The sequence below is a fragment of the Pikeienuella sp. genome, from assembly GCF_046290545.1.
GTDB lineage: Bacteria > Pseudomonadota > Alphaproteobacteria > Rhodobacterales > Rhodobacteraceae > Pikeienuella.
Genome location: NZ_JBKAGV010000006.1, coordinates 113,685 through 223,248 on the forward strand (window position 1 = coordinate 113,685; position 109,564 = coordinate 223,248).

Consider the following 109,564-nt stretch of genomic DNA (forward strand, 5'->3'; position numbering starts at 1 on the left):
ATGCGGCATTTCCGGCACTGAGGGCGGGGCGGGCGCAGGGCGTCGGTCACCGGCCCGCTTGGCTATCCAAGACCGGCTTTGCGATCTGCATATGACGATTTTGGATGAATTTCTTCCATGCGGCGCGCCGCGCGAGTTTGGCGGATTGCTGAAAGAAGCGCCCGGCAGATCAGACCCGCGGCTGATCTGCCCGCGGCCGCCGCCCCCCGGCGGGCGCGTCGCCGCGCCCACCGCGGCGTGCACGGTCAGATCTTCGACCGACGCGACGGCCTCGGCGGCTCCCACTGGAGAGCCGCCGAGGCCGGCGCTCTGCATCCGGCGCGCGCCTTGACCGACCGGAAAGGCGGCGCCCCTGTCACGGCCCCGCGGCGGCTTCCAGCGCCGGATAGCGCCGCCAGAGCGTCACGCCCCGCAATCCGAAATAGGCGAGCAGCGCGCACCACAGCCCCGGCGCTCCGAAAACGGGCGCGACCGTGAAGAGGAGCGCCAGATAGAGCGCCGTGCTCACGATCATCGCGTTCCGCATGTCCCGCGTCCGCGTCGCGCCGATGAAGATGCCGTCCAGCATGAAGGCCGGCGCGGCGATCACGGGCGCCATCGCCGCGAAGGGCAGCAGCGCGCCCGCCGCCGACCGCACCGGCTCCGCATTCGTCATCAGCGCGACGATCGCCGGCCCCGCCGCCAGGAAGATCAGCGAGAGAAGCCCCGCCGCCGCCATCGCCCACAGAGAGGCCAGCACCGCCGCCCGCCGGAGCGCGGCCCGGTTCCGCCCGCCCATCGCCTTGCCGACCAGCGCCTCCGCCGCGAACGCGAAGCCGTCCAGCGCGTGGGAGGCGAGGAGGATGAACTGCATCAGCACCTGATTGGCGGCCAGCGTCACATCCCCCGAAGCCGCCGAGCGGAAGACGAAGGCGGCGACGCCGATCTCCAGCAGGATCGAGCGGATCAGGATATCCCCGTTCACCGCCGCCATGCGCCGGAGCCGCGCGCCGTCCAGCACCAGCGCCCTGTCCCGCCACGCCGCCCCCCGAAAAGCCTCGCGGCAGAGCCAGAGGCCGAGGAACGCGCCGGACCATTCCGCGATCACCGTCGCAACCGCGACCCCTTCCACCCCCCAGCCGAGGCCGAGGACGAACCAGAGGTCGAGGAGGATGTTGACCCCGTTGACGACGAACTGGAGGAGCAGAACCGCCCGCGTCCGCTCCGCCGCGATCAGCCAGCCGGTGATCGCATAGGCGGCGATGGCCGCCGGCGCGCCCCAGATGCGGATCTCCATATAGGACCGCGCGAGCCCCTCCACTTCCTCCGAGGCCGGGGAGACGGCGAAGCCTGCGGCGAAGAGCGGCCCCTGCAGGAGGATGAGCCCAAGCCCCGCCGCGCCCGCAACGAGGAGCCCGCGGACGAGAAGCGCGACGACCTCCCGCGCCTCCCCGGCGCCGAGCGCCTGCGCCGCCAGCCCCGCCGTGCCCATGCGCAGGAACCCGAAGGCCCAGTAGAAGAAGGTCAGGATCACCGCCCCGAGCCCGACCGCGCCGATCGGCGCCGCCTCCCCGAGCTGCCCGACGACCCCGGTATCCACCGCGCCGAGGAGCGGCGTCGTCAGGTTGGCGAGGACGATGGGCGCCGCGATCCGGAGCACGCGCGGCGAGGTCAGCGCGCCGGCGCCCGGCGCCGTCTCAGCCATCCGGCATCAGGAAATGCCCGTGCGCCGCGGCGATGGGCCGGCCCCGCGCATCCTGCCAGGCCTCGATCCGCACGTTTGAGACGCGCCGCCCCGCCTTCAGCACCGTCGCCCGCGCGAACACGTCCCGCGGGCGGCCCGAACGGAGATAGTCGATGGTCAGGTCGATGGTCTTCGGCAGGCGCGGCCCCGCTTCGCCCGTCGCCTCCCCCGCCTCCATCCGCCGCCAGAGATCGTCCCAGGCGAGTTGCATCAGCGCCGTGATCTCCAGCAGCGCGCCCGTCACCCCGCCATGAAGCGCCGGGATCGCCGGGTTGCCGATCAGATGGTCCGAATAGGCGAGCCTCCCGGTCAGTTCGTCCCCCATCCGCGTGAAGCCGACGCCGATGAAGCGGTGATAGGGCGAGGTCAGCGTGAGCCGCTCCAGCGCCGCGTCGCGGCGCGCCTCCTCCTCGGGCTCGCTCATTCCGTCCATCCGAGCTTCGTGATCATGAACGCCCCCGTCGCGCTCGCCACCGGGTCCTCCTCCGCCTCGTCCCAGGCGATTCCTCGGCAGAAGGCGACGGAGCGCGTGAGCCGGTAGCATTCGCAGGTGGCGCGGATCGGATGTCCCGGCTTCGAGGGGCGCATGTAGTCGATCCGGAGGTCGAGCGTCGCGACGCCCGCCTTGCCGGAAAGCTTCATCACCGCCGCGAGCCCGCATCCCGTGTCGAGGATCGTGGTGACGACGCCGCCATGAATGACCCCCGTCGCCGGGTCGCCGATCAGCCGCTCGTCATAGGGAACGGCCGCGACGAGCCGCCCGTCCGCCAGCGTCTCCAGCGTCATGCCGAGCGCGCTGGCGTGCGGGAAGAGCTCGAACGGGCTCCGCGCGCGCCGCTTCGGCGTCTCCTTCGCTTCCGCCATCGGGGATTTCCGCCTCGCAGGAATGTAATCTTGACGTTTACGTCAACGTAATATACATGGGATGGCAGAGAGACGCAATCACCGGGACCCGAGCGCCATGAGCGATCCCACCTATTCGATCGGCGAGCTGTGCGCCGAATTCGACGTCACCCCGCGAACGTTGCGGTTTTATGAACAGCGCGAGCTTCTGACTCCGATTCGTGACGGCCAGCGCCGGATCTTCACCCAGAGGGACCGGGCGCGGCTGAAGCTCATCCTCCGCGGGAAGCGGTTCGGCTTCTCGCTCGAATCGATCCGCCAGTGGCTGAACCTCTACGATCTCGGAGACGGCGGCGTCACGCAGATGACGACCTGGGTCGAGAACGCGAAGTCCCAGATGGGCGCGCTCCGCGACCAGAGGGACGAGCTGGAGGACGCGATGGCGGAGCTTCAGGTCCTGATCGACGAGGCCGAGTCGGAGCTCTCGCGCCGCGCGGCGAAGCGCGCCGCCGAATGAACCCCGCGCGGCCCGCCGGCCGCGCCCCAGAACAGACGACCTTCCACCGGAGAGCCCGACGATGCCGAGCTACACGCCGCCGACCGAAGACCATCTCTTCATCCTGCACGAAGTCCTGAAGGTTCAGGACAATCAGGAAATCGAGGGCTATGCCGACCTGACGCCCGATCTCACCGGCCCCGTGCTCGAGGAGGCCGGCAAGCTCGGCGCCGAGGTGCTCGCCCCGCTCAACACGGTAGGGGACGGCGGCTGCACGCTGGAGAACGGAATCGTCCGCACGCCCGAAGGCTTCAAGGCCGCCTTCGACATGCTGCGGGACGGCGGCTGGACCTCGCTCGCCTGCGACCCGGATTTCGGCGGGCAGGGGCTTCCCGGCATCCTCCACGCGGCGGCGGGCGAGTATCATTCCTCGGCCAACATGGCCTTCATGATGTTCTCCGGCCTCACCCTCGGCGCCTACCGCACGATCCACGCCTACGGGACGGAGGAGCAGAAGGCGACCTATCTCGAAAAGATGGCGACCTGCCAGTGGACCGGCACGATGAACCTGACGGAGCCGCATTGCGGCACCGATCTCGGGATGCTGCGCACGAAGGCCGTCCCGCAGGGCGACGGCTCCTACAAGCTCTCGGGGCAGAAGATCTTCATCTCCTCCGGCGAGCACGACATGGCGGAGAACATCGTCCACCTCGTCCTCGCGCGGACGCCGGACGCGCCGGCGGGCGTGAAGGGCATCTCGCTCTTCATCGCGCCGAAATTCCTGCCGAAGGAAGACGGGACGCCGGGCGCCCGCAACGCCCTCTCCTGCGGCAAGCTGGAGGAGAAGATGGGCATCCACGGCAACCCGACCTGCGTCATGAACTATGACGAGGCGACGGGCTGGCTCCTCGGGGAGGAGAATCGCGGCCTCGCCGCCATGTTCACGATGATGAATCACGCCCGGCTCGACGTGGCGGGCCAGGGCCTCTTCCAGGCCGCCGCGGCCTATCAGGTCGCCGCTACTTACGCGAAGGACCGGCTCCAGGGCCGCGCCGTCACCGGCGTCGTCGCGCCGGAGAAGGCGGCCGACCCGCTGATCGTCCACCCCGACGTCCGCCGCCTCCTCCTCGACCAGAAGAGCTTCGTGGAGGGCGCGCGCGCCGCGCTGCTGATCGCGGCCGAGCTGAACGACGCCTCCCATCGCCACGCCGACGCCGCCAAGCGGAAGGAGGCGGACGACATGCTCTCCCTCCTCACGCCCGTCCTGAAAGGCTTCTGCACCGACAAGGGCTTCGACATGACGGTGCAGGCCCAGCAGGTCTTCGGCGGGCACGGCTATATCCGCGAATGGGGCATGGAGCAGTTCGTGCGCGACGCGCGGATCGCCATGATCTACGAGGGCGCGAACGGCGTGCAGGCGCTCGATCTCGTGGGCCGGAAGCTCGCGGCCAACGGCGGCAAGACGCTGATGGGCTTCTTCGAGGCGATCAAGGGCTTCAACAAGGCCAACGCGGGCGACGAGGAGCTGGCGAAGGACTTCCTCGATCCGCTGAAGGCCGCGTCGAAGGACATGCAGGAAGCCGCGATGTATTTCATGGCCGAGGGCATGAAGAACCCGAACAACGCGCTCTCCGGCTCCTCCGACTTCCTGCATCTCTTCGGCCATGTCCTGCTGGGCTGGGCCTGGGCGCGCATGGCCGTCGCTGCGCGGGCCGGGCTCGCCTCGGGCGAGGGCAACGCCGAATTCTACCGGAACAAGCTCCGCACCGGGCGCTACTACATGAGCCGGATGCTGCCGGAGACGGGCCTCCGCCTCGCCCGCATCCGCACCGGCGCCGCGCCGGTGATGGACCTGCCGGCGGAGGCGTTCTAAGCCTCCCGCCAGATCGAGTTCCCCGCCCCTCGCGGGGCGGGCCCATCAAGGGCGCCGGCAAGGCGCCCATCCGCCCGGGAGAGCGCCAGATGAAGTTCGAGAACCTGAAATCCGACTGGATGAACGAAGAGCATGTGATGTTCGAGGACATGGCCTCGAAATTCATCGCCAACGAGTTCGTCCCCCAAGCCGAGCGCTGGCGCCATGAAGGCATCATGGACCGCGACAGCTGGAACAAGGCCGGCGAGGCCGGCATGCTCTGCGCCTCGATCCCCGAGGAATACGGCGGGGCGGGCGGCGATTTCGGGCACGAGGCGATCCTCTCCCTCGTTCAGAACCACCAGAACCTCGCCTCCTGGGGCCAGTCGATCCATTCCGGCATCGTCGCGCACTACATCCTCCATTGCGGCACCGAGGAACAGAAGCTCCGCTGGCTTCCGAAGATGGCGACAGGCGAGATCGTCGGCGCCCTCGCGATGACGGAGCCCTCCGGCGGCTCCGACGTGCAGCGCATCCGCACCAAGGCGATCCGGGACGGCAACGTCTATCGCCTTTCCGGGCAGAAGACGTTCATCACCTGCGGCCAGCACGCCAACCTCATCCTTGTCGCCTGCAAGACGGACCCGACGCAGGGCGCGAAGGGGGTCTCCCTGCTTGCGGTGGAGACGGAGGGGGCGGAGGGCTTCCGCCGCGGGCGCAATCTCGACAAGGTGGGCCTGAAGGCCGCCGACACGTCCGAGCTCTTCTTCGACGAGGTCCCGGTCCCGCCCGAGAACGTGCTGGGCGGGGAGGAGAACCGCGGCTTCTACCAGATGATGCAGCAGCTCCCGCAGGAGCGGCTCCTGATCGCCTGCGGCGCCGTCGGCGCGATGGAGGGCGCGGTACGCCGGACCATCGAATACTGCAAGGAGCGCAAGGCCTTCGGCCAGTCGATCATCGATTTCCAGAACACCAAGTTCAAGCTGGCCGAGGTGAAGACGGAGACGGTCGTCGCCCGCTCCTTCCTCGACAACTGCATCGCCGCGCATCTCCGCGGCGAGCTGACGGTCGAGACGGCGGCGATGGCGAAATACTGGACGACCGATCTCCAGAATCGCGTCATCGACGAATGCGTCCAGCTTCATGGCGGCTACGGCTACATGATGGAATACGCCGTCGCCGAGATGTGGACGGATGCGCGCGTGCAGCGGATCTACGGCGGCACGAACGAGATCATGAAGGACCTGATCTCGCGGAAACTCTGACCGAAGGCGCCCGGCCCCGGCCCTGAGCCGGGGCCCCGAAGCTCGGCGCGCAACGGATCGAGGCCCCGGATCACGTCCGGAGCCGGAAACAACCGGGGAAGAACCATGACCATCCGCCTCCACTGCTTCGGCGAAAGCGGCAACGCCTACAAGGCGGCGCTGCCGCTCTCCCTCTCCGGCCTCGCCTGGGAGCCGGTCTTCGTCGATTTCTTCGGCGGGGAGACGCGGACGCCCGAATACCGCGCGACCGTCAACATCATGGGCGAGGCCCCGGTGATGGTGGATGGCGACGTGAAGCTCACCCAGTCCGGCGTCATTCAGGACTACGTTTCCGAAAAGTCAGGAAAGTTCGGCGGGCGCGACGCGGCGGAGCGGCGCGAGGTGCTGCGCTGGGTGCTGTTCGACAACCACAAGCTCTCCTCCGCCGCCGGCATGACCCGGTTCCTGATGAACTTCCTGCCGGAGGACAAGCGCCCGGCCGAGGTGATCGGCTTCATGCAGGGCCGGCTCAAGGCCGCCTATGGCGTCCTCGACGCCGCGCTGGCGGGGCGGGACTGGCTGGTGGGCGACGGCCCGACCAACGCCGATTTCTCCTGCTGCGGCTATCTCTTCTACCCCGAACCCTTCGGCTTCTCCCGCGCCGACTGGCCGAACATCGACGCCTGGCTCTCGCGCATCGAGGCGCTGCCGGGCTGGAAGCATCCCTATGACCTGATGCCGCGGAAAGCGGCCTGACCTTTCAAGGAGCCCCCATGACCGAGGCTTACATCTATGACGCCGTGCGCTCCCCGCGCGGCAAGGGCAAGGCGGACGGGAGCCTTCACGAAGTCACCTCCGTCCGCATGGCCGCCAACGCGCTGAACGAGCTGAAGGCGCGCAACCATCTCGACGAGTCGATGGTGGAGGACGTGATCCTCGGCTGCGTCACCGGCGTCGGGGAGCAGGGCGCCTGCCTCGCCCGCTCCGCAGTGCTCTATGCGGGGTGGGACCAGTCGGTCCCCGGCCTCCACATCAACCGTTTCTGCGCCTCCGGCATGGAGGCGGTGAACCTCGCCGCCAACCAGGTGCGCGGCGGGGCGGGCGATCTCTATGTCGCCGGGGGCGTCGAGATGATGTCCCGCGTGCCGATGGGCTCGGACGGCGGCGCGCTCGCCATCGACCCCTATCTCGCCATGGGCTCCTATTTCGCGCCGCAGGGCATCTCGGCCGACCTCATCGCCACGAAATACGGCTTCAGCCGCGACGATGTGGACGCCTACGCCGTCGAGAGCCAGAAGCGCGCGGCGCAGGCCTGGGCCGAGGGCCGCTTCGCGAAATCCGTCTTCGCGGTGAAGGACCAGAACGGCCTCACCATCCTCGACCATGACGAGTTCATCCGGCCGGGGACGGACATGCAGTCCCTCGGCGCGCTGAAGGCCTCGTTCAAGGACATGGGCGAGACGATGCCGGGCTTCGACAAGGTGATGCTCCTCCGCTACCCGGAGGTCGAGCGGGTGAATCATGTCCATCACGCCGGCAATTCCTCCGGCATCGTGGACGGGGCGACGGCGGTGCTGATCGGCTCGAAGGAAGCCGGGGAGCGGATGGGCCTGAAGCCCCGCGCCCGCATCCGCGCCACCGCGAAGATCGGCTCCGAACCCGCGATCATGCTCACCGGCCCCGTGCCCGTGACGGAGAAGATCCTCCGCGACGCAGGCATGAAGATCGGGGACATCGACACCTTCGAGGTGAACGAGGCCTTTGCCGCCGTCCCGCTCCTCTTCATGCAGCATTTCGGCGTGGACCATGCGGTGGTGAACCCGAACGGCGGCGCCATCGCGATGGGCCATCCGCTCGGCGCGACGGGCGCGATGATCATCGGCGCCGCGCTCGACGAGATGGAGCGGTCGGACAAGTCCACCGCCCTCGCCACCCTCTGCGTCGCCGGCGGCATGGGCGCCGCGACCATCCTCGAACGCGTGTGAGGCAGCCATGACCATCTTCAACTACAGCGTCGACCCCGAGGGCGTCGCCGTCATCTCCTGGGATCTGCCCGGCGCCTCCATGAACGTGATGACCGAGCAGGGCATCGCGGAAATCGACGCCGCCTTCGACAAGGCGCTTGGCGACCCGGCGGTGAAGGGGATCGTGCTGACCTCCGCGAAGAAGGACTTCGCGGGCGGCATGGACCTCAACATCCTCGGCAAGGCCCGCGCCGCCGCCGAAGCCGCGGGCCGCGCCCCGGCCGAAGCGATCTTCGAAGGGGTGATGCGGATGCACCACCTCCTTCGCAAGATCGAGCTTGCGGGCATGGACCCGAAGACGAAGAAGGGCGGCAAGCCCGTCGCCTGGGCCGCGCCCGGCACCGCCGCCGGCATCGGCCTCGAACTCGGCCTCGCCTGCCACCGCCGCTTCGCCGCGGACAATCCGAAGGCGAAGATCGGGCTGCCCGAGATTCTCGTCGGCATCTTCCCCGGCGCCGGCGGCACGACGCGGCTCGTCCGGATGCTCGGCGTCATGGGCGCCTCGCCCTTCCTCTTCGAGGGGAAGATGATGAGCCCGAAGGCCGCGAAGGCCGCCGGCGCCGTCGACGAGGTGGTTCCGCCCGAGGCGCTCCTCGCCGCCGCCAAGGCCTGGGTCCTGAACGCGACCGATGCGGACATCGTGAAGCCCTGGGACGCGAAGGGCTACAAGATGCCCGGCGGCGCCCCCTACACCCCCGCCGGCTTCCAGACCATGGCGGGCGGCATTGCGATGATCCACGGCCGCACGCAGGGCGTCTATCCCGCCGCGAAGGCGCTGATGAGCGCGATCTACGAGGGCGCGCAGGTCGATTTCGACACCGCGATCCGGATCGAGGCGCGGTGGATGACCAACATCATGCTCAACCCGTCCTCGGCGGCGATGATCCGCTCGCTCTTCCTGAACAAGGAGGCGCTGGAGAAGGGCGCCGTCCGCCCGAAGGACGTGCCGGACATGTCCGTGAAGAAGCTCGGCGTCCTCGGCGCCGGGATGATGGGCGCCGGCATCGCCTATGTCTCCGCCCGCGCGGGGATGGAGGTCGTGCTGATGGACCGGGACCAGGCGGCGGCCGACAAGGGCCTCGCCACGATCACCGGCCTGCTCGATGACGATGTGAAGAAGAAGCGGCTGACGGAGGAGGCGAAGGCCGAAATCCTCGCCCGCCTCACCGCAACGCCGGATTATTCCGCGCTGAAGGGCGCCGATCTCGTCGTCGAGGCGGTGTTCGAGGATCCGGCCATCAAGGCGAACGTGACGAAGCTCGCCGAGGCCGAACTGGCTCCGGATGCGATCTTCGCCACCAACACCTCTACCCTGCCGATCTCCGACCTCGCGAAGGCGAGCCGGAACGCGGAGCGCTTCATCGGCATCCACTTCTTCAGCCCGGTCCACCGCATGATGCTGGTGGAGATCATCAAGGGCGAGAAGACGGGGCCGGAGGCGGTGGCGAAGTCGCTCGACTTCGTGCGCCAGCTCAGGAAGACGCCGATCGTCGTCAACGACGCCCGCTTCTTCTACGCCAACCGCTGCATCATCCCCTATGGCGGCGAAGCCTCCCGCATGGTCGCGGAGGGGATCGAGCCGGCGCTGATCGAGAACGCTGCGAAGCAGCTCGGCTTCCCCGTCGGCCCGCTCCAGCTCGGGGACGAAACCTCCATCGACCTCGCCGAGAAGATCATGCGCGCGACGAAGGAGGCGATGGGCAAGGACTATCCGGAAAATTCCGGGGACGACGTGGTGCAGGCCCTCTTCGACGCCGGCCGCCTCGGCCGGAAGACGAAGGCCGGCTATTTCGACTATGACGAGGCCGGAAAGCGCACCGGCCTCTGGCGCGGCATCCATGACCATTTCCCCCTCGCGGAGGAGCAGCCGGACGTGACGGAGGTGAAGCACCGCCTCATGCTCGCGCAGGTGCTGGAGGCGGTGAAGGCGCTGGAGGAAGGCGTGCTGGAGGATATCCGCGAGGGCGACGTGGGCGCGATCCTCGGCTGGGGCTTCGCGCCCTGGTCCGGCGGCCCCTTCTCCTGGGTGGACATTCTCGGCGCCAGGGAAGTCGTCCGCATCTGCGACGCGCTGGCGCAGAAGCACGGGCCCCGCTTCAACGCGCCGAAGCTCCTGCGCGACATGGGCGAGAAGGGCGAACGGTTCTATGACCGCTTCGCCCCGGCCAAGGCCGCCTGAAACGGCCGGGCGCGCGCGTCGCGCCCTCCCGGCATCCCGAGGGCCGGGCCGGTTGAACCCGGCCCGCGCCCGGCCGATGAAGGCGCATGACAAGCTGGCTGCATGAGGAACGGCTCGAAGCCGTGCTGGAGGCGCTCCGCAGCGCCGGCGCGCGCTCCGTCCTCGATCTCGGCTGCGGGGACGGGGACCTGATCGTCAGGCTCGCCGCTGAACCCTGGGTGGAGCGGCTCGCCGGGATCGACCTTTCCGAACCCGCGCTCGCCCGCCTCCGCGCCCGCCTCGCCGCCGCCGCGGCGGAGGCGGAGATCATGCCGGGCTCGATGCTCGACCCGCCCGCGAGCCTCAAGGGGTTCGACGCCGCGGCGCTGGTCGAGACCATCGAACATCTCGACCCGTCCGATCTAGGGCGGCTGGAGCGGGCGCTCTTCCTCCGCCTCCGGCCCGGGACCATCGTCATCACCACCCCGAACGCGGAGTTCAACGCGCTCCTCGGCGTCCGGCCCGGCGCGATGCGCCGGCCCGACCATCGCTTCGAATGGGGCCGCGCCCGCTTCCGCGCCTGGGCGGAGGGCGCGGCGGGGCGCGCGGGCTACGCCGTCTCCTTCTCCGATGTCGGCGGGCGGCATCCGACGCTCGGCGCCGCCAGCCAGATGGCGCTCTTCCGGCGCGCGGCTTAAGGCGCTAAGCCTGCGGGAATCAAAAGAGGAAACGCCGATGGATGACGGGAGAGCAGGCTGGCCCGAAACGGTCTTCGCCGCGCTGAAGGCGGCCGATGTCCGCCACATGTCCTATGTGCCGGACGCCGGCCACGCCGCGCTCATCACGCGCATGAGCGCCGATCCGGAGATCGCGACCCATGTGCTGACGACGGAGGAGGAGGGCGTGGCCATCGCCGCCGGCGCCTGGCTCGGCGGGGTCCGCAGCGTGATCCTCATGCAGTCGAGCGGCGTCGGCAATTGCGTCAACATGCTCTCGCTCCCGGCGATGACGCGCGCGCCGCTCCTGATGCTGGTGACGATGCGGGGCGAATGGGCGGAGTTCAATCCGTGGCAGGCGCCGATGAGCCGCGCGACGCAGACGGTGCTGGAGGCGATGGGCGTCCGCATCCTCCGCGCCGACGCGCCGGAAGATGCGGCGGAGGCCGTCTCCGCGGCGGCGACGATGGCCTATGAGGCGGACGGGCAGGTGGCCGTCCTCTTCGGCCAGAGACTCCTCGGGAGGAAGACATGGTGAAGGCGATGAACCGGCGCGAGGCGGCCGTCGCGCTTCTGGCCGCGCGGGGCGAGGCGCTCGTCGTCTCCGGCCTCGGCTCGCCCTCCTATGACCTTCATGCGGCGGGGGACGATGCGCGGAACTTCTACCTCTGGGGCGCGATGGGCGGCGCGGCCCTCGTCGGCCTCGGCCTCGCGACGGCGCAGCCGGGCCGCGCGGTGATCGCGCTGACGGGGGACGGGGAGATGCTGATGGGCATGGGCGCGCTCGCGACCATCGGCGTCGCGAAGCCTGCGAACCTCTCCGTCGTCGTGCTCGACAACGGGCATTTCGGGGAGACGGGGATGCAGGCGAGCCATACCGGCCGCGGCGTCGATCTCGCCGCCGCCGCCCTCGCCTGCGGCTTCGCCGAGGCCCGGAACCTGACGGAGATGGAGGAAGTCCGCGCGCTCGCCGGCCCGCTTGCGGCGCCCGCCGCGGGGCCGCGGCTCTTCGTCCTCCGCGTCGCGGCGGAGCCGCTGCCCCGCTCGCTCCCGGCGCGGGACGCGGTGTTTCTCAAGAACCGGTTCCGGGCTTCGCTCGGGCTCGGCGTGAACTGAACAAACAGAAAAAAGGAGAGGGAAATGGAAACGGTCGGATTCATCGGGCTGGGCGCGATGGGGCGCCCGATGGCCTCGAACCTCGCGCGGAAGGGCTTCCGCCTCGTGGTGAACGACATCGACGCGGGCGCGATGGCGGCGCTGGAGGCGCTGCAATGCTCCCCCGCCGCGACCGTGGCCGAGGTCGCGCACCGGTCCGGGATCGTCGTGACCATGCTGCCGAACTCCGCCATCGTCTCGGATGTGGTGACGGCGGCGGAGGGCGTGCTCGCGAATGCGAAGCCCGGCTCCCTCGTCCTCGACATGAGCACGGTGAGCCCGGAGACGACGGACCGCCTCGCCGCGCTCTGCGCCGAGGCGGGGCTCGGCTTCGTCGATGCGCCGGTGGGCCGGCTCGCGGCCCATGCGGAGCGGGGCGAATCGCTCTTCATGGTCGGCGCCTCGGACGCCGATTTCGCGCGTGTGAAGCCGCTGCTGGAGGCGATGGGGACGACGATCCACCATTGCGGCGGGCCGGGCGCCGGCACGCGCACCAAGCTCGTGAACAACTATCTCGCCGTCTCCTCCTGCCAGCTGAATGCGGAGGCGCTCGGCCTCTCGCAGGCGCTGGGCCTCGACCTCGAGACGACGCTGGAGGTGATCCACGGCACCACGGCGACGAACGGCCAGCTCAAGATCAACTGGCCCAACAAGTCCCTGAAGGGGGACCTCGAACCCGGCTTCGCCATCGACCTCGCGCACAAGGACCTGACGCTCATCATGGAGGCCGCGAACGCGGCGAAGGCCCCGATGCCGATGGGCGCCGCCGCGCGCGAAGCCTTCAGCCAGGCCCGCGCCCGCGGCTACGGGCGGAAGGACTTCTCCGCGATGGGTGATGCGCATTGCGAGGCGGCGAACATCGCGAAGCCGCGGCTGAAGGGCTGACGCCGCGCGCCGCTCCGCCGACGGGCGGAGCGCCTCCCTCCCCCCCCGCCGGGGGAGGGATAGACCGGGGGCTCCAGGGCCCCCCCAAATGTTTCAAAGTCGATCACGACTTTTTTCTAATGGAATCAAGGATAATCGGGCGATAACCATGGTTATGCCCCTCGGGAGCCGTCGCGGAGGGCGGATTTTCCCCCTACCGCGCCTGCCGGTCCTTCGCGTTCGTCGCCTCGATCGCCTCGCGCGCCGCCTTCCATTCCTCATCGCCCCAGTGGCGAAGCTCGTAGAAATTCCCGCCCGTCGCCAGCGCCTGCGCCCCGTCCATCGCAATCACCTCGCCCGAAAGCCAGCCGCAGCGGCCCGAGAGGAGGAAGGCGGCGAGGTCGCCGAGCTCCTCCATCGTGCCCACGCGCCCCATCGGGTTGGCGGCGACGGTGCGCGCCCCCGGCTCCTCGCCGGGGTTCAGCCGCTTCGACATGCCCGGCGTCGGAATCTCCCCCGGCGCGACGGCGTTGAGCCGGATGCCGTGGCGGCCCCATTCCGCGGCGAGGCTCTTCGTCATCGCCGCCACCGCCGCCTTCGACATCGCGGAGGGGACGACGAAGGGCCCGCCATTCCTCACCCAGGTCACGACGATGGAGACGACGTTCCCGCCCGTCCCCGCCGCGATCCAGCGCTTGCCGACCGCATGGGTCACGTAGAACGTCCCGTGCATCACGATGTTCGCCACCGCGTCGAACCCGCGGGGGGAAAGGTCCTCCGTCCGGGCGATGAAGTTCCCCGCAGCGTTGTTGAGAAGGCCGGTGAGCCCGCCCGTGGCGAAGCAATCCTCCACCATCTCCTCCACCGCCTGCGCATTGCGGATGTCGAGCGGATAGAAGTCCACCCGCCCGCCCGCGGCGCCCATCTCCGCCGCCGCCTCCCGGAGCACGCCCTCGCGCCGCCCGCAGATCACGATCTCCGCGCCGAGGCCGAGCATCCGCTCCGCCATCGCGCGCCCGAGGCCTGTGCCCCCGCCCGTGACGAGGATGCGCTGGCCCTTGAAGAGGTCCGGCTGGAACATGGCGTGTCTCCCTTTGCTTTGCCGCGAAGCTGCGGCGGCGAACGGGCGGGGTCAAGCGGGGCTTTGCGCGCGCCGCGCCGCCCCCTAGTCTCGCCGCGGAGACGAAAGGAGCCCCCATGCACTACCGCCCCGGCCTCGACGCGCGGCCCCTGCCCTATGACCCGTTCAAGTCCTGCACCGTGCCGCGCCCGATCGGCTGGCTCTCGACCGTAGATGCGGAGGGCCGGGCGAATCTGGCGCCCTACAGCCAGTGGCAGAACGTCACCTTCGACCCGCCCATGGTCATGTTCGCCGCCAACGTGACGCCGGACGGCCGGCGGAAGGACACGGTCCTGAACGCGGAGGAGACGGGCTGGTTCGTCTGGAACATGGCGACATGGGACCTGCGGGAGGCGGTCAACATCTCCGCCATGGAATTGCCGAAGGGGGAGGACGAGTTCCTGAAGGCCGGCGTCACGAAGGCCCCCTGCATCGACGCGCCCGGCCCGCGCGTGGCCGAGAGCCCCTGCCATTTCGAGGTGAAATGGCTGACGACCACGCGCTTTCCCGGCGGCAAGGCCGGGCCGGTGGACGTCGTCTTCGGCGAGGTCAAGCGCATCCACGTGCGGGACGACGTGGTGACGGCGGAGGGCAGGCTCGACATCCCGAAGATCCGCCCCATCGCCCGGATGGGCTATTACGACTACACCGTGGTGACGGAAACCTTCGAGATGCGCATTCCCGGCGCCTCGGCGGCGGTTGCGGACGGTCTCGAAGGGCGCTCCTGAGCCATGCGGGGGGCGCGGGGCTGGCATGATTTGACCTTGCCGCGCCCGAGGCCACAAAGAGGGAGACCATGAGCAAATCCTACGACGCAATCATCATCGGGGCCGGCGTGATCGGCGCCTGCGTCGCCTACGAAATGGCGAAGGCCGGCTTCCGGACGCTCAGTGTGGAGAAGAACGGCGCGGCGGGCCACGGCTCCACCGCCGGCTCCTGCGCGATCATCCGGCTCTACTACTCCAACGTGGAGAGCTGCGCGCTCGCCTATGAGAACTGGTTCTACTGGAAGGACTGGGAAGGCTATCTCGGCAGCGCCGACCCGCGCGGCATGATCGAATACCGGGACACCGGGACGCTCGTGATGAAGTGCCGGGAGAACGGCCATCTCGCCCGCGCGGCGAAACTGATGGACGCGATCGGCGCCCCCTACGAGCATTGGGAAGCGGCGCGGATCAAGGCGCACTTTCCCTTCTTCGACCTCAGCCATTTCAGCCCGCCTAAACGGCCCGAGCATGACGGCTTCGGCGAGCCGACGGGAGGCGCGCTCGACGGCGCCATCTTCTTCCCCTGCGGCGGCTATGTCACCGACCCTGCCCTCGCGGCGCAGAACGCCGAATTCGCGGCGAAGCGGGCGGGGGCCGAGTTCCTCTACAACGCCGAGGTGACGGCGATCCTCCAGGGGAACGGCCGCGCCGCGGGCGTGCGCCTGAAGGACGGGCGGGAGCTGCGCGCGCCCGTCGTCGTCAATGTCGGCGGGCCGCATTCGGCGAAGATCAACGCCATGGCCGGCGTCTTCGACGAGATGAACATCAAGACCCGCGCGCTCCGCCACGAGGTCGCCCATGTGCCCGGCCCCGCCGGCTTCGACCTGATGAAGGACGGCATGGTCACCTCCGACAGCGACCTCGCGACCTACATGCGGCCCGAGAAGGGGGGCTTCGTCCTCATCGGCTCGGAAGACCCGGAATGCGACGAGCGGGAATGGGTGGACCCGGACGACTGGAGCCGCGACCTCACCGAACAGGCGCGGGTGCAGGCGATGCGGCTCGCGCAGCGCTGGCAGGGCCTGCCGATCCCCAACAAGGTGAAGGGCGTGGTTGAGCTCTACGACGTGACGGCGGACTGGATTCCCGTCTACGACAAGACGGCGCTGCCCGGCTTCTATGTGGCCATCGGCACATCCGGCAACCAGTTCAAGAACGCCCCGGTCGTGGGCAAGATGATGGCGAAGCTCGTCGCCGAATGCGAAGGCGGGCGGGACCATGACGCCGACCCGGTGAGCTTCCGCTTCGAGAATGTGGGGATGGACTGTTCCATCGGCTTCTTCTCCCGCAACCGCGAGATCAACCCGAACTCCACCTTCTCGGTGCTCGGGTGAACCTCGCCGACGCGGGCGCGACCTTCGGGGACCGGCGGACGCCGCCGGTCCTCGTCACGCTCGTCCTCGTCACCTCGATCAGCGTCTTCGCGATGAACGCCTTCATCGCCTCCCTGCCGACCATGGCGGGGGATCTCGCCGTCTCCTACGGATTCATGCAGTTCGCGCTCTCGGGCTATCTCGCCATGACGGCGCTGATGCAGCTCCTGATCGGCCCGCTGTCGGACCGCTACGGGCGCCGCCCCGTGATCCTCGGCGGGCTGGCGATCTTCGTCCTCGCCTCGCTCGGCTGCCTCTGGGCGGAGGACGGGGCGACGTTCATGGCGTTCCGGATGCTCCAGGCCGCCGTCGCCTCCGGCATGGTGCTCGCACGGACCATCGTGCGGGACCTCCTGCCGCCGAACGAGGCGGCCTCGCAGATCGGCTACATGACCGCGGCCATGGCGCTCGTGCCCATGTTCGGGCCGATGTATGGCGGCGCGATGGAGGAGGCGCTGGGCTGGCGCGGCACGTTCTGGACCTATGTCGTCGTCGGCCTCTTCATTCTCGTTCTGGTCTGGACCGACCTCGGGGAGACCAACAAGCATCGCTCCGGTTCGCTTACGGCGCAGTTCCGCGCCTATCCCGATCTCTTCCGCGCGCGGCGCTTCTGGGGCTACGCCGCCACCGCCGCCTTCGCATCCGGCGCCTTCTTTGCTCTGCTCGGGGGCGGGCCCTATGTGGCGCGGACGATCTTCGGAGAAAGCCCGGCGGCGACCGGGCTCTATCTCGGCTTCGTCGCCGTCGGCTACATGACGGGGAACCTCGTCACCGGCCGCATAGCCGCCCGATTCGGGATCGACCGGCTGATGTTCATCGGCTGCCTGATCTCCTCGATGGGGATCGGCGTCGGGCTTCTCGTAAACCTCTTCATCGTTCAGCACCCGCTCGCCGTATTCGGTTTCTGCATCTTCGTCGGCTTCGGCAACGGGCTCACCATGCCGGCCTCGACCACAGGGCTCCTCTCCGTCCGCCCGAGCCTTGCAGGCTCCGCCTCAGGCCTCGGCGGGGCGCTGATGATCGGCGGCGGCGCAGGACTCTCCGCCCTGGCGGGGGCGCTGCTGACGCCGGATAGCGGGGCCGCCCCGCTCCTGGCGTTGATGACCGCCTCGGCGGGCCTTTCCGTCCTCTCCGCGCTCTATGTGATCCGGCGCGCACGGGCGGTGGCGGCTCAGGGGCGGTAACCGCCAAGCTCGCACACCACCTTCCATTCAACCTCCGTCACCGGCTGGACTGAAAGGCGCGTGTTGTTCACGAGGATCATGTCCTTCAGCCGCGGCTCCGCCTTGCACATCTCCAGCGTCACCGGCTTCGGCATCGGCCCGACGGCGCGGACATGGACGCAATCCCAGCGCGGGTCGTCCGTCGTCGAATCGGGCGCGCTGAGGGCGGAGACCTCGACGATGCCGACGACGCGCTTCTCGTCCACCGAGTGATAGAAGAAGCCGAGATCGCCGATCTTCATCGCCCGCATGTTGTTGCGCGCCTGATAATTGCGCACCCCGTTCCACTCCTCGCCCTCGGCTCCCTTGGCGACCTGATCCTCCCAGCTCCAGGCGCCGGGTTCGGATTTGAAGAGCCAGTAGGCCATCGGGCGGTCCTTTCGCATCTGCTTCACCGTCTCGATACCGCGCGCCGGCCCCGCGCTCAATCACGCGCTCGGCACTTGCCCGGCGCGGCGGGAGCGCGCACTTTCCCGGGAACGAAGCGCAGGGAGACGCTCCATGTCCGCCGATCTGATCGCCGCCGCCGAAGGCGCGGCGAAAAGGGCCTACGCGCCCTATTCCCGCTTCCGAGTCGGCGCGGCGGTGCGCGGAGCCTCGGGCGCCGTCTATGCCGGCTGCAACATCGAGAACGCCTCCTATCCCCAGGGCTGGTGCGCCGAGCCATCCGCCCTCTCGGCCCTCGTCATGGCGGGGGAGACGCGGATCACGGAAGTCGCCGTCTGGGCGGACAGCGCGCGGCCCTGCACGCCCTGCGGCGGCTGCCGGCAGAAGCTGGCGGAGTTCGGATCGGCGGAAACGCCGGTGATCTCCGCCGGGCCGGGGGGCGAGCGCGCGCGCTGGACGCTGGGGGCGCTCCTCCCCGAGGCGTTCAGCCTGGAGGGCGAGGCGTGAGCGCGGCGGAGGAAATCATCCGCGCCGCCACGCCGCTCCGCCCGCGCCTCGCCTTCGTCCTTGGCTCCGGCCTCGGCGGCATGGCGGAGGAACTGGAGGAGCCAGCGCGCTTTCCCTTTTCGGCGCTGCCGGGCTTCCCCGTCTCGACCGTCAGCGGCCATGCCGGCGCGCTGACCTTGGGAATGCTGGAGGGCGTGCCGGTCGCCATGGTCGCCGGGCGCAAGCATTTCTACGAAGCGGGGGATGCGGCGGCGATGCGGCCCGTGATCGACTGCCTCGCCGCGCTCGGCGCGGAGGCGCTCTTCCTCACCAACGCCGCCGGCTCGACGCGGGCGGAGATGGGGCCGGGCTCGCTGATGATGATCAGCGACCACATCAACTTTTCGGGGCGGGACCCGCTGATCGGCCTGCCGGGGGACGACCGCTTCGTCTCGATGGTCGACGCCTACGACCCGAAGCTGCGGCTCCGGCTCCGCTGGTGGGCGGAGGAGGCGGAGATCGAGCTTTTCGAAGGCGTCTACGCCTGGTTCTCCGGCCCCTCCTTCGAGACGCCGGCGGAAATCGCGGCGATCCGGATGCTGGGGGCGGACGCCGTCGGCATGTCGACGGCGCCGGAGACGATCATGGCCCGCCATGCGGGGCTTCCCGTCGTCGCCGTCTCCGTCATCACCAATCTCGCCGCGGGGATGACGGGCGCCGCCCTCTCCCACCATGAGACCAAGAGCGAGGCGGCGAAGGCCGAGGCGCGCTTCCGCGCGCTGATCCGCAGCTTCACCGGGAGTTTCCGCGATGAATGAGCACGAAACGGAGCTGAAGCGCGCGGCGCGGCGGGCGCTCCTCTCGCTCGACCTCACCAATCTCGACGAGGCCTGCGACGAGGCGGCGGTGAAGGCGCTGGCGGCGCGGGCCTTCACCTCTCACGGCCATGTCGCCGCGCTCTGCATCTGGCCGCGCTTCGTCCCGCTCGCGCATCGTCTGGTCGGCCATCGCGGGGTGAAGATCGCCACGGTCGTGAACTTCCCCGGCGGGGAGGAGGATGCGGGCGCCGTAGCGGACATGACCGAACAGGCGGTGGAGGACGGAGCCGACGAGATCGACCTCGTGATCCCCTACCGCGCCTTTCTCGAAGGGAGGGAGGAATCGGTCCGCACCCGCGTGCGCCGCGTGCGGCAGGCCGCCGGCCCCCGCGCGAAGGTGAAGGCGATCCTCGAGACCGGGGTGCTGGAGACGACGGACCGGATCCGCCGCGCCGGGGAACTGGCGCTCGACGGCGGCGCGCATTTCCTCAAGACCTCGACCGGGAAGGTCGCCGTGAACGCCACGCTCCGCGCCGCGCGCACGATGCTGGAGACGATCCGCGACGCGGGCGGAAGCGCAGGGTTCAAGGCCGCAGGCGGCGTGCGGACGACACAGGACGCCGCGAACTACCTCGACCTTGCGGACGAGGTGATGGGCGAGGGCTGGGCGACGCCGGAGTCCTTCCGCATCGGCGCCTCGGGCCTTCTCGACGCCCTGGTCGAAACGCTGGAGGACCGGGCGGCGGCCAAACGCGCGCAGGGATATTGAGCATGCGGCGCCGGGCCTCATCCCGATGATCCGCCCGCAGACGCTCATCGCGAGGAAGCGGGACGGCGGCGCGCTCTCCGCATCCGAGCTTTCCGCCTTGATGGCGGCGCTGGTTTCGGGCGAGGCCACGGCGGCGCAGGGCGCGGCCTTCGCGATGGCGGTGCTCCTCCGCGGCATGGGGGCGGAAGAGCGGGCGGCGCTCACGCTCGCGATGCGGGATTCGGGGCGGGTGATGCGCTGGTCCCTGCCCGGCCCGGTCGTCGACAAGCATTCGACGGGCGGGGTGGGGGACAATGTGAGCCTCATGCTCGCCCCCGCGCTGGCCGCCTGCGGAGCCTATGTGCCGATGATCTCGGGCCGCGGGCTCGGCCATACGGGCGGGACGCTCGACAAGCTCTCGGCCATTCCGGGCTACAACGCGGCGCCGGATCCGGAGGCGCTCCGCGCCGCAGTGGCGAGCGCGGGCTGCGCCATCGTGGGGCAAACGGCGGACCTCGCCCCCGCGGACCGGGTTCTCTACGCGATCCGGGACGAGACGGGGACGGTGGAGTCCATCGACCTCATCACCGCCTCGATCCTCTCGAAAAAGCTCGCCGCCGGGCTCGATGCGCTGGTGATGGACGTGAAGGCGGGCTCCGGCGCCTTCATGGACGGGGCGGAGGCGGAGGCGCTCGCCGTCTCCCTGGTGGAGACGGGGAACGGCGCCGGCTGCCGCACCTCCGCGCTCATCACCGACATGAACGAGCCGCTCGCCTCCGCCGCCGGCAACGCGCTCGAAGTCGAGAACGCCGCCGCCTTCCTGACCGGAGAGCGGCGGGACCCGCGCCTTTTGGAGGTGACGCTCGCGCTCGGCGCGGAGGCGCTGGCGCTCTCCGGTCTCGCCGCCGATGCGGCGGAGGGCCGGACGCGGATGGAGGGGGCCTTCGCCTCCGGCGCGGCGGCGGAGCGGTTCGGGCGCATGGTCGCCGCGCTCGGCGGGCCGGCTGATATCCTTGAGCGGCGCGGCGCGCATCTCGCGGCCGCGCCTGTCGTCCGCGACGTGGAGCCGGCGGAAACGGGCTTTGTCGCGGCGGTGGACGGCCGCGCGCTCGGCCTCGCGGTGATCGGCCTCGGCGGCGGGCGGATGAAGGCGTCGGACCGGATCGACCTACGCGTCGGCTTCGACCGGCTCGCCGGGATCGGCTTCCCGGTCGGCCCCGGCGCGCCGCTCGGCCGCGTCCATGCGGCGGACGAAGCGGCGGCGGAGGCCGGCGCGCGGGCGCTCGCCGCTTCGTTTCGTATCGGGGAGGCCCCGCCGACCCGCCCCCTGATCCTGAAGCGGATCGGGCCGGAGGCGGGGCTTTGAGCCGCGTCTTCCTCCTCGTCATGGACTCGGTCGGAATCGGCGGCGCGCCGGACGCCGCGGATTATGGCGACGAGGGCGCTGACACGCTCGGCCACATCGCGGCGGCGGCCGGCCCGTTACGTCTCCCCGCGCTGGATTCGCTCGGCCTCGGCGCCGCGGCGCGCGAGGCGACGGGCCGGGTCCCGGCGGGGCTGAACGGCGCGGGCGGCTCTTCGGCCGCCGCCCGCGAATGGTCCCGCGGCAAGGATACGCCCTCCGGTCACTGGGAGCTTGCGGGCCGCAGGGTCGAATTCGACTGGGGCTATTTCCCGCGGGAGGAGCCCGCCTTCCCCCCCGACCTCGTCGCCGCGCTCTGCGCCGAGGCCGGGCTGGCGGGCGTGCTCGGGCAGGTTCACAGCAACGGCATGGCCGCGATCGAGCGGTGGGGGCCGGAACATGTCAGGACGGGAAAGCCGATCTGCTACACCTCGGCCGACAGCGTCTTCCAGATCGCGGCGCACGAGGAAGCCTTCGGCCTCGATCGCCTCTACGAGGTCTGCGCCGCCGCGCGCCGGCTCTGCGACCCGCTCCGCATCGGCCGCGTCATCGCCCGGCCCTTCCTCGGGGCGCCGGGCGCCTTCCGTCGCACCGCAAACCGGAAGGATTATGCGATCCCCCCGCCGGAGGGGACCTTGCTCGACCGGGCGAAGGAGGCCGGGCGGGCCGTGATCGGCATCGGCAAGATCGGCGACATCTTCGCCCATCGCGGGCTGACGGCGGAGCGGAAGGGCGCAAACGACATGGCGCTCTTCGACGCGCTGGAGGCGGAGATCGCCGCGGCGCCGGGCGGCGCGCTCGTCTTCGCCAATTTCGTCGAGTTCGACAGCCTCTACGGCCACATGCGGGACCCGGCGGGCTACGCCCGCGCGCTCGAAGCCTTCGACGCGCGGCTCGGCGCGGCGCTCCCGCGGCTCCGCGACGGCGATCTTCTCATCGTCACGGCCGACCACGGCAATGACCCGACCTGGGAGGGGACGGACCATACGCGGGAGATGGTCCCGGCGCTCTTCGCCTCTCCGGGCCTTCCGCCCCGCGCGCTCGGCCGCTGCGACTTCGCCGATATCGGGGCGACAGCCGCCGCCTGGCTCGGCCTGCCGCCGGGCGACGAAGGAAGGAGCCTCCTGTGACCGATCTCCGCCTCTTTCCGAAGATCGAGCTTCACCTCCATCTCGAAGGCGCCGCGCCGCCGGCGCTCGTCCGCCGCCTCGGGGCGGAACAGGGGAAGGACCTGACGGGCCTCTTCGACGAGGGGGGCGGCTACGCCTGGTCGGACTTCACGACCTTCCTCGCCGCCTATGAGACGATGTCCAGGGTCTTCGAAGACCCGGAAACCTACGCCGACCTGACCGAAGCCGTGCTCAGGGAGCAGGCGGCGAACGGCGTCGTCTATACCGAGATCTTCCTTTCCCCGCCTTCCCTCTTCGGCGGCGATTGCGGCCGGTGGGAGGCGATGCGCGCGGCGGCGGAGGCGGGGGCGGACCGGGTTCCCGGCCTCGCCTGCCGCTTCATCCCGGTCGTCATCCGCCATCACGGGCCGGAAGCGGCGCGAACGGGGACGGCGGCGATGTTGAAGGCCCCGCGCGGCCGCATCCGCGGCTTTGGCATGGCGGGGGACGAGCGGGCGTTCCATCCGCGCGATTTCGCCGGATGCTTCGCCGAAGCGCGGGAGGCGGGGCTGCGCCTCACCGCTCATGCCGGGGAGTTCGGCGGGCCGGAAAGCGTGCGCGCCGCGCTGGACGATCTCGGGGTGGAGCGGATCGGCCACGGAGTCCGCGCCATCGAGGACGCTTCGCTTGTCGCCCGCCTCGCGGCGGAGGGCGTCACGCTGGAGGTCTGCCCCGGCTCCAACCTCGCGCTCGGGCTCTATCCCTCGCTCGCCGCGCATCCCGTCGCCCGGCTTCGCGAGGCGGGTTGCCGCGTGACGATCTCGACGGACGATCCGCCCTTCTTCCGGGACACGATGACAAAGGAATACGAGAGGCTCGCCATGACATTCGGCTGGGGCGAGGGGCAGTTCGCCGCCCTCTTCCGCACGGCGCTCGAGGCCGCATTTTGCGGCCCCGAGACGAAAGCGGCGGTGGCCCGGCGGCTGGACGGGGGCGCCGGATCCCTGTCATCTGCGGAAAACGAAGGGCCCCGCACATGACCGATTCCCCCGCCACGCTCACCGTCGTCGACCATCCGCTGGTGCAGCACAAGCTGACGCTTATGCGGGATGTGGACTGCTCCACGGCCAAGTTCCGTGCGCTCCTGCGGGAGATCAGCACATTCCTCGCCTATGAGGCGCTGCGCGACCTGCCGCTCACGACGAAGCGGATCGCGACGCCGCTGGAGGCGATCGACGCGCCGGTGCTGGAAGGCAAGAAGCTCGTCTTCGTCTCGATCCTGCGGGCCGGCAACGGCCTTCTCGACGGATTGCTGGAGCTGGTGCCGGCCGCCCGCGTCGGCTTCATCGGGCTCTATCGCGACCCGGAGACGCTGCAGCCGGTGGACTACTACAAGAAACTGCCGGGCGAGATGGCGGAGCGGCCGGTCATCCTCGTCGATCCGATGCTGGCGACGGCGAATTCCGCCATCGCGGCGGTCGACCATGTGAAGGCGGCGGGCGCGCGGGACGTGCGCTTCATCTGCCTCCTCGCCGCGCCGGAAGGCGTGGCCAATATGGCCGCACGGCACCCGGACGTCCGCGTCTACACGGCGGCGGTGGACAGCCACCTGAACGATCACGGCTACATCGTCCCCGGCCTCGGCGACGCCGGGGACCGGATGTTCGGCACGAAATAGATGGGGACGCTCCTCGTCCGCGGCGCCTCCGTGCTCGTCACCGAAGGGCCGGAGGGGGAGATCGCGGGCGGCGCGCTCTTCGCCCGCGACGGGGTGATCGAGGCGGTCGGGCCGGAGGCCGCGCTGCCGCGCGCGGCCGACGAGATCTTGGACGCGAAGGGCGGCGTCGTGACGCCGGGCCTCGTCAACACCCACCATCATCTCTTCCAGAACCTGACCCGCGTCGTCCCCTCGGGAGTGGACGCGCCGCTCTTCGGCTGGCTCCGCGCGCTTTACCCGATCTGGGCTCAGATGGGCCCCGAGCACATCCGTATCTCGACTCAGGTAGGCCTCGCGGAACTCGCGCTCTCCGGGGCGACGACGGTGGCGGACCATCTCTATCTCTTCCCGAACGGCGCCCGGCTCGACGACGAGATCGAGGCGGCGATGGAGACGGGAATGCGCCTTCACGCGACGCGCGGGGCCATGTCGATCGGGGAGAGCGCGGGCGGCCTGCCGCCCGATGCGCTGGTGGAGCGCGAGGGCGCGATCCTCGAAGACTGCATCCGGGTGATCGACGCCTTCCACGACCCGGCGCCGGGCGCGATGATCCGCATCGGCGTCGCGCCCTGTTCGCCCTTTTCGGTGAGCCGCGAGCTGATGCGGGACGCGGCGCTGCTGGCGCGGGAGAAGGGGGTGATGCTCCACACCCATCTCGCCGAGAATGACGAGGACGTGGCCTTCTCGCTCGAACGCTTCGGCGTCCGGCCGGGGGACTATGCGGAAGAGCTGGGCTGGACCGGCCCCGATGTCTGGCACGCGCATTGCGTCAAGCTCGACGCGGCGGAGATCGGCCTCTTCGCGCGGAGCGGAACCGGCGTCGCGCATTGCCCCTGCTCGAACTGCCGGCTCGGGAGCGGTATCGCGCCCGTCACGGCGATGCTTGATGCGGGCGTGAAGGTGGGGCTCGGGGTCGACGGCTCTGCGTCGAACGACGCGGCGAATCTTCTGGCCGAAGCGCGGCAGGCCCTGCTTCTTCAGCGCGTCGCGGGCGGCGCCGCCGCGCTGAAGGCGCGGGAGGCCCTGCGCCTCGCGACGGCGGGCGGCGCAGCCGTCCTCGGGCGCGACGATATCGGCGCGCTCGTTCCCGGAAGGCGCGCCGATTTCGTCATCTGGCCGACGGGCGGGCTCGAGGGTGCAGGGGCGTGGGATCCGGTCGCCGCGCTCGTCCTCGCGCCGCCGGCGAGGGCGGCGGAGGTCCGGGTGGAGGGGCGCGCCGTCGTCTCGGGCGGGCGGATCGTTTCGTTCGATATCGACTCCGTTCTGCCGAAGCATGCGGCTCTTGCACGGCAATTGTGCGAACGAACTCGCCAATGACGCGAATAAACGCCTGATTTGTCGCACCAGGCGCTTTATCGGCGCCAGCGAACATGTTAACGCCTCGGCAGTGGAATAGCCGCGCCGCGCGAGCGTTGATGTGGTGAGAGGTCGGGAGTGTTTCCGGCCTTGGTTGCAAATGGAACGGCGAGGTGGGAATGGCTATCATTCAAGTGGCTTCGATTGCCCAGTTCAATGCCGCGCTTTCTCTTGCTCGCGGTGGCGACACGATTGCGTTCGCACCCGGCGAATATGACGGTTATATATCAATCAAGAACCGTCATTTCGAACCGCCCCTCACGATCACGAGCGCCGACCCGGAGAATCCCGCGGTATTCACCGGCAACATGGCGATCACGTCGAGTTCGGGGCTGATCCTCGATAGTGTCGACTTCCGGCTGCATGAGAATGCGCAGCCGACCTGGCTGGCGCAGATCGAAATGTCGCAAGTCCGCGATGTCGAGGTCGCCAACGTGAGCATCGAGGGCCGGATCGCCAGGCTCGGCGAGGGCACCGCGCCGGACGGATTCAATGATGTCAACGGCGGCGCGATGATCGAGGGTTACGCGTTCGGCCGCGGCGTGATGGTTCGCTTCAGCGAAGACGTGGTTCTCGACAATATCGAGGTTTCGAACCTCGAACGCGGGCTGACGTTTCGCGAGTCGGACGGCGTGAGCCTCCTGAATTCGCATGTCCACAACATCCGCAAGGACGGCCTTGTGGTGGCGGGCGCTTCGGATATCCGGATCGAGGACAATCTCTTCGACAGCTTCCGTCCCTACTCCTCGACCAAGTTCAAGGGCCTCAAGGACCATCCGGATTTCATTCAGTTCTTTGCCTTGAACGTATCCCGCGGGATCGACGGGATGACGATCTCGCGCAATGTGTTGCTGCAGGGCAATGGCGGCGACACACACGGGATTTTCGGACGCACCGCAATCAAGCCTCCCTTTTCGGAAGATATAAACTTCAAGAACATTGTCATTACCGACAACATCATCAACATCGCGCATCCTCACGGAATCTCCGTCTCCGAGGTTCAGAGCGCCGTGGTCAGCGGCAATATCCTGATCCCCGCGCCGCTGGACAAGACAGAGCTGTACACCACCACCGGAGTGCCGCGGATCACGATCATGGTGGACAACCGCCTGATGGACAACGGCGAAGCAACGCCGTTCGATGTCGATGTCGGCGGAAACGTATTCGCCTCCCGGTCCGCTTCGGACATGTCGGCGATCACGGGGATCGATCCGGCGGACTACGCGGCGAACGGCGTCGTCTCGCAACCTGACACGACGCTTTCGCTGAACCCCGACGATCCGGAGTGGTACGGCAATGTGTTCCCGGGCGCTGCAGAAGAGCCGGTCACCGACCTCGCGGCGATCATCGCCGCAGCGCCGGGAGGCGCGCCGGCGATCGCGGACTGGATCGTCGAGGCGGCCGCCCGGATTCCAGCGACACGCCCGAACGAAATCGTCGGCGGCGACGATGCGGACGCGCTCTTCGCCCTTCCGCTCGGCTCGCGGCTTTCCGGAGGGGCCGGCGACGACACGCTGACCGGCGGGGACGGGATCGACATTCTCTTCGGCGAGTCCGGCTCAGACCGGATGGAGGGCGGCATTCGCGGCGACGCCTTCGTCCTGAGCGGCGGCGCGGGCGACACTGACGTGATCCTCGACCTGGACTTCGACGAAGGCGACACCGTCTTCCTTTCGGAGGGGTTCCCCGTCAACTTCTTCCGCAACGGCATCGACGCCGAGAACAGCATGCTCGTGACCCGCGGCGGCTCCAATGTCACGCTCGACAGCGACGCCGACATCGAGGAAATGCTCGCGACGACCTTCGTCAATCTCGGCGCATCCCGGCCCGAGGACGTGCTGCTCGAATTCGACATCGATCGCGACGGCGTGGCGGATTACCGTCTCCTGCTCGAAGGTTACGGTATCGGACGGAGCTTTTCTGACCGGAGCGTGGCGCCGCTGGACTCCGAGTTCGGAAGGTCCGGCGCCTCTCTCGCTTTCGACTTCTCGACAGTTCTGCCGCTCTATGCCGACATGACGACGAAACAGGTGGAGGGCCGGACCAGACTCCTGATCGCTGACGCGGACGGCAACCTCCTTATCGGCTCCGCCGCGAGCGACACGTTGCTCGGCGGCGCGGGCGACGATGTGATGCTCGGCGGCGCGGGATCCGACTACTTCATCGGAGCCGGGGGCGCGGACCGGGTGCTGCTTGACGCCGCGCTCACCGACGAAACCGATGTCATCGCCGACTTCGACTTCGCGAGCGGCGACGTCATCGAGATCTTCGATCCGAGACTGCCCGAGCTTGCGGAAGACTTCGCCCTTTCGGCGCTTGAGCTCGGATCGGAAGGCGCGAGCTTCTTGCTCGCCAGCGAGGCCGCCATCGCAGAGCTTGTAGCCCTCGGTTTCGCACAGATCGAATTCGACGCCGGCATCGCCATGCTCAGCTTCGAAGTCGCCGGCGACAAGGTCTATGAGGTTCAGCTCCTCGGCCACGGCGAGGGGCTGCTGCGCGATCTCGTCGAGGGCGAGCCGGTATCATCCGGCCCCCGCTTCATCGAGACCGTCCTTCCGGCTTTCGCCGCCGGCGAAAGCCTTGTGATCGAGGGCATGCCCCCCGGCTACTTCGACGGAACGGGGCTCGCCGCGCCTGCCGGCGTCTCGAACGGTTCGGCGGCGCAGATCGCTTCGATCGGCGACCTGCGGCTGCTGATCGAGGCGGGCCTTGAGATTGCCGTGTCTCCGCGAGGCGCGGACCGGCTGGAGCTTTCCCTTCGGGAGAGCGGGACGGAAATTCTGCTGCTTTCGCTCTCAGGTCTGGAGGGGACGTCCTCCTATCGCCTCGCCTATGGCGACCCGGGCGCCGCCACGTTCACCGGCGCCTCGGGGCAGGACCTCGTGTCCGTATTCGGCAACAGGGACGATGTCGTCCTGCTCGGGGATGGCGACGACTACGCGCGCGTGGTCAATGGCGACAACTGGCTCGATGGCGGCGCGGGGAATGACACGCTGGCCCCCCAGTTCGGATCCGACACGCTGATCGGCGGCGACGGCGCGGACCGGTTCGCGATCCGCGGCGACATGAACGAGGACGGCGACCACGACATTCTGGCGGACGTCGATTTCACCGAAGGCGACGTCATCGAGTTCAACTTCTTCCTGTTCGGGACCTTCGAAGGCGGCGCCCGCCGCGGGCGCCTTTTCGAAGCGGACAGCGCGGAAGATCTCGTCAAGATCGCGAACAGCACGACGTTCTCGGTGGAGCGCGGCCTCGGCGACGAGCTTTTCATCCGGCACGAAACCGGAGGCGCGCGGGCGACGATCCAGGTGATGCTCGACGAAGACTCGCTGGCCGAATTCGACTCGCTCTTCACCGCCTGAGGCGCGAAGCGCTTCCGGCCGGAACCGGATCGCCGGCCAAGGCCGCGAGCGAGACGACCGGCCTCTCCTCCTTCAGCGCCGCGCTGCGCCCAGCGCCGGCGCGAGCGCCGTCGCGACGAGGAACCCGGCCGCCGCGGCGGCGACGATCGTCGGCCCGGCCGGCGTGTCGAAATACCAGGCGGCGGAAAGGCCAAAGCCGACGGAACCGGCGCCGATGATCGCCGCGGCGAGCGCCATCTGCTCCGGCCCCCGCGCCAGGGGGCGGGCGGCGGCGGCGGGGATGATCAGCATCGCGGTGATGAGCAAAGCCCCCACCACCTTGATCGCGACAGCGACGACGATGGCGAGCGCGAGGGTCAGGATCAGCCGCTCCCGCCGCGGGTCCACCCCCGCGGCGAAGGCGAGTTCCTCGCTGATCGTCGCCGTCAGGAGGCGGGACCAGCGCCAGGCCAGCAGCGCCGCGACCGCAGCCGCGCCCGCCCAGATGCCGAGGAGATCGGCCCTCGTCACCGCGAGAAGCTCGCCGAAGAGATAGGCTTCGAGGTTCACCGCCCGCCCCGAGGCGAACGAGAGCGCGACAACGCCCACCGCCAGCGCGCCATGCGCAGCGACCCCGAGCAGCGTGTCCATCGCCAGCCCGCGCCCGGACAGCGCCGTGACGGCGAAGGCCATCGCCAGCGCCGCGACAAGCACGCCGAGGCTGATCGAAAGGGAGAAGGCGAGCGAGAAGGCGACGCCGAGGATGGCCGCATGGGCCGTCGCATCGCCGAAATAGGCCATCCGCCGCCACACGACGAACGCGCCGAGCGGGCCGGCGGCGAGCGCGACGCCGAGCCCGGCGAGCGCGGCGCGAACCATGAAGTCGTCCAGCGTCACTTCACCGGCTCCGCCGGCCGGTCATGCGCATGGTCATGCGCGTGATCGTGCGCATGGTCATGCACATGCTGGTAGAGCGCGAGCGCGCCGCCCGTGCCCGCGCCGAAGAGAGCCCGGTATTCCGGAGCCGTCGAGACGGCGGAGGGCGCGCCCTCGCAGCACACATGGCCGTTGAGGCAGATGACCCGGTCCGAGGCGCTCATCACCACATGCAGGTCATGGCTGACCATCAGCACCGCGGCCCCGGCCTTCGCCCGCGCCGCCTCGATCAACCAGTAGAACTCGGCGGCGCCCGGCTGGTCGAGCCCCTGTGTCGGCTCGTCGAGGATCAGGAGGTTCGGCCGCGGCAGGAGCGCGCGGGCGAGGAGGGCGCGCTGGAGCTGCCCGCCCGAAAGCGCGGACATCTGCATCCGCTCCAGCCCTGCGATCCCGGTCTCCTCAAGCGCGGCGGCGGCGGCCGCACGGTCCGCCCGCAGCCCGGGAAGCGCGAGGAACCGGCCGACGGTCAGCGGCAGCGTAGGGTCGAGATGCAGGCGCTGCGGCGCATAGCCGATGCGGAGCCCCTTCGCCCGCACGACGCGGCCGGCGAAAGGCCGGACAGCGCCCAGAAGGGCGCGAAGGAGCGTCGACTTGCCGGAGCCGTTCGGCCCGACGATGGTCACGATCTCGCCCTCGCGAACATCAAGGCTCACGCGGTCGAGCACCCGCCTTCCGCCAAGTTCAACGCTGAGCGCCTGCGCCGCGATGAGGCTCAAAGCTGCGGCTCCCGGCATTTCGGGCATAGTCCTTCCGCCTCCACGACGGTCCGCTCGATCTCGAAGCCGAGCGCCTCCGCGTCCTGCGCAAGCGCGCCGCCCTCCGCTGCGGGCCCTGCGGTTTCCGCCACGGCGCGGCACTTGCGGCAGATCATGAAGGCCGGGTCGTGCCCCTCTCCCGGCCGGACGCAGGCGACGAAGGCGTTCAGCCGCTCGATCCGGTGCGCAAAGCCCTGCCCAACCAGAAAGTCGAGCGCGCGATAGGCGACGGGCGGCTGCCCGCCGAATCCGTCCGCCTCCAGCCGCTTCAGCAGGTCGTAGGCGCCGAGCGCGACATGGCTTTCGAGCAGGATCTCGAGCGCGCGGCGGCGGACCGGCGTGAAGTTGACGCCCGCGCGCGCGGCGGCGGCTTCGGCGGCGGACAGCGCCTCCCGGATGCAGGCGCCGTGATCGTGGGCGCGCATCGCCTTCGCCCCTTCCCGCTCCGCCAAGACGCCTCCTTCCGGCTTGTGATGTTAGATCATAACATGTAACAGCATCACATGCACTGCCCCCGTTTCGGAGCGCCGCCGATGAAAGTCAATCCTTTCCCCCTCGCCGCCCTCGCCCTGGTCGTCGCCGCACCGGCTTTCGCAGGACCTCGCGTCGCGGCGGATATCCCGCCAGTGCACTCGCTCGCGGCGGCGGTCATGGAGGGGATCGGCGCGCCGGAGCTGATCCTGCCGCCCGGCGCCTCCCCGCACGACTACGCGATGCGCCCGTCCGAGGCGGCGCGGCTCGAAGCGGCGGAGGTCGTGTTCTGGGTTGGCGAAGGGCTCACCCCCTGGCTGGAGACGGCGCTCGACGCGCTGGCGGCGGACGCCGTGAAGGTCGAGTTGATGGATGCTCCGGGCATCCGCCAGCTTCCCTTCCGCGAAGGCGCGACCTTTGAAGCCCATGACCATGGCCACGAGGATCACGCCGGGGCGAAGAAGGCCGCCGAACATGGCCACGATCACGACCATGACCACGACCACGACCACGACCATGACCATGATCATGGCCACGCCGAAAAGGCCCATGAGGACCACGCGCACGGGGGCCATGGCCATGAGGGCCATGATCATGGCGCCTTCGACCCGCATGTCTGGCTCGACCCGCGGAACGCGGCGGCGATGACCGACGCGATGGCCGAGGCGCTGGCCGGGGCGGACCCGGCGAACGCCGACGCCTATCGTGCGAACGCGGCCCGGCTCCGCGCCGATCTATCGGCGCTGGAGACGGAAATCGCCGCCGCCGTTGCGCCCGCGCGCGGCAAGCCCTTTGTCGTCTTCCATGACGCGTACCATCATTTCGAGGCCAGGTTCGACGTGGAGGCCGCAGGCGCGATCTCCCTCTCCGACGCCTCGGCGCCCGGCCCGGCGCGGCTGGACGAATTGCGCCATCTCGTCCGCGATCTCGGCGTCGTCTGCGTCTTCGCCGAGCCGCAATTCGATCCGAAGCTCGCCGCGCTGGTCGTCGAGGGAACGGAGGCGGAGGTCGCCGTGCTCGACCCGCTCGGCGCGGACATCGAGCCCGGCCCCGCGCACTATATGGCCCTGATCCGCGGCGTCGGCTCCGCACTGACCGGCTGCCTCGACCGCGCGAGCTGACGCGCGGCGGCGCTGGCGCGGCGGCGCGGGCGCCGCTATGCTCGGCGCATGAGACCGCTCCGCCTCGCCCCGCTCCTCCTCCTCGCCGCGGCTGCGCCGGCCGCGGCGCATCCTCATGTCTTCGTCGACGCGCGCGCGCATGTCGTCGTCAACGCGGCGGAAGAGGTCGAATCCGTGCGCGTCGAATGGCTGTTCGACGAGAATTATTCCCTCTACGCGAAGGATGGCCTGGCGCTCGACGCTGACCGGGACGGGCTGCTCGACGAGGCGGACAGGGCGACGCTGGTGGAGGTCCATACCGACGGGATGGAGGCGCTGGGCTGGTTCACCTTCCTCCGGCAGTCGGGCGCGATGCAGACGCTGGCGAAGCCCGAGGATTTCGAGGCGGACATGATCGGGGACCGGATCGTGATCCGTTTCACCGCCCGCCCCGCCGCGCCGCTCCCCCTCGCCGAACTCGACGCGACGCTGACGCTGAACGACCCGACCTTCTTCGTCGCCATGACCCTGCGGCCCGATCATTTCACCTTCGAGGGGCCGGAAGGCTGCGCCGCGCTCTATGAGCCGGACGAGACGCAGCTCTCCGTCACCTCGCTCTTCGGGATGGACATGAGCGAGACGGCGGCGCGCAGCTTCGGCTTCACCTTCGCGACGGAGGCGACGCTGACATGTCGATGAGCGAGAGCGGGCGCCGCCGCACGGGCTTCGGGCCGGCTCTTGCGCTCGGAGCCCTTGTCCTCGGCGCGGCGGCGTTGCTCTGGGCCTCGCCCGGCTGGCTCGCCGCGGCGGAGGGCTGGGTGGCGGCGCAGCAATTCGAGCTGCACAAGGCCCTCTCCGCATCCGCGCGCGCGGCGGCGGACAGCCCGGCCGGGCTCTGGGGCCTGATCGGTCTCGGCTTCGTCTACGGCGTCTTCCATGCGGCGGGGCCCGGCCACGGCAAGGCCGTGCTGGCGACATGGGCGCTCTCGACGCGGGAGACGGCGCGGCGCGTCGCCGGCCTCGCCCTTCTCTCCAGCCTTGCGCAGGCGCTGACGGCGATCCTCATGGTCTATGGCGGGCTCGCGCTCCTCGGCCTCACCGCGCGCTGGGCGACGCGGACGGCGGAGCTGGTGCTGGAGCCGCTCAGCTATGCCGGGATCGCGGCGCTCGGCCTCTATCTCCTCTGGCGCGGCTGGCGAATCTGGTCCTCGGCGCGGAGCGCGCCCTCCCATATCCACAATCACGATCACGCCCACGCGCATGACCATCACGGGGATGCGTGCGGCTGCGGCCATGCGCACGGGCCCAGCCCGGAACAGGCGGAAGCGGCGGGCGACTGGCGGGCCGCGCTCGGCATAATTCTCGCCGTCGGGCTCAGGCCCTGTTCGGGCGCGTTGATCCTCCTCGCCGTCGCATGGAGCGTCGGCATCCCCTGGGCCGGGGCCTTCGCCACGCTGGCGATGGGCGTCGGGGCCGGCGTCGCGGTGGCCGCGCTGGCGCTCGCCGCGGTCGGGGCCCGGTCCGGCGCGGCGCGTCTCGCCGCGCTCGACGGCGCGGCGGCGGCTCAGGGCGCGGGGATCGTCGCGATGCTGGGCGGCCTCGCCGTCTTTGCCGCGGCCGCCCTGATGCTGAAAGCGGCGCTCTTCGCCCCCGCGCATCCCTTCCTCTGACCGCCCTCAGACGTAGCGGACCCGGTCGCTCTCCAGCAGCTCGCCGATCGCGGCGCCCCATTTGAGGCCCTTCGCCACCTCGGCGTCGAGCGCCTCCTCAAGCTCGCGGACGCGTTCGAGCTGCGCCAGCACCTCCCCGATCCGCTCGAACGGCACGACGACGACGCCGTCCCGATCCGCCACGATCATGTCCCCGGTCTCGACCTCGAGCCCGCCGATCTTCACCGGAAGCCCCACCCGCCCCGGCCCGGTGGAGACGGGGGAAGCCGGGTTGAGCCCCGAGCACCAGCAGGGCAGGCCGACCGCGACGACGCCGGGATGATCCCGCATCGGCCCGTCGGTGACGAAGCCGGCCGCGCCGGCGTTCTTCATCATGCCGGTGATCCGGTCCCCCGCAGCCGCGACGCCCTGATAGCCGGCGAAAGCGTTCACCACGATGTCGCCCGGCCGGATGAAGGGCGTGCAGGCGACGAGCGCGAGGATGCCGCCCGGCATGTTGTCGACCGTCAGCGCGGGGCCGGAAGCGACGCAGGGAAAGTCCCTGCCGTCGCCGAAGGGGCGGATCCCCAGCATTGCCCCCGTGCCGAACATCGCGTCGGCGACGAAGCTGGAGGGCACGCCCTGAAAGGCGGCGATCTCCGCGTCGGTCGGCCGGCGGTCGGGCCGCCTGATGGTCAGAAGCGGCGGTTCCTCGATCATTGTCTTCTCCTTCTTCGGGGTTCAGGCGACGATGCGTCGCCGCCGGGCCCTTTTCAAGCGCTGGACATTGGCGCGCGGGCGGGCTTGTTGTGCGCGGCGAGGGCGGGAGGATCGGATGGCGCGACCGAAGGACGGGCAGGCGAAGAATGACGCGCGGATGATCGTGGAGATCGCCCGCCCGGCGGCGGTTCGCTGGCTCGTCATACTCAGCCTCGGCGCGATGGGCGCCCTTCTTCTCGCCATGTCGGTTTCGATCGTGGCGCGGCAGCCCTTCGTCGCGCTCGCCCTCTTCGCCGCCGCGCTCGGGCTCCTCTTCCTCGGCCTCGCCACGCTCCGCAGCGGCGCCTCCCGGCTCCGCTTCGACGGGGAGCGGCTGACGGACGATTCCGGGGCCGAGCTTTGCCGGCTTGACGAGATCGAGACGGTGGAGCGCGGCTTCGTGCTCCTGAAGCCCTCGACCGGCTTTCTGATCACCCTGAAGGCGCCGCGACCCTTCGCATGGGCTCCGGGGCTCTGGTGGCGGTGGGGGCGGAGGATCGGCGTCGGCGGCGCGACGTCCCGCGCCGCGGGGAAGATGATGGCGGAGGCGATCAGCCTCGCCCTGGCGCAGCGGCCCGGCGTGTGAAGGCGACGGCGAGCCGGGCGCCGGGGCCGAGCGCGGCGCGAAGCGCCTCGATCTCCGACGCGGCGAGCGCCGGGTCCGGCTCCCAGACGGCGATCTCCTCCGGCGCGGCGGCGCGCCCCTCGCCGGGGTCGAAACGCCGCCCGTCGAGCACCCAGACTGTGCGCTGACCGCCCTGAATGTCGAGATTGGCGACAAGGGCCGCCAGGTCGGCGTCCGCAGGCGCGTCGTCGATCGCCACGAAATCCGCGGCGTCGATCCGCTCCCATCCCGGCGGCGGGTCGCCCTCCGCCCGCCGGACGGCGCCCTCCTGGCCGGGGCCGACATGGAGCGACAGCGGCTGATGGAGCGTGAGGTCGCGCCGCGTCGCGAGGTCGCGCAGGCTGTGAAGCAGCGCCGGGGCGCGGATGAACCGCCCCGTGCGCACATCCCGCCCGGAGGAGGCGACGCCGAGCGTCTCCGCGATCGTCGGAAACGTGGCGAGCGCCGCCTCCGAAACCAGCGCGCGGGCGAGCGGGGATGCGCCGGAGCCCGCGCCGGCGAAGACGGCGATGTGATCGAACCCCGCATCCCCCTCGCCCCGCGCGAAGAGGCGAAGCCGGTCCAGCGGGTCCGGCGCCCATTCGCCCCTGGCCGCGCCCGGGAGCGCGAGGCGGAGCGCCGAATGGATCACCGCGAGCCGGCTCGCGCTGTCGAGCCCCGCAAGGTCGAGCGCCTGCTGCCGGAACGCCCAGTTCTTGCCCACGAGAAGGAAGATCGTGACGAAGACGATGAGCCCCATCAGCTCCGAGCCCGCATTCCAGCTCAAATTGGTCATTACCGGCGTGTCGGAGAGAACGCCGGCGCCGATCCAGGCTCCGGCGAAATAGAAGAGCGAATCCGTCCGCGCATCCATCCGCGCGTCGTTCAGATAATCCCGCCGCACCTCGCGGGAGGGGCCGTAGAGGCCCGGCGGGCGGCGCGCCTCCGCCTCCCGGATCTCGTCGTCCACATTGGCGAGGTCCGAGCCGAACTCCTTCACCCACCACAGCGTGCAGGAGGCGAGCGCCGCGCCGATGGCGAGCGGCCAGTCCCCTTCCAGACCGTTCCACGTGCCGGAGATGAACCAGGCGCTCATGAGCAGGATGATGAAGGCCTGCACGCCCTTCTCCACCGGGCCCATCTGCTCCGGCATCGACTTGCCGAAGACGGTGGCGGCGAGCCCGTAGAGGCAGAAGAGACCGGACAGCACCGCGGCGACCCAGCGGCGCGCCTCCTCCGGCGCCCCGGCCCCCGAGGTCGCGATCCAGAACGCGCCGAAGACGGCGAGCATGGCGATCACGAAATAGCGCATGTCCCGGCAGAGGAAGATGACGCCCGCGCCGATGCAGAGCGTCGCCGCCGTCACGCCGAAGAGCTCCGCATGATGCGCCGCGCCGCCTTCCGCCTGCGCCGCCGCGCCGAGCGAATCGAGGAGCCAGAAGGCGGCGAGCGTGAGCGCGATGAAGCCGCCCGCCAGCATCTTCCGCGCCAAGGGCGGAATCGCCCGCTCCCTCCGCTCCTCCGGGAGATCGCGCGCGAGGAGGGCGCCTGCGGCGGCAAGCGGCGCGAGAAGGAAGAGCGCGGCGGCCACGGGGAGGAGCGCATTGTTCGCCGTGCAGGCGAACTGGAACTCGCAGGCCCCGTTGGCGGCGGAGGGCCGCCCCTCCCAGTCCGCCATCAGGAGCGCGGCGGAGGCGACGGTGTCCGCGATCCAGGCGAAGAACAAGGCCGTGGCGAGCCCCAGCGTCATGTGGCCGAGCTGGTTCGCCATCCACGAATAGACGCGGCTGTAGTTCGACTGCACGTCGGATATGCCGAATTCGCGCGCGAAGATCGCCTTGAGCCACATGGGAAGGTCCGGTTTGCATCGCCTGGCGCGGCAAAGGTAAACGCTAGCACGCGCCGCGCGCGCCGCCAACTTTCCGGAGAAACGGGATGACCCGACTCGCCTTCATCGACCATCCCGCCCCCGGCGCGACGCGCGCGCCCCTCCTCGTCCTCCACGGGATATTCGGCGCCGCGAAGAACTGGCGCGCCCATGCGAAGCGGCTCGGCCCGGGGCGGCGCGTCCTCGCCGTCGACCTCCGGAACCACGGGGAGAGTCCGTGGGAGCCGCGGCACGATTACGAGGCGATGGCGGAGGATCTCGCGCGCCTCATCGGCCGGATCGGCGGGCGCGCCGCGGTGCTCGGCCATTCGATGGGCGGCAAGGCGGCGATGGTTCTGGCGGAGACCAGACCCGACCTGATCGAGCGGCTGATCGTGGCGGACATTGCGCCCGTCGCCTATTCGCACGACCTTCTGCCCGAAATCCGGGCGATGCGGGCGGTGGACCTTTCGACGCTCCAGCGCCGCTCCGAAGTGGAGGCCGCGCTCGCCCCCCGGATCGACAGCGCGGCGACGCGCGCATTCCTCGCCCATGGCGCCGTCCTCGGGGAGGAGCCGCGCTGGTCCCACAATCTCGACGCGCTTGAGGCGGAGATGCCAAGGATCGTCAGCTATCCCGAGCTTGGGGGCCGCTATGAAGGGCCCGTCCTGATGCTCACCGGCGGCGCCTCCCGCTATGTCCTGCCCGAGCACCGGGGGCGCATCCTCGCCCGCTTTCCCGCGGCGCGCTTCACGGCGCTGGAGGGCGCCGGCCACTGGCTGCATGTGGACCGGCCGCGCGAATTCGTGGACGCTGCGAACGCCTTCCTCGCGGAAGGAGAGGCCTGAACGCGCCGCGCTATCGCGGCCTCGGGAGGAGCGCGAGCCGCATCAGCGCACGCTCCAGCAGCGCGAAGGGCGCCGCGCCGGCCGGGCCGCGGAGCGCGAGATCGGTCTCGAAGAGATGGCGGAGCGCCGCCTCCGCCTCCGCCTGCCCCCAGCGGCGGAGCGCGCGGTCCATCATGTCCTTCGCCGCGCCGAAAAGCGGCCTTCCCCCCCCGCCGGTCGTCCGCGCATGGAGATCGGCGAAGCGCCGCTGCGCCGCCAGCACGACGGCCACGGCCCCTTCGCCCTGCGTCTCGATCCGCCTGAGCGCCGGGCTGAGCCGTTCGGCGGCCCCGAGCAGCACGCTGTCCAGAAGCGCGTCGATATCGGCGGAGAGCGCGTCCGGCGCGCAGGCGCGCACGTCCGCCTCGCGGAGCGGGCCGGGTTCGTCGAGCCGGTAGAGCGCGAGGCGGCGGAGGAAATCCCGCATCGTGCCGGAATCCATGCCCGCCGCACAGGTCTGGAGCAGCGCCATCGCGCCATCCTCCGCCCGTTCCAGCCCCTGTTCATCCATCATCAGACGAAGCGCCTCCGGCCCGCCCGCATCGGAATAGACCGGGGCCGCAGCGGCGTTCCGCGCGGCCTCGAACACGGCGCGGAGCTTCGAGCGCTTCTGCAGCGCGCCGGCCGTGACGACGAGAAAGGCGTCCTCCGGCCCCGCTTCGCCCAGCGCCGCCTCGATCGCCCCCGCCAGCCCGTCCGTCGCGTTGTCGAGCGTCACGACCTGCCGCCCGGAAAAGAAGCCGCGCGCCTTCATCGCGTCGAGGATCAGCGCCGGTTCGCGACGGACCTCCCCGGCGTCGAGCCGCGTCAGCAGGAGATCGGCATCCGCCGCGCCGCCGAGGATCGCGTCGCGCAGCCTGTCCCGGCGCGCCGAGACCTCGGCGCCGTCCTCCCCGTAGATCAGCGCGCCGGCAAGGGCCTTGTCCGGCGCCGAGGGAAAGCGGGCGGCGGCGGGCCCCGAAAGCTTCATGAGCCCGCGCGCGCAGCGCCGCTCAGGAGCCGGACGGCGACCAGCTCCGCCAGCTCCTCCGAAAGCCGCTCCCGCTCCCGCCGCTCGGCGGCGCGGACGGCGAAGGAGCCTGCGCCGGCGTCGTAGCCGCCCGTCGCCGCGACGGAGCCTTCCGCCAGCACGGCGCCGCCCGGATCCGTCAGCCGGAAATCCGCCTCGCCCCGGAGCCGGTAGCGCGTGATGTCCGCCTGCCGCGTGACGGCGACGCCCTGCGGGTCGAACCGGAGCGCGAAATCGAGCCGCGCGCCCTCCGGCTCATGCCCGACGCGGCGGCGCATCCGTTCGCGAAACGCGAAGTCCTCCGGCCCGTCGGCCTCCCGCAATGCGACGGGGCCGAAGGGCGTCGGCCCGTCGTTCCGCCCGTGGACGGGCCGGAAGCCGCAGCCCGCCAGCGCGCCGAGGAGGAGCGCAAGCGCCGCGCGCCGCCCGATCCCGGCCTCAGAGCACGACATTGACGATCCGCCCGGGCACGACGATGACCTTCCGCGGCGTCGCCCCGTCGAGGAAGCGGGCCACCGCGTCATCCGCCAGCGCCGCCGCCTCGATCTCGGCCGCTCCGGTTCCGGGCGCGACGCGGATCTCCCCCCGCCGCTTGCCGTTGACCTGCACAGGGAGCACGATCTCCTCCACCTTGAGAAGCTCAGGGTCGGCGTCCGGCCATGGGCTTTCCGCCAGTATCGTCTCATGGCCGAGCCGCGCCCAGACTTCCTCCGCCAGATGCGGAACCATCGGCGCGGAAAGCCGTGCGAGGGCCTCAAGAGCCTCGCGGAGCGCGAAGGCGGCGCCCGGGCCCTCGCCCGCCCCCTTCCCGGCGGCGTTGGCGAGCTCGTAGATGCGGGCGACCGCGCGGTTGAAGCCGAAGGCCTCGACATCCTGCGTCACGCCCGCGATGGCGCGATGCGTCTCGCGCCGCAGCGCCGTCGCCTCCGGCCCGATCTCCGCCGGAGCGGGCGCGCCCGGCGGGGGCAGGCCCGGCGCCGCATTGTCCGCCATCCGCCAGAGCCGCTGGAGGAAGCGCGCCGCCGCCTCCGCGCCGGAAGTCGTCCATTCCACGTCCCGCTCCGGCGGGCTGTCGGAGAGCATGAACCAGCGCGCCGTGTCCGCGCCGTAGCGCGCGATGATGTCCTCCGGGTCCACCACGTTCTTCTTGGACTTGGACATCTTGATCGAGGGGCCGACCTCCACCGCCGAACCAGTCGCCCTGGAGGCATAGCCGCCCCCCGGCGCCGGCGCGATCTCCTCCGGGGAGAGCCATTTCCCGTCCGCCCGATAGGTCTCGTGGCAGACCATGCCTTGTGTGAAGAGCGCGTTGAAGGGCTCCGAGGCGCTCTCCGGCAGCCAGCCGGTGATCTTCATCGCCCGCGCCCAGAACCGCGAATAGAGCAGGTGGAGGATCGCATGCTCCACGCCTCCGATATACTGGTCCACGTTCATCCAGTAGCCGACGGCCGCCGCATCGGTCGGCTCCGGGCAATCCGGCGCGGTGAAGCGCGCGAAATACCAGGAACTGTCCGCGAAGGTGTCCATCGTGTCCGTCTCCCGCCGCGCGGGCGCGCCGCAGGCGGGGCAAGGCGCATGCTTCCACGTCGGATGCCGGTCGAGCGGGTTGCCGGGGGCGTCGAAGGTCACGTCATCCGGCAGCCGCACCGGCAGGTCCGCCGCCGGAACCGGAACGGGCCCGCAGGCCTCGCAATGGATCACGGGGATCGGGCAGCCCCAGTAGCGCTGGCGGGAGAAGCCCCAGTCGCGCAGGCGATAGTTGACCCGCTCCTCGCCCTTGCCCAAGGCCGCGAGCCGCTTCGCGACCTCGGCCTTCGCCTCCGGCACGCTCATCCCGTCGAGGAAGGCGGAATTCACGATCCGGCCCGGCCCGGTATAGGCCTCGGCCCCGATCTCGAACGCCTCGGGAGCCGCGCCCTCCGGGCAGACGACGGGGAGCACGGGAAGCCCGTATTTCCGCGCGAAGTCGAGGTCGCGCTGGTCATGCGCCGGGCAGCCGAAGATCGCGCCGGCGCCGTATTCCATCAGCACGAAATTCGCCGCATGGACCGGCAGCAGCCGCTCCGGGTCGAACGGATGGCGGACGCGGAGGCCGGTGTCGAAGCCCCGCTTCTCGGCCTGTTCTATCGCCGCCTCCGAGGTGCCGACGCTCCGGCACTCCGTCGCAAATTCGGCGAGGCCCGCAACCTTCCCCTCCAGCCCCTTGACGAGCGGATGGTCGATGGAGAGCGCGCAGAAGCTCGCGCCGAAGAGCGTATCATGCCGCGTGGTGAAGACGTCGAACCCCGTCTCCGCCGTCAGATCGTTGGGCGCGAGATCGAACCGGATCGTCATGCCGGTCGAACGTCCGATCCAGTTCCGCTGCATCGTGCGGACCTTTTCGGGCCAGCCCTCCAGCCCGTCGATCGCCGAAAGCAGCTCGTCCGCCATCGCGGTGATGCGGCAGAACCACTGCTTCAGCTCCCGCCGCTCCACCGGCGCGCCGGAGCGCCAGCCCTTGCCGTCGATCACCTGCTCGTTGGCCAGAACCGTCCCGTCCACCGGGTCCCAGTTCACCATAGCGGATTTCTGGTAGACGAGCCCGGCCGCCATCATGTCGATGAAGAGCCGCTGCTGCTGCGCGTAATATTCGGGGTCGCAGGTGGCGAATTCGCGGCTCCAGTCGAGGCTGAGGCCCATCGTCTTCAGCTGCGCGCGCATCGCGGCGATGTTCTCGTAGGTCCATTTCGCCGGATGGACGCCGCGCTCCACGGCCGCGTTCTCCGCCGGCAGGCCGAACGCGTCCCACCCCATCGGATGGAGCACGTTATAACCCCGCGCGCGCCGATAGCGGGCGACGAGATCGCCCATCGCATAGTTGCGCACATGGCCGATATGGATGCGCCCCGAAGGATAGGGAAACATCTCCAGCACGTAGTATTTCGGCTTCGAAGGGTCGAGCTTCGCCTCGAACACGCGCCGCTCGTCCCAGAGCGCGCGCCACTTGGCCTCCACGGCCTGCGGATCGTATCGCCCCGTCACGGGCGCGCTGGCGGCGTCGTTCGGCATCTCTTGCGTCTCCGGCTGCGGAGACGCCCTGATAGGCGAGCGGCGCGGCGCTTTCAACGCCCGCCGCGACGCGCCTCAGCCCGCCTGGCGCTCGCCGAGCTTGAGCTGCCGCGCGCGCAGCAGGATCGCATCCTCGAGCTGGCGCGCCGTGGCGCCGGCGACCGGCGCCGTCACCCAGGCCCCGGCCTCGTCCCGCACCTCGCGATAGACGGCGACCTGCAGCGCCTGCGCCGTCAGTTCCGGGCTCCGCACAAAGGCGGTGACCTTGAAGCGCTCGTTCGGCGCATCGGGCGAGGCGGCCCAGTCCGTCGCGATCACGCCGGTGAAAGGGTCGGTCGAGGCCAGCGGGAGGTAGGAGAGGGTGTCGAGCGAGGCGCGCCAGAGATGGCGGTTCACGGGCGTCAGCCCGCCGCCGCCGCCGCCGCCCGCACCAAGATCGATCATGTCGGTGACGCGGGAATTCTCGTAGTTCCCTGCGGCGCCGCCGCCAGAGTTCCGCGCATCTTCCTTAGGCGCCGTAACGGTTCCGCCACAGCCCGCGAGCGCGATTGCCGCGGCGAACGCTGCGCCGATCCTCAGATGCGACATGCTTCGCTCCCCAGAGTTTCAGATCGCGATATCAACTATCACTCTCTAGTCCGCCGCGCGCACCGAGTAAAGGCGGCGCCGACCACGATCTGTTGCGGGAAAAACACAGCGCCGGGCATGCGACGGCTCCCCGCGTCTTTGTTGCTTGACCCCGACGGGCCGCTGCGGGAAACCGGCATCACTCAACGGGCGCGGCAAAGCGCCTTCAAACTGTGAGGGACAAGATGAAGAAAGTTCTCCTTGCGACGTCGGCGCTCGTCGCGGCCGGCTTCGTGACCTCCGCCTCCGCCGCCGAGTGGGAAACCGGCGTCTCCGGCTACTACTTCCTCGGCGTCGGCGTGACCGACTCCGGCGCGCAGGACGGCATCGGCGTCCTTCGTGACGGCGAGTTTCACGTCAATGGCCGCCTGACGGCGGACAATGGCCTGACGTTCCGCGCCCGCATCGAGGTCGAGGCGTTCACCTCCGGCGACCAGATCGACGAGAACTGGGGCTCCGTCTCCGGCTCCTTCGGTACGCTGATGATCGGTTCGAACGACACCGTCGTTTACGAGAACCTCTCCGGCATCGGCATCATCTACGCGCCGGGCGCCCGCATCGGCTACGCGGACAGCTTCGCGCTGACGACCGCCGCCGGCGTCGGCTTCTCGCCGTTCCCGGGCACCGCGTCCGACCAGATCGGCCTGCACTACACCACGCCGGACTTCATGGGCTTCAAGGCGTTCGCTGGCTACCACCCGTCCAACGCGACGGACGGCGCCGCCGACACCAACAACCCGGTCTTCGACAACGGCGGCGAGATCTGGAACGTCGGCGCGTCCTACACGGGCGACTTCGGCGACTTCTCGCTCGGCCTCGGCGCGGGCTACACCGACATCGAGGGCGTTGCGGGCGAGCAGATCTCCTTCGCGGCGAACGTCGGCTTCCAGGGCTTCACCCTGGCCGGCTTCTACGAGGACGATTTCGGCGGTGACGAGTTCGGCATCGGCGCGCAGTACGCGACCGGCCCGTGGACGGTCGGCGGCGGCTGGGGCCATGGCGACTCCGGCGCGACGAACAACGACGTCGTCGCCGGCTGGGTCACCTACACGGCGGCTCCGGGCGTCCTCTTCACGGCGGGCCTCGAGTACGCCGACGACGACACCACGAACAACTCCGACTTCGGCGGCCTTGCGTTCATGACGCTGCGCTTCTGATCTTCGGATCATTCGGGGAAAGGGCGGGCTTCGGCCCGCCCTTTTTCTTTGCGCCGCCGAATTTCTTTGGCCTTCGCACGGCGCCTTGTTTTTTGTCAGTGGCGTCGCAAGACGCCGGGATACCAGGCTTCGCGGCGCGCACGCTTCATTTTCGCGATATTCCTGTTGCATCGCACCATTCCTGAGGGAATCTCACGCTGACGCCGCCGGAATTTGGCGGAGCGGCGTTCCTTTCAGGTCGAGGACAACATGAAGACAGCGCTCTTCGCGACGTCGGCGCTCTGCGCCGCAGGGTTGGCGTGCGCCGCTTCGGCGGCGGAATGGGAGACGGGAATCTCCGGATACTACTTCCTCGGCGTCGGCGTGACCGATTCCGGCGCGCAGGACGGGCTCGGCGTCCTCCGTGACGGCGAGTTCCATGTGAACGGCCGTCTCGCCGCGGATAACGGCCTCGTCTTTGCCGCACGGATCGAGGTGGAGGCCTTCACGTCAAACGACCAGATCGACGAGAACTGGGGCCGCGTCATCGGCCCGTTCGGCGCGCTGACGATCGGCTCCGACGCATCGGTCGGCTACGAGCAGGTCGGCGCCCTCGGCATCGTCTTCTCGCCGGGCGGCCGCATCGGCTACGCAGACGCCTTCGCGCTCACCAGCGAGGCGCTCGTGAACGAAGCGGCCTTCATGGGCTTCGCGACCGACTCCATCGGCCTGCACTATTCGTCGCCGGACTTCTTCGGCTTCCAGGCTCACGGCTCCTACATCCCGAGCGCGAATACGGACGGCGCGGCGGACACCAACAACCCGGCCTTCAGCGCGAATGACGAGGTCTGGTCCCTCGCCGCGACCTATGCGGGCGAGTTCAGCGAGGTCTCCTTCGGCCTCGGAGGCCACTACACCGATCAGGAAGGCGTCGCGGGCGAGCAGATCGGCGCCGCCGGCTATGTCGGTTTCGCTGGCGTCACCCTCGCCGGCTTCTACGAGGACGATTTCGCGGATGACGAGTTCGGCATCGGCCTCCAGTACGAGACCGGCCCCTGGGCCATCGGCGGCGGCTACTCGAACTCCGACCAGCTCGGAAACGAGATTGGTTCGGCCTGGGTCACCTACAGCGCCGCGCCCGGCGTGCAGATGACCGTCGGTGTCGAATATGCGGACGACGACACTGTCGCCGGCTCCGATTTCGGCGGCCTCGCCTACCTGACCCTCATGTTCTGAAACCGGGGGGCGGGCCGCGCGCCCGCCCCTTCCGTTTTCCGCGCCGCCGACCTAGGCTCCGCCGCATGAGCTTCTCCGAAGTCCAGTCCCGCATCGACGCCGCGCTCGCAGAGGCGGGCCGCCCGAAGGGCGCGGCGCGCCTCGTCGCCGTGTCCAAGGTCCAGCCGCTCGAAAGGGTGGAGGCGGTGCTTGCGGCCGGCCATCGCCTTTTCGGGGAGAACCGGGTGCAGGAGGCGGCGGGGAAATGGCCCGCCCTTCGGGAACGCTTCCCCGGCGTCGAGCTTCACCTCCTCGGCCCGCTCCAGACCAACAAGATCAAACCCGCGCTCGAACTGTTCGACGCGATCCAGTCGCTGGACCGTCCCGCGCTGGCCGAGAAACTCGCCGCCGCGGTCCAGGGCAGGGGCGCCTGCCCGCAGCTCTTCGTCCAGGTGAACACCGGCGAGGAGCCGCAGAAGGCCGGCGTCGCGCCGGGGGAGGCGGACGCCTTCATCGCGCGATGCCGGGCGATGGACCTTCCCGTCGCCGGCCTCATGGCCATCCCCCCGGCGGAGGAGGAGCCGGCGCTGCACTTCGCGCTCCTCGCGAAGATCGCGGAGCGGAACGGGCTTACGGAGCTCTCGATGGGCATGAGCGCGGATTACGAGACCGCCGTGCGCCTCGGCGCGACCCTTGTGCGCGTCGGCTCCGCGATCTTCGGCGAACGCGCCTACAACTGAACGATCACCCGGCTCCGCCGCCCCCAGCGCGCCCGGATCCAGAGGAGATCCGCCCTGCGGAAGGCGACGCAACCCGCCGTCGGCCGCCTCGGGCCCCGCCAGCAATGCACGAAGATCGCGGAACCGCCGCCCGGCCGCCCCTCCGCATTCCAGTCGGTGAAGAGCACGAGGTCATAGAGCCCGTCGCCCCGCCGCATCCGTTCATGGCCGAAACCGGCCGCGCCCCGCCGTGAAAGCCGGTTATAGGCCGGGTCCGCCGGATCGTCGGACCAGATGTCGCGCGGCCCCGCCATGAGCAGCGGCGCGCCGGGGGGCCGGCGCATCCGGTCCGCCCGCCACATGCCGCCGACGATGCGATGGGCGCCCGCAGGCGTCGCCCCGTCCCCCTCCCGCTTCGCATCCGTCACGCCGGAACGCCCCAGCGAGACAGGGAAGGTCCGCCCGAGGAACCGCGCGCCCCACCGCCCGACCAAAAGGTCGCCCGGCCGCAGCCTCACAGCAGATGGCCGCTCTTGCGCGCCTTTGTCGCGAGATATTCGACGTTGTGCGCCGTATGGCCGACGATCAGCGGAACACGTTCCGCCACGGCCAGCCCCGCCGCCTCCATCGCCGCGACCTTGCCGGGGTTGTTCGTCATCAGCCGGACGCCGGCGAAGCCCATCCGCTTCAACATCTCCGTGCCCAGCCGGAAATCCCGCTCGTCATCCTCGAAGCCGAGCCGATGGTTCGCCTCCACCGTGTCGAAGCCCTCGTCCTGCAGGAAGTAGGCGCGCATCTTGTTGGCGAGGCCAATGCCCCGCCCTTCCTGGTTGAGATAGAGCAGCACGCCCGCGCCCTCCGCCCCGATCTGGGTCAGCGCGGCGCGAAGCTGCGGCCCGCAATCGCACTTGAGCGAGCCGATCAGGTCCCCGGTGAAGCAGGCCGAATGCAGCCGCGCCAGAACCGGCTTCGCCCGGTCCGGCGCGCCGATCTCGATCGCGTAGTGCTCCTCCTCCCCGCTCGCCGGTCGCCAGACGAGGACGCGCGCATCCTCGGCGTAGGAGAGCGGAACCCGCGCCGAGGAGACGAGCGCAAGGTCGATGCCCGCCGCCTCCGCCGGCCCCATCATCGCCGCCTCGACAATGGTGAGTCCGGCCTCCGCCGCGAGCCGACGCGCCGCCGTCGCCGCCATCGGCGCGGCCACCACAGCGGGCAGGAGGCGCGCCGATTTCGCGAGCTTCAGCGCCATCCGCTGCGCCGCGGCCCCGCCCTCGCGCCGGGCGATGAACGGCCCCGCCATCGGCGCGGAAAGCGCCAGCGCCGGGTCAGCCGCGGCGAGGATCTCCCTCAATCCGAAGGACTCGGGCAGGGCGATCCGCGCCATGTCCCCGTCATAGGCGCGCGACTTCAGGATCTCCGCCCGCCGCTGCGTCACCGCAAGGTCGAGCGGGCCGAGCGCCCGCATGTCCGCCAGCCGCCCCGCCCGCAGCGCCTCCGCCGCGACGACCGCCGCCGCCGCCTCGCCGTCGATGACGATCACCGGCGCGCCGAGTCTCAGGTCGCCGCGAGCGCGGGCGACAATCTCTTCGGCGGACAGCATCTTCATGACGGGTTCGCTCCTCTGCGCCCCGATCCTATATCATGGCGGGGGCGCGATGACACAATGGCTCGCCTCAGGCCACGCCCGCGTGATATCTGCGCGCCGGGCTTGAAGATGGGCTCCGCCTCCCCGATTCAAGGGGGAAGCGCCACAAGGGAATACGCGTCATGACCGCGCTGAAAAAGATCCTTCTCGTCGACGACGACCCCGATCTCAGGGAGGCGCTGGCCGACCAGCTCGTGCTCACCGAGGAATTCGACGTGTTCGAGGCGGAGACGGGAGCCCATGGAATCGCCCGCGCCAAGGGGCAGCTCCACGACCTTGTGATCCTCGATGTCGGTCTGCCGGACATGGACGGGCGGGAGGTCTGTCGCCTGATGCGCAAGGGCGGCGTCCGCTGCCCGATCATCATGCTCACGGGCCATGACAGCGACAGCGACACGATCCTCGGGCTCGACGCCGGGGCGAACGACTACATCACCAAGCCCTTCAAGTTCCCGGTCCTCCTCGCCCGCATCCGGGCGCAGCTCCGCCAGCACGAGCAGTCGGAGGACGCCGTCTTCACCATCGGGCCCTACACCTTCCGCCCGGCGGTGAAGATGCTGACCGACGAGGACGGGAAGAAGATCCGCCTGACGGAGAAGGAGACGAACATCCTCAAGTTCCTCTACCGCGCCTCCGATCAGGTTGTGGCGCGGGACGTGCTGCTGCACGAGGTCTGGGGCTACAATGCCGGCGTCACGACGCACACGCTGGAGACGCATATCTACCGCCTCCGCCAGAAGATCGAGCCCGACCCGTCGGCGGCGCGCCTGCTCGTGACGGAGAGTGGCGGATACCGCCTTTCTTCGTGACGAAAGCGTGAGCCGCCGGGGCTTGCAGGCCGGGGCCCCCCTCACCACCTGATGGAAAGGAGGGCGGACGGATTGAACCGAGCCGCCCGCCATCCGGCCTGAACCCTCGGCGCCGGAAGCCTTGAAAAAGGCGAGCGCCCGGCGGCCCCCCTCTCGCCGGGCGCTTTCTTTCTCAGCGCGCCGCAAGCTCCGTTTCCGGGGAGCGCCCCGCAATCTCCAGGATCAGCTTCCGCCGCACCGCCTCCGCGAAGGCGCGGTCCCCGTCCGCCGTCACCACGAAGGCGCCGGGGCCGCCGACGATCCGCTCCGCAAAGGCCTGCTCCAGGTCGTAGTCGACAGGCCGGCCGGAGCAGATGCGGCAGAGCACGGCGAGGCCGTTGATCGTGATCCCCGCGGCCACCACCTCGTCCCGCGCCTCCTCGATCCCGGGCCCGCTCCAGTTGTTCGCGCTGTCGGCGGAGAGGTCGATGACGCGGCGCAGCCCCTCGTATTCGTTCTCCTCGATCGTGCGCTTGCCAAAAAGCAGCGCCGCGCCGATCGCGTTCCGCCCGAAGGCGAGTCGCGGCTCGGCCATGAGCCGCGCGGCGAACGCCTCGGCCTCCTCCGCTGTCCCGATCGTCGTCCACCCGGCGACGACCTGCTGGCTCCCCGCATCCGCCCATTCGACATAGGTGACGGCGATGCGGCCGAGGAGGCCGGAGCCTATGGCGGAAAGCACCTCGGGGCTGGTGATCGCCTCGGCGTAGCCGCGCCGCTGGAACATGATCTCGTCCATGTCGATGGAGCCGGTCGCATCCGCCAGCAGCGCGAGTTCGAGGTCGACCTCTTCCGCGGCGGCGGCGCCGGCGAGGAGGAACAGGGCGGGGATGGCAAGGGCGCGTCTCATCGGTCTCTCCTCTTGTGGGCCTGACGGGGAGGATAGCGCTCCGGCGGCCCTTGGCATTCCCCGTCGGCCCCGCCATGGTCCCGTCGCCGAGGAAGGGAGCGCCGATGCCTGTCACGATCTGCACCTGGAACATCAATTCCGTTCGCCTGCGGGAGCCGCTCGTCCTCCGCCTCCTGCGGGAGGAGGCGCCGGACGTGCTCTGCCTCCAGGAGACGAAGAGCCTGGTGGAGAAACTCCCGCTCGAAGGCTTCGCCGCCCTCGGCTACGCCCATGTCCTCGCCCGCGGCGACAAGGGCTACAACGGCGTGATGATCCTCTCCCGCATCCCGCTCGACCCGGTCGCGCACGAGGATTTCGGCGGCAAGGGCGACGCCCGCCATGTCGCCGGGCGCACGAAGTCCGGCGTCGAGATCCACAATGTCTACCTTCCCGCGGGCGGAGACGTGCCTGACCCGGAGGCGAACGAGAAATTCGCCCACAAGCTCCGCTTCGTGGAGGATGTCGCCCGCTGGGGCGAGAAGCGCCGCGGCCCCGCGATCCTCGTCGGCGACCTCAACATCGCCCCGCGGGAAGATGACGTCTGGTCCCACAAGCAGCTCCTGAAGGTGGTGAGCCACACGCCGGTCGAGGTCGGGGCGTTCGAGGCGGCGCGCGCCGCCGGCGGCTGGGAGGACGTGACGCGGCGCGACTTGCCGGAGGGGCTCGTCTATTCCTGGTGGTCCTACCGCTCGCCGGACTGGGACGGGGCGGACAAGGGGCGAAGGCTCGATCACGTCTGGGCGACGGCGGATATCGCCCCGGCGCCCGGCGCCGGCGGCTCCCGCATCCTCCGCGCGGCGCGGGGCTGGGAGCAGCCCTCGGACCATGCGCCCGTCTTCGCCACGTTCGAGGTCTGATCCGATGCAAGCGCTGACGCTGACCTTCTCCCAAGACGTGGCGACGATCCTGATCGACAACCCCGCAAAGCGGAACGCCCTCGCCATCGCCGATCTCGCCGCGATGTCCGCGATGCTGGACCAGGCGGCGGCCCGCCCCGGCCTCCGCGCGCTCGTGCTCGCGGCCTCCGGGGACCGCGTCTTTTCCGGCGGCGTCGATCTGTCCGACGTGTCGGGGGACGGGGCTTGGGACGAGAACCCCCTCACCGCTCTCGCCGACAAGCTCGAATCCTTCCCGCGGCCGACCGTGGCGCGCATCTCCGGGAAGGTGAGGGGCGGCGCCGCGGAGCTGACCCTCGCCTGCGATTTCCGCGTCGGCGCGCGGGGCGTGGACCTCGCCGTGCCGGCGGCGCGCATCGGCATCCATTACGAGGCGGAGGGCCTCGCCCGCGCCGCCGCCCGCCTCGGCCTCCAGGCCGCCAAGCGCATCTATCTTCTCGCCGAGACGATGGACGAGGCCGCGCTCGTCGCCTGCGGCTATTTCGACCGTCTGGCGGAGCCCGCGGCGCTCGAAGAGGCGCTCGCCGCCCTCCTCGCCGACATCCGCGCCGGCGCGCCGCTGGCGGTGGACGGGATGAAGGCCACGCTGGCGGAGATCGGCGCCGGCCGCGCGCCAGAGGCCGCCGCGCGGATCGCCGCCTGCTGGCGCTCGGACGATCTCAGGGAAGGCCTCGCCGCCGTGCGGGAGAAGCGGCCGCCCGTCTTTCGCGGGCGCTGAGCCTCAGCGCAGCGTCCGCCCCGTCCCGGCGGAGCGTTCGGGGATGACGAATTCCTTCGGCGCGATCTCGACGCCCGAGCGCATGTCGGAAAGCGCAACCGTCGTCGCCCCGCCCTGCGCGTCGTCGATGATCCATTGCCGGAGTTCGAGCGGGTTCTGCGTGAAGATCATCGTGATCGAGCCCCGCTCCGGATGGTCCGGGTCGAGCGCGCGAACGCGCATCTGCCCGTCCGCCACCTCGATCCCCGCAACCGCCCCCTCGGCGCCGAGATCGACGTCGCGCTTCAGGATCAGGTTCAGCGGCGTCTCGGAAAGCGGATAGCGGTCCACGCTGTCATAGCGCTTGTCGACGATGCCGACCCAGGTGCCGTCCGCAATCACCAGCGCCGGATTCGGCTCGTTGTATTCGAAGCGGATGCGCCCGGGCCGGCTCATCAGGAACCGCCCTTCGGAGAGGATCCCGTCCGGGTCGATCTGCACGAAATCGCCCGTAAGGGTGGAGACCGAATTGAGATAGGCGGAAATCCGCGCCAGTTCCCGCGCATCCTGCGCGGCGGCGGGCGCGGCGAGAAGGGCGAGGGCGGAGAGGAGGAGGGCGCGTCTGTTCATGTTCGCGATATAGGCCCCGATCGCGGCGAAAAACAGGCCCTACTCTCCCACCACGAAGATGTGCAGCGCCACCGGCCCGTGCGCGCCGAGCTGGAGCGTCTGCCCGATATCGGCGGAGCGGGAGGGGCCGGTGACGAAGTTCAGCGTCCGAGGGTCGCGCCCCGAGCCGCGATGCGCGGCGAACAGCTCCTCGAACCCGGCATGGATGTCCTCCGCCCGGACGACGGCGAAATGCGTCTCCCCGAGGAAGGTCAGCGTCACCGGGTTGTCCGGGCCGGAGCAGAAGGCGAGCGAGCCCGTCTCCGCCAGCCCGTAGGGCGCCACGGAAAGCGTCGCCGGCTCCTCGATCCGCCCGACCCCGCGGCTAACCTCCACGCCGCCCCAGTCGAGCGCGGCCAAGGCCGGGTCCGATCCGGCGCGCACCGAGGGGCCGAGATTGCGGCGGCGAAGCTCCTCCGCCAGCGCAGCGGGAAGGTCCGCCATCGCGCCGATCCGGCTCGTCGTCGCATCCGCCTTCACGGCGCGGGCGATGAAGGCCTCGACCCGCTCCTCCGGCGTCGTGCGGCTCTGCATCGGGCGCGGCGTCTCGGGCCGCTCCCCGGCCAGCCGGGCGGAGACGGCGGCGTCCCTGTCGGCTCCCGTGGAGAGGCGGGAGGCGAGCCGGGCGAGGATCCGGTCCCGCGCGCTCATCGTGCGCCCTTCACCTTCTGCGCCTTCGCCCAGGCCGCCATGAACGTGCCGCCCTCGGGCGCCGGGAAATCCCGCTGCGCCGTCCAGCCGCCTGCGAGCGGCAGCTTCGCGAAGCGCCCGCGCTTGCGCCCCATGAGCCCGAGCGCGAAGACCGCCGCCCGCGTGGCGAGCCGGTAGAGCGCGGGCCGCTCCGCGAAGGCGGCCCAGAACTTCAGCCCGTATCGCGCCGCCTTCGGCGAGAGGTTCCGCTCGAATTCCCGCTCCCGCCAGTGGCGCATCATCTTCGGCAGCGGGATGCGCATGGGGCAGACCGCCTCGCACCGCCCGCAGAAGGTGGAGGCGTTCGGCAGCATGCCGCCCTCCTCCACGCCGATCAGCGAGGGCGTCAGCACCGCGCCCATCGGGCCGGGATAGACCCAGCCATAGGCGTGCCCGCCCACCGCCTGATAGACCGGGCAATGGTTCATGCAGGCGCCGCAGCGGATGCAGCGCAGCATCTCCTGGAACTCGGTGCCGACCATCTCCGTCCGCCCGTTGTCGAGCAGGATGACGTGATACTGCTCCGGCCCGTCCGGGTCCTCCGCCCGGCGCGGGCCGCTGGAGAGCGTGGTGTAGACCGACATGTCCTGCCCCGTGGCGGAGCGGGCGAGGACGCGCAGCACGGTCGCCGCGTCCTCCATCGTCGGCACGATCTTCTCCAGCGAGGCGAGCACGATGTGCACCTTCGGCAGCGATTGCGAAAGGTCGCCGTTGCCCTCGTTGGTGACGATGATGCTCTGCCCCGTCTCCGCGATCAGCATGTTGGCGCCGGTGATCCCCACCTCCGCCTCGAAATATTTCTGGCGGAGGATCGTCCGCGCCTCCGAGAGCATCGATGAAAGCTCGGAAAGGTTCCGGTCCGCCGGCAGATGCGTGTGCCGCTCGCGGAACAGCGCCTCCACCTCGTCCGACGTCACATGGATCGCCGGGGCGATGATGTGGGAGGGCGCCTCGCCGCGCAGCTGGATGATGTATTCGCCGAGATCGGTCTCGACCGGCCTGATCCCGTTCGCCTCCAGCCAGTCGTTGATCCCCGCCTCCTCGGAGATCATCGTCTTGCCCTTGTTCACCGTCTTGGCGTCGACCGAGCGGCAGATCTCGAGCACGATCCGCCGCATGTCCTCCGCCGTCTCGGCCCAGTGGACATGCCCGCCCGCCGCCGTGACCTTTTCCTCGTAAGCCGCGAGATAGAGGTCGAGATGGCCGAGGACATGGTTCTTCAGGTCCCGCGCCGCATCGCGGATCGCGTCGAATTCCGGCACCCCGCCGGCGGCGACGCGGCGCTTGCCGACGAAACCCTCCCCGGCGTTCTTCATCGCCTTCTGGAGGTTCGGGTCGGCCATCGCCGCCTTCACGTTCTCCTTGAAGAGGCGGCTCGTGGGCTCATGCGCGGTCATTCCCGTCCCTCCCCGATCGCGGGCCCGTCCGTCATGCCCGCCAGCACCTCGACGACATGGCGCGCCTTAACCGGCTTGCCCTCCCGGCTCAGCTTGCCCGCCATGTTCATCAGGCAGCCGAGGTCCCCGGCGAGGATCGTCCCCGCCCCGGTCGCGGCGATGTTCGCCGTCTTGTCCCCCGCCATCTTGGCGGAGATGTCCGGATACTTGACGCAGAACGTGCCGCCGAAGCCGCAGCAGACGTCAGGGTCCTTCATCTCCTTCAGCTCCAGCCCCTCGACCGCGCCGAGGAGCTTGCGCGGCTGCGCCTGCACGCCGAGCCCGCGGAGGCCCGAGCAGGAATCGTGATAGGTGACGGCGCCGGCGAATTTCATGTCCGTGGGCGTGAAGCCCATCACGTCCACGAGGAACGAAGTGATCTCATGGCTCTTCGCGGTGAGCGCGCGGGCGCGCGCGGCCCAGGCCGGCTCCCCCTCGAACATCGCCGGATAATCCTTCACCAGCGTGCCCATGCAGCTCCCCGAAGGACCGACGACATGGTCGTAGCCCTCGAAGGCGGCGATGACGGAGCGGGCGAGCCGCTTCGCCGTCTCCCTGTCGCCGGAATTGTACGCCGGCTGGCCGCAGCAGGTCTGCGCCGCGGGAACCTCGACCTCGCATCCCGCCTCGGTCAGCAGCGCGACGGAGGCGAAGCCGACGGAAGGCCGGAACATGTCCACGAGGCAGGTGACGAAGAGGGCGACGCGCGGCTTCCGGCTCATTTCGGCTCCTTTGGCTTCCCCCGCGTTAGCCGAAGCGCGCGCGGCTTTCCATGACGAAATCGCCACGCCCCGCTATGAAGGGCTCATGAGCGAACCTGATTTCCGGCATGAGGAAGCCGCCCCCGCCAGCCCCGTCGCCGGGGTGGACGAGGCCGGGCGCGGCCCCTGGGCGGGGCCCGTCGTCGCCGCCGCCGTGATCCTCGATCCGGCGCGCATCCCGCCGGGCCTGAACGATTCGAAGAAGCTCTCCGCCCCCCGGCGCGAGGCCCTTCTCTCCGCCTTGCGGGAGACGGCGGAGATCGGCCTCGGCGTCGCGAGCGTGGAGGAGATCGACCGGCTCAACATCCTCCGCGCCGCCGATCTCGCCATGCGCCGCGCGCTCGCGGCGCTGCCGCGCCCCGCGGGCTTCGCCCTGATCGACGGCAACCGCACGCCCCCGGGCCTGCCCTGCCCGGCGGCGGCGCTGGTGAAAGGCGATGCGCGGGCGCTCTCCGTCGCCGCCGCCTCCATCGTCGCCAAGGTGGAGCGGGACAGGATCATGGCCGCCCTCGCCGCCCTCCACCCCGGCTACGGGTGGGAGCGGAACGCGGGCTACGGCGTTCCGGCCCATCTCGCCGCGCTCCGGGCGCAGGGCGTCACACCACATCATCGTAGGTCCTTTCGCCCCATACTCAACATCTTGTGTGAAGAAAACCTCAGAGATCATTGATTCAAAACAGTTATTGACGCTTATGATTCCATGACTCATGTTGGCCCTCAACGGCGATTCGCCAGGAGGGCGCGGGGATGATCGGATACAGCGAAACGAAGGGCGCCCTGCCCTCGGATTGCGTGATCGAGGGCGACTGCATCGCCGCGATGAACGCGCTCCCCGCCGCTTCGGTCGATCTCGTCTTCGCCGACCCGCCCTACAACCTTCAGCTGAAGGGGGAACTGCACCGCCCCGACAATTCGCTTGTGGACGCGGTGGACGACGAATGGGACCGGTTCGACGGCTTCGCCGCCTATGACCGCTTCACGCGGGACTGGCTGGCCGCCGCCCGCCGCGTGCTGAAGCCGGACGGCGCGCTCTGGGTGATCGGCTCCTATCACAACATCTTCCGCGTCGGCGCGGCCCTGCAGGACCAGGGCTTCTGGGTGCTGAACGACGTCGTCTGGCGGAAGTCGAACCCGATGCCGAACTTCCGCGGCAAGCGCCTCACCAACGCGCACGAGACGCTGATCTGGGCCGCGCGCTCGGAAGCCGCGAAGTACTGCTTCAACTATGACGCCATGAAGGCGATGAACGACGGCGTGCAGATGCGCTCCGACTGGGAGTTCCCCATCTGCTCCGGGGCCGAACGCCTCAAGGACGCCGCGGGCCAGAAGGCCCACCCCACACAGAAGCCGGAGGCGCTGCTCCACCGCATCCTCCTCGCCTCGACCCAGCCGGGCGACGTGGTGCTGGACCCCTTCTTCGGAACGGGGACGACGGGCGCCGCAGCGAAGCGGCTCGGCCGCCGCTGGATCGGGATCGAGCGCGACAAGGGCTATATCGAAGCCGCCCGCGCCCGCATCGCCGCCGTGGAGCCCGCCTCGGCGGACGCCGTGCTGGTCACCGCCTCGAAGCGGAAGGAGCCGCGCGTGCCCTTCGGCGCCGTGGTCGAGCGGCGGATGCTCGCCCCGGGCTCCGTGCTGGAGAGCCATAACGGCCGCCACACCGCCAAGGTGCGCGCCGACGGCTCCCTCGTCAGCGCCGCCGCCTCGGGCTCGATCCACCAGGTCGGCGCCGCGGTGGAGGGCGCGCCCTCCTGCAACGGCTGGACCTACTGGCATTTCCGGAAGGACGGCGCGCGCGTGCCGATCGACGTGCTGCGCCAGCAGATCAGGGCGGAAATGTCCGCCTGATCCTCCCATCCCTCGCCTGGGGCCCCTGCTGCGGCCCACACCTCCCGCCGGGCCCTGCGCCCGGCGGGTTTTTCTTCATGTCCGGGCGAGCGCGCGCCCGATCACGACGTTCTGGATCTCGGTCGTCCCGTCCAGATATTCCGCCATCTTCGCCGCTTCGAGATGCCGCGGCAGCCGGCTTTCCCGGCGGAAGCCGAGCCCGCCCATCGCCTGCATCGCCGCGGCGATCCCCGTGAAGGCGGCGCGGGTGGACGCCTTCTTCGCATGGGCGGCGGCGAGCCGCGCATCCCCGCCCGAATCGAGAAGCCCGATCGCCTCCTCCGTCAGCAGCTGCGCAGCGCGAAGCGCCGTCGCCGCATCGGCGAGGGGGAAGAGCACGCCCTGCCGGTCGAGCGTCGGCGCGCCGAAGGCGCGGCGCGACGCGGCGGAGCGGCGCGCCGTCTCGATGGCGTCGTCGAGAATCGCGCAGCACATCGCGGAAAGGAGCACGCGCGCGAGGTCGATCCCCCGCATCGCCGCGCGGAACCCTTCGCCGACCGGCGCGAAGGCCCGGTCAGGCCCGACCCGGACGCCCGAGAGCGTCAACCCGCCCGCGCCCATCACATGGCAGCCGAGCATCGCATAGGCCGGCCCGATCTCGAGCCCGGAATCGCCCCGCTCCACGAGGAAGGAGCCCATCGCCTTGCCGCCCGGCCCTTCGCCCGCCCGCGCGAAGACGTTGAAGAGCCCGGCGCAGGCGGCGTTCGTCACCCAGGCCTTTTCCCCGTCGAGCCGCCAGCCCGCGCCTTCGGGCCGCGCCGCGGTGGAGATCGACGCGGCGTCGCTGCCCGTTTCGGGCTCGGTGAGGCAGAAGGCCCCGATGGTCTCGCCCGAGAGGAGCGCCGGCAGGTAGCGCGCGCGCTGTTCCTCCGTGCCGCCCCGCGACAGCGCCGCGGCGAGGTTGATATGCACGACGAGGCTGAAGCCGAAGGCGAGATCCGCCCGCGCCAGCGCCGCCAGCACGGACGCCGCGACCCGGACCCGCGCGCCGCGCCCGCCCATCGCCTCGGGCGCGAGCAGCCCGCCGAACCGCCCCGCCGCCTCGCGCAGCAGCGCCTCCGGCATGGCGCGCCGCGCCTCCCAGTCCTCGATCACGGGGGCGAGGCGCTCCTCGGCGAAGCGCCGCGCCTCCCCGATCAGCGCCCGCTCCGTCTCGTCGCATCCCGTCTCGAACATCGCTCCGCCCTTCGCGCTCTCGTTGTTTCGAAAGGCATAGGGCCGAAGCGCGGGCGGCGGAAGGGCGTCCGCCCCGTTCAGGCGCTGAGACGCTCCGCGCGGGCGGCGCGAAGCCATTCGGCCAGCGCCTCGGCCGGCATCGGGCGGGCGATGCCGAAGCCCTGCGCCTCGGCGCAGCCGATGGCGAGCAGCTTCGCGCGCTCGCCCGGCGTCTCCACCCCCTCCGCGAGCGCGGCGATGCCAAGGCCCTTCGCCATCTCCACCATCGCCCGCGCAACCTTTTCCTGCCGGTCGTCCACGTCGATGCCGCTGATGAAGCCCCGGTCGATCTTGATCCGGTCCACCTTCACCCGCTTCAGCGAGGCGATGGAGGCGTGGCCGGTGCCGAAATCGTCGATGTCGATGCGGACGCCGATCCGCGCCAGCGCCTGGATCGAGCGCACGATATCGTCATCCCGCTCGCCGATCAGGACGCTCTCGATCACCTCGACGGCGAGATCGCCGGGTTCGAGGTCGCGCGCCTCCAGCGCCCACTTGATCCGCTCGGCGAGAAAGCCGTCCGCCAGCCGCCCCGCGTTGACGTTGACGCCGACGAGAGGAACCTCGAGCCCGCGCCGCCGCCAGGAGACGAGCGAATCGAGCGCGCGGTCGAGGATGGTCTCGTCGATCCGGTCCATCAGCCCGGCTTCCTCCGCCACGGGAAAGAAGGCCCCGGGCGCAAGCACGCCGCGTTCGGGATGGATCCAGCGCGCCAGCGCCTCCGCCCCCGTCACCACGCCGTCCGAAAGACGGATCTGGGGCTGGAACCAAGGCTCGATCCGCCCTTCGTCCAGCGCGGCGGAGAGCTCGTCCCGCAGCTGCGCATCCGTCTCCATCCGCGCCTTGAGCGCCGGGGTGAAGAGCGCATGGTTCCCGCCCGTCTCGCGCGCGGCGCGCGCCGCGGCGGCGGCCTCGACCGCGAGCCGCTCGCCGTCCGCCTCGCCAAGCGGGCCGAGGACGATCCCGGCGGCGCAGCCGATCTCCGCCGTGGCGGAGCCGACGGCGAAGGGCGTGCGCACGGCGCGGGAAAGCCGCGCGGCCATCGCCTCCGCCTCGGCCTCGTTGGAGACGTTCATGGAGACGATGCAGAAGGAGGTCGGCCCCGTGCGCGCCACGAGGTCGCCCTTTCGCGTCTCCATGCGGATCAGCCCGGCGGCGCGGCGGAGCGCCGTCTCCCCCGCCTCCCGGCCGTGCAGCTCCGCGACGCGGCGAAGCCCGGTGAGGTCGAGCTGGCAGACGCCCACCCGCCGCCCGCTCCGCGCCGAAGCCGCCAGCGCGAGGTCGAGATGCGCGGCCATCGCGCGGGCGTTGGGCAGGCCCGTCTCCGGATCATGGGTCTCGATATGCGCCAGCCGCTCGGTCATGTCCGCCGCCGCCGCCTCGGCCGCATCCGCCCGCCGGGCGAGCGGGCCGATCACCCGGAACTGGAGGAAGGCTGCGAGGCCGAGCGCCCCGGCCCCCATCGCCAGCGCCTCCGGCGCGCCCGAGATCGCCGCAGGCGCGACCGCCAGCGCGGAGAGGACGGCCAACGCCGCCGACCCGGTCAGAGAGAAGGAGCCCCCGGCCCCGTTCGCGCCTGCATCGTCCATCGAAACACCCCACAGAAACCGTCACCCGCCTTCAGACTAACGCCGCCGCGCGACCGCCCGGTTAAAGAAAGCCGCGGCTTTCGCCTAAAGGGCCGCGGATCGGCCCGGATGCGCGCCGCTTCGATAGGGCGCCCAGTCCGAAATCTCGGGATAATGCCGCCGCCGCCAGGCCTTCACCCGGCGGTTCATGACCCGGAACCAGAGCGGCGGCGTCATCGCGAGCAGCACCATGAGCGGATAGCCGTAGGGCAGTTGCGGCGCCGCCTCCTCCGGCCAGGAGCGGAGGAGCGGAAAGCGCCGGTCCGGCTTCACGTGATGGTCGGAATGGCGCTGGAGGTTGATGAGCAGGAAATTCGTCATCCGCTGCGCGGCGTTCCAGCTGTGATGCGGCCCCGCGGGCTCGAACCGCCCGCCGCCGAGATGCTTCCGCGTCAGCCCGTAATGCTCCACATAGTTCACCGCCTCGAGCTGGAGGATCGCGACCGAAGCCTGAATCGCCCAGAGGCCGAGCGCAGCCCATCCCCCGATCCCCCATGCGACGAGGAAAAGCAGCGCCGTTCCCGCGCCGTGCCGCGCCCAGGGATTGGACCAGTGGAGGAACCGCCGCCCCCGCCGGAGCCGCCGCGCCCGGTCGATCTCCCAGGCCGAGCGCGCAGTCCCCCGGACGGCGCGGAGAAGGAAGCGCCAGAATCCCTCGCCATAGCGCGCCGTCACCGGGTCCTTCGGCGTCGCGACATGGACATGGTGATTCGCCAGATGCTCCGTGGCGAAATGGCCGTAGCCGACCGTGACGAGCAGGATCTCGCCCAGCGCCCGCTCGAAGCGCCGGCGCGAATGGATCAGCTCATGCGCATAGGTGATCCCGATTCCCCCCGTCGCGATCCCGAGCCCGGACATCAGCAGAATCGCCTCCGCGGTCGAGAGCCATCGCGTCGCGGCGAAGAGGCAGAAGGCGATGAGCGCGAGCTGGACCGGAACCCAGGCCCATGTCACGAACCGGTGCCAGAAGAGGGCCGCCTCCGGCGCCTCCTCCGGCGCGTCGTCTTCCGCCTTGCCGAGCGCCCGGTCGAGCAGCGAGACGACGACCCAGCCATAGACCGCCGGCCCGATCAGCCACCACGAACCCCAGAGCGCCGCCGCGACGAGCAGCGGCGCCATGACGAAGGAGACGGCGAAGGCGAAGGCGGCGGGCATGTCCGCATCATCGCCGATTCGGGTTGACGGAGGAATGACGCCCTCGCTTCAGAGCCAGCGGCGCGTCCGCGCGGCCCAGGCCGCGAACGCCTCCGGAAAGGCCGCGCGGAGCCGCGCCTCCTCGCCGCGGATGAACCGCGCTCCGATCACCCAGACGAAGACGGGGACGACCGCGAAAGGCAGGAGCGCCCCGAGGCTGAGCCCCCAGCCGAGGAGGATCGCCGCATCCGCCGCATAGATCGGGTTGCGGCTGAAGCGGAACGGCCCCGACGTGACGAGCGCGGACGGCGCCTCGTGCGGCACGATGGTCGTCCGCGCCCGCCGGAACTCCAGCGCGGCCCAGATCATCACGAGCAAGGCCGCGAGGATCAGCGCCCGCCCGGCCCAGAGCGCCGCCGCCCCCTCCCATGCCGGCCAGGGCGCGAGGCGGGAAAGGCCCCACATCGCCGCCATGGAGCCCGCGAGCCAGACCGGAGGATAATCTGGCGTCAGCCGCATCGCCCTAGCGTTCCAGCGCCACGGCCGCCGCCGCCCCGATCCGGCAGAGCGCCGCCTCGCCGAAGGGCTTGCCCATCAGCATGATCCCGGTCGAGGGCGTCGTCGTCGGCAGCGTCAGCGCCGAAAGGCCGAGCAGGTTGCCGATCCGCGTGTTGCGGAGCGTCAGCAGGTTCTCCGCCGCGAAGAAGTCGAGATCGGACATCAGCCGCGCCGTCTCCGGCGGCAGGATCGGGCAGGAGGGGATCAGCACCGCGTCATAGGCCGCGACGCGGGCCGCCCATTCCGCGCGGATCGCCTTCAGCTTCCGCCAGGCGCGGAGGTAGTCCGACGCGCTGATCGCCGCGCCGGAGCGGAACCGCTCCCGCACCGGGGCGAACATCACGTCGCCCCGCTCCTCGATCATCGCCCCCCATTCCGCCCAGGCCTCTCCCGTGAAGAGCGCGGGCGAGAGCGGCATGGCGGCCGCCACTTCCGGAGCCTCGATCCGCTCGACATGCGCCCCGGCGCGGGCGAGCGCGGCGACCGCCGCCTCGAAGGCGGCGCGCGGCGCGTCCCGGCATTCCTCGCCGAGCGCCACGGTCTCCAGCACGGCGAGCCGCGCGCCCGAAACCGTCGCGCCCGCGAGGTCGGGCGCCCGCTCCCCCGCCATCGCGCTCGCAATGAGCGAAGCGTCCTCCACCGAGCGGCAGAGCGGGCCGATCGTGTCGAACCCCTCGCAAAGGAGCACGACGCCCTCGTCCGGGAGCCAGCCATGCGTCGTCTTGAGCCCGACGAGCCCGTTCCAGCAGGCGGGAACGCGCACCGAGCCCCCGGTGTCCGAGCCGATCCCGGCGGCTGCGAGCCCGAAGGCGGTCGAGGCCGCGGCGCCGGAGGAGGAGCCGCCGGGCGCCTGCGCCGGATCGAAGACATTGGGCGGCGTCCCCGTCGCCGGGTTGAGCCCGAGGCCGGAAAAGGCCAGCTCCGTCATGTGCGTCTTGCCGAGGCAGACGAGCCCCTGCCGCGTCGCATTGGCCAGGACCCGCGCGTCCCGCGCCGGGACCCGCCCCTTCAGCATGGCCGAACCCGCCTCGGTGGCGACGCCCGCACTGTCGAAGAGATCCTTCCAGGAGATCGGCACGCCGTCGAGCGGGGAGCGGCGCAGCCCCGCCTTCGCCCGCGCCGCCGCCGAAGCGGCCTCCGCCCGCGCGCGCTCCGGCGTCGTCCGGGCGTAGATCGCATCGCGCGCCGGATGGGCCTCGATGGCGGCGAGATAGGCCTCCGCCGCGTCCCGCGGGTCGAGCGCGCCCGTCTCGATCCGCCGCCCGGTCTCCGCCGCGCTCAGGAATGTCAGTTCGGTCATCTTTCCCCTCGTTCGATCCGCCGCACCCGGCCGCGTGGACAATGGCGCGCCCCGCGCCGATATAGAAGCCATGATGAACGCTCTCGATTGCGACGTGATCGTCGCCGGCGGCGGGCTCGCCGGGGCGGCGGCCGGGCTGGCGCTGAAGGCGGCGGGCCTCGCCCCGCTCGTGCTCGACGCCGGGCCTGCGCCGCAGCCGGGCGCGGCGTTCGACGGCCGCGCCTATTCCACGCCGCCGGGCTCGGTGAACTTCTGGCGCGGCGTCGGGGTCTGGCCCGCGATCGAGGCGGAGGCGGAGCCGATGCGGGACATTCTCGTCTCCGACGGCCGCGTCTCCGAGGGCGCGTCGCCCCTCTTCCTCCATTTCGACCATCGGGAGATCGCCGGAGCCGGCTTCGGCTGCATGGTGGAGGATCGCCATCTCCGCCCCGCCGCCTTCGCCGCGCTGGGGGACGCGCTCCGCCACGGCGCGCGCGTCGTCTCGGTCGAGGCCGGGCAGGGCAGGGCCGTCGCCCGGCTTGCCGACGGGTCGGCGCTTTCCGCGCGCCTCGTCGTCGCCGCGGACGGGCGGGAGAGTCCGCTCCGCGCCGCCGCCGGGATCGGCCGCATCGCGTGGGACTATCCGCAGGCCGGCATGGTCTCCGCCGTCTCCTTCGCGGAGCCGCATCACGGCGTCGCGCACGAGCTGTTCCTCCCCGCCGGCCCCTTCGCGATCCTGCCCCTGCGCGGAAACCGCGCCTCCCTTGTCTGGACGGAGCGGCGCGCAGAGGCCGCGCGCATCCACGCCCTGCCGGACGCGGAGTATCTCGCGGAGCTTGAGGCGAGGTTCGGCGATTTCCTCGGCCCGCTCGCGCTCGAAGGCGGCCGCTGGACCTATCCGCTCTCCTTCTCGCTGGCGCACGAATACGTCGCGCCGCGCGTCGCGCTTCTGGGCGACGCCGCGCACGCCGTGCATCCGATCGCGGGGCAGGGCCTGAATCTCGGGCTGAGGGACGCCGCGGCGCTCGCGGAGGTTCTGGCCGAGGCGGCGCGGCGGGGGGAGGACATCGGGGACATCGCCGTCCTCCGCCGCTACCAGCAATGGCGCCGGTTCGACAGCGCGGCGCTCGCCTTCTCGATGGACGCGCTGAACCGCCTCTTCTCGAACGACGTTGCGCCCGTCCGCGCGATCCGCGATCTCGGCCTCGGCCTCGTGAACCGGGCGCCGGGGCTCAAGCGCATGTTCATGCGCGCCGCCTCCGGCCTGGGCGGCGCGGCGCCGAAGCTGATGCGCGGCGAGGCGGTCTGAGCCTCAGCCGCCCGCCAGCTTCCGCTCGATCACCTCGGCCATCTGCCCGGCCGGCACGGAGCCGCTGACGACCTCGCCGTTGATCAGGAAGGTCGGCGTGGAGCGGATCTCGTCCGCCGCCGAATTGGTCTGGAAATCCCCCACCATGCGCTCCAGCAACTCCTGGTCGCCGAGGCAGGCGTTCATCCGATCGTTCGAAAGCCCGGCGAGCCGGCCGATCTTCATCATCTCCTCGATGATGGGCGCGGCGTTCTTCGTCTCGTTGAAGGCCCCGACATGGTCGAGATACCAGCCGCGCTGCCGTTCGAGGAACATGCCGATCAGCATCGGATAGCCCTCCGTCCCGGCGCAGCGGGCGATCATGGCGGACCAGAGGCCGAACTGGTCGAAGTAGACCTCACGGACGATGAACTTCGCCTTCCCGGTGTCGACATACTCCGCCTTGATCTGCGGCCATGCGTTCACGTGAAAGCTCGCGCAATGCGGGCAGGTGAGCGAAGCGTATTCGATGATCGTCACCGGCGCGTCCGGGTCGCCGATCACGACGTCGCCGAGCGCATAGCCCTTTTCCTCCAGCGCGAAGGCCGGGAGCCCGGCGAGGGCGGCGGCGCCGAGGCCAAGCGCGAGCGCTTCGCGGCGTGTGGAGCGATAGGTCATTCCGTGGTCCTTCCATCCATGCGGCCTGCGGCCCTGGCCCGGACATTGGCGCCGAGGCGCGCGAGGGCAAGGGCGAGGCGTTCGTCCTCGATTCCGTCAACGGGCGCGAGCGCCGGTTCCGGCGGCGCCGCGCGGGGCCGCGCCGCCTCCGCCGCCGCCGCCGCGCTCTGGTCTATCCTGATCCGCGCGACGGCGCGGTAGCCGTAGAAGGCGTTCACCCGCTCGATCAGCGCCGGCGCCAGCATCTCCAGCTCCGGCGCCCGCGCGCCCGGCGCGGCCAGCACCAGCGTCGCGCCGAGGCCCGCGCCGCCGCGATAGCTCACCTTCACCGGGCGGCAGAGCGCGGCGAGCCGCGCGCCGGCCACCGCCTCCCATTCCGTCACGAGCCGCAGTTCGGCGAAGCCGCGCTTCGCGCCCGCGGAGCGCAGCACGGAAGGCGTCAGCGATGCGGCGGAGAGGAAGCCCGCCGCGCGGCGCCGCGGCGGCTCCGCCTTGCGCTTCGGCGCCGGTTCTGCTGTCTCCTCGCTCATGCCCGTTGCATCGCATACCGGAGCGGAAAAGGGGAGGCGGGATTTCCGCCGCGCCCGCTCGCGCGCGCTCACGGATGCGTGAGGCCGGACGCCTCCTCGCCTGGTATGACGCGAACGCCCGCGTCCTGCCCTGGCGCGCCCCGCCGGGCGCGCCGCCGCCCGACCCCTATCGCGTCTGGCTCTCCGAGATCATGCTGCAGCAGACCGTGGCGGCGACCGTGAAACCCTATTTCCGCCGCTTCACCGAGCTCTGGCCGGACGTGCGCGCCCTCGCCGCCGCGGCGCGGGAGGATGTGCTCCGCGAATGGGCCGGTCTCGGCTATTACGCCCGCGCGCGGAACCTCCACGCCTGCGCGAAGGCGGTGGCGGAGGCGCATGGCGGGCGCTTTCCGGACACTGTGGAGGGGCTCCGCGCCCTGCCGGGGATCGGCGCCTACACCGCCGGCGCCATCGCCGCCATCGCCTTCGGCCGGCCCGTCGCGGCGGTGGACGGGAACGTGGAGCGGGTGGTGAGCCGCCTCCGCGCGATCGAGGCGCCGCTCCCCGCCGCGAAGGCGGAGATCGCGCGCGCGGCGCAGGCGATGGTCCCGGAGGCGCGGCCCGGCGACTTCGCACAGGCGATGATGGATCTCGGCGCGACGATCTGCGCCCCGAGGGCGCCGCGCTGCCTCCTCTGCCCGCTCTCCGGGCTCTGCGAGGGGAGCGCGCGCGGCCTCGCCGCCTCGCTCCCCCGCAAGGCGCCGAAAGCCGCGAAGCCGGAGCGGCGCGGGGTCGTCTTCGCGCATTTCCGGGAAGGCGACGGCGCGCTCCTCGTCGTCACGCGGCCGGAAAAGGGCCTGCTCGGCGGCATGATCGGCCTTCCCGGCCCCGAATGGAGCGCCGACCCGCCGGACGAGGCGACGCTGGCCGCCTCGGCGCCCGCCCCCGGCCCGTGGCGGCGGGCGGAGGCCTCGGCGCGCCACGTCTTCACCCATTTCTCGCTGACGCTCGACGTGCTCTGGGCCGCCGGCCCCGCGGCGCCCGCGGCGCGCTATCTTCCCGCCGGCGAGGCGCTGGCGGCGGCCCCGACCGCGATGCGGAAAGCGATCCGGATCGCCCTCGCCGCGCAGGCCGACTGACCGCGCAAAAAGCCGCGGGGGCCGCCGGAGCGGTTGTTTGACTCTGGGGTATATTCGCGTATAGGTTTAGTGATGCGGATCGCGCAGCACTTGTGTCGAACTTGTCCGCGGGGGGTGGGGGCGCTCGATGCAGGGCATTTCTGGCCTTGAATTCCTTGGACTTCTCTTTCTGGCGGGGATGGCGGCCGCTGTCGTGGCGCTCATCTGGCGCGCTCTCGCGCCGGTTGAGAAACAGGATGGGCGAAGCTTCGGCCTTTCGATCGCTCCCCTCGTCCAGGCGGGCGCTCCGCCGCCCGCGCCGTGGTTCGGCGTCGCGCAGGACGACTCCGTGATCCTAGGCCCGGAGGCGCGCGCGCTTCTGGGGATGGAAGAGACCGGATCGACCCTTGACGACGTGATCGCCCGCATCGCCGCAGGTCGGGACGCGCTCGACTCCGCGATCAGGCGCCTCCGCGCCGAAGGCGCCGGGTTTCGCGAAATGGTGGAGACGCAGGACGGCCGCGTGATCGAGGCGGTCGGAAGCGTCACCGGCCTCTCCGTCTCGATCTCCCTCCATGACAGGACGGCGCTCTGGCGGCGCGCCGAACGGGCGGAGCGGCGGGCCGCGGCGGCGGAGCGGGCCGAGGCCGACCTCGAGGCGGCGCGCGCCGCGGCCGGCCTCGTCGTCTGGCGAGCCGGCGGGCGCGACTACGGGCTCGGAGGCCTGGCGGAGGAGGCGCGCGCCTCGATCGCCGCCGCCGCCGCGGAGATTGGCGAGCCGCGCCGCCGCGTCCCCCTCCCCGGGGCGGAGGATCGCGGATACGATCTCGTATGCGCGCCCGGCGGGCTCTTCGTCGCCATCGACGCGACGCCCACGATCGCGGCCGAGCGGGCGATGAGCCGCTTCGTCCATACCGTCTCGGAAACCTTCGCGCATCTGCGCGTCGGGCTGATGATCTTCGACGCCGACCGGCGCCTCACCCTGCACAACCCCGCGATTGCGGAGCTCTTCGGCGAGGAGGCGGACTGGCTGCTCCGCCGGCCCGGCCTGCGTGACCTCCTCGACCGGATGCGCGCCCGCCGCGCGCTGCCCGAGCAGGCGGACTACGCAGCCTGGCGCGACGCGCTGCTGCAACAGACCGAGGCCGAGGGAACCGCCGGGTTCGAGGAACGCTGGCACCTGCCGGACGGGCGCTCCTTCCTCGTCGTATTCCGCCCGCACGCCTCGGGCGGGCTGGCCATGATCCTGGAGGACGTGACGGAGCGCGTCGCGCTGATGCGGGACAACGCGGCCGAGCGCGCGGCCCGCCACGCGACGGCGGACCTCCTGGAGGAGGGCATCGCCATCTTCGGGCCGCACGGCCGGCTCCGCACCGCCAACGGCGCCTTCCGCCGGATCTGGGGCTTCGCCGAACAGCCGGCCGAGGGCGCGCATGTGGACGCGGTGATCGCGGAATGCGCCGCCGTATCCGGCCCCAACGCCTTCTGGGACGCGCTGCGCGGCGCCGCTTCCGGCGGCGGAGAGCGGCGGGCCGCCGCCGAGGGCTTCGCGCTCCGCGACGGGCGCGTGCTCTCCGCCCGGATCTCGCCGATGCCCGACGGCGCGACCCTCGTCGTCTTCTCCGACGCGACGGCGACGGAAAAGGCCGCCGCCGCGCTCCGCGAGCGGAACGAGGCGCTGGAACAGGCGGAGGAGATGCGCAGCGCCCTGATCGACCAGCTCTCGCACCAGATGCGGACGCCGCTCAACTCGATCTTCGGCTTCGGCCAGCTGCTCGAGACCGAACGCTACGGCCCGCTGACGCAGCAGCAGAAGGAATACGTCTCCGGCGTGCTGGACGGCTCGCGCGAGCTGCTGGAGGCGATCCGCGGCATGGCGGACCTCATCGCCTTCGGCCCCGAGGCGACGGAGGATACGCGGGAGCGGATCGACCCCGCGGAGGCGGTGGAGGAGGTGTCGGACCTGCTCCGCCGCCGCGCCGGCGCCGGGCGGCGCATCGAGATTTCCCGCGAGGCCGCGCCGGACGCCGCGCTCGTCTGCCGCCTGCGCTTTCGCCAGATCATATTCAACCTCGGGCTCGACGCGCTGACAAAGGCCGCAGCCGGCGGCGGCGTCAGTTTCTCGGTGCGCGACGACAAGGGCGACCTCGTGGTCGACTGCGCGCACGATGTCGGCGAGGAATTGCAGGAGCAGGGCCTCGCCCTCGCGCTCGTTCGCCGCTTCGTCCGGGTCGAGGGCGGAGCGGTAAAGATCGGTCGTGACGGTTCGGGCCGGCGGATGCTCCGCTGCCGCTTTCCCGGCGCTGTCTCAGCGGCGAAGGCGGAGCGGGGCGAGTCGAAGCCCGGTCGGAGGCGCGCCTGCTGAAGGCCGCGCCGGCCCTCCGCGCGGCGGGCGCTCAGAACAGGAAATCGTCCTCCGACAGCGCCGCCGCATCCACCCCCTTCAGAACGAGCTTGAGACCCGGCAGCGCCAGGAATGCGTCCGGCCCCTCGGCCCGGATGCGAAGCTCCGCAAAGCCGGCGTCGAAGGCGGAAAGGTCGATCGCGTCCTCTCCCGGGTCGAAGCCGCGGATCAGGTCGCGCCCCTCCCTCGGGGCGAAGACGAAGAGGTCGTCGCCCCTGCCGCCGATCAGCCTGTCGCGCCCGGCCCCGCCTTCGAGCGTGTCGTCCCCGCCGCCGCCGCGCAGGATGTCCGGCCCGACGCCGCCGAACAGGTGATCGGCGCCGCCCCCTCCCGCGACCCTGTCGCGCCCGTCACCGCCCTCCAGCCGGTCCTCGCCGTCCTGTCCCCGCAGCGTGTCCGCCCCGGCCGCGCCGCGCAGCAGGTCGTCGCCCGCGCCGCCGATCAGCCGGTTCGCCGCGACATTGCCGAAGACCGTATCGTCCCCCGCCCCGCCCCGCGCATGTTCGATCAGCGCGCGCTCATCGCCGTCGAACAAGTCCGCGAGATAGACGTTGCCGGAGGCGAAGATCGCCTCCGCCCCGCCTTCGAGCCGGTTGAGCCAGGCGCGCTGTCCGTCCTCGAACACGCTCGCGCCCCCGGGCGAGAGATCGAGGGAGACGCCGCCGCCATAATTCGAGAGGTCGAACCAGTCCTCCCCGCCGCCGTCCCAGATCGTCATGAAGATGCGGTTCCCGCCCGGCGCGCCCTGTCCCGCGCCGTCGATGAACATCTCGCCCGTGTCCGGGCTCCAGCGATAGACGTTGTCGCCGGCGTTGTGGGCGTAGTTGGCGCCATAGAGCTGCTGGATCGCGCTGATATCCGCCTGCATCAGCGTCTGCGCGAAGCCGTAGCGCTCGTTGGCGTAGCCGCCCTCCACCGCGTCGCCGAGATAGGCGCGGTAGGTCATCACCGAATATTCCATCGAATCGCGGTCGGCGGGCAGGGCGCCGGGCCCCTGCGTCTCGTGCCCGTGCTTGAGCCCGAGCGCATGGCCGATCTCGTGGAGGAAGGTATGCCAGGCGTAGTCGCCCTGCCGCGGCGCCTCGAAGAAGCCCGCGGCCGTGCCGAACCAGGCGTCGCCGCCCTCGCCCGTCGCGGGCAGATAGGCCCAGGCCGTCAGCGGCGCCGCGCTCTGCGCGAGCCGGATCGGCGCATTCGCCGCCTCCGCGCCCGTCGCCTCGAAGAAGCGGAGCCCGCTCACCGCCGCGAACTGCGCGAAGGCGGCCCGCGCCGCCTCGACCTGCGCGTCGTTCAGCGGCCGGAACCCGTTCGCCGCCTCTCCCGCTCCGTATTCATGCACATCGCCGCCCGCATAGGCCGCCGCGCTCTCCGGAAAGGCGTAGGCGAGCGTCGCGCCCGACCATTTGAGGCCGGAGACGAGCCCGGCCCCTTCCGGCCGATCCGGCCAGGCGAAGCTCGCCGTCTGCGCCGATTCCGGGCCATGCCCGCGCGCCGCGCACGCGCCGCAGCAGCATGCCGCCGCATGATGAGTCCCCACAGCCATCGCCACACCCGCCACACACGAACAACGGGGAGGGGATAGGCGGAGCCGATGGGAGCAAGGTTAACGGCGGGGCCGGCGACGCCTGCGTTTTCCGGAGGCTTTTCGGAGAGTCAGAGCCGTATCGGATGATCGAGCGCCAGCGCGCGGAAGGCCGCCAGCATCTTCAGAAGCGCCGGCATGTCCGCGAGCGGGATCATGTTCGGCCCGTCCGAGGGCGCCCTCTCGGGCGCCTCGTGCGTCTCGATGAAGAGCCCGTCCGCGCCCAGCGCCACGGCGGCGCGGGCGAGGACCGGCGCGAATTCCCGCTGCCCGCCCGAGGCGCCGCCGAGCCCGCCCGGCTGCTGCACCGAATGGGTCGCGTCGAAGATCACCGGCCAGCCCGTCCTCGCCATGGTCGGCAGACCGCGGAAATCGGTCACCAGCGCGTTGTAGCCGAAGCTCGTGCCCCGCTCGCAGAGCATGATCCGCTCGTTCCCCGTGCTCTCGATCTTTGCGGCGACGTTCGCCATGTCCCAGGGCGCGAGGAACTGCCCCTTCTTCACGTTGATCGCCTTGCCCGTCGCCCCCGCGGCGAGGAGGAGGTCGGTCTGCCGGCAGAGGAAGGCCGGGATCTGCAGGATGTCCGCCGCCTCCGCCGCCGGCGCGCAATGGCCGGGCTCGTGCACGTCGGTCAGCACCGGGCAGCCGATGCGAGCGCGCACCTCGGCGAGAATGGCGAGGCCCCGCTCCATGCCGAGCCCCCGCGTGGCGGAGAGCGAGGTGCGGTTCGCCTTGTCGTAGCTCGCCTTGAAGACATAGCCCATGCCGGCGGCCGCAGCCGCCCCGGCCATCGTTTCCGCGATCATCAGCGCGTGATCCAGCGATTCGAGCTGGCAGGGCCCGGCGATCAGGAGAAGCGGCGCGCCGGCGCCGGCGTGAACGCCGCCGCCGATCTCGACGGCGCGGGGGTCTGTCATGTCATGTCCTCAGATTGCGGCCTGTTCGCGGATCAGCGAGATCGTCAGGAGGCCGATGATATAGGTCGCGAACAGCACGAGGAAGACCAGCGCCACAGTGGCGAGCCGGTCCGGCCTCGAGGCCTTCTCCGGCGCGGCCGGGCGCACCACCGTCTCGAGATAGAGCGACTGTTCGGCGGCGGAGGCGATCGCCGTCTCCAGCGTCGAGAGGGCGGAGGAATACATCATCTGCGTCGTCGCCTGGTCGACCCGCGCCAGCTCCAGCTCGGAGGAAAGCTGCGCCATCGAGCGGTCGCCCCCCGCGCTCCCGTCGCCCGTAAGCCGCACGCGGAGGTCGCGGAGCTGCCGCGTCTTGACCTCGAGATTGGTGCGGAGCGGCGTGAACCGGCTGTCGTTCGGGTTGGAGGTGACCGTCTCCAGCCGCGCGATCTCCGCCAGCAGCTCGTCGATCTCCGATTCCAGCGTCACGATCCGGGTCTGGAGCGCGCCCGCCTCGCTCTCGACCGAGAAGATGGAGAGCTGCTCCTGCACCTCCGCCACCTTCCGCTGCGCGTCGCGCAGGTCCTCCCGCGCGGCGGCGACATTGGCGCGCGCCATCTCCACCCCGTCATTGCGGGAGCGTTCGTTGAGCGCGTTCACCAGCGCCTCGCCATAGGAGATGATCGCCTCGGAAAACCGCTTCGCGGCCTCGGGCGTCGCGCCCACGACCTCCATCCGGATGATCCCCTCGGCGCTGTCATAGGAGACCTTGACCTTGCCGGGGCGGATCAGCCCGCCGGCGTAATAACCATGCGCCTCGTCCACCGTGGCGTCAGCGGCGAGGCGGTGGAACTCGTCGATCCGCTCGTCCTGGAAATGCGCGATCCAGCCATGGTCCCGGTCCAGCCGTTCGAGGATGTCGCGGCTGAGGATGTATTCCTGCAGCGCGACGCTGTCCTGGATCGAACCCGCCCCCCCGAGGAAGGAGCCGAAAATCCCCCCGGGCGCGGTGCTCGTCCCCGACTTGAAGATCATCGCGCTCTCGGACACGTACATGTCCGTCGCCTTCTCGTAGTAATACCAGGCGACGACGCCGGTCGGGATCAGCACGAAGATCATGAAGCGCAGCAGAATGCCGAGCGCGCGGAGCCTGCGGCGGCGGCGAAGCTCGCCCCGGATCTCCTGCATCCGCGCCTCGCGCGCCGCGCGGGCGAGATCGGGGGGAAAGGAAGCCGGCCCGGCCCGGAGCGCCGGCTGATGGGCCCCTGCCCGCGCCAGCGCGCCCCCCGCGGCCGGCCGCGCCTCCTCCGCCTCGGGCTCTTCGGGCTCCGCCTCGCGGCGCGCCGCTTCCTGTCGCGTCGCGTCGTTCGCCGCGGTCAGCGCCGCCTCCTCGATCATCCGGCGCTCGCGCCGCCGCTGCGCCCGCCGGGCGCGGATCTCCTCCGCCTCGGCCTCTTGGTCCCGCCGCGCCTCATCCATAGCTGACGGCCTCCTCGGCGAGGAAGCGCTCCGCCTCCTCCGGCGCCCCGAAGGTGTGGAGCCGGCTGTCGTCGATCACCGCGATCTGGTGGCAGAAATCCCGCATCTTCTCCGTCGAGCCGCCGAGAAAGAGGATCGGCGTCGCGCTCATCTTCTCCCTGAGGATCGGCCCGGCCCGCCCGGCGAATTCCGGGTCGCCCGGCGTCGTTCCCTCAACCACGAGATACATGTCGAAATCCAGCGCCAGCAGCAGCGAAAGCGAGAGCCGCTTCTGCAAGGTGGAGGAATAGGTCTTCACCGGCATGTCCATGTAGCGGCCGATCCGCGCGAGGTCGATGACGAAGGCCAGAACGTCGTCAGGGTCGAGCCCGTAGATCATCGCGATGTAGCGGCAATTCTCCGCCCCCGACAGGGCGGGAATGAGGCCGCTGACCCCGCCGACCGGCCAGCTGATCTTGCCGTAGCGGTATATCCTCCCGCCATCCGGCTGCTCCGCGCCCATGATGAGGTTCACCAGCGTCGTGACGCCCGCGCGCGGCGGCACGACGAGCCCGAAATTCTCCTCGAAATGGGCGGTGAAGGTCGCGTGCGCGATCACCGGCCGCATGCGCCCGCGAAAGTAGAAGGACTTGCTGACATCCTCGAATTGCAGCATCCGCGCCCGGACCTCGCCCGCCGGCTGTGCGGGAGACTACAATCATGGGCGTCAATTGGCAAAATCGCCTTAATCCGCGCGATACGCCCCCGCCTTCCAGTCCCGCCACCAGGCGACGAAGCGGCGCAGCCCCTCTTCGAGCGGCGTGTCGGGGCGAAAGCCGACCTCCTCCATCAGCCCGCTCACATCCGCCCAGGTCCGCTCCACGTCCCCCGGCTGCATCGGCGCGAGCTCGATGACCGCCTTCCGTCCGATCTCCCGCTCCAGGATGGAGACGAGCGCGCCGAGCCGCTCCATCCGCCGGTTGCCGATGTTGAATACGCGCCAGGGCGCGAAGGAGCGCGAAGGGTCCGGGGCCGCCCGGTCGAAATCCGGGTCGGGCGCGGCGGGGCGGGGCAGGAGCCGGGCGACGCCTTCCGTCACGTCGTCGATATAGGTGAAGTCCCGCTCCATCCGCCCCTCGTTGAAGAGCCGGATCGGCCGCCCCGCCTCGATCGCCTCCGCGAAGAGGAAATAGGCCATGTCGGGCCGCCCCCACGGGCCGTAGACGGTGAAGAAGCGAAGCCCCGTGCAGGGCAGCCCGTGCACATGCGCATAGGAATGCGCCATCGCCTCGTTCGCCTTCTTCGTCGCCGCGTAGAGGGAGAGCGGATGGTCGACGCTCCGCCGCTCGGTGAAGGGCGCCCGCCCCTCCGCGCCGTAGACGGAGGAGGAGGAGGCGTAGACGAGATGCGCCACGTCCGCCCGCCGGCAGCATTCGAGGATGTTCAGGAAGCCGGTGAGGTTTGAGGCGCCATAGGCTGCCGGGTTCTCGATCGAATACCGCACCCCCGCCTGCGCCGCGAGATGCGCGACATATAGCGGCCGCGCCTCCTCGAAGACGCGGGAAAGCGCTTCGGCGTCCTCCAGCCCCGCCTCGACGAAGCGGAACCCCTCGCGCCCGGCGAGCCGCGCCAGCCGGGCCCGCTTCAGCGAAACGTCGTAATAGGGATTCACGTCGTCATAGCCGACGACGGAAACCCCCGCCGCCAGCAGCCGCTCTGCGAGATGATAGCCGACGAACCCCGCCGCGCCCGTGACGAGAACGGGCGCGGGCCCGAGCGCCGCCGCCCAGTCCGCCGCGCCCACCGCTCAGGCCTTCTTCTCGACGCGGCAGACAGCGCCTGCCGCGAAAGCCATGACCGCCGCGAAGAAGGAGAAGAGCGCGCCCATCTTGGCCGCGTCCTGCACCGGCCCCGTCTGGAAGGCCACCGAGGCGACGAAGAGCGAGACGGTGAAGCCGATGGCGGCGACGCAGCCGAGGACGAAGAGATCGGGCATACGCATCCCGTCCGGCAGGCCGAGGCCCATCGGCTTCGCCGCCAGCCAGCCCATGAGGAAGATGCCGACCGGCTTGCCGACAAGGAGCCCGAGCAGGACAAGCCAGGTCGCCGTCCCCATCGAGGAGAACTGAACGCCCGCATTCGCCAGCCCGAAGAAGAAGAGGACGACCTCGACGGGGCTCTTCAGCAGGTGTTCGCTGTGATTGAGCAGGTCGGTCTGGTGATGCTCCGCCTCCTCGAAGAGGCCGAAGTCGATATCGGCATGGGGAATGGCCGGGATGATCGGAAGAAGGCCGAGCGCCGGGTGGATGCCCGCCTCCTGGAACCCGTACCAGGAGAGGCAGGCGCCGGCGAGATAGGGCCAGAAGCCGAGGACCTTCCTGCAGAAGGTCGTCGCGGTCTTGGCGCGCTTGCCCCGGTCCATGATCCGCGGCAGCCGGTTGAAGAGAAACCAGGCGCCGAACGCCGCGCCGGCCGAGAGCAGCAGCCATTCCGGCGCCAGCTCCCCGGACGGATAGAAGATCGCGAGGATCAGCAGCCCCGCCGCATCGTCCGCGATGGCGAGGAGGAGGAGGAAGCGCACGGCGGGATGCCCGGAGCCGAAGATCAGCCGCCCGACGAGATAGGAGAAGGCGATGTCCGTCGCCGTCGGGATCGCCCAGCCATTCGAGACCGCGTCGAAAGTGGTGGAGCCCATCGCCGCGGCGAGGCCGAGATAGACGGCGATCGGCCCGAACATGCCGCCCGAGGTCGCGATCAGCGGCGTCAGCGCCTTCTTGCCCCGCAGGCTCCCGTTCTTCAGCGCCACCGCCTCCCACACCTCCTTGCCCGCGATGGCGAAGAAGAAGGCCATGCCGACATCGTTGATGAGGTAGTGGAGCGTCAGCGTGCGATGAACGTGGCCCTCCGCGTCCACATGGGCGTGGCCGATCCAGGCGTGATCGACGATCACGTATTCGATCAGGTGGTGATAGCTCGCATAGTCGATATTGGCCCAGGCGAGGCCGATCAGCGCGCCGAGTATCAGAAGCGCGGAATACTCCGCCAGAAATCCCCAGACGCGGCGCATTTGCGGTTCCCTCTCCCGTGGCGAAGGCCGGTGCGGCCTCCGTGCGGATGCCCCGCATGCATAGTCCCGGCTGCGGGCGGTTTCAAACCGGCATGACGGAGCCGGGCGGCAAGGCGCGGGCGGGCGCGTCTCCGTCCATGCCGCCCGCCGAGCCATCTTTCAGATCATCCATATGAATCATATGGATAACTACTCCGCACAGCGTGTGCGCACGGCCCGGCCGCCCGGTCAGATCGCCATCTTCCGGCTTTCCTCGATGTAGATTTCGCGCAGCCGCGTCGCGATCGGCCCCGGAACGCCGCCGCCGATGGCCGCGCCGTCGATCTCCACCACCGGGGTGACGAAGGCGGAGGCGGCGGTGCAGAAGGCTTCGTCCGCCGCCTTCGCCTCCTCGATGGAGAAGGCCCGCTCCTCCACCTTCATCTGCGCCTCCTTGGCGAAGCGGATCACTGCCGCCCGCGTGATGCCGTGCAGGATCTCGTTGCCGAGATGGCGGGTCACGATCGTCCCGCCCTTCACGATCCAGGCGTTGTTGGAGGTGCCCTCGTTCACCAGCCCGTCCGTCACCAGCCAGGCGTCGTCCTTGCCCTGCGCCTTCGCCTCCATCTTGGCGAAGGAGGGGAAGAGGAGCTGCACGGTCTTGATGTCCCGCCGGGCCCAGCGCTGGTCCTCCACCGTGACGACCTTGAGCCCGGTCTTCGCCGCCGGCGCGTTCACGAGGTCCTTGGCCTGCGTGAAGAGCACGATGCCCGGCTCCGCATCCTTCGGCCAGGCGAAGTCCCTGTCCGCCGCGCCGCGGGTGACCTGAAGATAGATCATGCCGTTCCCGAGCGCGTTCCGCTCGACCATCTGGCGATGTATTTCGAGGAGTTCGTCATCCGAGCAGGCGGGCTTCATCTTCAGCTCGGAAAGCGAGCGATGCAGCCGGGCGACATGGCCGGCATAATCCACCAGCTTCCCGTCGATCACCGAGGTGACCTCATAGACGCCGTCGGCCATCAGGAAGCCCCGGTCGAAGACGGAGATCTTCGCCTCCGCCTCGGGCACGTAGTCTCCGTTCACATAGACGATGCGGCTCATGCTTATCCCCAGAGTTCCGGCGCCGGCGGATGAACGCCCTGCGCGTCATAGACAAGGCCGGGCCGCCGGTCCCTCGCGAGGAGGAGCGGCCCGTCGAGATCGGTGAAGGCGGCGCCCTGCGCGGCGAGCACGGCGGGCGCCATGCCGAGGGAGGAGCCGATCATGCAGCCGACCATCACCTTCAGCCCCGCCGCCAGCGCCGCCTCGCGAAGCGCGAGCGCCTCGGTCAGCCCGCCCGTCTTGTCGAGCTTTATGTTGACCATGTCGTACTTGCCGACCAGCCCTTCGAGCGAGGCGCGGTCATGCGCCGCCTCGTCGGCGCAGACGGGAAGCGGGCGCGCGGCGCCCATCAGCGGCGCGTCCTCCCCCGCCGGCAGCGGCTGCTCCACCATCGCGACGCCAAGGCCGAGGAGAAGCGGCGCGATCTCCGCATAGAGGTCCAGAGTCCAGCCCTCGTTGGCGTCCACGATCATGGTCGCGCCCGGCGCGCCGCGGCGGACGGCGCGAAGGCGGTCGAGATCCTCCTCCCCGCCGCCGAGCTTGATCTTGAGGAGCGGGCGATGCGCATTCTCCCGCGCCTTCGCCTCCATCTCCTCCGGGCTCGCCAGCGAGAGCGTATAGGCGGTGACCTGCGGCCTCGGCTCCGGCAGGCCCGCCAGCTCCCAGGCGCGCTTGCCCGCCCGCTTGGCTTCAAGGTCCCAGAAGGCGCAGTCGAGCGCGTTCCGCGCCGCGCCCGGCTTCATCTCCGCATTGAGCGCCGCGCGGGTTCCGCCGCCCGAAGCGAGCCAGGCCTCGATCTCCGCGATCACGCCTTCCTGCGTCTCGCCGTAGCGGGCGTAGGGCACGCATTCGCCCATGCCCCGGTGCGGCCCGTCGATCAGCTCGACGCTCACCACCTCGGAAACCGTGCGGGAGCCGCGGGAGATGGTGAAGACCCCGGCGATGGGGAAAAGCTCGCGCCTGACGACGCCGCGAACGGGCCCCCTCACGGGAGCGCGTCCACCAGCTTCGCCGCGCCGAAGCGATAGGGGTCGGTCGCCGGCAGGCCCATCTCGTCCTCCAGCTTCGCAAGATAGGCCTTCGCCTCCGCCTCGCCCATATGCGCGGTGTTGACCGAGCAGGCGATGGAGACGCAATCCGGGTTCACCACCCGCGCCAGCGTCTCCGCCAGCGGGCGGAGCGGGGCGAGGCCGGGAGAGGGGTAATGCGGCAGGCCGCGCATATGCGTCCGCGTCGGCTCATGGCAGAGCACGAGATAGTCCGGCGCGCCGCCATGCACGAGCGCCAGCGTCACGCCCGAATAGGAGGGGTGAAAGAGGCTGCCCTGCCCCTCGATCAGGTCGACATGATCCTCGTCGTTCTCCGGCGTCAGCACCTCGACCGCGCCCGCCATGAAATCCGCCACCACCGCGTCGAGCGGCACGCCGCCGCCGGTGATGAGGATGCCGGTCTGCCCCGTCGCGCGGAAGGTCGCCTTCCGGCCCCGCGCCAGCAGCTCCTTCTCCATCGCCAGCGTGGTGTACATCTTCCCGCAGGAGCAGTCGGTGCCGACGGCGAGCACGCGCTTGCCGCTCCGCAGCTTCCCCTCGCCGATCGGATACTTGAAGACCGGCAGACGCACGTCGAAAAGCTGCCGCCCCGTCCGCTGCGCGGCGGCGACGAGCGGCGCCTGGTCCTTCAGCAGGGTGTGGAGCCCGGCGGCGATGTCCATCCCCGCCTCCATCGCCTCGACGAGCACCGCCATCCAGGCGTCCGAGATGATCCCGCCCCGGTTGGCGACGCCGATCACCAGCGTCTGCGCCCCGGCGGCGGCGGCCTCCGCCACACTCATCTCCTTCAGGCCCATGTCCGCCTTGCAGCCCGGCAGGCGCAGCTGCCCGACAGAGGCGTCGGGCCGCCAGTCCTTGATCCCCTGCGCCACCTTGGCGGCGAGGGCGTCCGGCGCGTCGCCGAGGAAGAGGAGATAGGGCTGTCGCAGCATTGGGGCCTCCGTGTCGAAAGCCTGAATTCGGGGGTTAACGGCGCTTCGAGTCAAGCGCCGCTGCTGCGCCGCAGCGAAATCGCAACGCGCTTGCGGGGGCGACGCCTCGCCACGGAGCTTTCCGCAGATTCTTGCGTGTCCCGTGAGATATGTCGAAGACTCTTCGAAAGGGGCGCCGCAATCCAATGCGTCATTCGTGCTTTCCGAGGCGGGACCACAGCCTCTCCGCTCCGGTCAGGAGCGCGAAGACGAAGACGCCCCAGAGGATGAGGTCATAGGCCCCGAGCCCGAGCATCCGCATCCAGCCGCGCCAGAGATCCCCGCCCGGCGGCAGGGCGCCGAGGAGCGGCTCCGGCCCCCAGAGGCGGAACGGCCAGAACCGGGAGATATAGGCCAGCGCCAGCGCCAGCAGGAGAAACAGGAGCGCGCCGAGCAGCCCGCGCATCTCAGAGCGCCCTCAGCGTCGCCGGGTCGATCCGGAAAACCAGAAGGTCGCCGATCCGTTCGATCTCGCCTTCGACCGACACATAGGCGGCGGTGAAGGCGAGCGCCTCGGGCGGGAGCGGCCCGCCCTCCGGCCCGGCCATCAGCAGGAACGCCGCGCCCTCTACCGGCGCGGCCGAGACGAAGACGGCCGGAACCCCGCCGGTGATGCAGAGATTGGCGCAGGCCTTGTGCGAGAGGCCGCGCCCCGGCCGCATCGCCCCGGCGGCGCATTTCCCGTCGCAGATTTCGCCTTCGAGGCGCCACCGCCCGAGCCGTTCGGGAGGGGAGAGCGCGGGCGCCTCGCCTTCGGCGGCGGAGAGGTTCCGCTCCCCGCCGCCGATCTGGAGCATGTCGAGATCGCCGCGCTTCAGGATCACGCCGCCGGCCTTCACGAGTTTCCCGTCAAGCGAGGCCGCCTGCGGCGGCGCGAACTTGCCCCCGCCCGAGAGCATCACAGTCCGCCCCGCGGCGAGGCGTTCGGAGCCCTCCGTCACCCGGATCAGCGGATAGGGATGGAGGGAGAGGACGCCCGTCACCTCCTGCCGCCCGAAATCGAAGCGGAACCCGGCCTCCTCCGGCGCCGCCTGGGTGGAGGCCGCGAACCAGCCGGCGGCGGCGAAGAGCAGGATCAAGGCCGCCGCAATGGCGGCGAGGAACGGCCGGAGCCCTGGCGGGATCGGGAAGAACCCGATGAAGAATTCGTCCCGCGCCCTCATCCCGGGGCCTCCAGCGGCTGAACCGGCGTTCCGGGCGGGTTCGCCCGCGCGTCAAGCTCGATCAGCCCGGCGCGGAGCCGCAGCCGGTAGGTCGGCACCTTCTCGGTGAAGGGGGCCGGCGAGCATCCGTCCTCGACCCGGTACTGGAAGCCGTGCCACGGGCAGGTCACGCAGCCATCCACGATCCGCCCCTCGCCGAGCGGCCCGTTCTGGTGCGCGCAGGCGTTCGAGATGGCGGAGAACCGTCCCTCATGACGGAAGACGGCCGCCCGCTCGCCCCCGGCGAGCCGCACGACCCGCGCCCGCCCCTCCTCGATCTCCTCCGGCCGGCAGACGGGAACCCAGTCTCCCGCAGCGGCCGCGCCCCCCCGCTCCTTCCGCCAGGCGGCGAGATGCAGCCCTGCGACGAGGAGCGCGAGCGCCCAGACCAGCGCGGGAAAGGCGAGGCCCCGCACCCCCTGCGCCGCGCCGAGCGTCACATGCGCGACGACGGCGGCGTAGGCCGGGTAGATGAGGTAGTGGAGCGACTTCCAGAGCCGCGGCGTGAGGAAGGAGAGCCAGAAGTCATGGCTCGTCGCCGCGAGGATCAGGAGCGAGACCAGCGCGAAGATCCCGAACGCCTCGAACGGGAAGCCGAGCGCCCGGTCATAGGCCGTGTTGGAGAAGAGCAGCGCCTCCCAGGAGGAGACCGGCGTGAAGGCGTAATACCAGCCGAAAATCAGCAGGAAGTGCGACAGCGCCACCAGCGCCGTCATCACCCCGAAATGCCGGCGGTTGTAAAGGAGCGGCAGGAACCGCGCGTCGAGCCGCGCCAGCGGGCCGATCATCAGGATCACGCTCATCATCAGGAAGGCGCAGGAGCCGAAGGCGCGGGCGTTGTGGATCTGCGGCGTGACCGGGCTCGCGTGGCCGAGGAGGGCCGGGCCAAGCTGCACGAAGATCCAGAGATAGAGCCCGACGGCGAGCGCCAGCGCCAGATTGTAGCGGTGCTTGAACCCGTTCCACTGCACCGGGATGTAGGAGACGCTCATTCCGGCGCCTCCAGCAGAACGGGCGCGCCCGTGGGCGGCGCCTGCCGGATCGCGAGGCCGGCGAGGATCGTGAGCGGGATCAGGACGGCCAGGAGCAGCGCAGCGAAGCCATGCGCCCGCCGGGGCGGCAGGCGCCGCTTCGCCCAGCCGTCCCGCCCCGTCTCGAGCAGGAACCAGCGCCAGAGGACGAGCGGCCAGATCAGCAGCACGCCAGGGATCAGCAGCGGCCGGAAGGCCCAGGCGCCCCGCGCGTTCGGCTCCACGCGCCCGACGCCCCAGAGCAGGAAGGGGACGGAAACCGCCGCTCCGGCCCAGAGCCAGAGGCGGGCGAGATCCATGAGAAGGGCGGCTGTCTGCACGGCGATGACCCTCGCGACCCGGTTGCTCATAGCTGCCGCGGGCGATGGCATCATGTCACGTTTCCGTCAGCGCCGCCTTCGCTTTTCCTGAGGCCGGCGAAGGTTTATACCCTCTTGCAAAAGCCACGCCCGGAGGACGCCAGATGCCCGAATACCGCTCCCGCACCACCACCCACGGCCGCAACATGGCGGGCGCCCGCGCGCTCTGGCGCGCGACCGGCATGGGCGATTCCGATTTCGGCAAGCCGATCATCGCCGTCTCCAATTCCTTCACGCAGTTCGTGCCCGGCCATGTCCACCTGAAGGATCTCGGCCAGATGGTTGCGCGCGAGATCGAGAAGGCGGGCGGCGTCGCCAAGGAGTTCAACACCATCGCCGTGGATGACGGGATCGCGATGGGCCATGACGGCATGCTCTATTCCCTGCCGAGCCGGGAGATCATCGCCGACAGCGTCGAGTACATGTGCAACGCCCATTGCGCGGACGCGGTGATCTGCATCTCGAATTGCGACAAGATCACGCCCGGCATGCTGATGGCGGCGATGCGGCTCAACATTCCGGCGATCTTCGTCTCCGGCGGGCCGATGGAGGCGGGCAAGGTCATCCTCGACGGGACGGAGCGGAAGGTCGACCTCGTCGACGCGATGATGAACGCCGTGAACCCCAACGTCTCGGAGGAGGACAGCGAGAAGACGGAGCGCTCCGCCTGCCCGACCTGCGGCTCCTGCTCCGGCATGTTCACCGCCAATTCGATGAACTGCCTGACCGAGGCGCTCGGCCTCGCGCTGCCGGGCAACGGCTCCACCCTCGCGACCCACGCCTACCGCAAGGAGCTGTTCCTCGAGGCGGCGCGGACCATCGTGAAGCTCGCCCGCCGCTGGTACGAGGAGGACGACGTGACGGCGACGCCGCGGGGCATCGCGAATTTCGAGAGCTTCGAGAACGCGATGACGCTCGACATCGCGATGGGCGGGTCGACCAACACGATCCTCCACCTCCTCGCCGCGGCGCGGGAGGGGGGCGTGCCCTTCACGATGGACGATATCGACCGGCTCTCGCGCCGGGTGCCGCATCTCTCCAAGCTCGCGCCCTCGACCTCGGAATATCACATGGAGGATTTCCACCGCGCCGGCGGCATCATGCGGCTGATGGGGGAGCTGGACCGGATGGGGCTGATCCATCGCGACCGGCCGACCGTCCATTCGAAAACCTACGCCGAGGCGCTGGAAACGTGGGACGTGATGCGGAACCCCTCGCCCGAGGTGCTGGAATTCTTCCGCGCCGCGCCGGGCGGGGTGCGGACGACGGAGGCGTTCAGCCAGTCCAACCTCTGGAAGAACCTCGACCTTGACGGGGAGGCGGGCTGCATCCGGAACGGGGCGCACGCCTATTCCAGGGATGGCGGGCTCGCCGTCCTTTACGGGAACATCGCGGAGGACGGGTGCATCGTGAAGACGGCGGGGGTGCCCGAGGAATGCCTCGAATTCACCGGCAAGGCCATCGTGTTCGAGAGCCAGGACAGCGCGGTGAAAGGCATCCTCGGCGGCAAGGTGAAGCCGGGCCACGTCGTCGTCATCCGCTATGAGGGGCCGAAGGGCGGGCCGGGGATGCAGGAGATGCTCTACCCGACCTCCTACCTGAAGGCGGTGGGGCTCGGGAAATCCTGCGCCCTCATCACGGACGGGCGGTTTTCGGGGGGCTCGTCCGGCCTCTCCATCGGGCATATCTCGCCCGAGGCGGCGCTCGGCGGGGCGGTGGGCCTCGTCGAGGACGGGGACGAGATCCGCATCTCCATCTCCGGGCGCAGCCTCTCCCTCAACGTCTCGGACGCCGTGCTGGCGGAGCGGCGGCGGGCGATGGAGGCGAAGGGGGCGGCTTCCTGGCAGCCCGTGGAGGTCCGGCCCCGGAAGATCACCCCCGCGCTCAAGGTCTTCGCGGCCTTCGCGACCTCGGCCTCGGAAGGGGCGGTGCGGGACGTGGACGGGTTCCTCGCGGCCCGGACAAGGAGCCTCGCGGCGGAATAGGGCTCCCGGCCCCGGACCCGATCCGGGGCCCCGACGAACGGGGCGCGGCGGCGCGGTTTCGCTCCGCTCGGCGAGGTCCCGGCTCAGGGCCGGGACCGGGTGAGCGGGGTGTGTGCGCACAGTGCGCAGGGGGGTCATCTGCCTGATCTGATTGGATAATCGAAAATTTCGAAACTCCGGCTCAGCGGGCGCGGGCCTTCGCCAGCTCCTCACGGGCCATGGGCAGAATCCACGCATCCACCGGCGCGATGATCCCGCGCGCCTCCATCGCCTCCAGCCGATCCACCGCCTGCGCCCAATACTCCGCCGCCCGCGCCTCATCCGCCTGCGCCATCTTCGCCAGCGAAACGACAACATCCCGCGCCCAGCCCGCATTGCCGGGGTCGCGCTTCGCGAGATCGCGGGCGATGGCGAGGTCTTCCTGATAGGCCGCCAGCGCCCCCGCCCGGTCCCCCGCCGCGACGCGGACGTCGCCGACCTTGTTCAGGCTCACCGAGACGTCCCGCGCCCAGCCCGCATTCCCCGGATCGCGCGCGGCGAGAGCGCGGCGGATGGCGAGCCCCTCCTCATAGGCCGCCAGCGCCCCCGCCCGGTCCCCTTCCGCGACGCGGACGTCGCCGACCCTCTCAAGGCTCACCGAGACGTCCCGCGCCCAGCCCGCGTTCCCCGGATCGCGCGCGGCGAGATCGCGGGCGATGGCGAGCCCCTCCTCATAAGCCGCCAACGCCCCCGCCCGGTCCCCTTCCGCGACGCGGACGTCGCCGACCCTGTTCAGGCTCACCGAGACGTCCCGCGCCCAGTCCGCATTCCCCGGATCGCGCGCGGCGAGAGCGCGGGCGATGGCGAGCCCCTCCTCATAAGCCGCCAACGCCCCCGCCCGGTCCCCTTCCGCGACGCGGACGTCGCCGACCTTCAACAGGCTCACCGAGACGTCCCGCGCCCAGCCCGCATTCCCCGGATCGCGTTCGGCGAGACCGCGGGCGATAGCGAGACCCTCCTCATAAGCCGCCAGCGCCCCCGCGCCGCCCGGTCCCCTTCCGCGACGCGGACGTCGCCGACCTTCAACAGGCTCACCGAGACGTCCCGCGCCCAGCCCGCATTCCCCGGATCGCGCGCGGCGAGAGCGCGCCGAATGGCGAGCCCCTCCTCGAAGGCCGCCAGCGCCCCCGCCCGGTCCCCCGCCGCGACGCGGACGTCGCCGACCCTGTCAAGGCTCACCGAGACGTCCCGCGCCCAGCCCGCATTCCCCGGATCGCGCGCGGCGAGATCGCGGCGGATGGCGAGCCCCTCCTCATAGGCCGCCAGCGCCCCCGCCCGGACCCCTTCCGCGACGCGGATGTCGCCGACCCTGTCAAGGCTCACCGAGACGTCCCGCGCCCAGCCCGCATTCCCCGGATCGCGCGCGGCGAGACGCGGCGATGGCCTTCGAAGGCCGCCAGCGCCCCCGCCCGGTCCCCTTCCGCGACGCGGACGCCGCCGACCCTGTTCAGGCTCACCGAGACATCCCGCGCCCAGTCCGCATTCCCCGGATCGCGCGCGGCGAGAGCGCGGGCGATGGCGAGCCCCTCCTCATAGGCCGCCAGCGCCCCCGCCCGGTCCCCCGCCGCGACGCGGACGTCGCCGATCCTGTCAAGGCTCACCGAGACGTCCCGCAGCCGTTCCTCATCTTCCGGCGCGGCGGCGAGGCGGGCGCGGGCGACTTCGAGCGCGTGCATATGGGCGGGGCCGCCAGCGACGACGCCGCCGGCCACTGCGCGGGCGTCGCCTGCGGCGCGGAAGAGCAGCATCCGCTCCCGGCTCCCCGCCTCCACCTCCGCCGCGCCCGCCTCCAGCAGGCGCGCGGCGCCCTCATGATCCAGCCGCGCCTTCGCGAGGTCGGCCTCCGCAGTGAAGAACTGAAAGGTCGTCGCATCCTCCCGCGCCCGCGCCGCCGCCTCCTCCGCCGCGCGGGCGGCGCGGGCGCGGGCGCGGCCTTCGAGCCAGCGGGCGCGGGCGAGGGCGAGGGCCTCCTGCGCCGCGGCGAGGTCCGCGATGTCGGGGCGGGCGAGGGCGGCGGCGGCGGCTTCGAGGTCCGCCTGCGCCTCGGGCGCCTCGTTGCCCTGCCGGCGGAGGCGCGCGATCTCCGCCTTCGTCTCGCTCAGCCGCTCCCGCCCCCGGATGAGGGCGGCGTCGATCTGATCCTCCGGGGTCTCCTCCTCGAGGATCGCCTCCAGCAGGGCGAGAAGCTCGGGGCGGGAGACGTGGAGGCGCTCCGCCGTCTCGTCCACCCTTTCGGCGCCGCCGAACCTCGCCTCCAGCGCCTCCATCTTCGCCATGAGCGCGGCGAACCCCTCCCGGTTCTCCGCCCGCCCGGCCTTCACCTCCTCCCGCGTCTCGCCCACCCCCTGCCCGATGGCGAGGATGAGGTCGGGCTCCAGCGCGCGATACCAGTCCGCATTCTCCGCCGCGGCGCGGATGCCGGCGGAGACGACGGCCCCGGCGTATTGATGCGCCAGCGTCCCTTCCCGCTCCGGCGAGAAGAGGTCGGGCCGCTCCGCCGCCAGCCCCTCCATCACCGCGGCGACGGCCCCCTCCGGGAAGCCCGCGCGCGAGACGGCGGCGGCTGCGAGGCGCCGGCGGTCGATCATGCACCCTTTCAGCGCGGCGGAGAGGGCGGCGTCCGCCTCCGCAAGGTCGGGATGGGCGGACCAGTCATCCCCCTCGATCTCCAGCATCCTGGTGAAGCCGGTGCGGACGCTTTCCTGTATCCGCCGCCGCGTCCTGTCGCATTCCGGGCCGAATTTCTGCCGCGCGCCGAGGACGCGACCGATCAGCCCGCCGGCTCCGATGGCCGCCTCCGTCGCGCCGGGGGCGATGGCCGCGCCGAAGCCGATCGCCGTGAGCCCTGCGCAGAGGCCCGCGACGCTTCCCCAGCTTTCCCCGATCTTCGCCAATCGCGCCCCTCCCGATTCCCCGATCCTGCCGCCGGATCGCCCGCCCGGCAAGCGCGTTCGCCCTCCATCCTCTCCCCGGCCTCGATCAGCGGCTTTCCGGGGGAAAGCCGCAGAGGCCGTCGCCCGGAGGCGAAGGCCGGAGGGCGAGGGGCGCCGGGCTTGTCCGGACGTCGAAGATCGGGCCGCGCACGCCGCGGTGGGCGGGGAACGCGCCCGCCGGGGTCGGGCGTATACGACCGACGCGGGCGCGGGCCGATCTGACGCGGGTCAGATCGGCCGGGCGCTCCCGGCCGCCTCCGGAAGATCGGGGGAGGTAGGCCGGGCGCAAACACACGCGCCCGGCCCGGGCTCCGGCCGCAGGCGGGGAGAGGAAAACCCGCGGCCGGGCCGGCGCGCTGCGCGCCTCGCCCGTCCCGCTTTCGCGTCAGGCGGCGGAAAGGTTTCACGGCGCCGCATCCGTTCGCATCGACGGCGCCCCTCGCGGCGGCTAGAAGGGGCCGGAGCGAGGATCAGGGCGCGGGAGGCGAAGGGACATGGACGAGGCGCGCGCGCTCGAACCCCTTCTCCTCGCCGTCGCGCAGCGGGACCGCGCGGCCTTCCGCGCGCTTTTCGACAAGGCGGGGCCGAAACTAATGGGCCTCGCGCTGCGCATATGCCGGGAGAGGGCCCTGGCGGAGGATGCGGTGCAGGAGGCGTTCGTCGAGATCTGGCGGAAGGCCGGGGGGTTCGACCCCGCGCGCGGCTCCGCCGCCGGCTGGATGGCCGTGATCGCGCGGAACCGGGCGATCGATCTCGTGCGCCGCCGCGGCCGCGCCCCGGGCTGGGGCGGCGGCGGCGAGGGGGAGGACCCGCTGGCGGGGCTCGTCGACCCCTTCGCGCGCCCGGACGGCGGGGCGGAGGCGATGGCGCTCTCCGAATGCCTCGGCCGGCTGGAGCCGCGGCCGCGGGAGCTCGTGCTGCTCGCCTATGTGGAGGGGTTAAGCCGGGAGGAACTCTCCGCCCGCTACGATGCGCCGGTGAACACGATCAAGACCTGGCTGCGCCGCGGGCTCGCCGCGCTGAAGACCTGCCTGGACGGGTGAGGGGCATGGAGGAACGGGATTACATCGCCGCCGAACGCGCCCTCGGCCATGAGCCGCGGGAGCGGGAGAGCGCGGAAGAGGCCCGGCTCCGGGAGGATTGGGAGCGCCGGCTCGCGCCCCTCCTCGACGCGCCGGAGGCGGCGCCTTCGCCCGGGCTCTTCGCGCGGATCGAGGCGGCGCTCGACGGCGGGGCGGAGATCGTTCCGCTCAGGCGGCAGGTCAGGCTCTGGCGCGCCGTCTCCGGCCTCGCGCTCGCCGCCGCCGCCGCGCTCGCGCTCTGGATCGCGGTTCCGGCGGAGCGGGCGGGCGCGCGCTATGTCGCCGTGGTGACGGCGGACGAAGGCGGCGAGGCGGGGCTCATCATCCAGTTCGACACGGGGACGGGGCTCGCCACCGTCATCCCCGTCACCGCGCCGCCGGCGGGCAATTCCTACGAGATGTGGACGATCCCGGAGGGGCGGACGCAGCCCGTCTCCCTCGGGCTCCTGCCGCGGGGCGCCGCGCTCCGGCCCGGCTTCACGGCGGCGGAGGGGCAGATCTTCGCCATCAGCCTCGAACCCGAAGGCGGCTCGCCCACCGGCGCGCCCACGCAGCCGCTCTATCACGGGACCCTCGTCCGGGTTGACTGAGCCGCCGGCTTGCGCGCCGGGCGCCGGGCGGCGATAAACCCCGGAAAGCATCAGGGAGAGAGAGCGAGTGACCGACGCGCCCGAAAGCCGCATCCGCGACATGGAGGCCGAAAAGGCCCGCGCCTCCGCCTGGTTCGCCGAATTGCGGGACATGATCTGCGCCGCCTTCGAGCGGCTGGAGGACACGCAGGAAACCGGGCCGCATGCCGGTCTCCCCCCCGGCCGCTTCGAGCGGAAGGAGACGCGCCGCGCGGCGGAGGGCGGCGGCGAGGGCGGCGGCGGCGTCATGAGCGTGATGCGCGGCGGGCGCGTCTTCGAGAAGGTGGGGGTCAACATCTCCACCGTCCACGGCCAGCTCGGCGCGCTGGCGCAGCGCTCGCTCACCGCGCGGAAGGAGATTCCGGGGCTGGCGGAGGACCCGCGCTTCTGGGCGTCCGGCGTCAGCCTCGTCGCCCATATGCGGAGCCCGAAGACGCCGGCGATCCACCTCAACACGCGGATGTTCTGGACGCCGGGCGCCTGGTGGTTCGGCGGGGGGACGGACCTCAACCCGATGGTGGAGGTGGCGGAGGACACCGCCTTCTTCCACGGCGTGCTGAAGGCCGCCTGCGACCGGCACGACGCGGCCTATTACCCGGCGCAAAAGGCCTGGGCGGACGATTACTTCATGATCAGGCACTGGAACGAGCCCCGCGGCGTCGGCGGCATCTTCTATGACGATCTCTGCACCGGAGACTGGGAGGCGGATTTCGCCTATACGCAGGATGTCGGCCGCGCCTTCCTCGACGCCTTCCTGCCGATCACGGAAAAGCGGCGGACCGAGAGCTGGACGGCGGAGGACCGGGAGGTTCAGCTCGTGAAGCGGGGGCGCTACGCCGAGTTCAACCTCGTCTATGACCGGGGCACGAAGTTCGGGCTGGAGACGGGGCACAACCCGGAGGCGGTGCTGATGTCCCTGCCGCCCGAAGCGAAATGGCCCTGAGCGAGGCCTGGAAGGGCTATCGCCACGCGCCGGAGCCGGGAACGCCCGTCTGCCCGCTTTCGGAGGTTCCGGAGGCGGGGACGCTTTGCCTCAATCTCGGGGGCTTCCCGCTGCTCCTCGTGAATGCGGGGGGCGCGCTCCGGGCCTGGGTGAACGCCTGCCCGCATCAATACCTGCCGCTTGACCACAAGGGCTCGCGCCTCCTTTCGGCGGACGGGCGGGTGCTCCGCTGCACGAGCCACGGCGCGGGCTTTCTCGCGGAGACGGGCGAGGGGGTGGAGGGGCCGGGGGCGGGGCTCGCGCTCGATCCGGTTCCGGTTGCGACGGGCGCGGACGGGATGGTGCGGATCGGCTGAGCCTGACCGGTCGGCGCGTCGCCGCGACGCGACGCCGCCCGCTCACTCCCCGAAAAGGTCGCCCGCCCGCCCCGCGCCGCCGGGCGCGGCGAGGCCGAGATGGCGCCAGCCCTTTTCCGCCACCATGCGGCCGCGCGGGGTGCGCTGGATCAGGCCCTGCTGGAGGAGGAAGGGCTCGATCACGTCCTCCACCGCGTCCCGCGTCTCCGCCATGGCCGCGGCGATGGTTTCGACCCCGACCGGGCCGCCATTGTAGTTTTCCGCGATGATCGAGAGATAGCGGAGGTCCGCCGAATCGAGCCCCAGCGCGTCGACCCCGAGGCGGGTGAGCGCCATGTCCGCAATCTCCCGGTCCACCCGCCCGTCGCCCTCGATCAGCGCGAAGTCGATCACCCGGCGGAGGAGGCGGCCGGCGACGCGGGGCGTGCCGCGGCTCCGCCGCGCGATCTCCCGCGCGCCGTCCGGCGTCGCCGGCGCCTTCAGGAGGCGCGCGCCGCGCTCCACGATCTGCACCAGCTCCGCCTCGTCATAGAATTCGAGCCGGACGGGGATGCCGAACCGGTCCCGGAGCGGCGTGGTCAAGAGGCCGAGGCGCGTCGTCGCCCCGATCAGCGTGAAGGGCTGAAGCTCGATCCGCACGGTGCGGGCCGCCGGCCCCTCCCCGATCACGAGGTCGAGCTCGAAATCCTCCATCGCGGGATAGAGCACTTCCTCCACCGCCGGGTTGAGCCGGTGAATCTCGTCGATGAAGAGCACGTCCCGCGCTTCGAGATTGGTGAGGATCGCCGCGAGGTCCCCCGCCCGGGCGATGACCGGCCCCGAGGTCATGCGGAAGCCGACGCCGAGCTCCCGCGCCATGATCTGCGCCAGCGTCGTCTTGCCGAGGCCGGGCGGGCCGTAGAAGAGGAGATGGTCCATCGCCTCCCCCCGCTGGCGGGCGGAGCGGGCGAAGACCTCCAGATTGGCGCGCGCCGCCCGCTGGCCGACGAATTCGGCGAGGCTCTGCGGGCGGAGCGCGCGCTCCGGCGCGTCTTCCGTCAGCGGGTCGGGGCGGAGGAGGGGGTCGGGCTCGGTCATCTCCCCCCTCTCGCCCGCATCACCGGCCCGGCGCAAGCGACTTGAGCGCGGCGCGGATCAGCGCCGGCGCGCCCTCGGCCCCCGCCTCCTCCGCCGCGAGGACGGCGGCGGAGGCTTCGGAGGGCTGGTAGCCGAGATTGGCGAGGGCGGAGAGCGCATCCTCCCGCGCGCTCCGCTCCCCTTTCGGCGCGGCGGCGCGGGGAAGGGGGAGCGGCGCGGCGCCGGCGGGGGCCTTGCCCTTCAGCTCCAGCACGATCCGCTGCGCGAGCTTCGGGCCGACGCCGGGCGCGGCCTTCATCGCCGCCGCATCGCCGAGCGCGACGGCCCGCGCCGCCCCCTCCGCCCCGAGCGCGCCGAGAATGCCGAGCGCCACCTTCGCGCCGACGCCCTGGACGGAGGCGAGGAGGCGGTGCCAGTCCCTCTCCTCCCGCGTCGGATAGCCGAAAAGCTGCTGCGCATCCTCCCGCACGATGTGGACGGTGTAGAGCGCCGCCTCCATCCCCGGCCGGAGCCCGGCGAGGACGCGCGGCGGGGCGTGGACCTCGTAGCCGACGCCCCCCGCCTCGATCAGCGCATGATCCTCCGCCACATGGTCCACCCGCCCCGAGACCTTGCCGATCATCGCGCAGCCTCCGATGCGGCGCGGAGCGCGGGGCCGGCATGCTGCGCATGGCAGATCGCGACGGCCAGCGCATCCGCCGCGTCCGCGCTCGCCGGGTCGGCGCCGGGGAGGAGGAGGCGGACCATGTGGAGGATCTGCGCCTTCTCGGCATGGCCGACGCCCACGACCGTCTTCTTCACCTCGTTGGGCGCATATTCGTGGACGGCGAGCCCCGCCTCCGCCGGGATCAGGAGCGCGACGCCGCGGGCCTGCCCGAGCTTCAGCGCGCCGGCCGGATCCCGGTTCACGAAGGTCTTCTCCACCGCCGCGACCTCTGGCGCATGGCGGGCGAGGACGGCGCGGAGCCCGGCGGCGAGGAGCGCCAGCCGCGGCGCGAGATCGCCCGAATCGGTGGCCACCGCGCCCGAGGCGACATGCCGGAGGCGCCCCCCGGCGCCCGCCTCGATCACCCCCCAGCCCATGCGGCGCAGGCCCGGGTCGATTCCGATGACGCGCATTGAAGAAACCTTGTTGACGCCGCGTTTACGGCTCCTAGCACGAAGCATGAACAACGGCCAGCGCAAAGGCTGAAAGCGACATGCGCGGCGCGTTGTGCGGCGCCACAAAACACCCATGATCCGCACGCATGACGGGCATGACGGCTGCGCATTTGCGGAGCGATTTCAAGGCCCCTAGATGCGCGACATCGAACACCGGGGCGTTGCAGCCCCTGCATCAGGAGCCCGTCATGGCCGTCATCGAGACCTCCCGCGTCGCGCCCTTCGGGGCCATCTCCGTCTTCCGCGCCGTCCAGTTCGGCGAGCGTGTCATCCGCGCCGTCCGCGCCCGCATCGTCGCGGAGCGGACGCACAGCGAGCTCGTCAAGCTCTCCCCGGCCCAGCTCCGCGACATCGGGCTGGGCGACCGCGACCTCGGCGAATTCGCCGCCGAGATCGCCCGCCGCCGGGGCTGATCCCCGCCAGGGACCGGAGCGGCCGCCCCCCCGGGGGCGGCCGTTTCGATTCAGGCGTCGAGCGTCAGCGTCGTCCAGTCCCCGTCCCGCGTCAGGCGCCGGCGGGAGAAGCCCCAGGCGCGATAGACCGCCTCCACCCCCGCCGCCTGCCCGTTGAGGATGCCGGAAAGCACGACGACGCCGCCCGGCGCCACGTGGCGGCGCATGGCGGGCGCGAGGCGCTTCAGCGGGTTCGCCAGGATGTTCGCGAGCACGAGGTCATAGGGCGCCGAAGCGCGGAGCGCCGGATGCGCGAAGCCCGGCGCCCGCAGCGCCCGGATCCAGGGGCCGAGCCGGTTCGCCGCCGCGTTGGCCCGCGCCGTCTCCGCCGCGACCGGATCGATGTCGGAGGCGAGGGCGGGCGCGCGCCAGAGCGAGGCCGCCGCCATCGCCAGCACGCCCGTCCCCGCGCCGATATCCGCGACGCGGCGCGGGCGGAAGCCGGATTTCGCGAGATGATGGATGGCGAGGAGGCAGCCGCGCGTCGTGCCGTGATGCCCGGTGCCGAAGGCCATCGCCGCCTCGATCTCCAGCGCATGGCGGCGGCCGGCGGCGCGCGCCCGGTCATGCGCGCCATGGACGAGGAAGCGCCCGGCGGAGACGGGCGCAAGCTCCCGCTGCACCTCGGAAACCCAGTCCCTCTCCCCGATCTCGGAAACGGCGAAGGGCCGCGCGCCGAAGGCCGCGGCGGCGAGGGCGAGGGCCGCGCCGGGCGGCGCCGTATCGAACCAGGCCGCGACCTCGAAGAGGCCGCTCCCGTCCTCGATCTCCATGACGCCGACGCCGTAGGGCGCAGGCTCCGCCGCCTCCAGCGCCTCGCCCAGCGCGGCGGCTTCCGCTGCGCCCGGAAGGGTCGTGATCGCGCTCCAGATCGGCATCTCTTCTTCCTTCCGCCGCGCGTTCACGCCTCATCAGGCTTGTTGCGGCATGATGGAGCGGGCGCAGACTTGCCGCACCCGCTCGACGCTTCCATAGTGCGGCGCAGGCTGCTATAGCAAGCCATGCGCGGCTTGCGTGTTGGGGTGTTGCGTGATCCTGAGGAAGAGCACGAAGTTCCTTCAGAATGAAGCTGCGTCGATGGCGACGCAGGTCGTCGTCTTTTCCGTCCTTCTCTTCGGAACGTCCGGCGTGGTGATCGATTTCGGCCGCGTCTATTCCGAACATTCGCGCATGCAGGCCTTCACGGACCAGGCCGCGCTCGCCGCCGCGGCGGAGCTCGACGGCGCGAGCGACGCGATCGAGCGGGCCGTTGATTCGGTGTTCGCGGGCGGCCTCGCGCCCAAGGCCGCGGCGTTCAGCGAGGGCGACGGCGCCGAGTTCGGCATCTCGCATCTCTTCTTCCTCTCCGACCTTTCGGATGACAGCGGCGCGCAATACAATCTCGCGGCGGATATCGGCGGGCCGGACCTCCTGCACACCGCCTTCGCGAATGGCGGCTCCTCCGGGATGGAGGACGCGGCCGCCTCCGCCTCCGCGCGCTTCGTCGTCGCCGTCGCGGAGGAGCGATCCGTTCGCAACTCCCTGATGCGGCTCATCAACTCGGCCGGCTCCGACACCGTGCGGGAGACCAACGTGGTGCGGACCGTCGCGGCAGCGACGCGGAAGCGGCTCGCCTGCGGCGCGCTTTCCAACCTCGTCGTCTGCAACCCCTGGGAGGGGACGGAGGGCGGCTCCTTCGAGGAGGCGACGCGCGACCCGGCCAATGTCGGCATCCAGTTCCGCCATGTCGCGGACGGCCAGATGGATTTGGACGGCGCGCTGACCCGGCCGAACAGCCTCGCGCGGCGGCTCGCGCTGAACGGCCCGGCGGCCGTGCGCGCGATCTGCTCCGATCCGCTCACCCTGCCGGGCGCCGACCCGGCGATGACGGCGGAGGAGGCGGCGACGGCTTTCGCGATCTGCATGATGGCCTCCGCGCGGGAAGAGGAGTTCTGCATCGGCGAGGACGTCGCCTTCGTCGCCGCCTCGCCCGAGGAGGTGACGACCGCGCTCGGCACCGCCTTCGACATGTGGGACGAGCCCATCTCCGGCGTGCTGGACTGGGACCTCGACGCCGAGGGCGAGCACAGCCAGCTTGTCGATTCCGACGGCAATTCGCTCTTCAACCCGGGAACGGCGCATCCGCTGCGGGACGAATCGATCCTGTTCCAGCCGGACCTCGACATCCTCAAGGGGCGCATCTGGGACGAGCCGACGGCGATCGCGAACGCGGCGTTCGGCATTCCCGCCTCGTCCCGGCTGAACCATCCGAAGATCGCGCAATATGACGACTACAACCTGCGCCTGAACCCGTGCTTCCGCTCCGGGCTCGCCAGCAACTGCCTCGACGACGGGACGGGGGAGATCTTCGACTACGTCGCGCAGCCGACGACCTATTCCAACGTCGCGAACTTCTACACCTCCTATTTCCCGAACCGCTTCTTCCGGGATTTCGAGCTGCCGCCGTTCGAGACGACAACGTTCTACGACGCCTATCTGCTGGAGCGGGAGGACTGGCTGCACAGCCGGGACACCTATACCCTGCCCACCGGGATCACGGTGCTTGCGGGCCAGTCCCTCGCCGAGGCGGGGGAGGACGGCTCGCTCGACACGCATCTCGGCGCGCCGGACGAATTCGTGGCGCAGATCCAGACCCGGCGCGCCTATGACGCGGACGGGAACCCGATCGACGTGAACGAAGACGGGCTGGTGAATGCGCTCGATGTCGAGCCGGCCTATTCCAACTTCACCTACAATCCGCCGCTCAGCCCGATCGACCGCAGCCTGGAGCGGCGGGTGATGAACGCGACCGTGGTGAATTGCGGTGCGGCGCAGGTCGGCGATGACGGCGTGGCGCGGGCGCCGGTCGTCGGGTTTGCCGAGCTCTTCCTGCTCCAGCCGCCGGTCCCCGCCTGCGCCGACGGTTCGGAGAATTGCCTCAACCGCGATCTCGTCAGCTCGACGATCTATTCCGAGTTCATCGGCCAGTCGGAGATGACGGAGACGGTCTACGCCGTTCTCGTCCGCTGAGCCGCCGCCACGCGGCGGCGGCGGCGTGAGGCCTCAGGCGGTGAGGCCGACCGGGCAGGAGACGCCAGTTCCCCCCACGCCGCAATAGCCGCCGGGATTCTTGGCCAGATACTGCTGGTGGTAATCCTCCGCATAGTAGAAGGCGGGGGCGTCGATGATCTCCGTCGTGATCCGCCCGAACCCGGACCCGGCCAGGCGCTTCTGGAAGACCTCGCGGCTGGCTTCGGCGGCGGCGCGCTGCTCCGGCGAGAAGGCGTAGATTCCGGAGCGATACTGCGTGCCGACATCGTTGCCCTGCCGCATCCCCTGCGTCGGGTCATGCCCTTCCCAGAACGTCCTGAGCAGCCGGTCATAGCCGATCTGCGCCGGGTCGAAGGCGACGAGCACGACCTCGTTATGCCCGGTCGCGCCGGTGCAGACCTCCCGGTAGGTCGGGTTCGGCGTCTCGCCGCCGGCATAGCCGACGGCGGTGACCCAGACCCCGGGGAGCGACCAGAACATCCGCTCCACGCCCCAGAAGCAGCCCATGCCGAACATCGCCTTTTCGAGATGGCCGGGGATCGGCTGGAGCGGGCGGCCGTTGAGGAAATGCGCCTCCGCCGTCGCGATCGGCTCCGTCCGGCCGCGAAGGGCCATGCCGGGCGCGGGGAGTTCGGGCTTGCGAAAGAGACTGAACATCGGAAGGCTCCTTGTGCTGCGCTCCAATGTAATCCCGCGAGGCCGCGGGAAAAGCCCGTTCGAAATGAACATTCCGCGAACAGGGGCTTTGCCTGAGGCCGGCTTCGGGCTAGACTCGCGCCCCATGAGCGATCCGGCCTTCGACCCCGATCTCGGGGACGCTTTCGACGCATGGGAGGGGCGGCGCCTCTCCGACATGGCGCGCGCGCCCGGGCCCGCCGGCGCGGCCTGGCTCGACGGGCTGAACGCGCCGCAGCGCGCGGCGGTGGAGATGCTGGACGGGCCGGTCCTGATGCTCGCCGGCGCGGGCACGGGCAAGACCAAGGCGCTCACCTGCCGCATCGCGCAATTGCTCGCCACGGGCCGCGCGCAGCCGAACGAGATCCTCGCCGTCACCTTCACCAACAAGGCGGCGCGGGAGATGAAGGCGCGGGTCGGCGCGCTGATCGGCGGGGCGGTGGAGGGGATGCCCTGGCTCGGCACGTTCCATTCGCTCTCGGTCAAGCTCCTCCGCCGCCATGCGGAGCTTGTCGGGCTGAAGCCGAACTTCACGATCCTCGATACGGACGACCAGCTCCGCCTGATGAAGCAGCTCATCCAGGCGGAGGGGATCGACGACAAGCGCTTCCCCGCACGGCAGCTCGCCGCCGTGATCGACCGCTGGAAGAACCGCGCAGTGACGCCGGACCGCGTGCCGGCGGCGGATGCGCGCGCCTTCGCCGGCCATGGCCCGGCGCTCTACGCGCTCTACCAGGAGCGCCTGAAGGTCCTGAACGCCTGCGATTTCGGGGACCTGCTGCTGCATGTCGTCCGCATCTTCCAGGAGCACGAGGACGTGCTGGCCCGCTACCAGCGCCGGTTCCGCTATATCCTCGTGGACGAGTATCAGGACACCAACATCGCGCAATATCTCTGGCTCCGGCTGCTGGCGCAGGGCCACCGCAACCTCTGCTGCGTGGGGGACGACGACCAGTCGATCTATGGCTGGCGGGGCGCCGAGGTCGGCAACATCCTGAAATTCGAGAAGGATTTTCCCGGCGCGAAGGTCATCCGGCTGGAGCAGAACTACCGCTCCACCCCGCACATCCTCGCCGCCGCCTCCGCCGTCATCGCCGGGAACGAGGAGCGGCTCGGCAAGACGCTCTGGACCGAGGAGGAGGGCGGCGAGGCGGTGCGGCTCACCGGCCTCTGGGACGGGGAGGAGGAGGCGCGCTGGATCGGGGAGGAGATCGAGCGGCTGGAGAGGGGCTCACGCGGGGCTGATCCGGTCTCCCCCGACGAGATGGCGGTGCTGGTCCGCGCCTCCTTCCAGATGCGCGCCTTCGAGGACCGCTTCCTCTCCATCGGCCTGCCCTATCGCGTCATCGGCGGCCCGCGCTTCTACGAGCGCATGGAGATACGGGACGCGATGGCCTATTTCCGCGTCGTGACCTCGCCGGATGACGGGCTCGCCTTCGAGCGGATCGTGAACACGCCGAAGCGCGGCCTCGGCGACAAGGCGCAGGCGACGATCAACACGGTGGCGCGGGAAAACGGCGTGAGCCTTCTCGAAGCGGCGCGCATTCTCACGGTCGAGGGCGGGCTGCCGCGCGGGGCGGAGGCGGCGCTCCGCTCCCTCGTCGCGATGTTCGACACATGGATCGCGCGGGCCCGGGCGCCCGGCTTCGACCATGTCGAGGGCGCGATGCAGATGCTGGAGGATTTCGGCTATCTCGACCATTGGCGGAACGACAAGTCCGCCGAGGCGCCGGGGCGGCTCGAAAACGTCAAGGAGCTGGTCAAGGCGCTGGAGGAGTTCGAGAATCTCCAGGGCTTCCTCGAACATGTCTCGCTCGTCATGGAGAACGAGCAGGAGGATGCCGCGCCCAAGGTCTCGATCATGACCTATCATGCCTCGAAGGGCTTGGAATTCGACTGCGTGTTCCTCCCCGGCTGGGAGGACGGGCTCTTCCCCTCGCAGCGCTCGATGGACGAGAGCGGGAAGGCCGGCCTGGAGGAGGAGCGGCGGCTCGCCTATGTCGGCATGACGCGGGCGCGGCGGCACCTGACGATCAGCTTCGCGGCCAACCGGCGCGTCTACAACCAGTGGCAAAGCGCCCTGCCCTCCCGCTTCGTGGACGAATTGCCGAAGGCGCATGTCGAGGTGCTGACGCCGCCGGGCCTCTATGGCGGCGGCTATGGCGCGGCGGGCATGGCGCGGGGCTCGGTGCTGGAGGAGCGGGCGGCGGCGGCCTCGGCCTACAACTCGCCGGGCTGGGCGCGGATGCAGGCCAATGCGGGGCGGCGGCATCTCCGCGCGCCCGCCGAGGCGAAGGGCCTCGTGATCGACGCCGAGGCCGCCTCCGGCTACGGGCTGGGCGACCGGGTGTTCCACCAGAAATTCGGCTATGGCGCCGTGACGGAGATCGAGGGCGACAAGCTGACCGTCGCCTTCGAGAAGGCGGGGGAAAAGAAGGTCGTCGCCCGCTTCGTCACCGCGGCGGAGGACATCCCTTTCTGACTCAGGCGCGCGCGCGGGGCCCCGGAGCCCGGAGCCGGCTTCGGCGGCGTGATGTTCGGCGGGCGGGAGCGGGTTGCGCCCGGGAGTCGTCATGGCTGGCTCCGTCCATGCCGCCTTGCAGCATGAACAGGGGAAGCTGACGTCAACGTCACCCCATTCGCGGATATCTTGCCATGCGGTTAACGCATGGCCCCCGAAAACGAAAAGGGCGGGCCTTCCGGCCCGCCCCGTCCCGTCCGGTCCCTGCGCTCAGCGCGCGCGGCGCGCCACGGCGCGGATTTCCCCGCGGGTGACGCCGATATCGTCCAGCTCGGCGTCGGTGAGCGCGGACAGCGCCGCGACCGTCGCGCGATAGGACCGCCAGGCGCGCCAGCGCGCGACAAGGGTCGGAACATACCCGCCCAGCGCGCTGTCGCCGCGGGCGGCGTGGGTTTCACTCATGTAAGCCATGATCGGCTCCTGCTTCCGTTTTGTTGCTACGCTGCTGCAGATGGTGCACCGCAACAACAGAGGCAAGAGGGAAGTCGAGCAAATCGGGCATGCGCGCCGCGCATGGCTCTGCGCGTTTCGTCACAATCGCAGCCCGGGCGCGGCCCGGCGGAAATTCCGCGCCGGGGGGCTGGCGGCGCGCGTTTCCGCCGCTATCGTCTGCGGCGACCATTCGGAAGAGGAGAGCCCCATGAGCAAGTTCGGCGTGAGCCAGCCGGTCCGGCGCAAGGAAGACGCGCGGTTCCTCACCGGCGCGGGCCGCTATCTGGCCGACATCAAGGCGGAGGGCGCGGCTGTCGGCCTCTTCCTCCGCAGCCCGGTCGCCCATGCCGAAATCGCCTTGATCGACGTCTCGGCCGCTAGGGCCGCGCCGGGCGTTATCGGCGTCTGGACCGGGGCGGACCTCGACAAGGCGATCAAGAACGAGCTCGCCTTCGGCGTGGTGCAGAACAAGGACGGCTCCAACGGCACGGCCGGGCGGCGCCCCTGCCTCGCCTCGGGCCGCGTGCGCCATGTGGGCGAGGCGGTGGCCTTCGTCGCGGCGGAGACGCTGGCCGAGGCGCGGGACGCGCTGGAGCTGATCGAGGTCGAATATGACGACCTGCCCGTGGTGGCGGACACCGACCGCGCCCTCCTCCCCGGCGCCGCCGAAATCCACCCCGAGTCGCCCGGCAACATCGCCTTCGACTGGGCGAAGGGGGACGACGCGGCGGTGCAGAAGGCCTTCGCCTCCGCCGCGCACAAGGTGAAGCTGACGATCGTGGACAACAAGGTCGTCGCCCATTCGATGGAGACGCGCGGCTGCATGGCCTCGTGGGACGGGACGGACCTTCGCGTCGCCTATGGCGGGCAGGGGCCCTGGGGCGTGCGGGCGGAGCTTTCCGGCATCCTCGGGCTCGATCCGAAGAACGTGCATGTGAGCCACCCCGATGTCGGCGGCGGCTTCGGCACCAAGAGCTTCATCCACCCGGAATACCCGGCCGTCGCCTTCGCCGCGAAGGAGACGGGGCGCACGATCCGCTGGGTCGCGGAGCGCTCCGAGGGCGCGCTTTCCGACGTGATGGGGCGGGACCATTACACGACCTGCGAGGCCAGCTTCGACAAGGAGCTGAAGCTGACCGCCCTGCGCTTCGACTGCGTGGCGGGGATGGGCGCCTATTGCTCCACCTATGCGCAATACATCCCTTCCGAGCTGGCGCTGAAGGTGCTGACGGGCGCCTATGACATCCAGACCGTCTATTTCGCCTGCAAGGGCGTCTTCTCCAACACCACGCCGATCGACGCCTATCGCGGCGCCGGGCGGCCCGAGCAGATCTATGCGCTGGAGCGGCTCATGGACCATGCGGCGCGGGAGATCGGGGTGGACGCGGCGGAGCTGCGGCGGCGCAACTTCATCCGGCAGTTCCCCTATGTCACCGCCTCCGGCGAGACCTATGACGTGGGCGATTTCGACCGGGTGATGACCCATGCGCTGAAGGCGGCGGATGTCGCCGGCTTCCCGGCCCGCCGCGCGGCGGCGGAGGCTGAGGGCAAGGCGCTCGGCCTCGGCACCTGCTATTATGTGGAGTCGATCCTCGGCGACCAGACCGAGGGCGCGCATATCGAGTTCGCGGAGGATGGCGGCGTCAACCTCTATGTCGGCACCAAGTCCACCGGGCAGGGGCACGAGACGGTCTTCGCCCAGTTCCTGCACAGCCGCGCCGGCATCCCCTTCGAGAAGATCACGATGATCGAGGGGGACACGGACCGCATCGCCAAGGGCGGCGGCACCGGCGGCTCCCGCTCCGTCACCATGCAGGGCAGCGCGATCAACGCCATCGCCGACCAGATGATCGAGGCCTTCCGCCCGCTGGCGGAGGATGAGCTCGAGGCCGCGGCGGCGGACATCGTGTTCGAGGACGGCGCCTTCCGCATCGCGGGGACGGACAAGAGCGTGGACGTGATGGCGCTGGCCGAGAAGGCGCGGCGCGAGGGCAAGACGGAGCTTCTGAGCCACAAGGGCTCCAACACCGTCCCCGGCCGCTCCTATCCGAACGGCTGCCACATCGCGGAGGTGGAGGTGGACCCGGAGACGGGGCTGATGAAGGTCGTCCGCTATACGGTGACGGACGATTTCGGCATCCTGATGAACCCGATGCTGGCCGAGGGGCAGGTCCATGGCGGCGTCGCCCAGGGGATCGGGCAGGCGATCACCGAGCGGGTCGCCTATGACGAGGACGGGCAGCCGCTCTTCACCTCCTTCATGGACTACGCGATGCCGCGGGCGGACGACATGCCGATGATCGCCTTCGCGCATGAGGGCACGCCCTCCACCGCCAACGCCATCGGCATGAAGGGCTGCGGCGAGGCGGGCACGGTCGGCGCGCTCGCGGCGGTGACGAATGCCGGGCTCGACGCGCTGAAGAGCCTCGGCGTGACCCATGTGGACATGCCGATGACGCCGGACCGCGTCTGGGGCTGGCTCGAGGCGGCGAAGGGGGCGAAGGCCGCGTGAGCGGCCCGACGCCGGAGGCGCTGCTCGCGCTCGAACGCGAAGTCTGGGAGGCGCTCCGCCGCGGCGACGCGGCGGCGGACGCCGCTCTTCTCTCCGAGGATTTCGTCGGCGTCTATCCCGACGGCTTCGCCGGGCGCGCGGCCCACGCCGCGCAACTCTCGGCGGGGCCAAGCATTGCGCGCTACGAAATCGGCGACGCCCGCATGATTGCGCTCGGCGAAGGCGCGGCGCTCCTCAGCTACGAGGCGCTCTATGCCAAGCCGGGCGGCGCCGATCAGCGAATGTTCGTCTCCTCGCTCTGGGCGCTGCGGGATGGCCGCTGGCTGAACATTTTCAGCCAGGACACGCCCGCCGCCTGACCGGGGAAAAGAGACGGAAGATCATCCCCGCCCCTTTCCGCCTTCCGTTACGGCCGCTATCAAGTCTCCAAACGGAAACGGGAGGGACGGGATGCGGCTCAAGGGCAAGCGCGCGCTGGTGACGGCGGCGGGGCAGGGGATCGGGCGCGCCTGCGCCGAAGCCTTTGCGGCGGAGGGCGCGGAGGTCTTCGCGACCGATGTGAAGGCCGATCTCCTGAAAGGCTTCAACGGCGGCGAGGTCTTCGCGCTCGACGCGCTGGACCCGGACTCGATCCGGGCGGGCGTGGAGCGGGCGCGGCCCGACGTGGTGCTGAACGCCGCCGGCTTCGTCCATGCCGGCACGGTGCTGGATGCGACCGAGGAGGAATGGGACTTCGCCTTCAACCTCAACGTCCGCTCGCAGTTCCGGGTGATGAAGGCGGCGATTCCGGGGATGATCGCGCGGGGCGGCGGCTCCATCGTCAACATCGGCTCGGCGGCGGGCGTCCATGTCGGCGCGCCGAACCGCGCGATCTACGGCGCCACCAAGGCCGCGATCGAGGGGCTCTCCAAGGCCGTCGCGCGGGACCACATCACGCAAGGAGTCCGCGTCAACATCATCTGCCCCGGCACGGTGGACACGCCGTCCCTGCATGAAAGGCTTCGCGCCACCGGCGATTACGAGAAGGCGATGAAGGATTTCATCGCGCGGCAGCCGATGGGCCGCCTTTCCGGCCCGGAGGAGATCGCGAAGCTCGCCATCTACCTCGCCTCGGACGAAAGCGCCTTCGTCACCGGCCAGGCGCATCTGATCGACGGGGGGTGGTCGCTGTGAACGCCTATGATCTCAAGGGCCGCAAGGCCGTCGTCACCGGCGGGGCGCAGGGCATCGGCCGCGCCATTTCCGAGCGCTTCATCGAGGCGGGCGCGAAAGTCACCATCTGGGACGTCGACCGTTCGATGGCCGAGGCGATGTGCGCCGAGACGGGCGCGAGCTACGTCACGCCGAACCTGACCGACTGGGACGCCGTGCGCTCCGCCGCCGCGCGGACCGAGGCGGAGATGGGCGGGATCGACATCCTCGTGAACAACGCCGGCATCGCCGGCATGAACACGACCGTCGCGGAATACCCGGTCGAGGAATGGCGCCGCGTGCTCGACATCAACCTCAACGGCGTCTTCCATTGCTGCAAGGCGGTGACGCCGATCATGACGAAGGCGGGCTACGGCCGCATCGTCAACATCGCCTCCATCGCGGGGAAGGAGGGCAACCCGAACGCTTCCGCCTATTCCGCCTCCAAGGCGGGCGTGATCGCGCTCACGAAATCGCTCGGCAAGGAGCTGGCGGGGCAGGACATCGCGGTGAACTGCGTGACCCCGGCGGCGGCGAAGACGGCGATCTTCGACCAGATGACCCAGAGCCATATCGACTTCATGCTCTCGAAGATCCCGCGCGGGCGCTTCGTGAAGGTGGAGGAGATCGCCTCGCTCGTCTGCTGGCTCGCCTCCGCGGAGAACAGCTTCACGACCGGCGGGGTGTTCGACATTTCCGGCGGCCGCGCGACCTATTGAGACCGCCCGCATGTCCCCGGCCTTGAGCCGGGGCCTCGCGGAGCGGAGCGCCAACAACATCGAGGTCCCGGCTCAAGGCCGGGACCGGGGAATCGGGGAGAGACACACATGCATGTTCTGATCACGGGCGGCGGCGGCTTTCTCGGCGTCAAGCTCGCGCGGCTTCTGGCGGCGCAGGGGACGGTCCGGGGCAAGGCCATCACGAAGCTGACGCAGGCCGATCTCTTCGCGCCCGAGCCGGTGAAGGCCCCCTTCCCGACCGAGGGCGTCGCGCTCGACATTGCGGACCGGGCGGCGGTGGACGCCGCCTTCGCCGCGAAGCCGGATTGCATCTTCCACCTCGCCGCCGTGGTTTCCGGGCAGGCCGAGGCGGAATTCGACATCGGGATGCGCGTGAACCTCCACGGCACGCTCAACCTGCTGGAAGCCGCGCGCCATGCCGGCAACCGCCCGATCTTCGTCTTCACCTCTTCCATCGCCGTCTATGGCGGCGAGATTCCGGAGATGATCGAGGACTGGACGATCCTCAACCCGCAGACCTCCTATGGCGCGCAGAAGGCGGCGGGCGAGCTGATGGTCACGGATTACAGCCGCAAGGGCTTCATCGACGGGCGGGGGCTCCGGCTCCCCACCGTCACCGTCCGCCCCGGCAAGCCGAACGCCGCGGCCTCCTCCTTCATGTCCTCGATCTTCCGCGAGCCGCTGCAGGGCGAGGAGGCGAACTGCCCGGTCTCCGAGGAGTATCCGATCTGGAACTCGGCGCCGCGCAACGTGGTCGCCAACATCGCCTGGGCCGCGGAGATCCCCGAAGAGGAGTGGGGCCAGAACCGCTGCCTCGCCATTCCGGGCCAGACCAACACGGTGCGGGAGATGGTGGACGCGATGACCCGCGTCGCCGGCTCCAACGCCGCCGGGCGCATCACCTGGAAGCCGGACCCCTTCGTGCAGAAGATCTGCGCGGGCTGGCGGGCGCATATCAACCCGGCCAAGGCGCTCCGGCTCGGCTTCCGGCAGGATGCGACCTTCGAGGACAATATCCGCTGGTTCCTCGAGGACGACATCAGGAAATGATCCGGGGGCGGGAGGACCGGCCGGGCCTCGCGGTCGGCCTCGCGCTCTCGACCTACATCGCCTTCACCTGCATCGACACCTCGGCCAAATGGCTGATCGAGGCGGCGATGCCCGTCGCCGTCGTCGTCTTCGTCCGCTATCTCGGGCATCTCCTCATGGTCTGCCTCGTCGCCGCGCGGTCGGAGGGATGGGGGCTCCTCAGGATGCGGAAGCCCGGGCTGACGCTGATCCGCGGGACGATGCTGGTGACGGCGACCTTCGCCAACTTCACCGCCCTCCAGTATCTGCCGATGACGGTGACGACCTCGATCTTCTTCATCTCGCCGCTCATCATCACGGCGATGGCGGCGCTCTTCCTGAAGGAGCGGGTGGGGCCGCGGCGCTGGGCGGCCGTCGTGGTCGGCCTTTTCGGCGTCCTCGTCATCACCCGGCCCTGGGGCGCGGCCTTCCACTGGGCGATGCTGGTGAGCCTGATCCCGCCGACGGCGAGCGCGGTCTACACCCTCATCACGCGCCGCCTCGCGGGCGTGGAGGGGCCGGACACGATGCAGTTCTACGCCGCGCTCATCCCCGTCGTCATCCTCGCGCCCTTCGCGCTCGGGGACTGGACCTGGCCGGAAGGGGGCTGGAGCTGGGCGGCCTTCCTCCTCATCGGCGTCTTCGGCTGGCTCGGGCACCAGATCTTCACCCTCGCCCACCGCTTCGCCGGCGCGGCGACGCTGGCGCCGCTCACCTACACGCATATCGTCTGGATCTCGCTTTCGAGCTGGCTGATCTTCGCCCAGCCGCCGGATTTCTGGACGGTGGCGGGCGCCGGGATCATCATCGCCTCGGGCCTCTATGTCTGGCTCCGCGAGCGGCGCCTGTCGGGCGGCTGAACCCCCGCGAAAACCGCCCCCCCGCTCTTGCCATTTCCCCGCCCGGGCGCTACGCACCTCGCCGCGGCCCTCGGAGGGGTGGCAGAGCGGTCAAATGCAACGGACTGTAAATCCGTCGGGGCAACCCTACGCTGGTTCGAATCCAGCCCCCTCCACCACCCGCCCCTTGCACCCCATCGCCAGACATCGCTGAACCGCAAGGAATGCTTCGTTTTGCGCCGAAACAGCGTCGCCCTGTGTCGCATCTGGACGCGGGGAAGCGCAGATGATATGTGGGTTGGAATGTGGGTTTCCCGGAAGGGCCTCCGATGACCGACGCGCCTGCCCCACAAAAACGCGGCAAGTCCAAGGGCCGCCATCCGGTTGACCGCCTCACGGCGAAAGCGGTCGCGAACGCGAAACCAGGCCGCCATGCGGACGGAAACGGCCTTTATCTCGTCGTCGATTCCACCGGCGCGCGGCGCTGGCTGCTCAGGATCGTCGCCGGAAACCGGCGGATCGACCTCGGGCTCGGCGGCGCGGCCTATGTCTCGCTCGCCGACGCGCGGGCCGAGGCGCGGCGCCTCCGCGCCATCGCACGAGCCGGCGGAGACCCGAAAGCGGCGCGAGACTCTGCGAAGCGCGACGCGCCGACCTTTGAGGAGGCGGCGAAGACCGTCTTTCGCGAGCAGGTCGAGCCCGTCGCCAAGCCAGGGCGGCATGTGGGCGAATGGCTCCGCTCGCTGGAGCGCGCCGCCTTCCCGACCATGGGCAAGACGCCCGTGAACCTGATCGGCGAGGCGGACGTGCTCAAGGTGCTCTCCCCGATCTGGCACGAGACGCCGGAGACGGCGCGCCGCATCCGCCGGCGCATGGCGCAAGTGCTCGAATGGGCCCGCGCCGCCGGCCATCGGAGCGGCGAGAACCCGGTGGATCGTGTGAAGCCCGGGGCTGGCCTCGCCAAGCAGCGGGACAAGGTGAAGCACTTCGCGGCGCTTCCTTATGACGAACTACCCGCGCTCTGGCCGCGCCTTCTCGCTGTCGAGGGCATGGGCGCCGCTGCGCTCCGCTTCGCGATCCTCACCGCCGCCCGCTCCGGCGAGGTCCGCGGCGCGACATGGGACGAGATCGACGAGGAGGCGAAGGTCTGGTCCATCCCCGGCGAGCGGATGAAGGCGGGCGAAGACCACCGCGTTCCCCTCTCCGCCGCCGCGCTGACCGAGATCGAGCGGGTGAAGCCGCTGGCGAATGTCCGCGGTGGCGGATTGGTCTTCCCGAGCCGAATGGGAACCCTTGTCTCTGACATGACGCTCGCCGCAGTGCTGAAGCGGCTGGATGTGGGCGTGACCGTCCACGGCTTCCGGAGCACCTTCCGCGACTGGTGCGAAGAACGCGCGCGCGCCCGCCGTGCGGTCTCGGAAGCCGCGCTGGCGCACAAGGTCGAGGACAAGGTGGAGCGGGCCTATCGGAGGGGTGATCTTCTCAAGGAGAGGACGCCGCTGATGGACCACTGGGCGCGCTTCGTGACGGGCGCGACTGGAGAAGTCGTAGCACTCCGCGCAGGTGGAATGTGATGGCTATGGATCGTAAAAAGAAACTGCCACCCGGACCGGAGCGCGATCAGGCAGTCTGTAATGTTCTTTCCAGGCTTATCGGCAGGGAAGTGCGCCCTTGGACGGACGACGTGAGCCATTTTGGCGCTGCCGGAGGATTCGGCCCGGCCGTTGCACCCAATCTTCAATTTCTTCCTTCACGTAAAACTAAAAAAGAATACAATAATTCTTTAAAGATACATGAGGCAATCCTGAGTGCCGCTCTCTCTCTAAGATCTTGGATGAAGGAGCTTTCTAATGAAGATATAGCCTCTTTAGACGACACCATAAAGCTTTTGGAGGGGCCACAATTCTTAAAATCAGAGCGACAACCGCTTCTCGGCATTGTAACCACACTGGGAATTAGAGATACTCTTGATCTATCAAATGCGATAATGGCTTTGGCTGTAGCAAATAAAGTTGAGCAATTAGAGTTAGAGATTTCCGCTTTTGTCCCAAAGAGGCCAGATGGAGGAGCTTATCCTGCTGATCTTCAAGCTGAGCAGGTAGTTCGTCGAATGGCAATATGGTTTCGCAAGGCGACCGGCGAGCTTCCTGCCGCTGCCTTCCATGGGGTTCAGCCGTCCAATCCGTTCTCGCGAGCGGTTGCCGAGATTCATGAACTATTGGAACTACCGCGCCCGAATGCACGGCAGGTGGGGCGAGCCTGTGATGCATGCGCAGAACTCTTCGGAGTGGCAACACGGACTATCGGAGCCCCTCGCAGTCCGTAATGGTGCGCAGCGTCGCGCCGTCAAACGCACCTCGCATATCCCCGCCGCATCGAATGTCTCACCGATGCGGAGGTCTATATGTCGGGCGCTGAGAAAACGACTCAGAGAAGCTGGAGCCGCAGCGACAAGTCGCTGTCTGTGGGTGGCAAGCGCAAGCGCGAGCGCATTCTCAAGAACCTCGAAACCGCTGTCACCTGGAACGCCGATGAGGTCGCCGCCTATCTCGGCTGCCACGTTGCGACGGTTTGGCGGAAGGTTCATTCCGGCGATCTTCCCAAGCCGATCAAGATCGTCGGCCGCACCGTCTGGCGCCGCGCCGAGATCGAGGCGCTGATCGAGGGGGCCGAGTAATGGCCGCGCGCGATCACATCACGGACACCGAAGCGAGCCTCCCCTTCTCGACCGCCATTTCGGAAAGGCGGTGAGGCTGTGGCGAAAACGAAAACCGCCCCGCCGGGTCTGACCGGCGAGGCGGAGGGTCGTCAAGTTTCATCAGTTGACGCTCATGAAACTAGGCCCCTTCGCCACACTCAGCAAGAGCCCGTCGCGCCCGATCCGGCGCGGCAGAGCAACGAACACATCAAACCGAAGCCGCCGCTCGCCTCTCTCATGGTCATCGAAGGCGGCGTCGCTCGCGCGCCGTCCGACTATGAGCGCGTCGTCGCGGCGCGGCGCGGGGGCGTGAGATGAGCGCTCCGCTTCGCATCATCGCCCACCGCGTCGCCTGGCCTTCGCACGCCGAGCGGCCCGAGCGTTCCGGGCTTCGGCTGCGCTGGGACGCATTCGATGAGACGGGCGATCTCCTCGCCGCCTCCACCGAATGGCCGCTGGCGGACGGGGCGCTTGCCCTCTTTCGCGGCGGAGCCGATCCCGAGACGCTCGTCACCATGCGGCATGAGGGGGCGACTTCCGACTGCATTGAGCCGATCCCACTCCGCGTGCCGGCGAAGCTCGGAGCGAGGCGCGAGACTCGGGCAGCATCTGCTTTGCTGCGGCTCCGGCGCAAGGCGCATCGTGAGGAGACGTACGAGGCGACGCGGATGGGGGGGGAGGGCCAGTCGGAGGACGAACGGGGCATAAACCCGGAGTTTCGCCTAGGCTCACTGCCGTGAAAGAGAACGGCATACCTGAAAAACGCCGCGCCGTTCGAAAACCCAATGCGACCGGGCGAGACGGCGCAAGAGCCCGGAAGGGCAATCCCGTCTCGCGGCCGGCAGATTGCGGCGTCAATCAGTTCGTCTGGCTGCCTGTCGACTTGCTCGCGTCGTCAGCGTTCCGTGTTCTCAGCGTCAATGCGCGACGGGTCGTCGACCGGCTGCTCCTTGAGCATGCCGCCCACGGTGGAACAGCGAACGGCGAACTCGTTGTCAGTTACCAGCAGTTTGAAGAGTCTGGCGTAACTAAGAACCTCGTCGCCAAAGCGATCCGCGAGGCGGAAGCGGCGGGGCTTGTTTCGGTGCAACGGCGTGGGCGTATCGCTGACGGTCGAAACCAGCCTTTGCTTTACCGTCTCACATGGTTGGGCGCATGGAGGCCCGACGGGGAAAGGATGGGCCCCACTCACGAATGGAAGGGCCGAAGCGCCGATGACGTCCGTCGCGAGCTTGAGCGCGTAAAGAACGAGCATGAAGCTCGAGTCCGGTCACGGGACGCGGGCAAGGTCGTTGCTCTCCGTCCCCAAAAATCGAAGCAAACCCCCTGATCCGAGGGCGCCGCCACCCCCAGAACTGCGGGTTTCAACAATCCTTCCTTAAAGCGGTGACGCCCATGTCATGGGGTTCAAAGATCGCGCCCTACCCCCTGATCTGGGGGTGTCTACTATATCTACCCGGAGGGGGTGCCGAAACGCCAAGGCAGATGGCCAATCCGCACTCAGCCACAAGGCACTGTCGCATGCACAGGAGCGCGACGTAAGCTGGCCCGAGGCGGCGTAGCCATCAGCTAGCGCAGCCGTCTCGGGCCAGCGCTTCACGCGCGCACTGCCGAAGGCTCGGCTTGCATCGTCCATTCGCCAAGCGGCGCCGCTGCAACTCGCTCCACCGCCATCAGCAGCTCCGAACCGTTCAAGCCTCCGAGGCCGGAAGCCCCACCATCCGCGTCGCCTCGACGGGCGAGATATCGAGGAGGGTGGCGAGTTCGGCGATGAGCTCCTCGGTGCTGGCATGCTGCACATCGTGGTGTGCGTTGATGTCCAGCTTGTCCCCATAGCGCTTCGGGGCGAGCTTCGCAGCGCGCCACTGCATCGTCGATATACGGAGCTTGGCGACCTGCACCGTCTCGGGCGTGGCCGAATCTGCGATGTCCTGCATCTCGTCGAAGATCGCGTCGGCCTGAACTTCCCTCGCGCGCGCGCACCTGGCCCCGAAACTCGCATTCTCTGCCTGCCACCTCAGAACGGTTGTGCGACCCGGCATGTCAGGATCGGCACAGATCGAGCGGAGGCTTTCGCCTTCCATAAGGCGGCCAAGGATGAGGTCGGCGACGGCCTCGGAGAAAGTCGAAGGACGGCCGGGCGTGGGCCTCTTTCTGATGGATATTGGATGGCTCATGTCGTCCTCGAGCATCGGTTCAAGAGCGGCGTCGCGAAATCAACGCCTCGTCAGAATACTCCTGTTGCAACGGTAGGTGAATCCCCAGTTGCGCCTCGTTCTGCGGCTTTAATGGTCGAAAGAACGACGCAAAATTGACTGGCGGACTGCAGGCGCGCCACTGTGATCTGGATATTGCTGCACGTGAAGTCCTTAGGCTTGCACGCAACAGGGTGAGTCGGACCATACCGCTATGGCGGCAAAAACCGGGATGGCGGACATCGGGATGCCGTTCTGTCGCCTCAGCGCGACCATCACCGCCAGCAACTGAATGCTGTTCGACGACTGGGGCTTTTCAGTCCTAGATGTGAAATGGTCCTGCGCTGCACAGAACGCCATTTCAATGTAGGAATTAGA

At 70.3% G+C, this 109,564-nt stretch carries 108 protein-coding genes, 1 tRNA gene and 1 pseudogene (1 of these 110 running past the window's edge); 58 read left to right on the forward strand and 52 right to left on the reverse strand.

All coding sequences use genetic code 11. The features are described from left to right. Positions 1-21: the end of a bifunctional phosphoribosylaminoimidazolecarboxamide formyltransferase/IMP cyclohydrolase gene (purH, locus tag ACE37J_RS04435; RefSeq protein WP_409707640.1), read on the forward strand. 1,560 nt of this gene lie to the left of the window's left edge; 21 of the gene's 1,581 nt are visible here — the last part of the coding sequence; its start codon lies off the left edge, out of view; its stop codon occupies positions 19-21. A 334-nt stretch (positions 22-355) separates the two neighbouring features. Here the strand turns inward: purH and ACE37J_RS04440 are convergent, their stop codons facing one another. The 3 genes from ACE37J_RS04440 to ACE37J_RS04450 are packed head-to-tail and all read right to left on the reverse strand — an operon-like array spanning position 356 to position 2,587. Further along, positions 356-1,684, reverse strand: a complete 1,329-nt coding sequence (locus ACE37J_RS04440) for an MATE family efflux transporter (RefSeq protein ID WP_409707643.1) — start codon at positions 1,682-1,684, stop codon at positions 356-358. Further along, positions 1,677-2,147 carry a PaaI family thioesterase gene (locus ACE37J_RS04445; protein ID WP_409707646.1) on the reverse strand — a complete coding sequence of 157 codons (471 nt, stop codon included), beginning with the start codon at positions 2,145-2,147 and terminating at the stop codon, positions 1,677-1,679. The genes ACE37J_RS04440 and ACE37J_RS04445 overlap by 8 nt, the downstream gene beginning before the upstream one ends. Continuing rightward, positions 2,144-2,587, reverse strand: coding sequence for a PaaI family thioesterase (locus ACE37J_RS04450; RefSeq protein ID WP_409707649.1), 444 nt, complete (start codon positions 2,585-2,587; stop codon positions 2,144-2,146). Before ACE37J_RS04450 ends, ACE37J_RS04445 begins: the two co-directional genes overlap by 4 nt. A gap of 97 nt (positions 2,588-2,684) precedes the next feature. Here ACE37J_RS04450 and ACE37J_RS04455 point away from each other — a divergent pair, with 97 nt between their 5' ends. From ACE37J_RS04455 to ACE37J_RS04500, 10 genes and pseudogenes are all read left to right on the forward strand, one after another. After that, positions 2,685-3,083 carry a MerR family transcriptional regulator gene (locus tag ACE37J_RS04455; protein WP_409707652.1) on the forward strand — a complete coding sequence of 133 codons (399 nt, stop codon included), beginning with the start codon at positions 2,685-2,687 and terminating at the stop codon, positions 3,081-3,083. A 61-nt stretch (positions 3,084-3,144) separates the two neighbouring features. Continuing rightward, entirely contained in the window at positions 3,145-4,935 is a 1,791-nt protein-coding gene (locus tag ACE37J_RS04460) for an acyl-CoA dehydrogenase C-terminal domain-containing protein (RefSeq protein ID WP_409707655.1), read from the forward strand. A gap of 89 nt (positions 4,936-5,024) precedes the next feature. Then, the gene (locus ACE37J_RS04465; protein WP_409707658.1) at positions 5,025-6,179 is read left to right on the forward strand and encodes an acyl-CoA dehydrogenase family protein; all 1,155 of its coding nucleotides are present in this window, start codon (positions 5,025-5,027) and stop codon (positions 6,177-6,179) included. Positions 6,180-6,284: 105 nt separating this feature from the next. Next, on the forward strand, positions 6,285-6,914 hold the full coding sequence (locus ACE37J_RS04470) for a glutathione S-transferase family protein (protein ID WP_409707661.1): 630 nt from the start codon (positions 6,285-6,287) through the stop codon (positions 6,912-6,914). Positions 6,915-6,931: 17 nt separating this feature from the next. Next, positions 6,932-8,143: an acetyl-CoA C-acetyltransferase gene (locus tag ACE37J_RS04475; protein WP_409707664.1), complete on the forward strand. Its 1,212-nt coding sequence runs from the start codon at positions 6,932-6,934 to the stop codon at positions 8,141-8,143. 7 nt (positions 8,144-8,150) lie between these two features. After that, entirely contained in the window at positions 8,151-10,361 is a 2,211-nt protein-coding gene (locus tag ACE37J_RS04480; protein WP_409707667.1) for a 3-hydroxyacyl-CoA dehydrogenase NAD-binding domain-containing protein, read from the forward strand. An 86-nt stretch (positions 10,362-10,447) separates the two neighbouring features. After that, the gene (locus tag ACE37J_RS04485) at positions 10,448-11,038 is read left to right on the forward strand and encodes a methyltransferase domain-containing protein (protein WP_409707670.1); all 591 of its coding nucleotides are present in this window, start codon (positions 10,448-10,450) and stop codon (positions 11,036-11,038) included. Positions 11,039-11,075: 37 nt separating this feature from the next. Continuing rightward, the gene (locus ACE37J_RS04490; RefSeq protein ID WP_409707673.1) at positions 11,076-11,594 is read left to right on the forward strand and encodes a thiamine pyrophosphate-binding protein; all 519 of its coding nucleotides are present in this window, start codon (positions 11,076-11,078) and stop codon (positions 11,592-11,594) included. Further along, a complete protein-coding gene (locus tag ACE37J_RS04495; protein ID WP_409707676.1) occupies positions 11,588-12,172 on the forward strand; it encodes a thiamine pyrophosphate-dependent enzyme in 585 nt (194 codons plus the stop codon). The genes ACE37J_RS04490 and ACE37J_RS04495 overlap by 7 nt, the downstream gene beginning before the upstream one ends. Positions 12,173-12,193: 21 nt before the next feature. Continuing rightward, positions 12,194-13,096 (forward strand): annotated as a pseudogene (locus ACE37J_RS04500) (NAD(P)-dependent oxidoreductase); the annotation flags it as partial. Positions 13,097-13,289: 193 nt separating this feature from the next. Here the strand turns inward: ACE37J_RS04500 and ACE37J_RS04505 are convergent. Next, positions 13,290-14,156, reverse strand: coding sequence for an SDR family oxidoreductase (locus ACE37J_RS04505; protein ID WP_409707679.1), 867 nt, complete (start codon positions 14,154-14,156; stop codon positions 13,290-13,292). Positions 14,157-14,272: 116 nt separating this feature from the next. On the opposite strand from ACE37J_RS04505, the gene ACE37J_RS04510 reads away from it, so the two are divergent. The 3 genes from ACE37J_RS04510 (at position 14,273) to ACE37J_RS04520 (ending at position 17,519) form a co-directional block, all read left to right on the forward strand. Beyond that, positions 14,273-14,923 (forward strand): flavin reductase family protein, encoded by a 651-nt coding sequence (locus ACE37J_RS04510; protein ID WP_409707682.1) that lies wholly within the window; start codon positions 14,273-14,275, stop codon positions 14,921-14,923. 68 nt (positions 14,924-14,991) lie between these two features. Further along, the gene (locus ACE37J_RS04515) at positions 14,992-16,296 is read left to right on the forward strand and encodes an NAD(P)/FAD-dependent oxidoreductase (protein ID WP_409707685.1); all 1,305 of its coding nucleotides are present in this window, start codon (positions 14,992-14,994) and stop codon (positions 16,294-16,296) included. Next, a complete protein-coding gene (locus ACE37J_RS04520) occupies positions 16,293-17,519 on the forward strand; it encodes a multidrug effflux MFS transporter (RefSeq protein ID WP_409707688.1) in 1,227 nt (408 codons plus the stop codon). The genes ACE37J_RS04515 and ACE37J_RS04520 overlap by 4 nt, the downstream gene beginning before the upstream one ends. Here ACE37J_RS04520 and ACE37J_RS04525 read toward each other — a convergent pair. Further along, positions 17,507-17,926 carry an EVE domain-containing protein gene (locus ACE37J_RS04525; protein WP_409707691.1) on the reverse strand — a complete coding sequence of 140 codons (420 nt, stop codon included), beginning with the start codon at positions 17,924-17,926 and terminating at the stop codon, positions 17,507-17,509. The two genes, ACE37J_RS04520 and ACE37J_RS04525, sit on opposite strands and share 13 nt — an antisense overlap. Before the next feature lie 34 nt (positions 17,927-17,960). Here ACE37J_RS04525 and ACE37J_RS04530 point away from each other — a divergent pair, with 34 nt between their 5' ends. From ACE37J_RS04530 to ACE37J_RS04570, 9 genes are all read left to right on the forward strand, one after another. After that, positions 17,961-18,452, forward strand: a complete 492-nt coding sequence (locus ACE37J_RS04530; RefSeq protein ID WP_409707994.1) for a cytidine deaminase — start codon at positions 17,961-17,963, stop codon at positions 18,450-18,452. Continuing rightward, complete coding sequence (locus ACE37J_RS04535; RefSeq protein WP_409707694.1) at positions 18,449-19,249, forward strand: purine-nucleoside phosphorylase; 801 nt, start codon at positions 18,449-18,451, stop codon at positions 19,247-19,249. Before ACE37J_RS04530 ends, ACE37J_RS04535 begins: the two co-directional genes overlap by 4 nt. Continuing rightward, complete coding sequence (deoC, locus tag ACE37J_RS04540; protein ID WP_409707697.1) at positions 19,242-20,018, forward strand: deoxyribose-phosphate aldolase; 777 nt, start codon at positions 19,242-19,244, stop codon at positions 20,016-20,018. The genes ACE37J_RS04535 and deoC overlap by 8 nt, the downstream gene beginning before the upstream one ends. A 28-nt stretch (positions 20,019-20,046) precedes the next feature. Beyond that, entirely contained in the window at positions 20,047-21,363 is a 1,317-nt protein-coding gene (gene deoA, locus ACE37J_RS04545) for a thymidine phosphorylase (protein ID WP_409707997.1), read from the forward strand. After that, entirely contained in the window at positions 21,360-22,529 is a 1,170-nt protein-coding gene (locus ACE37J_RS04550) for a phosphopentomutase (RefSeq protein ID WP_409707700.1), read from the forward strand. Before deoA ends, ACE37J_RS04550 begins: the two co-directional genes overlap by 4 nt. After that, positions 22,526-23,548 (forward strand): adenosine deaminase, encoded by a 1,023-nt coding sequence (gene add / locus ACE37J_RS04555; protein WP_409707703.1) that lies wholly within the window; start codon positions 22,526-22,528, stop codon positions 23,546-23,548. Before ACE37J_RS04550 ends, add begins: the two co-directional genes overlap by 4 nt. Next, a complete protein-coding gene (upp, locus tag ACE37J_RS04560) occupies positions 23,545-24,186 on the forward strand; it encodes a uracil phosphoribosyltransferase (protein WP_409707706.1) in 642 nt (213 codons plus the stop codon). The genes add and upp overlap by 4 nt, the downstream gene beginning before the upstream one ends. Further along, complete coding sequence (locus ACE37J_RS04565) at positions 24,187-25,542, forward strand: 8-oxoguanine deaminase (RefSeq protein WP_409707709.1); 1,356 nt, start codon at positions 24,187-24,189, stop codon at positions 25,540-25,542. A gap of 347 nt (positions 25,543-25,889) precedes the next feature. Next, a complete protein-coding gene (locus ACE37J_RS04570) occupies positions 25,890-28,946 on the forward strand; it encodes a hypothetical protein (RefSeq protein ID WP_409707712.1) in 3,057 nt (1,018 codons plus the stop codon). A gap of 72 nt (positions 28,947-29,018) precedes the next feature. Here ACE37J_RS04570 and ACE37J_RS04575 read toward each other — a convergent pair whose 3' ends face one another. The 3 genes from ACE37J_RS04575 to ACE37J_RS04585 are packed head-to-tail and all read right to left on the reverse strand — an operon-like array spanning position 29,019 to position 31,041. Next, positions 29,019-29,804, reverse strand: coding sequence for a metal ABC transporter permease (locus ACE37J_RS04575; RefSeq protein WP_409708000.1), 786 nt, complete (start codon positions 29,802-29,804; stop codon positions 29,019-29,021). A 14-nt stretch (positions 29,805-29,818) separates the two neighbouring features. Next, positions 29,819-30,577 carry an ATP-binding cassette domain-containing protein gene (locus ACE37J_RS04580; protein ID WP_409707715.1) on the reverse strand — a complete coding sequence of 253 codons (759 nt, stop codon included), beginning with the start codon at positions 30,575-30,577 and terminating at the stop codon, positions 29,819-29,821. Further along, positions 30,574-31,041, reverse strand: a complete 468-nt coding sequence (locus ACE37J_RS04585) for a transcriptional repressor (protein ID WP_409708003.1) — start codon at positions 31,039-31,041, stop codon at positions 30,574-30,576. Before ACE37J_RS04585 ends, ACE37J_RS04580 begins: the two co-directional genes overlap by 4 nt. A gap of 108 nt (positions 31,042-31,149) precedes the next feature. Between ACE37J_RS04585 and ACE37J_RS04590 the strand changes: the two genes are divergently transcribed. Genes ACE37J_RS04590 through ACE37J_RS04600 form a run of 3 tightly spaced genes read left to right on the forward strand, consistent with a single transcriptional unit; the run spans position 31,150 to position 33,857 of the window. After that, positions 31,150-32,208: a zinc ABC transporter substrate-binding protein gene (locus ACE37J_RS04590; RefSeq protein ID WP_409707718.1), complete on the forward strand. Its 1,059-nt coding sequence runs from the start codon at positions 31,150-31,152 to the stop codon at positions 32,206-32,208. 48 nt (positions 32,209-32,256) lie between these two features. Next, positions 32,257-32,886, forward strand: a complete 630-nt coding sequence (locus tag ACE37J_RS04595) for a DUF1007 family protein (protein ID WP_409707721.1) — start codon at positions 32,257-32,259, stop codon at positions 32,884-32,886. Further along, positions 32,883-33,857 carry a nickel/cobalt transporter gene (locus ACE37J_RS04600; RefSeq protein WP_409707724.1) on the forward strand — a complete coding sequence of 325 codons (975 nt, stop codon included), beginning with the start codon at positions 32,883-32,885 and terminating at the stop codon, positions 33,855-33,857. The genes ACE37J_RS04595 and ACE37J_RS04600 overlap by 4 nt, the downstream gene beginning before the upstream one ends. Positions 33,858-33,863: 6 nt before the next feature. Here ACE37J_RS04600 and ACE37J_RS04605 read toward each other — a convergent pair whose 3' ends face one another. Beyond that, a complete protein-coding gene (locus tag ACE37J_RS04605) occupies positions 33,864-34,556 on the reverse strand; it encodes an RraA family protein (RefSeq protein ID WP_409707726.1) in 693 nt (230 codons plus the stop codon). A gap of 115 nt (positions 34,557-34,671) precedes the next feature. Here ACE37J_RS04605 and ACE37J_RS04610 point away from each other — a divergent pair, with 115 nt between their 5' ends. Beyond that, positions 34,672-35,181 carry a hypothetical protein gene (locus tag ACE37J_RS04610; protein WP_409707729.1) on the forward strand — a complete coding sequence of 170 codons (510 nt, stop codon included), beginning with the start codon at positions 34,672-34,674 and terminating at the stop codon, positions 35,179-35,181. Here the strand turns inward: ACE37J_RS04610 and ACE37J_RS04615 are convergent. Beyond that, the gene (locus tag ACE37J_RS04615; protein WP_409707732.1) at positions 35,147-37,048 is read right to left on the reverse strand and encodes a hypothetical protein; all 1,902 of its coding nucleotides are present in this window, start codon (positions 37,046-37,048) and stop codon (positions 35,147-35,149) included. The two genes, ACE37J_RS04610 and ACE37J_RS04615, sit on opposite strands and share 35 nt — an antisense overlap. Before the next feature lie 86 nt (positions 37,049-37,134). Between ACE37J_RS04615 and ACE37J_RS04620 the strand changes: the two genes are divergently transcribed. Further along, complete coding sequence (locus ACE37J_RS04620; RefSeq protein ID WP_409707735.1) at positions 37,135-37,914, forward strand: alpha/beta fold hydrolase; 780 nt, start codon at positions 37,135-37,137, stop codon at positions 37,912-37,914. 10 nt (positions 37,915-37,924) lie between these two features. On the opposite strand, the gene holA is transcribed toward ACE37J_RS04620, so the two are convergent. From holA to ACE37J_RS04640, 4 genes are all read right to left on the reverse strand, one after another. Continuing rightward, the gene (holA, locus tag ACE37J_RS04625) at positions 37,925-38,923 is read right to left on the reverse strand and encodes a DNA polymerase III subunit delta (RefSeq protein WP_409707738.1); all 999 of its coding nucleotides are present in this window, start codon (positions 38,921-38,923) and stop codon (positions 37,925-37,927) included. Then, on the reverse strand, positions 38,920-39,414 hold the full coding sequence (gene lptE / locus ACE37J_RS04630; RefSeq protein WP_409707741.1) for an LPS assembly lipoprotein LptE: 495 nt from the start codon (positions 39,412-39,414) through the stop codon (positions 38,920-38,922). Before lptE ends, holA begins: the two co-directional genes overlap by 4 nt. Further along, positions 39,401-42,010: a leucine--tRNA ligase gene (gene leuS / locus ACE37J_RS04635; protein WP_409707744.1), complete on the reverse strand. Its 2,610-nt coding sequence runs from the start codon at positions 42,008-42,010 to the stop codon at positions 39,401-39,403. The genes lptE and leuS overlap by 14 nt, the downstream gene beginning before the upstream one ends. Before the next feature lie 75 nt (positions 42,011-42,085). Continuing rightward, positions 42,086-42,598, reverse strand: coding sequence for a DUF3576 domain-containing protein (locus ACE37J_RS04640; protein ID WP_409707747.1), 513 nt, complete (start codon positions 42,596-42,598; stop codon positions 42,086-42,088). A gap of 224 nt (positions 42,599-42,822) precedes the next feature. Here ACE37J_RS04640 and ACE37J_RS04645 point away from each other — a divergent pair, with 224 nt between their 5' ends. The 3 genes from ACE37J_RS04645 (at position 42,823) to ACE37J_RS04655 (ending at position 45,728) form a co-directional block, all read left to right on the forward strand. Next, on the forward strand, positions 42,823-43,794 hold the full coding sequence (locus ACE37J_RS04645; RefSeq protein ID WP_409707750.1) for a porin: 972 nt from the start codon (positions 42,823-42,825) through the stop codon (positions 43,792-43,794). A gap of 249 nt (positions 43,795-44,043) precedes the next feature. Then, positions 44,044-45,009 carry a porin gene (locus ACE37J_RS04650; RefSeq protein ID WP_409707753.1) on the forward strand — a complete coding sequence of 322 codons (966 nt, stop codon included), beginning with the start codon at positions 44,044-44,046 and terminating at the stop codon, positions 45,007-45,009. A 65-nt stretch (positions 45,010-45,074) separates the two neighbouring features. Further along, positions 45,075-45,728: a YggS family pyridoxal phosphate-dependent enzyme gene (locus ACE37J_RS04655; RefSeq protein ID WP_409707756.1), complete on the forward strand. Its 654-nt coding sequence runs from the start codon at positions 45,075-45,077 to the stop codon at positions 45,726-45,728. Here ACE37J_RS04655 and ACE37J_RS04660 read toward each other — a convergent pair. Further along, positions 45,719-46,219 (reverse strand): L,D-transpeptidase, encoded by a 501-nt coding sequence (locus ACE37J_RS04660; RefSeq protein ID WP_409708006.1) that lies wholly within the window; start codon positions 46,217-46,219, stop codon positions 45,719-45,721. The two genes, ACE37J_RS04655 and ACE37J_RS04660, sit on opposite strands and share 10 nt — an antisense overlap. 2 nt (positions 46,220-46,221) lie before the next feature. Then, positions 46,222-47,313 carry a GTP cyclohydrolase II gene (gene ribA / locus ACE37J_RS04665; RefSeq protein WP_409707759.1) on the reverse strand — a complete coding sequence of 364 codons (1,092 nt, stop codon included), beginning with the start codon at positions 47,311-47,313 and terminating at the stop codon, positions 46,222-46,224. Positions 47,314-47,474: 161 nt separating this feature from the next. On the opposite strand from ribA, the gene ACE37J_RS04670 reads away from it, so the two are divergent. Beyond that, positions 47,475-48,161: a response regulator transcription factor gene (locus ACE37J_RS04670; protein ID WP_409707762.1), complete on the forward strand. Its 687-nt coding sequence runs from the start codon at positions 47,475-47,477 to the stop codon at positions 48,159-48,161. Between the two features lie 172 nt (positions 48,162-48,333). Here the strand turns inward: ACE37J_RS04670 and ACE37J_RS04675 are convergent, their stop codons facing one another. Continuing rightward, positions 48,334-49,047 (reverse strand): DUF1194 domain-containing protein, encoded by a 714-nt coding sequence (locus ACE37J_RS04675; RefSeq protein WP_409707765.1) that lies wholly within the window; start codon positions 49,045-49,047, stop codon positions 48,334-48,336. A 104-nt stretch (positions 49,048-49,151) separates the two neighbouring features. Between ACE37J_RS04675 and ACE37J_RS04680 the strand changes: the two genes are divergently transcribed. After that, positions 49,152-49,943: an exodeoxyribonuclease III gene (locus ACE37J_RS04680; protein WP_409707768.1), complete on the forward strand. Its 792-nt coding sequence runs from the start codon at positions 49,152-49,154 to the stop codon at positions 49,941-49,943. 4 nt (positions 49,944-49,947) lie between these two features. Further along, positions 49,948-50,700 carry an enoyl-CoA hydratase/isomerase family protein gene (locus tag ACE37J_RS04685; protein WP_409707772.1) on the forward strand — a complete coding sequence of 251 codons (753 nt, stop codon included), beginning with the start codon at positions 49,948-49,950 and terminating at the stop codon, positions 50,698-50,700. A gap of 3 nt (positions 50,701-50,703) precedes the next feature. On the opposite strand, the gene ACE37J_RS04690 is transcribed toward ACE37J_RS04685, so the two are convergent. From ACE37J_RS04690 to ACE37J_RS04705, 4 genes are read right to left on the reverse strand one after another with little or no spacing between them, the layout of a single operon-like run. Then, positions 50,704-51,309, reverse strand: coding sequence for a LolA family protein (locus ACE37J_RS04690; RefSeq protein ID WP_409707776.1), 606 nt, complete (start codon positions 51,307-51,309; stop codon positions 50,704-50,706). A 39-nt stretch (positions 51,310-51,348) separates the two neighbouring features. Beyond that, positions 51,349-51,999, reverse strand: a complete 651-nt coding sequence (locus ACE37J_RS04695; protein WP_409707779.1) for a lactate utilization protein C — start codon at positions 51,997-51,999, stop codon at positions 51,349-51,351. After that, complete coding sequence (locus tag ACE37J_RS04700) at positions 51,996-53,435, reverse strand: LutB/LldF family L-lactate oxidation iron-sulfur protein (RefSeq protein WP_409707782.1); 1,440 nt, start codon at positions 53,433-53,435, stop codon at positions 51,996-51,998. The genes ACE37J_RS04695 and ACE37J_RS04700 overlap by 4 nt, the downstream gene beginning before the upstream one ends. Then, positions 53,432-54,196, reverse strand: coding sequence for a (Fe-S)-binding protein (locus ACE37J_RS04705; protein WP_409707785.1), 765 nt, complete (start codon positions 54,194-54,196; stop codon positions 53,432-53,434). Before ACE37J_RS04705 ends, ACE37J_RS04700 begins: the two co-directional genes overlap by 4 nt. An 85-nt stretch (positions 54,197-54,281) precedes the next feature. On the opposite strand from ACE37J_RS04705, the gene ACE37J_RS04710 reads away from it, so the two are divergent. After that, positions 54,282-54,905, forward strand: a complete 624-nt coding sequence (locus tag ACE37J_RS04710; RefSeq protein WP_409707788.1) for a ribonuclease HII — start codon at positions 54,282-54,284, stop codon at positions 54,903-54,905. A 77-nt stretch (positions 54,906-54,982) separates the two neighbouring features. Further along, positions 54,983-56,083 (forward strand): site-specific DNA-methyltransferase, encoded by a 1,101-nt coding sequence (locus tag ACE37J_RS04715; protein ID WP_409707791.1) that lies wholly within the window; start codon positions 54,983-54,985, stop codon positions 56,081-56,083. 75 nt (positions 56,084-56,158) lie between these two features. Here the strand turns inward: ACE37J_RS04715 and ACE37J_RS04720 are convergent, their stop codons facing one another. The 5 genes from ACE37J_RS04720 to ACE37J_RS04740 form a co-directional block, all read right to left on the reverse strand. After that, entirely contained in the window at positions 56,159-57,298 is a 1,140-nt protein-coding gene (locus ACE37J_RS04720; protein ID WP_409707794.1) for an acyl-CoA dehydrogenase family protein, read from the reverse strand. A 77-nt stretch (positions 57,299-57,375) separates the two neighbouring features. Then, positions 57,376-58,926, reverse strand: coding sequence for a putative bifunctional diguanylate cyclase/phosphodiesterase (locus tag ACE37J_RS04725; RefSeq protein WP_409707797.1), 1,551 nt, complete (start codon positions 58,924-58,926; stop codon positions 57,376-57,378). 84 nt (positions 58,927-59,010) lie between these two features. After that, the gene (locus ACE37J_RS04730; RefSeq protein WP_409707800.1) at positions 59,011-60,120 is read right to left on the reverse strand and encodes an alkane 1-monooxygenase; all 1,110 of its coding nucleotides are present in this window, start codon (positions 60,118-60,120) and stop codon (positions 59,011-59,013) included. Between the two features lie 48 nt (positions 60,121-60,168). Next, on the reverse strand, positions 60,169-60,618 hold the full coding sequence (locus ACE37J_RS04735; RefSeq protein WP_409707803.1) for a methyltransferase family protein: 450 nt from the start codon (positions 60,616-60,618) through the stop codon (positions 60,169-60,171). A gap of 4 nt (positions 60,619-60,622) precedes the next feature. Next, positions 60,623-61,957, reverse strand: a complete 1,335-nt coding sequence (locus tag ACE37J_RS04740) for an amidase (protein WP_409707806.1) — start codon at positions 61,955-61,957, stop codon at positions 60,623-60,625. Between the two features lie 70 nt (positions 61,958-62,027). Between ACE37J_RS04740 and ACE37J_RS04745 the strand changes: the two genes are divergently transcribed. After that, on the forward strand, positions 62,028-63,245 hold the full coding sequence (locus ACE37J_RS04745) for an FAD-dependent monooxygenase (protein ID WP_409707809.1): 1,218 nt from the start codon (positions 62,028-62,030) through the stop codon (positions 63,243-63,245). 3 nt (positions 63,246-63,248) lie between these two features. Here ACE37J_RS04745 and ACE37J_RS04750 read toward each other — a convergent pair whose 3' ends face one another. Together ACE37J_RS04750 and ACE37J_RS04755 are read right to left on the reverse strand one after the other, a co-directional pair. Then, positions 63,249-63,902: a DsbA family protein gene (locus tag ACE37J_RS04750; protein WP_409707812.1), complete on the reverse strand. Its 654-nt coding sequence runs from the start codon at positions 63,900-63,902 to the stop codon at positions 63,249-63,251. Further along, positions 63,899-64,432, reverse strand: coding sequence for a DUF721 domain-containing protein (locus tag ACE37J_RS04755; RefSeq protein ID WP_409707815.1), 534 nt, complete (start codon positions 64,430-64,432; stop codon positions 63,899-63,901). Before ACE37J_RS04755 ends, ACE37J_RS04750 begins: the two co-directional genes overlap by 4 nt. Positions 64,433-64,506: 74 nt before the next feature. Here ACE37J_RS04755 and mutY point away from each other — a divergent pair, with 74 nt between their 5' ends. Both mutY and ACE37J_RS04765 read left to right on the forward strand, forming a co-directional pair. Further along, entirely contained in the window at positions 64,507-65,550 is a 1,044-nt protein-coding gene (gene mutY / locus ACE37J_RS04760) for an A/G-specific adenine glycosylase (RefSeq protein ID WP_409707818.1), read from the forward strand. Between the two features lie 178 nt (positions 65,551-65,728). Beyond that, entirely contained in the window at positions 65,729-67,894 is a 2,166-nt protein-coding gene (locus tag ACE37J_RS04765; RefSeq protein ID WP_409707821.1) for a PAS-domain containing protein, read from the forward strand. A 31-nt stretch (positions 67,895-67,925) separates the two neighbouring features. Here the strand turns inward: ACE37J_RS04765 and ACE37J_RS04770 are convergent, their stop codons facing one another. The 13 genes from ACE37J_RS04770 to ACE37J_RS04830 all read right to left on the reverse strand — a co-directional run bounded on the left by ACE37J_RS04770 (position 67,926) and on the right by ACE37J_RS04830 (position 80,619). After that, positions 67,926-69,476, reverse strand: a complete 1,551-nt coding sequence (locus ACE37J_RS04770; RefSeq protein WP_409707824.1) for a M10 family metallopeptidase — start codon at positions 69,474-69,476, stop codon at positions 67,926-67,928. Between the two features lie 110 nt (positions 69,477-69,586). Then, the gene (gene kdsA / locus ACE37J_RS04775; RefSeq protein ID WP_409707827.1) at positions 69,587-70,432 is read right to left on the reverse strand and encodes a 3-deoxy-8-phosphooctulonate synthase; all 846 of its coding nucleotides are present in this window, start codon (positions 70,430-70,432) and stop codon (positions 69,587-69,589) included. Between the two features lie 9 nt (positions 70,433-70,441). After that, positions 70,442-71,890: a hypothetical protein gene (locus tag ACE37J_RS04780; RefSeq protein ID WP_409707830.1), complete on the reverse strand. Its 1,449-nt coding sequence runs from the start codon at positions 71,888-71,890 to the stop codon at positions 70,442-70,444. Next, the gene (locus ACE37J_RS04785; protein ID WP_409707833.1) at positions 71,883-72,497 is read right to left on the reverse strand and encodes an ABC transporter; all 615 of its coding nucleotides are present in this window, start codon (positions 72,495-72,497) and stop codon (positions 71,883-71,885) included. Before ACE37J_RS04785 ends, ACE37J_RS04780 begins: the two co-directional genes overlap by 8 nt. Positions 72,498-72,614: 117 nt before the next feature. Continuing rightward, entirely contained in the window at positions 72,615-73,673 is a 1,059-nt protein-coding gene (locus ACE37J_RS04790; protein WP_409707836.1) for an NAD-dependent epimerase, read from the reverse strand. A gap of 3 nt (positions 73,674-73,676) precedes the next feature. Continuing rightward, positions 73,677-74,936 (reverse strand): Na+/H+ antiporter NhaA, encoded by a 1,260-nt coding sequence (locus ACE37J_RS04795; RefSeq protein ID WP_409707839.1) that lies wholly within the window; start codon positions 74,934-74,936, stop codon positions 73,677-73,679. 228 nt (positions 74,937-75,164) lie between these two features. After that, on the reverse strand, positions 75,165-76,016 hold the full coding sequence (locus ACE37J_RS04800; RefSeq protein ID WP_409707842.1) for a D-amino-acid transaminase: 852 nt from the start codon (positions 76,014-76,016) through the stop codon (positions 75,165-75,167). Positions 76,017-76,018: 2 nt separating this feature from the next. After that, complete coding sequence (gene dgcA, locus ACE37J_RS04805) at positions 76,019-77,005, reverse strand: N-acetyl-D-Glu racemase DgcA (RefSeq protein ID WP_409707845.1); 987 nt, start codon at positions 77,003-77,005, stop codon at positions 76,019-76,021. Next, a complete protein-coding gene (dgcN, locus tag ACE37J_RS04810) occupies positions 77,002-77,997 on the reverse strand; it encodes an N-acetyltransferase DgcN (RefSeq protein WP_409707849.1) in 996 nt (331 codons plus the stop codon). The genes dgcA and dgcN overlap by 4 nt, the downstream gene beginning before the upstream one ends. Positions 77,998-78,187: 190 nt before the next feature. Beyond that, positions 78,188-78,442, reverse strand: coding sequence for a hypothetical protein (locus ACE37J_RS04815; RefSeq protein ID WP_409707852.1), 255 nt, complete (start codon positions 78,440-78,442; stop codon positions 78,188-78,190). A 1-nt stretch (position 78,443) separates the two neighbouring features. After that, the gene (locus ACE37J_RS04820) at positions 78,444-79,199 is read right to left on the reverse strand and encodes a hypothetical protein (protein WP_409707855.1); all 756 of its coding nucleotides are present in this window, start codon (positions 79,197-79,199) and stop codon (positions 78,444-78,446) included. Continuing rightward, on the reverse strand, positions 79,196-80,230 hold the full coding sequence (locus tag ACE37J_RS04825) for a Rieske 2Fe-2S domain-containing protein (RefSeq protein ID WP_409707858.1): 1,035 nt from the start codon (positions 80,228-80,230) through the stop codon (positions 79,196-79,198). The genes ACE37J_RS04820 and ACE37J_RS04825 overlap by 4 nt, the downstream gene beginning before the upstream one ends. Then, entirely contained in the window at positions 80,227-80,619 is a 393-nt protein-coding gene (locus ACE37J_RS04830; RefSeq protein ID WP_409707861.1) for a hypothetical protein, read from the reverse strand. Before ACE37J_RS04830 ends, ACE37J_RS04825 begins: the two co-directional genes overlap by 4 nt. A 113-nt stretch (positions 80,620-80,732) precedes the next feature. On the opposite strand from ACE37J_RS04830, the gene ilvD reads away from it, so the two are divergent. Then, positions 80,733-82,613 (forward strand): dihydroxy-acid dehydratase, encoded by a 1,881-nt coding sequence (gene ilvD / locus ACE37J_RS04835; RefSeq protein ID WP_409707864.1) that lies wholly within the window; start codon positions 80,733-80,735, stop codon positions 82,611-82,613. 181 nt (positions 82,614-82,794) lie between these two features. Here the strand turns inward: ilvD and ACE37J_RS04840 are convergent, their stop codons facing one another. Genes ACE37J_RS04840 through ACE37J_RS04850 form a run of 3 tightly spaced genes read right to left on the reverse strand, consistent with a single transcriptional unit; the run spans position 82,795 to position 85,546 of the window. Then, positions 82,795-83,538: a hypothetical protein gene (locus tag ACE37J_RS04840; RefSeq protein ID WP_409707867.1), complete on the reverse strand. Its 744-nt coding sequence runs from the start codon at positions 83,536-83,538 to the stop codon at positions 82,795-82,797. Continuing rightward, positions 83,535-83,975 carry a hypothetical protein gene (locus ACE37J_RS04845; RefSeq protein ID WP_409707870.1) on the reverse strand — a complete coding sequence of 147 codons (441 nt, stop codon included), beginning with the start codon at positions 83,973-83,975 and terminating at the stop codon, positions 83,535-83,537. Before ACE37J_RS04845 ends, ACE37J_RS04840 begins: the two co-directional genes overlap by 4 nt. Then, complete coding sequence (locus tag ACE37J_RS04850) at positions 83,972-85,546, reverse strand: hypothetical protein (protein ID WP_409707873.1); 1,575 nt, start codon at positions 85,544-85,546, stop codon at positions 83,972-83,974. Before ACE37J_RS04850 ends, ACE37J_RS04845 begins: the two co-directional genes overlap by 4 nt. Before the next feature lie 533 nt (positions 85,547-86,079). On the opposite strand from ACE37J_RS04850, the gene ACE37J_RS04855 reads away from it, so the two are divergent. The 4 genes from ACE37J_RS04855 (at position 86,080) to ACE37J_RS04870 (ending at position 88,595) form a co-directional block, all read left to right on the forward strand. Next, positions 86,080-86,628, forward strand: a complete 549-nt coding sequence (locus tag ACE37J_RS04855) for a sigma-70 family RNA polymerase sigma factor (protein ID WP_409707876.1) — start codon at positions 86,080-86,082, stop codon at positions 86,626-86,628. A gap of 5 nt (positions 86,629-86,633) precedes the next feature. Further along, entirely contained in the window at positions 86,634-87,257 is a 624-nt protein-coding gene (locus tag ACE37J_RS04860) for an anti-sigma factor domain-containing protein (RefSeq protein WP_409707879.1), read from the forward strand. A gap of 100 nt (positions 87,258-87,357) precedes the next feature. Then, the gene (gene hemF, locus ACE37J_RS04865; protein WP_409708009.1) at positions 87,358-88,239 is read left to right on the forward strand and encodes an oxygen-dependent coproporphyrinogen oxidase; all 882 of its coding nucleotides are present in this window, start codon (positions 87,358-87,360) and stop codon (positions 88,237-88,239) included. Further along, positions 88,230-88,595 carry a Rieske (2Fe-2S) protein gene (locus tag ACE37J_RS04870; RefSeq protein ID WP_409707882.1) on the forward strand — a complete coding sequence of 122 codons (366 nt, stop codon included), beginning with the start codon at positions 88,230-88,232 and terminating at the stop codon, positions 88,593-88,595. Before hemF ends, ACE37J_RS04870 begins: the two co-directional genes overlap by 10 nt. A gap of 42 nt (positions 88,596-88,637) precedes the next feature. Here the strand turns inward: ACE37J_RS04870 and ruvB are convergent, their stop codons facing one another. The 3 genes from ruvB to ruvC are packed head-to-tail and all read right to left on the reverse strand — an operon-like array spanning position 88,638 to position 90,791. Continuing rightward, a complete protein-coding gene (gene ruvB / locus ACE37J_RS04875; RefSeq protein WP_409707885.1) occupies positions 88,638-89,672 on the reverse strand; it encodes a Holliday junction branch migration DNA helicase RuvB in 1,035 nt (344 codons plus the stop codon). A 19-nt stretch (positions 89,673-89,691) separates the two neighbouring features. After that, complete coding sequence (gene ruvA, locus ACE37J_RS04880; protein ID WP_409707888.1) at positions 89,692-90,294, reverse strand: Holliday junction branch migration protein RuvA; 603 nt, start codon at positions 90,292-90,294, stop codon at positions 89,692-89,694. After that, positions 90,291-90,791 (reverse strand): crossover junction endodeoxyribonuclease RuvC, encoded by a 501-nt coding sequence (gene ruvC, locus ACE37J_RS04885; protein WP_409707891.1) that lies wholly within the window; start codon positions 90,789-90,791, stop codon positions 90,291-90,293. Before ruvC ends, ruvA begins: the two co-directional genes overlap by 4 nt. Positions 90,792-91,021: 230 nt before the next feature. Here ruvC and ACE37J_RS04890 point away from each other — a divergent pair, with 230 nt between their 5' ends. Then, a complete protein-coding gene (locus ACE37J_RS04890) occupies positions 91,022-91,246 on the forward strand; it encodes a DUF1127 domain-containing protein (protein ID WP_409707894.1) in 225 nt (74 codons plus the stop codon). Between the two features lie 50 nt (positions 91,247-91,296). Here the strand turns inward: ACE37J_RS04890 and ACE37J_RS04895 are convergent, their stop codons facing one another. Continuing rightward, complete coding sequence (locus ACE37J_RS04895) at positions 91,297-92,163, reverse strand: 50S ribosomal protein L11 methyltransferase (protein WP_409707897.1); 867 nt, start codon at positions 92,161-92,163, stop codon at positions 91,297-91,299. A gap of 199 nt (positions 92,164-92,362) precedes the next feature. Between ACE37J_RS04895 and ACE37J_RS04900 the strand changes: the two genes are divergently transcribed. Beyond that, positions 92,363-94,294 (forward strand): pilus assembly protein TadG-related protein, encoded by a 1,932-nt coding sequence (locus tag ACE37J_RS04900; protein WP_409707900.1) that lies wholly within the window; start codon positions 92,363-92,365, stop codon positions 94,292-94,294. A gap of 33 nt (positions 94,295-94,327) precedes the next feature. Here the strand turns inward: ACE37J_RS04900 and msrA are convergent, their stop codons facing one another. Further along, entirely contained in the window at positions 94,328-94,972 is a 645-nt protein-coding gene (msrA, locus tag ACE37J_RS04905) for a peptide-methionine (S)-S-oxide reductase MsrA (protein WP_409707904.1), read from the reverse strand. Between the two features lie 124 nt (positions 94,973-95,096). Between msrA and ACE37J_RS04910 the strand changes: the two genes are divergently transcribed. Next, a complete protein-coding gene (locus tag ACE37J_RS04910) occupies positions 95,097-97,472 on the forward strand; it encodes an ATP-dependent helicase (protein ID WP_409707907.1) in 2,376 nt (791 codons plus the stop codon). 249 nt (positions 97,473-97,721) lie between these two features. On the opposite strand, the gene ACE37J_RS04915 is transcribed toward ACE37J_RS04910, so the two are convergent. Continuing rightward, positions 97,722-97,922: a DUF1127 domain-containing protein gene (locus tag ACE37J_RS04915; protein ID WP_409707910.1), complete on the reverse strand. Its 201-nt coding sequence runs from the start codon at positions 97,920-97,922 to the stop codon at positions 97,722-97,724. 229 nt (positions 97,923-98,151) lie between these two features. On the opposite strand from ACE37J_RS04915, the gene ACE37J_RS04920 reads away from it, so the two are divergent. The 11 genes from ACE37J_RS04920 (at position 98,152) to ACE37J_RS04970 (ending at position 107,731) form a co-directional block, all read left to right on the forward strand. After that, positions 98,152-100,455 (forward strand): xanthine dehydrogenase family protein molybdopterin-binding subunit, encoded by a 2,304-nt coding sequence (locus tag ACE37J_RS04920; RefSeq protein ID WP_409707913.1) that lies wholly within the window; start codon positions 98,152-98,154, stop codon positions 100,453-100,455. Further along, entirely contained in the window at positions 100,452-100,814 is a 363-nt protein-coding gene (locus ACE37J_RS04925; protein ID WP_409707916.1) for a DUF4440 domain-containing protein, read from the forward strand. The genes ACE37J_RS04920 and ACE37J_RS04925 overlap by 4 nt, the downstream gene beginning before the upstream one ends. 91 nt (positions 100,815-100,905) lie before the next feature. Further along, positions 100,906-101,628, forward strand: coding sequence for an SDR family oxidoreductase (locus ACE37J_RS04930; RefSeq protein ID WP_409707919.1), 723 nt, complete (start codon positions 100,906-100,908; stop codon positions 101,626-101,628). After that, the gene (locus ACE37J_RS04935; protein ID WP_409708013.1) at positions 101,625-102,365 is read left to right on the forward strand and encodes an SDR family NAD(P)-dependent oxidoreductase; all 741 of its coding nucleotides are present in this window, start codon (positions 101,625-101,627) and stop codon (positions 102,363-102,365) included. Before ACE37J_RS04930 ends, ACE37J_RS04935 begins: the two co-directional genes overlap by 4 nt. Before the next feature lie 108 nt (positions 102,366-102,473). Beyond that, the gene (gene denD / locus ACE37J_RS04940; RefSeq protein WP_409707922.1) at positions 102,474-103,436 is read left to right on the forward strand and encodes a D-erythronate dehydrogenase; all 963 of its coding nucleotides are present in this window, start codon (positions 102,474-102,476) and stop codon (positions 103,434-103,436) included. Then, entirely contained in the window at positions 103,433-104,314 is an 882-nt protein-coding gene (locus tag ACE37J_RS04945) for a DMT family transporter (protein WP_409707925.1), read from the forward strand. The genes denD and ACE37J_RS04945 overlap by 4 nt, the downstream gene beginning before the upstream one ends. A 72-nt stretch (positions 104,315-104,386) precedes the next feature. Beyond that, positions 104,387-104,472 (forward strand) — tRNA-Tyr (locus tag ACE37J_RS04950). A gap of 150 nt (positions 104,473-104,622) precedes the next feature. Beyond that, positions 104,623-105,867 carry a tyrosine-type recombinase/integrase gene (locus tag ACE37J_RS04955; RefSeq protein ID WP_409707928.1) on the forward strand — a complete coding sequence of 415 codons (1,245 nt, stop codon included), beginning with the start codon at positions 104,623-104,625 and terminating at the stop codon, positions 105,865-105,867. After that, positions 105,867-106,619, forward strand: a complete 753-nt coding sequence (locus ACE37J_RS04960; RefSeq protein WP_409707931.1) for a hypothetical protein — start codon at positions 105,867-105,869, stop codon at positions 106,617-106,619. The genes ACE37J_RS04955 and ACE37J_RS04960 overlap by 1 nt, the downstream gene beginning before the upstream one ends. A gap of 78 nt (positions 106,620-106,697) precedes the next feature. Beyond that, entirely contained in the window at positions 106,698-106,970 is a 273-nt protein-coding gene (locus ACE37J_RS04965; RefSeq protein WP_409707934.1) for a helix-turn-helix transcriptional regulator, read from the forward strand. Between the two features lie 335 nt (positions 106,971-107,305). Next, positions 107,306-107,731, forward strand: coding sequence for a hypothetical protein (locus ACE37J_RS04970; protein ID WP_409707937.1), 426 nt, complete (start codon positions 107,306-107,308; stop codon positions 107,729-107,731). Between the two features lie 155 nt (positions 107,732-107,886). On the opposite strand, the gene ACE37J_RS04975 is transcribed toward ACE37J_RS04970, so the two are convergent. Next, complete coding sequence (locus ACE37J_RS04975) at positions 107,887-108,246, reverse strand: hypothetical protein (protein ID WP_409707940.1); 360 nt, start codon at positions 108,244-108,246, stop codon at positions 107,887-107,889. 436 nt (positions 108,247-108,682) lie between these two features. Next, entirely contained in the window at positions 108,683-109,183 is a 501-nt protein-coding gene (locus tag ACE37J_RS04980) for a hypothetical protein (protein WP_409707943.1), read from the reverse strand. Positions 109,184-109,564: the final 381 nt, after the last annotated feature.

Excerpts from the sequence above, each read along its gene's own strand:
- ACE37J_RS04780 (WP_409707830.1), bottom strand. The coding sequence starts at position 71,890 with ATGGATGAGGCGCGGCGGGACCAAGAGGCCGAGGCGGAGGAGATCCGC.
- kdsA (WP_409707827.1), bottom strand. The coding sequence starts at position 70,432 with ATGACAGACCCCCGCGCCGTCGAGATCGGCGGCGGCGTTCACGCCGGC.
- ACE37J_RS04585 (WP_409708003.1), bottom strand. The coding sequence starts at position 31,041 with ATGCGCGCCCACGATCACGGCGCCTGCATCCGGGAGGCGCTGTCCGCC.
- denD (WP_409707922.1), top strand. The coding sequence starts at position 102,474 with ATGCATGTTCTGATCACGGGCGGCGGCGGCTTTCTCGGCGTCAAGCTC.
- ACE37J_RS04565 (WP_409707709.1), top strand. The coding sequence starts at position 24,187 with ATGGGGACGCTCCTCGTCCGCGGCGCCTCCGTGCTCGTCACCGAAGGG.
- ribA (WP_409707759.1), bottom strand. The coding sequence starts at position 47,313 with ATGAAGATGCTGTCCGCCGAAGAGATTGTCGCCCGCGCTCGCGGCGAC.
- ACE37J_RS04795 (WP_409707839.1), bottom strand. The coding sequence starts at position 74,936 with ATGCGCCGCGTCTGGGGATTTCTGGCGGAGTATTCCGCGCTTCTGATA.
- ACE37J_RS04895 (WP_409707897.1), bottom strand. The coding sequence starts at position 92,163 with ATGCCGATCTGGAGCGCGATCACGACCCTTCCGGGCGCAGCGGAAGCC.
- ACE37J_RS04720 (WP_409707794.1), bottom strand. The coding sequence starts at position 57,298 with ATGTTCGAGACGGGATGCGACGAGACGGAGCGGGCGCTGATCGGGGAG.
- ACE37J_RS04725 (WP_409707797.1), bottom strand. The coding sequence starts at position 58,926 with ATGGACGATGCAGGCGCGAACGGGGCCGGGGGCTCCTTCTCTCTGACC.
- ACE37J_RS04870 (WP_409707882.1), top strand. The coding sequence starts at position 88,230 with ATGGCCCTGAGCGAGGCCTGGAAGGGCTATCGCCACGCGCCGGAGCCG.
- ACE37J_RS04815 (WP_409707852.1), bottom strand. The coding sequence starts at position 78,442 with ATGCGCGGGCTGCTCGGCGCGCTCCTGTTTCTCCTGCTGGCGCTGGCG.
- ACE37J_RS04830 (WP_409707861.1), bottom strand. The coding sequence starts at position 80,619 with ATGAGCAACCGGGTCGCGAGGGTCATCGCCGTGCAGACAGCCGCCCTT.
- ACE37J_RS04685 (WP_409707772.1), top strand. The coding sequence starts at position 49,948 with ATGCAAGCGCTGACGCTGACCTTCTCCCAAGACGTGGCGACGATCCTG.
- ACE37J_RS04505 (WP_409707679.1), bottom strand. The coding sequence starts at position 14,156 with ATGTTCCAGCCGGACCTCTTCAAGGGCCAGCGCATCCTCGTCACGGGC.
- ruvC (WP_409707891.1), bottom strand. The coding sequence starts at position 90,791 with ATGCGCGTCATCGGAATCGACCCGGGCCTGCGCCGCATGGGCTGGGGG.
- ACE37J_RS04525 (WP_409707691.1), bottom strand. The coding sequence starts at position 17,926 with ATGGCCTACTGGCTCTTCAAATCCGAACCCGGCGCCTGGAGCTGGGAG.
- deoC (WP_409707697.1), top strand. The coding sequence starts at position 19,242 with ATGAATGAGCACGAAACGGAGCTGAAGCGCGCGGCGCGGCGGGCGCTC.
- holA (WP_409707738.1), bottom strand. The coding sequence starts at position 38,923 with ATGAAGCTTTCGGGGCCCGCCGCCGCCCGCTTTCCCTCGGCGCCGGAC.
- ACE37J_RS04485 (WP_409707670.1), top strand. The coding sequence starts at position 10,448 with ATGACAAGCTGGCTGCATGAGGAACGGCTCGAAGCCGTGCTGGAGGCG.
- ACE37J_RS04900 (WP_409707900.1), top strand. The coding sequence starts at position 92,363 with ATGGCGACGCAGGTCGTCGTCTTTTCCGTCCTTCTCTTCGGAACGTCC.
- ACE37J_RS04440 (WP_409707643.1), bottom strand. The coding sequence starts at position 1,684 with ATGGCTGAGACGGCGCCGGGCGCCGGCGCGCTGACCTCGCCGCGCGTG.
- ACE37J_RS04645 (WP_409707750.1), top strand. The coding sequence starts at position 42,823 with ATGAAGAAAGTTCTCCTTGCGACGTCGGCGCTCGTCGCGGCCGGCTTC.
- ACE37J_RS04920 (WP_409707913.1), top strand. The coding sequence starts at position 98,152 with ATGAGCAAGTTCGGCGTGAGCCAGCCGGTCCGGCGCAAGGAAGACGCG.
- ACE37J_RS04475 (WP_409707664.1), top strand. The coding sequence starts at position 6,932 with ATGACCGAGGCTTACATCTATGACGCCGTGCGCTCCCCGCGCGGCAAG.
- ACE37J_RS04980 (WP_409707943.1), bottom strand. The coding sequence starts at position 109,183 with ATGCTCGAGGACGACATGAGCCATCCAATATCCATCAGAAAGAGGCCC.
- dgcN (WP_409707849.1), bottom strand. The coding sequence starts at position 77,997 with ATGCTGCGACAGCCCTATCTCCTCTTCCTCGGCGACGCGCCGGACGCC.
- ACE37J_RS04680 (WP_409707768.1), top strand. The coding sequence starts at position 49,152 with ATGCCTGTCACGATCTGCACCTGGAACATCAATTCCGTTCGCCTGCGG.
- ACE37J_RS04970 (WP_409707937.1), top strand. The coding sequence starts at position 107,306 with ATGAGCGCTCCGCTTCGCATCATCGCCCACCGCGTCGCCTGGCCTTCG.
- msrA (WP_409707904.1), bottom strand. The coding sequence starts at position 94,972 with ATGTTCAGTCTCTTTCGCAAGCCCGAACTCCCCGCGCCCGGCATGGCC.
- ACE37J_RS04655 (WP_409707756.1), top strand. The coding sequence starts at position 45,075 with ATGAGCTTCTCCGAAGTCCAGTCCCGCATCGACGCCGCGCTCGCAGAG.
- ACE37J_RS04490 (WP_409707673.1), top strand. The coding sequence starts at position 11,076 with ATGGATGACGGGAGAGCAGGCTGGCCCGAAACGGTCTTCGCCGCGCTG.
- ACE37J_RS04700 (WP_409707782.1), bottom strand. The coding sequence starts at position 53,435 with ATGACCGCGCATGAGCCCACGAGCCGCCTCTTCAAGGAGAACGTGAAG.
- ACE37J_RS04690 (WP_409707776.1), bottom strand. The coding sequence starts at position 51,309 with ATGAACAGACGCGCCCTCCTCCTCTCCGCCCTCGCCCTTCTCGCCGCG.
- ACE37J_RS04955 (WP_409707928.1), top strand. The coding sequence starts at position 104,623 with ATGACCGACGCGCCTGCCCCACAAAAACGCGGCAAGTCCAAGGGCCGC.
- ACE37J_RS04670 (WP_409707762.1), top strand. The coding sequence starts at position 47,475 with ATGACCGCGCTGAAAAAGATCCTTCTCGTCGACGACGACCCCGATCTC.
- ilvD (WP_409707864.1), top strand. The coding sequence starts at position 80,733 with ATGCCCGAATACCGCTCCCGCACCACCACCCACGGCCGCAACATGGCG.
- ACE37J_RS04480 (WP_409707667.1), top strand. The coding sequence starts at position 8,151 with ATGACCATCTTCAACTACAGCGTCGACCCCGAGGGCGTCGCCGTCATC.
- leuS (WP_409707744.1), bottom strand. The coding sequence starts at position 42,010 with ATGCCGAACGACGCCGCCAGCGCGCCCGTGACGGGGCGATACGATCCG.
- ACE37J_RS04890 (WP_409707894.1), top strand. The coding sequence starts at position 91,022 with ATGGCCGTCATCGAGACCTCCCGCGTCGCGCCCTTCGGGGCCATCTCC.
- ACE37J_RS04455 (WP_409707652.1), top strand. The coding sequence starts at position 2,685 with ATGAGCGATCCCACCTATTCGATCGGCGAGCTGTGCGCCGAATTCGAC.
- ACE37J_RS04570 (WP_409707712.1), top strand. The coding sequence starts at position 25,890 with ATGGCGATCACGTCGAGTTCGGGGCTGATCCTCGATAGTGTCGACTTC.
- ACE37J_RS04770 (WP_409707824.1), bottom strand. The coding sequence starts at position 69,476 with ATGGCTGTGGGGACTCATCATGCGGCGGCATGCTGCTGCGGCGCGTGC.
- ACE37J_RS04750 (WP_409707812.1), bottom strand. The coding sequence starts at position 63,902 with ATGACCTATCGCTCCACACGCCGCGAAGCGCTCGCGCTTGGCCTCGGC.
- ACE37J_RS04915 (WP_409707910.1), bottom strand. The coding sequence starts at position 97,922 with ATGGCTTACATGAGTGAAACCCACGCCGCCCGCGGCGACAGCGCGCTG.
- ACE37J_RS04575 (WP_409708000.1), bottom strand. The coding sequence starts at position 29,804 with ATGGTTCGCGCCGCGCTCGCCGGGCTCGGCGTCGCGCTCGCCGCCGGC.
- ACE37J_RS04590 (WP_409707718.1), top strand. The coding sequence starts at position 31,150 with ATGAAAGTCAATCCTTTCCCCCTCGCCGCCCTCGCCCTGGTCGTCGCC.
- ACE37J_RS04730 (WP_409707800.1), bottom strand. The coding sequence starts at position 60,120 with ATGCCCGCCGCCTTCGCCTTCGCCGTCTCCTTCGTCATGGCGCCGCTG.
- ACE37J_RS04820 (WP_409707855.1), bottom strand. The coding sequence starts at position 79,199 with ATGAGGGCGCGGGACGAATTCTTCATCGGGTTCTTCCCGATCCCGCCA.
- ACE37J_RS04595 (WP_409707721.1), top strand. The coding sequence starts at position 32,257 with ATGAGACCGCTCCGCCTCGCCCCGCTCCTCCTCCTCGCCGCGGCTGCG.
- upp (WP_409707706.1), top strand. The coding sequence starts at position 23,545 with ATGACCGATTCCCCCGCCACGCTCACCGTCGTCGACCATCCGCTGGTG.
- ACE37J_RS04465 (WP_409707658.1), top strand. The coding sequence starts at position 5,025 with ATGAAGTTCGAGAACCTGAAATCCGACTGGATGAACGAAGAGCATGTG.
- ACE37J_RS04460 (WP_409707655.1), top strand. The coding sequence starts at position 3,145 with ATGCCGAGCTACACGCCGCCGACCGAAGACCATCTCTTCATCCTGCAC.
- ACE37J_RS04755 (WP_409707815.1), bottom strand. The coding sequence starts at position 64,432 with ATGAGCGAGGAGACAGCAGAACCGGCGCCGAAGCGCAAGGCGGAGCCG.
- ruvB (WP_409707885.1), bottom strand. The coding sequence starts at position 89,672 with ATGACCGAGCCCGACCCCCTCCTCCGCCCCGACCCGCTGACGGAAGAC.
- ACE37J_RS04710 (WP_409707788.1), top strand. The coding sequence starts at position 54,282 with ATGAGCGAACCTGATTTCCGGCATGAGGAAGCCGCCCCCGCCAGCCCC.
- ACE37J_RS04640 (WP_409707747.1), bottom strand. The coding sequence starts at position 42,598 with ATGTCGCATCTGAGGATCGGCGCAGCGTTCGCCGCGGCAATCGCGCTC.
- ruvA (WP_409707888.1), bottom strand. The coding sequence starts at position 90,294 with ATGATCGGCAAGGTCTCGGGGCGGGTGGACCATGTGGCGGAGGATCAT.
- ACE37J_RS04765 (WP_409707821.1), top strand. The coding sequence starts at position 65,729 with ATGGCGGCCGCTGTCGTGGCGCTCATCTGGCGCGCTCTCGCGCCGGTT.
- ACE37J_RS04675 (WP_409707765.1), bottom strand. The coding sequence starts at position 49,047 with ATGAGACGCGCCCTTGCCATCCCCGCCCTGTTCCTCCTCGCCGGCGCC.
- ACE37J_RS04800 (WP_409707842.1), bottom strand. The coding sequence starts at position 76,016 with ATGAGCCGCATCGTCTATGTGAACGGAGACTACGTGCCCGAGGCGGAG.
- ACE37J_RS04445 (WP_409707646.1), bottom strand. The coding sequence starts at position 2,147 with ATGAGCGAGCCCGAGGAGGAGGCGCGCCGCGACGCGGCGCTGGAGCGG.
- ACE37J_RS04495 (WP_409707676.1), top strand. The coding sequence starts at position 11,588 with ATGGTGAAGGCGATGAACCGGCGCGAGGCGGCCGTCGCGCTTCTGGCC.
- ACE37J_RS04470 (WP_409707661.1), top strand. The coding sequence starts at position 6,285 with ATGACCATCCGCCTCCACTGCTTCGGCGAAAGCGGCAACGCCTACAAG.
- ACE37J_RS04610 (WP_409707729.1), top strand. The coding sequence starts at position 34,672 with ATGGCGCGACCGAAGGACGGGCAGGCGAAGAATGACGCGCGGATGATC.
- ACE37J_RS04605 (WP_409707726.1), bottom strand. The coding sequence starts at position 34,556 with ATGATCGAGGAACCGCCGCTTCTGACCATCAGGCGGCCCGACCGCCGG.
- ACE37J_RS04965 (WP_409707934.1), top strand. The coding sequence starts at position 106,698 with ATGTCGGGCGCTGAGAAAACGACTCAGAGAAGCTGGAGCCGCAGCGAC.
- ACE37J_RS04860 (WP_409707879.1), top strand. The coding sequence starts at position 86,634 with ATGGAGGAACGGGATTACATCGCCGCCGAACGCGCCCTCGGCCATGAG.
- lptE (WP_409707741.1), bottom strand. The coding sequence starts at position 39,414 with ATGTCGTGCTCTGAGGCCGGGATCGGGCGGCGCGCGGCGCTTGCGCTC.
- ACE37J_RS04600 (WP_409707724.1), top strand. The coding sequence starts at position 32,883 with ATGAGCGAGAGCGGGCGCCGCCGCACGGGCTTCGGGCCGGCTCTTGCG.
- ACE37J_RS04855 (WP_409707876.1), top strand. The coding sequence starts at position 86,080 with ATGGACGAGGCGCGCGCGCTCGAACCCCTTCTCCTCGCCGTCGCGCAG.
- ACE37J_RS04975 (WP_409707940.1), bottom strand. The coding sequence starts at position 108,246 with ATGCTCGTTCTTTACGCGCTCAAGCTCGCGACGGACGTCATCGGCGCT.
- ACE37J_RS04910 (WP_409707907.1), top strand. The coding sequence starts at position 95,097 with ATGAGCGATCCGGCCTTCGACCCCGATCTCGGGGACGCTTTCGACGCA.
- ACE37J_RS04515 (WP_409707685.1), top strand. The coding sequence starts at position 14,992 with ATGAGCAAATCCTACGACGCAATCATCATCGGGGCCGGCGTGATCGGC.
- ACE37J_RS04930 (WP_409707919.1), top strand. The coding sequence starts at position 100,906 with ATGCGGCTCAAGGGCAAGCGCGCGCTGGTGACGGCGGCGGGGCAGGGG.
- ACE37J_RS04740 (WP_409707806.1), bottom strand. The coding sequence starts at position 61,957 with ATGACCGAACTGACATTCCTGAGCGCGGCGGAGACCGGGCGGCGGATC.
- ACE37J_RS04510 (WP_409707682.1), top strand. The coding sequence starts at position 14,273 with ATGCACTACCGCCCCGGCCTCGACGCGCGGCCCCTGCCCTATGACCCG.
- ACE37J_RS04705 (WP_409707785.1), bottom strand. The coding sequence starts at position 54,196 with ATGAGCCGGAAGCCGCGCGTCGCCCTCTTCGTCACCTGCCTCGTGGAC.
- ACE37J_RS04945 (WP_409707925.1), top strand. The coding sequence starts at position 103,433 with ATGATCCGGGGGCGGGAGGACCGGCCGGGCCTCGCGGTCGGCCTCGCG.
- ACE37J_RS04695 (WP_409707779.1), bottom strand. The coding sequence starts at position 51,999 with ATGAGCGCGCGGGACCGGATCCTCGCCCGGCTCGCCTCCCGCCTCTCC.
- ACE37J_RS04650 (WP_409707753.1), top strand. The coding sequence starts at position 44,044 with ATGAAGACAGCGCTCTTCGCGACGTCGGCGCTCTGCGCCGCAGGGTTG.
- ACE37J_RS04615 (WP_409707732.1), bottom strand. The coding sequence starts at position 37,048 with ATGTGGCTCAAGGCGATCTTCGCGCGCGAATTCGGCATATCCGACGTG.
- ACE37J_RS04960 (WP_409707931.1), top strand. The coding sequence starts at position 105,867 with ATGGCTATGGATCGTAAAAAGAAACTGCCACCCGGACCGGAGCGCGAT.
- ACE37J_RS04620 (WP_409707735.1), top strand. The coding sequence starts at position 37,135 with ATGACCCGACTCGCCTTCATCGACCATCCCGCCCCCGGCGCGACGCGC.
- ACE37J_RS04785 (WP_409707833.1), bottom strand. The coding sequence starts at position 72,497 with ATGCGGCCGGTGATCGCGCACGCGACCTTCACCGCCCATTTCGAGGAG.
- ACE37J_RS04745 (WP_409707809.1), top strand. The coding sequence starts at position 62,028 with ATGATGAACGCTCTCGATTGCGACGTGATCGTCGCCGGCGGCGGGCTC.
- mutY (WP_409707818.1), top strand. The coding sequence starts at position 64,507 with ATGCGTGAGGCCGGACGCCTCCTCGCCTGGTATGACGCGAACGCCCGC.
- hemF (WP_409708009.1), top strand. The coding sequence starts at position 87,358 with ATGGAGGCCGAAAAGGCCCGCGCCTCCGCCTGGTTCGCCGAATTGCGG.
- ACE37J_RS04715 (WP_409707791.1), top strand. The coding sequence starts at position 54,983 with ATGATCGGATACAGCGAAACGAAGGGCGCCCTGCCCTCGGATTGCGTG.
- ACE37J_RS04735 (WP_409707803.1), bottom strand. The coding sequence starts at position 60,618 with ATGCGGCTGACGCCAGATTATCCTCCGGTCTGGCTCGCGGGCTCCATG.
- ACE37J_RS04450 (WP_409707649.1), bottom strand. The coding sequence starts at position 2,587 with ATGGCGGAAGCGAAGGAGACGCCGAAGCGGCGCGCGCGGAGCCCGTTC.
- ACE37J_RS04825 (WP_409707858.1), bottom strand. The coding sequence starts at position 80,230 with ATGAGCGTCTCCTACATCCCGGTGCAGTGGAACGGGTTCAAGCACCGC.